Source organism: Paenibacillus sp. SRL342 (assembly GCF_984798905.1).
In genome coordinates this window covers 4150663-4266005 of sequence record NZ_OZ481790.1, presented here as the reverse complement: position 1 = coordinate 4266005, position 115343 = coordinate 4150663, and the positions used below count along the sequence as shown (strand labels likewise).

Sequence of the window (115343 nt, the reverse complement as noted above, 5' to 3'; positions counted from 1 at the left end):
CCAATTGGTTATCTGCCGATGCAAATGAAGCCTTCAATTTACAGTCTGGGGAACCTCTATTTAGAATCACCTTGCTTAAAAAGGCAACTGATCAATACCTTATGGTGCTGACATTTCATCATATTGTTGTAGATGGCTGGTCGATTGCTGTATTCATTCAAGAGTTGGAACATACCTATTCTGCTCTGGTCCGAGGAGTTCCGGTTCAATTACCTGAAGCCACTCCATTCCGTGAGTATTTAAGCTGGCAACGACTTGAACATGAAAAAGGGTCATTTACCGAAGGAGTCCAGTTCTGGAAAGAACAATTTTCCTTATCCTATCCCAACATTACACTTCCAACGGCACCGTCCGATGATGTGCCCAAGGGATATGACGGTGAAAGATATTCCATCAAGCTGGATCATCAATTAACAGAGTCTTTGCGAACGTTAAGCATCAATAATAAGAGCAGTTTGTTTGTAACGATGTTTGCAGCGTTTCATTTATATTTGCATCAACTAACAGGGCAGTGTCACCTTGTCATCGGCGTGCCTACAGCGGGTCAGTCTCACATGCGAAAAAATGCGCTGATTGGCAACTGTGTCAACATTGTACCTGTTCATCATGCCTTGTTAACGAAGCAGTCCGTTGTAGAGCATGTTCTTCAGCTCAAGGAAACGCTGGCTCTTGTCATGAAGCATCAGCATGTTCCATTGACCCTCGTATCCGAACAGCTTGCTCATATGACTGCACCGGATACCCGGATTTTATTCAATATGGACAGAACGATTCATCATCTTCAATTTGAAAATATCAAGACTGAATTCATGTCGTATCCGATCAAACATATTTCTTACGATTTGTTTCTTAATATTACGGATGTTAGCCATGAATTGTACCTGGATTTTGATTACAATACCGATCTCATTGGACCTGAGATGATGAAACTGTGGTCTGAAGGATTTAAAGGTTTGCTGCAACATATGGTGAGTCATCCAGAGGCTGAAATCTCGTCTTTGACGTTGTTCTCATCCGAGCAACAGGATCAATTACAAGAGATGTACAATCGGTATGTTACGGAGCGTCTTCCTCACGTTAATCATGCAGCCATATTCGAGTCTCCAGTCAATGACGTGGAGAAAAAGCTGGCCTTGATCTGGGAGGACGTATTATCCCTCGATCAAGTATGGAGAAATGATCACTTCTTTGATCTCGGAGGAAACTCGCTCAAGGCGACAGTCATGCTTTCCAAGGTACATGAGCAGCTTAACCATAAAATTTCAATCGTTCAGTTCTTCCAAAACCAACGTATGAAGCAGCTTGCCAGTCTGATTACAGGCGAGAACGAGGAAACATTCATTCCGATTAAGGCATTGGACGTCAAGGAATTTTATGAGACGTCATCTGCACAACAACGGATCTACTTTCTGGATCAATTTGAGCCGAATAGTGTGTTTCAGAACATGTGCGGTCATATCACGGTCACAGGATATATCGATGAAGCTAAATTGATTTCGTCATTGGAACAAATCGTGCACCGTCACGAAGCTTTTCGCACCAGTTTCCAACTCATAGATGGAGAGCTGTACCAAAGTATCGCCCCAACGATTGATTTTGAAGTGAAACGAACTCAGAAAAGCCCTGATTCATTCGAACAACATGTTAAGACGTTTGCCAAACCATTTGATTGCTCCAAAGCGCCGTTAATACGTGCCGAATTCATTCGTATAGGCGATGATCATGCAGAGATCCTCATTGAGATGCATCATATTATATCGGACGGATATTCCGTTGGCATTCTTGCGAATGAACTGATTGATGCGTATGACGGAAGAAGCATGTCAGAAATTGAGGTTGAGTACAAAGACTTTGCAGCTTGGCAGAAAGAATTTCTGGCGGGAGAGTTGTATAAGCAGCAAGAAAAATATTGGCTGGATCAATTCAAAGGAGAACTCCCGAACCTTAATCTGCCTACTGATTTTGTTCGGACACCTCATTTGACTTCGGCAGGTTCAAGATTGTCATTCGTGTTGGACGCGCACTTGAAGCAGTCGCTGGAGAAGCTTGCGAAACAAACGGGAACTACGATGTTTATGGTGTTATTGGCAGCGTATAATGTGCTGCTTCATCAATATACGGATCAAGAAGATATGATTGTAGGCACGCCAACATCAGGAAGAAACCATCCGGATGTCGAGAATATGATAGGAGTCTTTATCCAGACGGTAGCGATTCGATCACAGCCGGTGGGGAATAAGTCATTTCGATCCTATCTCGAGGAAATAAAAAAACAATCCCTGGATGCATTGGATAACCAGGACTATCTTTTTGACAATCTTGTAGAGAAATTAAACACACATCGGGATACCACCGGGACAGCACTTTTTAATACAATGTATATCTTTTTAAATACCGCGTTAAATCAACGGCAAGAACAGGATTGCAGCTTTAAAGTTAGAGAATTAAATGTCGGTGTATCGTTGTATGATCTGATGTTCATCGTTGAGGATGATAACGAGTGTCTGGAAATGCACTTTAATTACAAGACGGAGCTGTTTGAACGGGATACCATCGACAGGATGAAAACACATCTGTTCAACATCCTCAGAGACATTGTGATCGAACCTGATATAGCCTTGTCCGATATTCAAATGCTGTCTGAACATGAGCAGAACGTTCTTTTATATGACTTTAATGATACCAACATAGAATATTCCCGGGATCAGACCATCCAGGAGTTATTCGAAGCACAGGTGGAACGTACACCCGATCAATTAGCCGTGGCTTTTGGAGATGAGCAATGGACGTATCGTCAATTGAATGAACGGGCGAATCAGTTGGCATATACGCTTAGAGCTGAGGGAGTGCAGCAGGATCAATTTGTAGGTATTCTGACAGATCGTTCGATTGATATGATCGTTGGCATCTTTGGCATTCTAAAAGCAGGTGGGGCGTATGTACCGATTGATCCGGATTCTCCTGAAGAGCGTATCCGGTACATCCTGCATGATTCGGGGGCAACACTATTAGTCACGCAAACCCATCTCAAGCAGTTGATATCATTCAATGGCCAAATCATGGATTTGAACGATGAAGAAACCTATGCAGCTAATCTGTCGAATCTGGAACCCGCAGGGAATTCCGAGCAGTTGGCTTATGTGATCTATACTTCAGGTACAACAGGCATGCCAAAAGGTGTGATGATCGAACATCGGCAGGTTCATCACTTGGTTAAATCGTTGTATAGCCAGGTTATAGATGATCAGCGTAGCGGTTTACATGTTGCTCTACTTGCACCTTACTATTTCGATGCATCTGTGAAGCAGATTTTTGGCGCACTGCTGTCAGGACATGCCTTGTTTATTGTAGACAAGGACACGGTACTGGATGGACAAGATTTAATGAATTATTATCAGCACCACCAAATTGATTTGACAGACGGTACGCCTGCACACCTGAAATTACTATCGAAGGCAAAAAACGTTCAAGGCATATCGCTAAAATATATGCTCATTGGCGGTGAAGCTCTTTCTCAGCAAAGTGTAAATGAAATCACATCATTATTTGCTCTCAATCAGATCACGCCGCCAGCCATAGTTAATGTGTACGGTCCAACAGAATGTTGTGTGGATGTTGCGACATACCGTGTACTTCCAGAACACCTGGATACAGCGAATCAACGAGCTCACCTACCGATTGGTCGAACATTAGGAAATAATCGCCTGTATGTATTAAACAAACATGGCAAAGTTCAGCCTGTAGGCGTCGTAGGGGAATTATGTATCTCTGGCGATGGGGTTGGTAGGGGATACTTGAATTTACCTGAGCTGACAGCAGAAAAATTTGTGCGTGATCCGTATGTCCAGGGAGCGACAATGTACAAAACGGGAGATTTGGTGAAATGGCTTCCCGATGGCCATATCGAGTATTTGGGAAGAATGGATCACCAGATTAAAATTCGCGGATACCGGATCGAAGTAGGAGAAGTCGAAGCAGCACTGTTAGATATAGAGAATGTGAAAGAAGTTATCGTCATTGCACATAAGGATGACCACGGGGACAAATCGTTATGTGCATACTTTACAGCGGATTCCACGCTGACGGTGGGAGAGTTAAAACAAAACCTCTCTAAGGTGTTGCCGAATTACATGGTTCCAGCCTACTTTATACAATTGGATCACATGCCTCTGACATCGAACCGGAAAATCGATCGCAAATCGCTTCCGAGTCCAGAAGAAAACATACAAACGGGAAGTGAATATATAGAACCCCAAACTGGGGTGGAAAAACAGTTGCTGCCAATTTGGCAGGATGTGCTTGCCGTGAAAAAAATCAGTGTGAAAGACAGTTTTTTTGATGTAGGAGGCAACTCTTTACGTGCGACCAAGCTGGCCGCCAAAATCAATCAAAAGCTGAATATCCACATATCGGTAAGAAACGTTTTTGAATGGCAGACCATTGAACAGATGGCTCAATCTATTGAACAAATGGAACAGGAAGTATCAGTGTCCATTCCTCAAGTGGAGGAAAAAGAATATTATCCTATTTCTTCGGCGCAAATGAGAATGTACATTATGAGCATCAAAGCCGGCAAGGAACTCATGTACAACATGTCAGGTATGTTTATGTTGGAAGGATCGCTCGATCGGATCCGATTGGAAGAAGCATTCCAACAATTGATTCATCGTCATGAATCGCTTCGGACTGGATTCAAAGTCATACACGGAGAACCGAAACAGATCGTATACCCTAAAGTGAACTTTGGAATTGAATTGATCGATTCAACGGAAGAAGAGATCGAAGATCGAATTGAACAGTTTGTTCACACATTTGATCTCGGGCAAGCACCCCTTATGAGGGTGGGACTTATTGAACTTCAGCAGGAGCGTCATGTATTGCTGGTAGATCTCCACCATATCATTGCAGACGGACTATCCGTGCATCTTCTGATGACTGAACTTAGCCAGTTCTATAAGGGAGAGGAGCTATCTCCTCTTCGAATTCAGTATAAGGACTATGCTGAATGGCAGCAAATGCAGCTTCATAGTGAGCGGATGAAAAAGCAGGAGAAGTATTGGCTTACTGTGTTTGGTGAGAGTATCCCGCTATTGGATCTGCCAACAGACTACGAAAGACCTGAAACGCTAAGCTATGCGGGAGATGTATTGGACATTGTTTTGCAGGAAGACATCCTTCCAGGCTTAAGGAACATGGAAGCACGGACAGGAACAACGTTATATATGATTCTATTAGCCACCTATACGATTCTATTATCTAAATACAGCGGGCAAGAAGATATCATTGTAGGCACGCCGATTGCAGGCAGGACACATGCTGAGCTGGAGCCGGTCATGGGGATGTTTGTGAATACACTGGCTATTCGAAATTATCCTGCCGCGGATAAAACATTCACGGAGTATCTGCTGGAAGTGAAAGAAAATATGTTGAACGCTTATGAGAATCAGGATTATCCGTTTGAAGAATTGATTGAGAAAGTAAATATAACCAAAGATGCTCGGCGGAATCCGTTGTTTGACACCATGTTTGTATTGCAGAATACAGATGCTTCAGAGATTCAGATGGATGGAGTAACCTGCAAGCCTTATGCTCCAAATACGAGAGTATCCAAATTCGATTTAACGCTGTATGTTGCCGAATTGCAACACAAGTTAGAAGTGGCCTTTGAATACAGTACGATTTTATTTGAGAAAACAACGATTGAAGCGATGTCACAAAATCTGTTGGTCATATTAACAACCATTGCCAACGACCCTCATATTGAAATCAAGAAGATTCAATTGGTTGAAGAATTAATAGATGGGGATACGCTGGCTGATCTAATTGAAGTAGATTTCTTCTAAGCTAACCTAAAAATATAAAGTGATCGGGGTGCCGTATGTCTATTTTTAAGAAACAGGAATCGTATTGGGCAAGCCGATTTGAAGATGATGACCATCTTGTTCATTTGCCTTATTGCAAGACAACCTCCAAACACCCAGACGATACGCAGCACCAGAATGATATATATAAGTCTTTGTCAGCCGATGTTTCATATAAAATCAAGTCCATGTCACGAAATGCTCCTATGGCGATATATACGATCTTATTAACGGGAGTTCAGTGTCTGTTATATAAATACACGAATGAAACCAAGATGATTATTGGCATACCAACGATGGAAGAAAAGAATAATGATCTATCACTCTCGAATAAGGTTCTTGTCTTAAAAAATAATATCAATCATGTGATGTCATTCAAATCCTTATTTAATCAAGTGAAGACCTGTTTAACCGAAGCCATTCAGCATCAACGAATCCCTTTCAGAAAAATGGTTGAACGTTTAAATGTTCAGTATGATTCGAACCATGTACCTCTGATTCATACCTTGGTTTCGTTGAATGAAATTCATCCTGCTCTTGATGAAAATAACGTAAAAGCGGCGACGATGTTCCACTTTGATCTGGAGAACGACTCCATTCAGTTAAGATTAGTTTATGATGATGATCGTTATGATCGCGATTATATGGTTCAAATTGTAGAGCATCTTGACCAATTGTTATCCGTTGTGCTGAACCAACCTGATTTGGAGTTAAGTCAAGTTGATATGTTATCAGAGTTTCATCGAAACAAGCTGTTATATGACTTTAACGATACAAGCGTGGGGTATCCACAGAACAAGACGATGCATCAATTATTTGAAGAACAGGTGGAACGAACACCGGACCATCCGGCAGTCGTATTTGAGAATAGACAGTTAACGTACAGAGAGTTAAATCAAAAATCCAACCAATTGGCCCGATTGCTTCAAGCTAAGGGGGTGCAGGCGGGTCAGTTCGTTGGCATTATGGCAGAGCGCTCACTTGAGATGATCATAGGTTTATTCGGTATTCTAAAAGCAGGCGGAGCATATGTCCCAATCGATCCGGAATATCCGGCAGATCGTATTCATTACATCCTTGAGGATTCAAAAGTGGCTTGGTTGCTGCATCAAAGTCATATACAGGAACCTGAACATTATGCAGGGACATGTGTCATTCTGGATTCTGAAATAAATCACTATGATGATCATTTAAATTGGGTAGATGGAGCGATCTCCAGTGATTTGGCATACATGATCTACACGTCTGGAACAACAGGTCATCCCAAAGGCGTAATGATTGAACATGCCAGCATTGTGAACTCCCTGCAATGGAAATCGGATTTTTATCATTTTACCGGAGATGATCGGGTATTAATGCTGAATCCATTCGTTTTTGATTCGTTTATTACCCATTTCTTTGGTCCGATGATATCTGGCTCGACAGTGTATTTGTTAAACCAGCAACAGTGTAAAGATGCTATAGCCATCAATACAATGGTCAAAAAACAGCAAATCACGCACATCCAAAGTCCACCCAGTTTCTTGATGACCCTATTGGAACAAGTAAGCGCGGAAGATTGGGCAACCATGAAAAATGTGGTGGCTGCGGGAGAGAAGATTGTTCCTGCCTTAATACACAAATTGCAGCGCATCAATCCACGCATCGAAGTGTGTAATGAATACGGTCCAACCGAAAATAGTGTTGTATCCACAGTTCTGTCGATCAAGTCGGCAGATCAAAATATCTCAATCGGGAAGCCTATTGCGAACAATAGAGTCTACATTTTAGGAGAACGGAATGAATTGCAGCCTATTGGAGTGCAGGGAGAATTATGTGTAGCCGGAGCAGGGCTATCCAGAGGTTACTTGAACCGTCCAGATCTGACTGCGGAGAAATTCGTGGATGATCCATTTGTTTCGGGAGCAAAAATGTACAAGACAGGTGACTTCGCAAGATGGCTGCCCGATGGGAACATAGAGTATATAGGAAGGGTAGATCATCAAGAGAAAATTCGTGGACACCGGATTGAACTTGGTGAAGTGGAGACGGCTCTTCTAAATAGTACCCAGATAAAAGAGGCCATCGTCATAACCAGAGAAGATGAAACGGGAACCAAACAATTATGTGCGTACCTGGTAGGAGAGGATGCAATCACGATCGGGGAACTGCGGGAGGTGCTGTCCCAGCAGCTGCCAAACTACATGATTCCGTCCTATTTTGTACAGCTGGATCAGATGCCACTCACGTCTAACGGGAAAATCGATCGCAAAGCTTTGCCTGCTCCCAAAGAACATATGTTGAAGGGCATGGAGTACGAAGCACCCCGAACGATGGTGGAACAACAACTTGTATCGATCTGGGAAGAGGTACTTGGGGTAGAGAACATTGGGGTTTTGGATAATTTCTTCGAGCTTGGAGGAGATTCGATTAAATCCATTCAAGTCTCTTCAAGATTATATCAAGCAGGTTACCAGGTACAGATGGATCATCTGTTTAAAAATCCAACCATAGCAAGCTTGATTCCCTATGTTCAACCCATAAGTACCCTGTCAGAACAGGGAATCATCACTGGAAAAGTAATGCTGACTCCAATCCAGCATTGGTTTTTTGAGAAATACAAGGTGGACGCCCAACATTATAATCAGTCCGTGATGTTGTATCGGAAAGAAGGTTTTCATGAAGTCACACTTCGCTGTGTATTCGATAAATTGAGTGAGCATCATGATGCACTTCGTACAGTATATCGCCTTACAGAACAGGGTTATGAAGCGTGGAATGAAGGGTTGGCAAGGGAATCCTTATATACACTTGAAGTGATGGACTTCAAGTCATTAGCAGATCCGTCTCAAGAAATCGAGAAGAAGGCAAATGAAATGCAAAGCACGTTCACTTTGGAACGTGGACCCTTGATGAAGCTGGGCATATTTCAATGTGCAGATGGAGATCATCTATTAATCGTTATTCATCACCTCGTCATCGACGGGGTTTCATGGCGAATTTTGATTGAAGACCTATCAAGGGGATATGAACAATTAAGTGATGGAGAATCGATTCAACTACCGCAAAAAACGGCTTCATTCCAATTATGGGCAGAACAGCTTCAGTTGTATGCGAACAGTGATGCGATAACGAAAGAAATTGCATATTGGAATGAAATTGAAAAAGCAACCTATAAGCTGTTACCTACAGATTTCGAAGCGGATCATGCACTGGAAAAAGACAGTGAAGAAATCACGATGGAATGGTCAGCGGCAGAAACGGAGCAATTATTAAAACAAGCGAATCGTGCGTATAAAACGGAGATTAGCGATTTGCTGCTCCATGCATTAGGCATGTCTATTCACCAATGGACGGGCATGGATAAAGTGCTGGTCAATCTGGAGGGACATGGAAGAGAACAAATTTTACCGGATCTCGATATTACACGAACGATCGGATGGTTTACGAGCCAGTATCCGGTTGTACTTGATATGGAAGCAAGTTCAAATATGTCTCTTTTCATCAAAACAAACAAAGAAATGATTCGTCAAATCCCTAAAAAAGGGATTGGTTATGGAATTTTACGATATTTAAGTGCACATCAGCAAGAAAGGCTCTTTACCTTGAATCCTGAAATTAGCTTTAACTATTTGGGTCAATTTGATCAGGATCTTCAGAATAGCGGGATGCAGATCTCTCCCTATCCAGGCGGAGCAACAGCAAGCGACAATCACAGAAGAAATGTTCTTATCGATATGAATGCCTTAATTGTGGAAGGCAAATTGACGTTGTCCCTTCGGTATAGTCGCACCCAATATCAAAAAGAAACGATGGAGCGAGTGGTAACATATTTTAGAGATCATCTGCAAGAAATCGTGATGCATTGTGTGACAAAAGAGAAGCCGGAATGTACACCAAGTGATCTAACGTTAAAAGGAATTACCATTGAAGAATTAGAAGGATTTGTTCAAGAATCGGAACACATTGGTGAAATCGAAGATATATATACTTTGTCCCCGATGCAAAATGGAATGTTCTTTCATCATTTGCTTCATTCAAAATCGGAAGCGTATTTCCTTCAAACCACGCTGGATCTTCATGGTTCGTTAGACGTGGAAGCTTTTACGAAAAGTCTGGATCAGTTGATGCAGCGTAATTCGATTCTCAGAACAAATTTTCATAGCAAATGGAAGAATGGACCTCTGCAAGTGGTATACCGTCATAAACGGAATGGGCTAATATACGAAGATTTGCGTGAGATGAATGAAAAAGATCGTGAAGCATACGTGGCAGAATATACAAGAGCAGATAAAATAAAAGGTTTCGACCTGTCTCAGGATGTGTTAATGCGTATTTCGATATTGCAAACGCATGACCAAACCTATCGTTTCATTTGGAATTATCATCATATTTTGATGGATGGCTGGTGCCTGTCGCTTGTAATCCAGGAGTTGTTTGATGGATACTTTGCTATTCAGGAACAACGAAAACTGGAGGCAAAGAGTACGATTCCATACAAACACTATATTGAATGGCTGGACAACCAAGATCATGAAGAGTCCCTGAAATACTGGCGTGACTATTTGCAAGGTTACGATGAGCAGACCACTTTGCCAAAAGAACATTCAATTACGAAGAGTGATGAATATCATTCAGAGCATATGATTTGTACACTTAGTCAGGAATTAACCGGACAAATCGCACATGTGGCCAGTCAGAATCAGGTAACGCTGAATACGTTCATGCAGACAGCCTGGGGAATGTTGCTACAGATATATAACGGCAGTGAGGATGTTGTATTCGGAAGCGTGGTGTCGGGCAGACCTGCGGCGATTGTTGGAGTTGAGCGAATCATTGGTTTATTCATCAATACCATTCCTGTACGCATTCAGACTCAAGGTAATGAGACATTTGCAGCGATTATGAAGCGGAATCAGGAACATGCTGTCGCTTCGCATCCACATGACACGTATCCGTTATACGAGATTCAAGCGGAAACATCGCAAAAGCAAAATTTGATTGATCATATCCTGATATTCGAGAATTATCCTGTACAGGGCATTATGGAACAGTTTGGGGATCAGGAGGAGACAGCTCTTCGGATTACGAATGTAGAAGCAGATGAACAAACGAACTATGACTTTAACCTGATTATTAAACCAGGTCAATCCATGAAATGTATGTTCTATTACAATGCTAACGTCTATGATCGGGCAAGCGTAGAACGCATTCAAGGTCACTTGATTCAGATGTTGAAGCAAGTGGTCAACAATCCGCTTATCCCTATCCATGACATTGACTTGACGACAACACAGGAGAAAACACAAATTTTGGAACAGTTTAATGATTCCATGGCTGAATATCCAATGAACAAGACGATTCATGGACTGTTTGAGGAACAGGCGGCAAGGACTCCTGAACACGTTGCGGTTGTATTTGAGGATCAACATGTGACCTATCAAGCGCTGAACAAGAAAGCCAACCAATTGGCAAGAACGTTGAAGGCTACAGGCATTCAAAATGATCAGTTAATCGGGATCATCGCTGATCGTTCGCTAGACATGGTTGTAGGAATCCTGGCGATTTTGAAAGCGGGTGGCGCATACGTGCCGATTGATCCTGAATATCCGGAGGATCGTATAAACTACATGCTTGAGGATTCGGGTGTACATGTATTATTAATGCAAAGTCATTTGCAAGAACGCATCTCTTTTGCAGGAGTGGTCGTTTGCCTGGATCTACCTGAGTCCTATCATGAAGATCATTCCAATTTGGGAATTACTGCTGCACCAAAAGGCCTGGCATATGTAATTTATACCTCAGGAACGACAGGTAAACCAAAAGGGACATGTATTGAACATAAAAATGTGGTGCGATTGTTGTTCAACAGTAAAAATTTGTTTGATTTTAATGCATCAGATACATGGACCTTATTCCATTCTTTTTGTTTTGATTTTTCGGTATGGGAAATGTACGGAGCATTGCTCTATGGCGGAAAACTGGTTATCGTACCTCAAATGACGGCAAAAAGTCCGGAACAATTTCTACAATTGTTAAAAAACGAGCAAGTGACGATATTAAATCAAACGCCAACGTATTTCTATCATCTTCTTCAGGAAGAACTGGCAGGTCATGCAGCAGATCTGAAATTAAGAAAAGTGATTTTTGGCGGAGAAGCCCTCAATCCCGTGTTATTGAAGGATTGGAAGCTGAAATATCCATTTACCCAGTTAATTAATATGTATGGGATAACCGAAACAACGGTTCATGTAACGTATAAGGAAATAACCGACATTGAAATACATGCTGGAAAGAGCAATATTGGAAAACCAATCCCGACGTTGCAGACCTATATTCTGGATAAACACCAACGCATTCAACCGATCGGTGTTCAGGGAGAATTAGTTGTAGCAGGTGAGGGCCTTGCCAGAGGTTATCTGAACCGGCCTGATTTAACTGCAGAGAAATTTGTTGATCATCCCTGGATTACAAAAGGGAAAATGTATCGCACAGGAGATGCCGCAAGATGGCTGCCGGATGGAAATATGGAGTATCTGGGACGAATCGATCATCAAGTGAAAATTCGCGGTTACCGAATTGAGCTTGGCGAAGTGGAAACTGCGCTTTTGCAAATAGACTCCATTCAGGAAGCCGTCGTTATTGCCCGTGAGCATGAGGATGGTTCGAAGCAGTTGTGTGCGTATTGGAAAGGCGACAGCTCACTGACAGCGAAGAAAATCAGAATGGCGTTATCTCATGAAATCCCAGATTACATGATTCCATCTTATTTTGTTCAATTAGAGCATATACCATTAACTTCCAATGGGAAGGTTGACCGTAAGGCATTGCCATCTCCACAAGAACATATGCCAAAAGGGACCGAGTATAGGGCGCCGCAAAACGCTGTAGAACAAGCGATCGTCTCTGCCTGGGAAGCTGTGCTTGGTGTGCAAAAGGTTAGCACATCAGATCATTTCTTTGAACTCGGGGGCGATTCGATTAAATGTATTCAAGTTTCCTCACGACTGCTCCAAGCAGGGTATAAAGTGGAAATGAAGCATTTCTTCACCTATCCTACAGTAGCGGAGTTGAGTGAACACGTTACTTCCGTGAGCACTATTTCTGACCAAGGGGAAGTTACGGGACAAGTGATGCTGACACCTGTTCAGCGCTGGTTCTTTGATCAAAATATGGTGGACGCACATCATTACAATCAGGAAATGATGTTCTTTCGTGAAAAAGGGTTTGATATCCGCTTTATTCACAGCATCATGGATAAGATCGTTAAACAGCATGATGCTCTCCGTATCCTTTATCGACAAGCGCCTGAAGGTGGATATGAAGCGTGGAATCGAGGGGCAGACGAAGATGGATTATACAGCCTTGAAATCGTTGACCTCAAAACAGAAGCAGATCCTGCATTGTTCATTGAAAATAAAGCAAAAGAAATTCAGAGTGGTATGAATCTGTCTCACGGACCTTTGATCAAACTTGGGTTGTTCCAATGTGCTGAAGGGGATCACCTGCTTATTGCCATCCATCACTTGTTGGTAGACGGGGTTTCATGGCGTATTTTATATGAAGATATTCAGACAGGGCAAGACCAGTTCTTAAGAGGTGAAGAAATCCGGCTTCCTCAAAAAACGACCTCGTTTAAACAATGGGCAGAACAATTGTCGACGTTTGTAGACAGCTCGGCGATGAAGCAAGAGAATCCATACTGGAGTCGTGTGGAGCGGGCCCAGCTAAGCCCGCTGCCTAAAGATATGGATTGTGATGAGACGATTGGCAAAGATAGTGAAACGATCACCATTCATTGGACCGCAGCGGAAACCGAGCAATTATTAAAGCAAACACATCATGCGTACCATACGGAAATTAATGATATATTGCTAACGGCATTGGGAATGGCTGTTCATGATTGGACAGGCATGGGAGAAATCCTCGTAAATCTGGAAGGGCATGGTAGAGAAGACATCCTGTCAGAGCTGGACATTACGCGTACAGTGGGATGGTTTACGAGCATGTACCCCGTTATGATTACGATGGAGTCCGGGGCTGACTTATCAAGGAAGATTAAGACCGTCAAGGAAGGACTGCGCCAGATCCCAACCAAGGGCATTGGTTACGGGATTTCGAGGTATTTGTCACATGGAGATGAAGAATTCAAGTTAGAGAAAAATCCCGAAATTAGTTTCAACTATATGGGACAGGTGAATCAGGATTCGGGCCAAGATGGCATTAAATTCTCGTCTTATTCCAGCGGGCCATCCGTAAGTGAAAACAACAAGAGACCATTTGTGCTGAATATCAATGGCATTGTTACAGAGGGGCGGTTGTCGCTGTCCATCAACTATAGTTCAAAACAATATCGCCGGGAAACGATGGAGCAATTGGCTTGTCTCTATAAGGAAGGTCTTAATAGAGTCGTTGAACATTGTGTAACGAAGGAACAAACCGAGCTGACGCCAAGTGATATTTCATGCAAGTCATTAACCATTGATCAATTGGATCAAATCGTGGAACAAACGGGGCACATCGGTCGAATCGAAAATGTGTACCCACTTACACCATTACAGAAGGAAATGCTGTACGAAAGTGAACGGAATCCAATTTCTGGCGCTTACTTTGTACAAATCATGTTTGATATGCGTGGAGATTTGGATGTTACCTCTTTTGCGCAAAGTTTGGATCAATTAATGCAAAGGCATGCGATATTAAGAACTAATTTTTACAGTGATTTCGTGGACATCCCTCTTCAAATTGTGTATCAAGAGAAGAAATTTGAATTTAACTATGAAGTTGTAGCTGGCACAAGTGAGCTGCAACGTAAAACGTATGTTGACGAGTATATCGAGCAGGACAAGGCAAGAGGATTTGACTTACAACGAGATTCGCTAATACGTATGTCTGTTTTACGAACAAACCATGAGGAATACCGCGTCATATGGAGTTTTCACCATATTTTGATGGACGGCTGGTGTATGTCTCTGGTAAGCAAAGAGATATTTGAGAATTATTTTGCGATTCGGGAGAATAGAAAGCCTCAAGTGACTCTATTAACACCTTATAGTCAATTCATTGAATGGCTGGAACAGCAAGATCATCAAGGTGCAATAACCTATTGGACTCATTACTTGGATGGTTATGAAGGACAAACGAAATTGCCTGGAGAAAAAATCAAATCGAAGCATGAAAGACAAGATTCCAGAACGCTAAACTGTTATTTGGATGATGTACTAATCGAGCAAATGAAACAGATTGCGGAACAGCAGCATGTTACTCTCCATACGTTAGTGCAGACGGTCTGGGGCGTATTGTTGCAGCAATACAATGAAAGCAACGATGTTGTATTCGGAAGTGTTGTATCGGGCAGACCACCTGTCATTCCTGGGATCGAAAGCATGATTGGGTTATTTATTAATGCAATTCCTGTTCGGATCCAGGCTCAGGCTGATGAGTCATTTATATCTCTAATGAAAAGGAATCAGGCACAAGCTGTAGAGTCACATGCATATGATACGTATTCGTTATATGATATTCAAAATCTGACCAAGCAAAAACAATCTCTGATTAACCATGTTGTTGTGTATCAGAACTTCCCGGTAGAGAACCGAATGGAGAGTCTGGGTCAGAAAGGTGAAACACCGCTTGAGATTATGAATGTTGGGGGTACAGAACACAATAGTTTTGATTTTACTTTGATCGTCAAACCCCATGAAAATATGAAGATCATATTGATGTACAATGCCAATGTGTATGACCCATCTACCGTTGAACAGATTCAAAAACACTTTATTTCCATGATTCAACAGGTGGTAAGTAACCCGGAAGTTAAAATAAACGAACTTGCGTTGAGTACGTCGAACAGTTATTAATGCACAAGTAAGGGGCCGCTCCAGAAGTGAGTTTCCTCCTCACTCAAAGCGCTAACGAATCTACGCGTCTTAAGAGGTAGATCGACGTGAATGGCAAACTTAAACAAACCTCAGTAACGTTATTTCATCATATCAGGGTGTCAGAACCTAAAAAACGACCCAATCGACGAAATAACGACTCTGTGATTCGTTACACCACAGACCTGTGCAAATCAGAGCGAATAACGTGTGCAGGTTCATTAGATTAAAATAAACCTTAATAAGGGGTGTCCTCAGTCATGCTAATGACTTAAGGCATCCCTTTTTTATGCTCCGTTAATGATGATAGCTGGAAAATTACTGTAGATGGAGAAAAAAGCTTTCTACGTGGTCGGATCAACATTGTGATGTCACCAACGTTGCATATCAGCTATTGAAATTGCGGATGTTCATTCAACAGATCGTGGAAACGGCAGAAGTCTACAAAGAACTACCCCAAGCTGAGGGCGGTTATGATTGAATGGAATGGATTCCCCTATTCATTTTGATCGACCTTTTAACATTTGCTCCCTTCTAACCGATATATAATAAGTACATCTATGTAACCAGAAAGTGAAAGGAGTGTAGAACATGGATATTGCAGCATTATCAATGGCGATGAGCCAAGCTTCAGTAGTGCAGTCGGCAAGCTTGCAAGTGATGTCGATTACAAAAGACATGGCACAGCAGCAAGGCCAGCAGATGGCGGAAATGTTGAAGTCAGTGCCTGCTCCTCACCCCAATCTGGGTGGAAGTCTCGATCTTTCGGTTTAGTTGAAATTACAGCATGTGTCCTCATGTAACACCCATTGCAGCAAGCAAAACCCAAACAGCTCCAATTCGAATGAATTGAAGCCGTTTGGGTCGTTTTTTTTCTGAATATTCATTCCGAAATTACGATCTTTTTATTACGATCTTCTCAGCGAAGCTTTGACAAGCTTGGCAATCGGCCTTCAAAGGGCAGTGTATTCTTCAATGTCCATAACTCATCGTAACTGGAAATCTGAAGATCGGCTTTGGACAAGTCCTGGTTGCCTGATCCCGGATTGCGATATCCGATACAGCGCATGCCTGCACTTTTGGCGGCCTGAACACCATTACGCGAGTCCTCGATCACCAGACAATTCGAAGGGGATGCACCGATCATCTCAGCTGTGGTCAGGAAAATATCTGGTGCCGGCTTGCCGTTCGTAACTTCCTCACCTGTCATTCGCACCTCAAAGTATTGCCCAAGTCCGGTTTTGTCCATGATCAGATCGATCAGTGCACGTGGAGAGGAAGAAGCTACAGCTATGGGTATGTGCTGCTCATGCAGCCAACTTAACCAGCGTTCCACGGAAGGCATCGCCGTCAGATTCGGATGGGCAAGCATGGTTTGCATCACATTATGCTGATGATAAGTAAATATTTCTTCCAGCGTAGCTGTCAGCTGATGTTTGTCCAATACCTGCTGCCACATGGATTCCAGTGTAACTCCAACATAGGTATGATGTTCTTCATCAGTTACCACAGCGCCAAAATGGGCAAAAGAGCTGCGCTCAATCTCAAAATAAATCGGTTCGCTGTCAATCAGTACACCATCCATGTCAAAAATGACCGCTTGAATGATGTCATCATTGGGGGCTCCCAGTCCGTTAGATTCTTTGTTCGTTGCCATGTGTATTCCTCCTCCAGGATTGTGTATACATATATCTCTAATGTAGTCCATTCATGCTTGACGTTCCACTTTAGAAACTGGAACCGCTGGATTGCAGCACAACTTTAATGGCATGTGAAGAGGCTTGAAGTGTGCGTCCCTGAATATCGCAGCCAAGTGTGCGGAATGCTTCTTCGTAATCCTCCAACGGGAAGGAGTGGGTGATGATTTTTTTTGCCGGAATAATCCCTTGTTCAATCATATAATGTGCGGTTGCAAATGTTCCCAGAGAATCAATGGAACCAATAATTTTTAGACTGCGGTCCACAACTTCCTTGGGATTGAAGGATGTGTTTCCATCTCTCAGACCAACCAGCATCAGGTAACCGCCGCTGGCGAGCTGGGATAGCACTTGTGTGCCCACAACGCCAGTTGTATCTACAATCATATCGACCTGATGGGTTGCGGGTGACAGTGATTCTATGGCATTTTCGAAGGATGAATGAACCTCCCAACGGTCTGGTGCAATGGAACCGGCAATAGCTAAGCGTTCTTCGGAGATGTCGACCAGACAGCCGGTAACCCCTTTGGAAGCGAGCGCGTAGCTGTACAGAATGCCAATCGGGCCTGCACCAAGGATGATTGTTCTGAAATTCGGCAGTAGATGAATCTGATTAATCCCCGTCAGCATACAGCTGAGTGGTTCCGTCAAAGTTGCTTCTTCATAGCTCACATGGTCCTTCAATTTGTACAAAAAACGATCCTCGGTCACATAATAATCTGTAAATGTCCCGTCAGCACTCACACCTGTCTCGGTAACAGACTTGTGTGTGCAATGATTTTGTCTGCCTGTTCTGCACATGTCACACTGTCCGCAATAGTAGGTAGGATCGATCACAACACGGTCGCCCGCTTGTAATGTCGTTACCGCAGAGCCAACATCAATGATTTCCCCGGTAGACTCATGACCGAGAATGACAGAAGGAACTGCATGATACTTGCCGCTGACAATACCGAGATCGGTACCACATACACCTGTCGCCCGAATACGAACCAACACCTGATTATCTCTTGTAATTTCCGGGACAGGCCGTTCCTCAAGCGCCACATCCCAAGCCGATTTGTATACCAATGCAAGCATGATATAACCTCCTTATAATTATATAAAATATAAATATAGCGATTCATCTTAAACAGTTTTTTCAAGATACGAAAGTAGTGAAGGGGACGAAATCGATTCTGGAGAAGCGAAGCGTGCGCCTTTATCAACGGATTTTTCCCTTGGGAAAGGGAAATCAAGAAAATCCGTGGATAACAGCGATCATAAGAACGATTCGTAACCGAAACGACCACTTCGAACAGTTGCATTGAAATGTTTTAATGAACGGTGGCAAGCACCGAATCCAGTCGCTCCACGATCTCTACCAGTTCGTCTTCGGTTGTGGTAAGGGAAGGCCGGACCTTAACAACGTTGCCAAATCCATATCTTGAACTTCTCAAGATTAGATGCTCATCTGTAAAAGCACGGTCAACAATGGCATTGGTTTTGAGCGTATCCGGTTCATTACCGTCACCTACAATCTCGAGCCCCCACATTAACCCGACACCACGAGCTTCACCGATACTTGGGTATTTCATAGCCAATTCATGCAGCAATTCACCCAAAATTTCACCTTTGCGTTTCACCGCATCCAGGAAGCCGGGTTCGGATACCACTTCCAATGTGGATTTGGCAGCGGTTACGGAGATCAGATTGCTTCCTGAGGTGAAGGAGTGTTCGTGCTTTTCGAGCACGTTCAGCCGGGATTGCATTAATACCGCAGCAACAGGTACGCCGATCCCGCCAAGACCTTTCGCAAGGGTAATCATGTCAGGCTGGATATCAAACAGTTCGCTGGCAAACATGGTTCCGGTACGACCGATTCCTGTCTGCACTTCGTCGGCAATAAGAATAATATTGTACTCATCACACAGTTTACGCAGACGTTTGAAATATCCGGCAGGAGGAATGATATTGCCGCCATTCCCGAGAATGGGCTCGATGATCATGCAGGCGACTGAGCCGGAACTTGCATATTCTATCGCATCAGATATAGCTTCAACGCATTGATAGGCGCAGTCTCCATTTGAGGATTTGAATGGGCAACGAAAACAGTATGGGGCAGGTACATGGACCGCGTTAGCCACAGCCGAATTGGGGAAGCGTTTCCGCCGGAAGGCATTCCCTGAAATCCCGGTGGCAAATTGGGTCTGCCCATGATGGGATAGATACAGGCTGATGATGTCTGTCGATTCGGTATACTTCTGTGCAATTTTGGTTGCACATTCGTTGGCAGTTGAACCAGTGATATCCCGCATCCATCCGGCATTAATGTCGTTTGGAGCATATTCGATTAAGTGATCAAGTACTTCATTTACGTACGGTTCAGTGAAGGAGGAAGACATATGCGTCAGATTGCCGACTTGTTCCTGAATTTTGCTGACTACATGTGGGTGATTATAGCCCAGTGACAGATTGAATGTTCCCGACACGCCGTCCAGGTATTCAACACCTGAATCGTCAATCAACTTAATCCCTTTTCCGGCTATGAAGCGGTTGTTGGTTAAAGTTTGCATACGATTTCCTCCAATTGTAATGGTGTACTAGCTCGAACGAAGCTCAAAAAATCCCGGATGATGCGGGCATCACCTCCCTTAAGAAACGATGTTTATATTTCCTTGCTATGTTGTGCGAGAGCAGCACGTACTGCATTGTTTTTTACAGTCCATAGATGAGAGACCATCAAAGTAACAAGCAAGATCAGACAGAATCCGGCCAAAATCCAGATCGTATTCACGACAGGACCTGTGCTCATACTCCATCCAGTCACATACTGCAAGATGGCACCTCCAATCCCCCCCGATGCGATCAGGATACTGGTTGTCCGCTCGGTCATGCCGGGAATCAGAACATTTGCATAGACAAGTGCGATACAGAACAGCCCTGACATGAACAGACCGGTTCCGAAGATGAGCACATACGTTGCCCACTGTCCAGTTACAAATACCATAGCGACCGTAAACAAAAGCGTGCCAACCGTACTCCAGATCAGGAAAGGCATATAGTTGACGGATTCGGCTATTTTTCCGGAGAAAAGACGACCGATGATCATCGCAATCCACAGGATGGAGACACTCAGCGATGCAACAGATTCCTGAAGGTGCAGTCGTTCTACGAGAATGGAGGGCAGGAAGTTCATCAATCCCAGTTCCAATCCCATGTAGATGAAAAAGAAGATGACGAAGATTGTCAGCAGACCCAGATGTTTTCTCGAATATTGGGCTTTACCTGCTGCATGTGCCACTGTATTCTCGCCAGCCTGTTCCAGATACAGTGCGGCTGGCCGGGGCATTGTGATCCACAGCAACATGAGAATCAGTGACAACACGGCGACCGTATAAAAAGTAAGATGCCACAGCTCCATCCAGATGAATAAAGCAGCAACAGCCGGGATGAGAAGTGCTCCAAGAGCAAAGAAGACATCCAGCTTGGACATGGCGACCGCCTTCTGATTCTCAGTGAATTCGATCGTGAAAGCACCTACAGAGGGTTCGATGATACCTGAACCGAAACCTACGATAATCGTTAGAAGAAGAACTACAGACCAGGATGGCAGAAAACCGAGTAATATATAGGCGGTTACAATACAGATCAGTGCAAGGGTCAGCATCGCTTTTCTTCCGATACGGGCTGTCAGGGCAGGAGCTGCGATTACACCGACAAGAAATCCAAGAAACTGCAGAAATAACAAAAATCCGCCATCACTGTAACCGCGCTCATAATGTGACAATAAAACAGGGAGAAGTGCACCGAGCACAACGCTGGTTATGCCGATTAACAGATAAAAACCGCAGCTTAGAGCGAATATTCTTTTCAAAAGCCCGCCTCCTAGTTGGATAAAAATTTTATATTATGTAATTAATGTTTATTTCATATATAACTTATACCATAAATGAACAAATGTACATGCTTTTTGTTGTAAAATAATGTTAAATTTTGATGAAGAGAAATATTTCTCGTGCTAAGTTTCATCTAAAACGATTTCGTGTCGAAAGGATAAATATGATCCAATTCATATGACCGTTTAACAGGGTTTGGCATCTGTATTGATCGAGAATAGTAAAACGTGCATATATAAAAAAAGTTCCCTGTCTGAGTAGACGGGAAACGTTCTGATTAACCGTTTTATATGATGATACCTGACTTCCACGTATCGCTATTAAGCAGTCTGTACAAAGAAAATTCCATCGAATGGTGCGTGAGCAGACGCGGGACCCTTTCGCAAAAATAAATAACCATTTGCATCGGGAAGACCCAATATATCCCGATAAGGCTCAGGAAAATCTCCGGAATATATTTGACACACCAGTTGATGTTCCTCTAGCAAATGGTCAATTCCTTTCACACCGTTTGGTAAAGTGGGAGAGAAAAATGAAAATGCAGGGAACGCCTCATCGTCTAACTCCGTTTCAATCAAACATACGCCGCTTAACGGAATGGGTGGAACGGGACATACGGAAGTAAGTGGATGCGAAGATACCGAGACATAAGTGCTTCCGGCAAGAATATTCTCGTTCCATTCCAGCTCATCTCCCGTATAGATTACCTGATCCAGAAAATATTCGGAGGCGGAGTAGGTCGAGAAGACCGAGATATATTTATCTTGTGGTAAAGATGGGATATGGACCTGCTGTGAAAGTGTATTACAATTGATGGAGAACAGATGCAATAAAGGCTGACCATCAGGGTTGAGTGGCCAGTCGGAAACGTATGCAGTGTCTCCACCAATCCACATGCCAGAGTCTTGGTTGGGATCATCGGGGTCAACTGTAAATCGAGTAACTTTGTACATGAGAAACTCCTTCCAGAGTGTATTTGGGCTTTCCTATGTAACGGTGTATGTGTTTTTATATAACCATTCATTGCTTCGTTTCAGTATAAATGAGATGATGTGGAATGAAAATCAGTACAAGGTACTAACTCATTGCACGATGCGAATGAACGTACCAGCACTCTAAGAACCAGTGGCAATACTATAGATGAGAAGTGGTGACATATGCTAATTAACAAATACATAAGTGAAACGGGATTCTGCTCCCGCAGGGAAACGAACCGTTTAATTGCAGCTGGGCGCATAACGATCAATGGCAGGGTATGTGAAAAAGGGGCGGAAATTGAAACTCGCGATGTGGTACTCATTGATGGGAAGGAGATCCCTCGTAATGACAGCGAACCTGTCTATATTGCTTTGAACAAACCCATCGGTATTGTCTGCACAGCAGCAGAACATGTGGAGGGGAACATCATTCAATATATGAATTATCCTTCTCGCATATTTGCGATAGGCAGGCTGGATAAGGCATCTGAGGGGTTGATTTTGCTTACGAATGACGGAGGCATTGTGAACAAGATGATGCGTTCGGAGCATAATCATGATAAAGAATATGTAGTGACAGTAGACAAACCCGTAACCAACGAATTTGTAAAATCCATGTCTGAAGGCGTTGAAATTCTGGACGTAGTGACCAAGCCCTGCGAAGTGTATAGGCAAAGTGAAAATGTATTTCGTATTATTCTGACACAGGGTCTCAACCTGCAAATCCGGAGAATGTGCAAAGCCTTGGGGTACCGAGTCCTCAAGCTGGAGCGTGTGCGAATTATGAATATTACGCTGGATCAACTGGAGCGGGGGCAATGGCGTCATCTGGAGCAAGAGGAACTAGGGATTCTGCTGTCTCAATTAAATGAGATAAAATGAATGACTTCTGCTCATGTCAACGGTGGCCAACCACGATGTCCAGTTATATCAGTGAAAAATGAAGCAAACACTAACCCCTATGCGGATTAGTGTTTTTGTTATTAAGCTTGTGTCCTTTTTGTTCTGAAATGTAAGAGCCAAATAGGGTTAAGAACGCACCGAGTACAATCACCCAGGTTATCTGCTCTTGAAGAATCAGTGCAGATGACACAACAGTAATGACCGGCACAAGATAGATATATATGCTCGTTTGGATAGCTCCGAGAAGATTCATGGCCCGGTTCCAGGTCACGAAACACAACGCGGAGGCACCCAGACCGAGGTAGAGAATATTGGAGAGATTGGTCATGTTCATGAAGCGTCCGAGTTCCCAATGGAATTCAAACAAGAATAGAGCTGGTAGCATGAAGATCAGGCCATAGAAGAACACCTTGCGGGTCGCACCAATGGTGTGATAACGAAGCTCGCCAATTTTTCGCATTAGCACAGAGTAGATCGCCCATACCGCAGGTGCTATGAAAGCAAGCAGATCACCTATCGGATTCAGTTGCAGAATGAAACTGCCGTTCAGTGCGATGAGTAGGATGCCGCTCAAGGCAATCCCGAATCCGATAATGAAGCGGCGAGTTAACTTCTCGCCATCTAAGAAGAAGTGTGCGAGTACAGCAGTGAAGAACGGGGCAATGGAGACAATAACACCCACGTTGGAAGCTGTTGTGTACACCAGAGCTATATTTTCAATAAGAAAATATAACGTCACCCCACATAGTCCTGCTCCGATAAATAACCATTCTTCTCTGAATGAGGCGATCCGCAGTGAACGTGGATAGATCAATAATAGTACCAAATATCCGATCAGGAAACGGAAAAATAGAATTTCCACAGGAGTGAAATCAGTCAACAGAACCTTCGTAGAGACAAAGGTAGTTCCCCAGATCAGTATAGTAAACAAAGCGAGTAAATGTCTGGTAGAGGCTCTAGTGTTTTGATGATCAAGATGACTTGTCATACGATGTTAGTGGTGGTACGTTTCAACTCCGAATCATGATTGAAGATACGTCTATATTGCTTGGGTGTCAGGCCGATCAGTTTTTTGAAAAAATTCGTGAAATGGCTCTGGTCACTGAATCCTGTCTGTGCGGCTACTTCAATCGGAAGCAGACCTTGTTCCAGCAGACGTTTGGCTTGATTAATACGAATCGTCTCCAGATAACGGTAAGGTGATATCCCTTTCTGGCGGGTGAATAAACGCAGCAGGTGGTATTTGCTCATCTCCGTCAAATCGGTTAAATCGTTCAGCGAGATGATCTCCATGTAATGAGATTCTATGTAATCACATATGCGTCTGATCTCCAAGGTAACATCCTGTGTGGAAACAGGCGGTTCAGCATCCGAATAATCTCGCAGCAATTGATCCAGTAGTAAGAGTAACAATTCTTCTTTGCAGAAATCCGATTGCTCCTCTAGAATCATCTGATGCAGCTCGTGCAGGGAACCCACAAGTTCACTTTGGTAGAGAACGGGGGATGTAAACCGTGGCAAGTAAGCTTGTCCAGTAATCTCTCTCGCATACTCTCGCATAACCTCAGGCTGGACATTGATACAGCGATAATCGAGGGTTCTTCCATCCACCTGTTCGCAGGCATGAGGATCATGTGGATTAAAAACAATCATGTCTCCGCTATTCAGAATGTATTCTTCGTTGTTGCAGACGAGGTGTCGCTTGCCTTGTTCAATGAATCCAATGACGTAATAGTCATGAAAATGATTGGGAAACTTCTGCATAATGCCTTCAAATTGATAAGCTTCTAGCTGTAAGTCGGTATCAAATACTACAGTCCGGACTTCCCGTGTCATGATGCACCTTCTTTCTGGTAAGTTAAGATCATTATAGGTTGCAAAGAAGGAATTTTCTTGAACGATATTGCTATTGCTCGAAGTGTTTGAACGGACAGATATCTCTAAAAACAAAATACCCGCAATCCCGGAAGGAAAGCGAGCCCTTTGCTAAGTATAGTTGATTCATGAGTTCAAGCCTATATATATGGGAGAAAAAATGTCTTGAACAATTAGTAATTGTTCTTAGTGTAACGTAGCGAGTGCTTCAGGTGTAAAAGCCTGTATCTCGGATACACGTCCTTCGCGTATTTTGGCAGCCCATGCCGGATCACCAAGGAGTGCACGTCCCACAGCTACCAGATCAAATTCCTGTTGCTCATATCGCTTCATGAGTTCGCCCATACCTGGATGTGTTGCTTTATCTGCTCCTGCTTCAGACTCATCTGGCATACCCACAGAACCAACGGTAATTGTGGTTTGGCCACTCAGTTTTCTTACCCAACCTGCAAATCCAAGATTAGATCCTTCGAACTCGGGCTCCCAGAAGCGTCGTGTCGAGCAGTGGAAGATATCTACACCTGCGTCAACCAACAAGCTGAGGAATTGTCCCAGTTGTTCGGGTGTGTCGAACAGTCTGGCTTGATAATCATTCATCTTCCATTGGGAGATCCGCATCGCAATAGGGAAATCAGGACCTACCGCAGCCCGAACTGCCATTACAAGTTCAACCGCGAATTGAGTTCGTTTCTGAAGGTCACCACCATAGCGGTCCGTTCTCCTATTCGTTGTTTTCCAGAAAAACTGATCGATTAGAAAACCATGTGCACCGTGAAGTTCAATTCCGTCAAAACCAATACTTTGCGCATTGGCTGCTGCATCTGCATAAGCTTGAATCACAGTTGCGATCTCCGCCTCCGTCATGGGCTCACCTACTTGAGTACCTTCCATATCAACTCCCGATGGACTCAGTGAGGCAGCTTCCGGGTGTGGGTTAGATCCTGAAGGACGAACGATTCCCATGTGTAAAATCTGCGGAAAAATCTTGCCGCCCGCTTCATGGACATGTTCGACCACTTCAGCCCAGCCTTGAAGAGCTGCTTCTCCATACATATGAGGGATTCTAGGCTCACTTGATGCAGATGGATGCTCAATGGTCGCACCTTCGGTAATAATGAGTCCAACACCATGCTCGGCACGCCGACGATAATATGCAGCTACATCGGGGCCCGGGATACCATCCGGGGAGAAGGCACGAGCCATGGGGGACATGACGATGCGCGAGGACAGGGTTAACTTTGAAACGGTGTATGGTTGGAACAGAAACTCCGTAGAAATAACGTTATGTTGTTGATCACTCAAACTAAGCACCTCCATTATGTTGCACCTTCAAGCGGGTACGAGTGCAATCTTAACAAGGTCTATAGGCATGCTCAACCAACAATCGGAGCATTTTGTTGCTTAAGCGAAAGACATGGATTATTGTATGGTGTCTTTGCACTTACTTTCACTTGTTGAACAAATAACACTTATCTATAATGAAGGAGTCTAACCAAATATTTTGTGTACAAAGGAGGATTGGGGCATGTCTGGTGTATTGTCTCCAAACTCGAATGATCCGCGTGTAATCCGCACGCGTCAATTAATTCTTGATGCGTTTTTAAACCAATTGAATCTTAAAAATTTCAACAGCATTACGATTCAAAACATTACGGAACAAGCCACAATTAACAGGGCTACATTCTACGCCCATTTTCAGGATAAATATGCATTGCTTGAAGCCTTGTTATCGGATGCTTTTATGGAATATGTAACGAAAAGGGTGGAACCGGATGCCCGGTTATCAGCCGAAACCATACAGCAGCTTATATTTTCATTATGTGATTATCACGTCTCAAGTAATGGTTGCATCAAAAAATATGAGACAGTTGCGCCAATTATTGAAGAAAACATCAAGACACAGCTGGAGCAATTCCTTCTTGAATTAATGAGCAAAGTAGCGGGAGATGTAGATCCCAAAACACTGAAAATTACGGCAACCATGCTAAGCTGGTCGATCTATGGGATGACATATCGATGGAATATTGAAGGCGGGCAGGAATCCCCGGCTGAATTAGCCAACAGAGTGGTACCCTATATGATGGGCGGATTGGAATTGTTGAATTAAACTTCATTTAACGAAATTGCCTTACTATTCGAATGGACATGGGAGGAATAACAAGATGTTTGAACATTTGGTTGTTTTTAAATTTAACAATAAAACCACGTTAGCCAAACAGCAGGAATGGGTGGATCAATTACTCGCGTTACAGGAACAAATACCGGGGATTGTCGGGCTGACCGCAGGAATTAATGCAACGGAAGAAACGGACCGTATTCAAGGTTATACCATTGGATTGAGAGTGACATTTGAAGATCAGGGGGCATTGCGCGCCTATGGTCCACATCCTGCTCATCAGGCATTTGTAGCTTCCCTCGATGGTTGGGTGGAAGATGTCATTGTAGTTGATTATGCGATATAAAGGCGCGAAATTAGAGGTTAACGAATATAGGAGTTGAAGATTCCCATGTGTTTAATTTTATTTGCTTATAACATTCATCCAAAGTATCCGTTTATATTGGGGTCAAATAGGGATGAATTCTATCACAGACCTACGGCTCAAGCACACTATTGGGAAGACCATCCTCATATATTGGCTGGCCGGGATTTGTCGAAAATGGGAACCTGGATGGGCGTAACCAAAGGTGGGCGTCTGGCTGCTGTTACGAATTATCGTGATCCAAATGAAGATATACATGCCAAGGGCTCAAGAGGAGATCTGGTTGCTGATTTTTTAAAGGGAACGTCCACACCTGAGCAATATATACAACACGCGGAGAGAAGTCGCAATGATTATCCTGGCTACAATTTGTTAGTGGGTGATCCTGACGACCTCTATTATTATTCTAATGTGGGTAATGTTGTGATGAAGTTGAAACCTGGAATATACGGGATTAGTAATCACTTGATTAATACAGATTGGCCCAAGGTGAAACGTGGGAAAGAAGGACTGGAGAAAATCATCCAAGGGGAGGACGAAGCAACCCTGACAGAACAAATATTAGGTTTGCTGCAAATGGCAGACCCTTCAGTGGATGAGCTTTTACCCCATACAGGTGTTCCATTGGAATGGGAACGTTTGCTTTCTCCCATCTTTGTTAGAAGTGAGAAATTCGACTATGGGACCAGAGCTTCATCCGTTGTTCTGATGAACAGAGAAGAAGTGTTTTTTACGGAGAGGGTTCACCAGAACGGAGAGGTAATGGAGCAACGTTTTAACATCAAACCTCTTAACTCGACAAGCTGAGAATATGAAAGAAGTGATGTTCAGACATTATGCATTTAAATGAATTTGCATGAATCACTGAGGTTAAATCCAAAGTTGATGTTTCTTTTTTTCTGAGTGTAAAGAGTATTTTCGTTTCTCTGTGTCAACTAATATAACGCGAAATAAACGGTTTGAGAGACCTTTTGTATAACACGCCCAATTTTAGTTGGGTTCTTTATCTCTTATCACAATTCTATGTTATGAATCATGGAACTTCCCTGAATAGTTTATATAATGTGAATCAACATAACATGATTTTGCAGCGGTTCTGTTGATTCTAATTTCAGGGGGGCAACTTGGGAATGAAAGAAACCAAAAAGATGAGAGTTTTTTCACTGGGTATTCAGCACGTACTCGCGATGTATGCGGGAGCAATTCTGGTGCCTTTGCTTGTGGGCAGAGCATTAAATCTGACTGCAGAGCAGTTGGCGTATCTGGTATCCATTGATCTGTTAACGTGTGGGATTGCAACATGGCTTCAGGCTCGAAAAGGGAAGTACTTGGGTATTGGTTTACCAGCGGTGCTCGGAAGTTCTTTTGTAGCGGTGACACCGATGATTGCGATTGGATCGCAGTACGGAATTCCCGCCATTTATGGGTCTATCATCGCAGCCGGGTTATTTATCGTCATCTTTGCCGTATTTTTTAGCAAAATCGTCAAATTGTTTCCGCCAGTTGTGATCGGTACAGTGGTAACCATTATCGGTCTTGCGCTAATCCCAACCGGCATTAAAAACATGGCGGGTGGAGCAAACAGCGAGAATTTCGGAAGTTTGGACAATTTGGCGCTTTCATTTGGTGTATTACTGTTCATTCTAATCCTGAATCGATATGCTCGTGGTTTTGTTAAATCCCTGGCTGTTCTCCTTGGTATTATTGTGGGAACCCTCATCGCAGCTATCATGGGAAAAGTGAATTTTGCCTCTGTACAGGAAGCCTCCTGGTTCCATTTGCCTCAACCCTTTTACTTTGGATGGCCTACCTTCGAAATCGGCCCAATCATTACAATGATTATTGTAGGTACGGTGGTTATCATCGAATCAACAGGTGTATTTATGGCTTTGAGCAAAATCTGTGATCAACCAATCAACGAAAAAGATCTGGCACGGGGATATCGCGCAGAAGGTCTCGCGTTTGTTCTAGGTGGCATATTCAATGCCTTTCCATACAATACATTTGCTCAGAATGTCGGTTTGGTTCAGCTCTCCAAGGTGAAAACGACCAATGTGGTGGTTGCAGCCGGAGGTATTCTAATCTTTCTGGGACTCATTCCGAAGGTAGCTGCTTTTGCAACCATTATTCCAAGTGCTGTCCTCGGAGGAGCGACTGTTGTCCTGTTTGGAATGGTCGTCTCATCCGGGATCAAAATGCTACAAAACGTCGACTTTGGCAAACAATCCAATCTATTGATCGTGGCTTGCTCCGTTTCACTTGGGCTCGGCGTTACTGCTGTACCCGACCTGTTTGCCCAGCTTCCTCAAAGTATTCGGATTATTGTTAGCGATGGTATTATCACGGGAAGCCTGTCAGCGATCCTGCTTAATGTCTTCTTTAACCTTGCTTTGAAAAAAGAGAGCTTGCCAGTACAGCCTGTACAGGCTCAAGAAGCACACACGTAATCTTTGTAATAACAGATGTGTCATCTGGTAGTAAGAGGAATAGATCCAAGAGGGTTTTCTGGGAAGTGGAGTGAAAGACACTGATTCCACTTGGCAAAGAAATCTCTTGGATTTTTTTGTGCTTACGATTCATGAGGAATGCAAAAGGCATGCAAATATGCTAAAGTTTCATCAAGAACATTTTAGATGTTCGTTTAAGTCAACAACATCTTACATTGAATTTCCATGCGACTACATAAATGAGCATTGGTTCACAAGGCTACAATATAACCAAGGGATATCCCTGGGGTACAGAAAAGGAGTTGTGATCACCATGCAACAAGAAACATTGAACAAAGGGTGGAACTTGGAGAATAGTTATGCGAAGTTACCGCAACCCTTTTTTACAAGTCAGGGCGCAGTGCCTGTTGAATCACCAAAGCTGATCATTTTCAATCGACTGCTTGCATCCAGCCTAGGACTGGATGTGGAGTCTCTTGACAGTGATGAAGGAGCGCAAATTTTTGCAGGTAATTCGATTCCGGAAGGAGCCGAGCCTTTGGCTCAGGCCTATGCAGGACATCAATTTGGCAATTTTAACATGCTTGGAGATGGACGTGCTTTGCTGCTGGGTGAACAGATTACGCCACAGGGCGAGCGAGTGGATATCCAGCTCAAAGGATCAGGAAGAACACCCTACTCCCGTGGGGGAGATGGACGTGCTGCTGTAGGGCCCATGTTGCGTGAGTATATTATTAGTGAAGCGATGTATGCACTGGGTATTCCAACGACACGCAGTCTGGCGGTGGTATCAACAGGAGAAAACATTATCCGTGAAACAGAGCGGCCGGGTGCCATTTTAACCCGGGTGGCTTCCAGTCATATCCGGGTAGCAACCTTCCAGTATGCAGCCAGATGGGGATCTATCGACGATCTTCGGGCGTTGGCTGATTATACGTTGCATCGACATTTTCCTGATGTTGCCCAAGCTGAGAATCGCTATCTTTTGCTCCTTCAGGAAGTAATTAAACGGCAGGCGGCACTCATTGCCCAATGGCAGCGTGTTGGTTTCATTCATGGCGTGATGAACACGGATAACATGGCGATCAGTGGTGAGACCATCGATTATGGTCCGTGCGCCTTTATGGATGCTTACAATCCTTCAACCGTATTTAGCTCCATTGACAGGCAAGGTCGCTATGCTTATGGTAATCAACCGTATATTGCGGGGTGGAATTTGGCTCGTTTTGCCGAGACGCTTCTGCCGTTGCTGCATGAAGATGAAGAACAGGCCGTGCAACTCGCTCAGGATGCTATCGCACAATTTTCTGAATTGTACCATCATCATTGGCTCAAGGGAATGCGTGCCAAACTGGGCTTGTCCGATGAAGAGGCCGAAGATGAAGCGTTGATCAAGGAGCTTCTTGAACTCATGGAAAAGCATAGTGCAGATTACACCAATACGTTCCTGGCATTGACCTTTGATAGGTTGGAAGGGACAGCTTTGTTTGGCACGGCAGAATTTGCTGAATGGAATGAGCGGTGGCAAGCAAGATTGGACAGACAGCAAGGGGCGAAGGAAGTCTCTCGGGAGTTGATGAGAACGAACAATCCAGCCGTCATTCCCCGCAATCATCGGGTTGAGGAAGCCCTTGAGCAAGCGGAGAACCACGGAGATCTTAGCGTGATGCAGAAGCTTTTGGCAGTTCTTTCAGATCCGTTTGCGCACTCACCTGAGCAGGCTGAATATGCCGAACTACCTGCACAATGCAATACTTCGTATCAGACTTTTTGTGGGACCTGATTGAACAGTATGGAATGAAGAGGCTGCCTTGGGCAGCTTTTTCATTTTTTCATTCTGTCATCGACGTTACTTTATAGAGGCAGGTGCATTCATGTCCAACATGTTAAGCAAACAACAATTGGCAGACATCCTTTTACAGCTTTTAGAGCGTACATCTTTCCCTAGGGAACAGATGCAGAACTATGTTAACCGCTTGTTTGAGAGCTTTAAGTGGGATGGGGTGCCTTATGTAGAGGCTGAAGAAGATGCGTATATCGTTCGAATATACGAACGTGGTCTCGTTTCATTGGAGAAACGGGTGAAACAGCCGGATGAAGTCATCTATTGGGTGCTGGAGGATATTATTTTCACCGCGACGCATGTAGGATTGTTGGAACGAAATGGCGTGGATAATAAAGAGACGCATTTGAACTATACAAATGAAGTGATGAAGGACCTGAACAGGGGTGTTCAGGAAGCCTTCCAGCAGATCGGTGATCCGTATTCACATTGGCATCAGGCGGGTAAACGTCAGGAGTTGGAGAGCATGCATAAAGAAAAGTGAGGTGTGTTACATGAGCGAGCAAGATATTAATGATGTATGGTATGACTTTGCTGTGTTATTTGTCGAAAAAAAGAATGAATTTGAACAGGGCTGGGCTTCGTTGACTTCGAACGAGCAGGACATTGCTGCTTTATGGCTGTTAGAGGCGGATGTCTTTAATGGCGGTTTTATACAGTTTTTCTGCAACTGGGGGGAAGAGGTATACCGTTACGCGTTGCGGGCATTACATATCATTGATGCGACTCAAGTCGTGGAGATTATAACGTCAGCATATGGCTGCATTGAGCACTTGAAAGAGGATGAAAGGCTTACTGAACTATGGGATATACCTAAATTCCTGACAAAGGAACAAGAGCAGCAGTTAGATGCGTTAGATCTGCAGTTTTGGAACAATGAGGATCAGGTCGCGGAGAAAGCGTATGGTTATTATCACGGAAAATTGAACATGATGATTATATAATCTGGTTTCAACTGTGCATCCGTGGTTCAGTTCAAAGATTGTATACTTGGTCTTGCAATGACTGAAACGTTCGGCTATACTTGCTATAAATTGAATACATGAATCACGTTGATAGAGCGCAGTAGCGGCTTTGTCCCTGTTACAGAAAGTCAGGGGTTGATGGAACCTGATACATACAAGGGCTGCGAATTACACTCTGGAGTACTTGGGTAATGCCAAGCGGATGGGCAAACGATATATTGCCAAAAGTGGTATGGATAACGTGTTAAGCTCACGTGTTGTCCATGCAATTTGGGTGGTACCACGGTTATGATAATCGTCCCTGTGTCTAATGAAGACAAGGAGGCGATTTTTTTGTGTCCAAAAAAGCCGTTCCAGCGTGTAATTTCGTATTTTAACGTAGATCATGACTGAATCTTGAGGATAGAAAAGGGGTTATACACATGAATATTATTGATGAACTACAGTGGCGTGACGCCATTAACCAGCAGACAGATGCAGAGGGACTGCGTGAGTTGACCGAAACCAAATCAATCTCATTGTACTGCGGCGTTGACCCTACGGGGGACAGCATGCATATCGGACATCTCATTCCATTCATGATGCTGAAACGTTTTCAACTGGCAGGACACCGTCCAGTCATTCTGATTGGTGGAGCTACAGGAACGATTGGTGATCCAAGTGGTCGGCAGGCTGAGCGTTCTTTGCAAACGATGGAGCAAGTGCAGGAGAATGTGGATGCACTGACAGCGCAGATGAAGAAGTTGTTCGTAACAGACGGTGATAATCAGGTTCGCATGGTGAACAACTACGATTGGACACACAAAATCAATGTGATTGAATTCTTGCGTGACTACGGCAAAAACTTTAACCTTAACACAATGTTGGCTAAGGATGTGGTTGCGAGCAGATTGGAAGGCGGAATCTCGTTCACCGAGTTTTCCTACCAGATCCTTCAATCACTCGACTACCTGCACCTGTTCCAGAACGAAGATGTACAGCTTCAAATCGGTGGTTCGGATCAATGGGGTAACATCACAAGTGGTCTTGATCTGATTCGTAAAAAAGAAGGATCTGAAGCGAAGGCGTACGGTCTGACCATTCCACTCATGCTCAAATCCGACGGTACCAAATTTGGTAAAACAGCTGGCGGCGCAATCTGGCTTGACCCGAACAAAACAACACCATTTGAGTTCTACCAGTTCTGGGCGAATACAGATGACCGTGATGTCATTAAATACTTGAAATACTTTACTTTCCTCAGCAAAGAACAAATCGAAGCTTTGGCTGAAAAGGTAGAGACAGAGCCGCACAGACGTGAAGCACAGAAAGCACTCGCGGAAGAAATGACAAAATTCGTTCACGGCGAAGAAATGCTCGAACAGGCTAAGCGTATTACAGCGGCGCTGTTCAGTGGTGATATCCGTTCCCTGACAGCAGATGAAATCGAGCAGGGTTTCAAGGAAATGCCAACATTCGAAACGGACGGGGAAGCGAAAAATATCGTCGACTGGCTCGTAGATCTGGGGTTGGAGCCATCCAAACGCCAGGCGCGTGAGGATGTCACTAAAGGCGCGATCTCCATGAACGGTGAGAAAATCACGGAGCTTGAATTCACAGTGTCGGCAGAGCATGCCATTGGCGGTAAATTCATCATTATCCGTAAAGGTAAGAAGAACTACAGCCTGGTTAAACTTCAATCGTAGTTTCCAAGAATTAGAACGTAACACAGAGACGTATAGAGACTACAATAGACGCACAAATAGAGCTACAAATACAGAAACAAAAAGACCGCCTTCCATCTCTGTCAGGCGACAGAGGGGAGGCGGCCTTTCGTATATCAGGCCAGTGAGTGACCTATCTTATTGATTAACGATCGCTGTGATTTCTTCATCCAGATCAAGTCGTACATTCTCACGGTACGCCCGGATGTTGTATTCACTGTGCAGGTAACGAAGAATCGCTTCAATCATATTGGACTCCACCAGATATTGACTACGGCCTTGAATCCAAACTTCAGCGGAATAACCTGTATCTTCTTCCCAACTCAGTTCTACATTCACATCGGTTGGACGTACACCTTTACGTTCTGCCATATGAATACAGATTGCATTCACAATTTCATCCATGCTCAGAACCATAGAGATTAGTACCGTCCATTTCTGTTATGGTCATCATCACGATCATTGCGACGGTCATAACGACCATCCGCTGCAGGTTTGCGACGATTGGAGATGGCTCTGAAGAGTGCCATAGCCAGCATAACAATCAACATAATTGCTGCAACGTTCACGAGCAATCCAAGGATGTTACCCAGAGCGCCCATGCCACCGAACAATCCGCCAAACATCATACCAGCAAGACCACCAAGCATCATGCCTTTCATGAATCCGCCGCCACCGCCGAAGAATCCGCCACGGTTCGTTGTAGCTGCTCCATTGCTGGAATTGTTATTCGTATTCGATTTGCTTACATTGCTGTCGGATTTCTTAGGTGTATTGCTATAACTTTTTGTACCGGATTTGAATCCGCCACCGCGTCTTGCATCTGCAGAATCCGGATTCGCTACTCCCACTGTTGCTAACAATAATGTAAAGGCCATAAATACCATCATTAGATGTTTAACTCCGAATTTTTTCTTCATTGTAAAGATCGTAACCCCCCGATTAATTTGTTTGAATCGCCCAAAAATGGACCTTACTCATGTAATACGGTCAACTTGCAGCAACGTTTCAAATTTTATTAAATTTCTGAAACGCTTGGACTTGGGTCTTGAATTGCAGCTTGGCCATCAAGCAATTGGGTAACCCAATGACACCATTCCAGGCCTGTTTGTGCGTGCATCAACCCTTTTTGTACCAGGATGTAGCTTCCAAAGTCTCGGTTGCCTACACGAAGATTATCCTGAGGTATACGTGACTTCAGATCCTCGAAATAACGTATGCGTTCCATAAACCAGCTTTTACGCTCGTTAAGAATGCGTCTCATGCTTCCGTCTTCCGCTATGCCAACACACAAAATACGCAAATTAAATTCATCGCGTGTAACAGGTGCGGTAACAGGAGTAATCATCCATTCCAAGAGCTTTTCAATGCCTTTTTCCGTAACTGCGTACATTTTCTTGTCCGGTTTGTCAGACTGTTGTACCCAGCGGGAGGCCAATAACTCATCGTTTTCCATCTTGGACAGGAGTGGGTAGATCTGGCTGTGTTTCGCCTGCCAATGTGGCTGGATTTTCAGCATCAGATCATAGCCCGATGACTCCTCGCGGGTGAGCAGCCCGAGCAATCCGTAGGAAAGTATGTTCATGCACATGTCTCCTTAATATTAGGGCTAGGTCAGAGAGAACAATCGTTTTTACTTTCTTTGACCGCTTTCATAAAAAGTGTACACTGAAACTGTATGGTTTGACAACCTGACAGAACAACTGCCTTAATTTAGACAAAAAAAGTGCGAACCATAAGGTCCGCACTCCAAACCATTTAGAGAGATGCCTGTTGTCCATACCCCTCAGCGACAAGATCAAGCTCACCTGTGGCAGAATCGATAACCATGCCGTGGACGGGTACATTGGGAGGAAGTAATGGATGCTTTTTGATCACTTCCACAGTATGTTTTACCCCTTCTTCAACGCTGTCAAACCCACGCAACCATTTTTGTAAACGGATGCCCGAATTCTCCAGAGTAGTCATGACTTCTTCCGATACACCACGCTCTACCATATGTCCAATCATGGTCTCAGCGTGAAGGGAAGCCATACCACATTCCGTATGTCCCACTACCAGGACTTCATCTGCACCCAATTCATAGATGGCGACAAGTACACTACGCATTACACTCCCGAAAGGCTGAGAGATAATTGCGCCTGCGTTTTTGATGATTTTCACATCGCCGTTTTTCAAGTTCATAGCCTTGGGCAGCAATTCCACCAGACGTGTATCCATACAAGTGATGATAACCATCTTTTTGGTTGGAAACTTGCCAGCCGTATACTTTTCGTATTCTTTGGTCTCGACAAATGATTTGTTGTAAGTCAAAATCTCTTGAATGTTGTTCATGTCCATTGCCTCCTGTTATCCAATACGACGAGCACGGCCACTTGCATATGATGCAGCTTGTCCTACGCGCCTTTGCTTTAATAGTATTTCACGGTCAGCAGATGGCATTACTCCAACCCTTTAGAGGTTGTTCAAAAAGTCCACTTTTGATTACGAATCATGCCTGAGGGCATCATCAGCATCGAAGTTGAACGCCATTTCTATCTTCTCGGTAATGAAAATCAGACTTTTTGAACACGTATCTTAAGGAGAACAATGCAATTTTCATCTGTTAAAAGTTGATTATACGCAATGCAAAAAGTATCATCAATAGGGTATAACATTTTTTTTGAAGAGGTGAACGATAACAATGGATAAACAAACACAGGAACATTTGGAATCCTTCCGTAATCTGGCTCGTAAAATTAAGAGCTATCATGAAGCCATTGGTTTGCTTCACTGGGATCTGCGCACAGGTGCGCCGAAAAAAGGCGTTCCGACTCGTTCGGAGACGCTGGGTATGTTGTCCACCGAAGCATTCAAGCTGCAAACCTCGGCTGACATGAAGACTTACCTGGATGCATTAACGACTCCAGCAGTATTGGAACAGCTCGAAGATATAGATCGTCGTCTGGTTGAAGATTGCAAGAAAGAATATGATCGCAGTCAGTCTGTACCACCTGAGAAAGTACAAGCCTATACCGTGCTCACGGCCAAGTCCGAAACTGCATGGGAAGATGCCAAGCATAACAGTGATTTTGCAGGGTTCTCCCCATATCTGACAGATATCGTTAAGCTCAAACAGGAGTTTATTGATTATTGGGGTGTGAAGGATACACGTTATGATACGCTGCTTGATATGTATGAACCGGATCTGACGGTTGAGAAAGTGGATGCTGTGTTCGCCCGCCTCAAAGCACGTTTGGTGCCTCTACAAGAGAAGATTAATGCTTCAGAAAACAAGCCCAATACAGCGTTCCTGAATCAGTTGTTTGACACCAAACAGCAGGAAAAATTCAGTCTGTTCATCCTGGAACAAATGGGCTATGACTTTGAAGCTGGACGATTGGACGAGAGTGTTCATCCTTTTGCAACGGGTCTTAACCCGGGTGATGTGCGGATCACAACACATTATCTGCAAGATGATGTAGCAAGCGCAGTCTTCAGTTCACTGCATGAGGGCGGACATGCCCTGTACGAGCAAAATATTGATGACAGTCTGGCGGGTACCCTACTTGCCGAAGGAACGTCCATGGGGATTCATGAGTCCCAGTCCCGTCTTTGGGAAAACATGATTGGTCGCAGCCTGCCATTCTGGACACGTTATTACAAAGATTTGCAGCAGCATTTCCCGCAACTGAGCGAGGTTGAACTGGAAGATTTCTATCGTGCAATCAACCGGGTGGAGAGTTCACTCATTCGGATTGAAGCGGATGAACTGACCTATAACCTGCATATTATTATCCGATATGAGATTGAGAAAATGTTATTCAACGATGGTCTGGAAGTGAAAGACCTGCCGGAGACCTGGAATGCAAAATACAAGGAATACCTCGGTATTATGCCAACGAATGATGGAGACGGCGTTCTTCAGGATGTTCACTGGTCTGGTGGTGACTTTGGTTACTTTGCTTCGTATTCTCTGGGTAATATGTATGCAGCTCAAATTCTACATACATTGCGCAAGGAAATGCCGGAATTTGATACCTTCATTGCCGAAGGTAATCTGATTCCAATTAAGGAATGGCTTACAGACAAGATCTACCAGTATGGTAGAAGTCGCACACCTTCCGAATTGATTGTTGCCGTAACGGGTGAAGAATTGAACCCGGATTATCTGGCCGATTATCTGGAAGCCAAATACGCCGAGATTTACAAGCTGTAGGTATCCCATATATACCATATTGAATAACATTTCGAAGAGCTGAAGAGTCGGGCATTATTGCCCGGCTCTTTTTTGCATTTAAGTTCTTAACCTTTTGTTGGGCATCGGCATATCCATAATAGAGAGAAACTGCTGAAACCAGTGAAGGAGGGAAACAACATGAAATACACGCCATGGTTCGTCCGGGGCATCGTTATTCTGCTGATTATCATTGTGGCGCTCACCAGCTGTAATAAGGAAGAGAATGAAGCCAAGATTACGATTGGCGAAGTGACTCGTTCGGTATTTTACGCACCGGAATATGTGGCTGTGGCTCAAGGTTTTTTTGAGGAGCAGGGACTTGAGGTGGATATCCAAACGACTGCTGGTGGTGACAAAACGATGGCGGCATTACTCGCAGGTTCGGTGGATATCGCACTGGTAGGAGCAGAGACGTCCATATACGTCTATCAGCAGGGGGCGGAAGATCCGGTCATTAATTTTGCCCAGCTCACCCAGACGGATGGTACATTTCTGTTCGCTCGTAACACAGAAGATAGCTTCGATTGGGAGCAACTGAGGGATTCCACATTTCTCGGTCAACGCAAAGGCGGCATGCCGCAAATGGCAGGGGAGTTCGCACTGAACAAACATGGCATTGATCCGCAAAGTGATCTGGAGCTGATTCAAAATGTGGACTTTGCCAACATTGCGTCTGCTTTTGCCTCAGGCACGGGTGATTATGTTCAACTGTTTGAACCCCAGGCATCGATCTTTGAACAAGAAGGTCGGGGCAAGGTTGTTGCATCTTTTGGCACAGAAGGTGGTCTTCTGCCTTATACCGTCTTCATGACGAAACAGAGTTATCTTAACGACAATAAGGATATCGTACAGAAGTTTACGAATGGTCTACACAAAGCGCAGGCATGGGTGGATTCCCATACGGCTGAAGAGATCGCTGAAGTCATTTCTCCTTTTTTCAAAGACATCGATCCAGCCATTTTGGTAAGCAGTGTGAACCGTTATAGGGAACAGGGCAGCTATGCAACGGATCCAATCATTGATGAGGAAGAGTGGAACAATCTGCTTGATGTCATGAGTGCCGCCGGAGAGTTGAAAGAACGCGTGGATTTGAATGCCATTGTGGATAATGCCTATGCGGAAGAAGCTACGAAATCAAAGTAATGGGGTATTCAGGAAAGGAAGTGAGCAGAATGCCTGAATCCGAAAGTGTGATCCGACTGGAGGGGATCTCTCAAGTATACGTCAGCGAGCGGGAAGCTTCCTTGGTGATTGAGGACTTGAGTCTGGAGATCCAAAAAGGAGAGTTCGTCAGTCTGGTTGGACCGAGTGGATGCGGTAAAACGACATTGTTGTCGATCATTGCCGGTCTGCTCACACCCACCCGAGGAGAGGTTAAGGTTAAAGGCAAACTTGTTGGCGGCCCCTCAGCACAGATTGGTTATATGCTTCAACAGGACTATCTGTTTCCATGGCGGACCATTCTGGATAATGCTTTGATCGGTCTTGAACTAACAGGCAGACTGGATGAACGGAGCCGTGAGCGTGTACGGGAACTGCTGGTAAGTATGGGGTTGGCCGGAACGGAGAATCAGTACCCTTCAGAGCTTTCAGGAGGCATGAGACAGCGAGTAGCCCTGGTGCGCACGCTGGCAACCGACCCAGGGATTTTATTGTTGGATGAACCATTCTCAGCACTTGATTATCAAACCAAGCTGCAATTGGAGGATCTGGTCTCGGACACGTTAAAACAGTTTGGCAAAACATCCGTTCTCGTCACCCATGATTTGTCTGAAGCCATTGCGGTCAGTGACCGCGTCATTGTGCTTGATCGCAATCCCGGCCGCATCCGTCGTGAGTTTATCATCCCCGATGGAATTCGGAAGGCTCAGCCGTTTCATGCCAGGGAACAAGAAGGATTCAATGCGTTGTTTCAGGCGTTATGGAGTGAACTGGATCAGCCCGGGGGAGGTGAGGAAGACGCGTGAATCCAATGAATCCGAAGCAGGAAAAGCGTGACGAATGGATGGGGCAGCTGCATCGGAATCATATTCAGCAGGTGGCCAGATGGCGACATCAAGTGCTTGCCGTACAATTATCTATGTTAGTATGTATGTTTTTGCTATGGGAAGTGGCAGGCAGACTTCGCTGGATTGATGTACTGTTATTCAGTTATCCGAGTAAGGTTTTTGCCCAGATTGGCAAGGACATCGCTAGTGGCGAGTTGTGGGCACATGTTGGGGTAACCGTAGGGGAAACGGCAGTTGGTTTTTTGCTGGGAACACTGGTGGGAACCTTGCTTGCGGTTTTAATTTGGTGGTCTCCTTTTTTGTCCAAAGTGTTGGACCCCTATATGGTTGTGTTCAACAGTATGCCAAAGGTAGCACTTGGCCCGATCTTTATTGTGATGTTCGGCGCGGGTTTTACAGCCATTGTTATGACCACATTGTCCATCACGGTCATTATCACGACATTGGTCGTGTATAACAGCTTCAATGAAGTGGATCCCAATTATATTAAAGTCATTCGTACGTTTGGTGGAGACCGTTCCGAGATTTTTACGAAAGTTGTATTACCTGCTTCTTTTCCGGCGATTGTATCCACCTTGAAAGTGAACGTTGGCATGGCTTGGGTGGGTGTAATTGTGGGTGAGTTTCTGGTCGCAAAACAAGGGCTCGGTTATCTGATTATCTACGGATTCCAGGTATTCAACTTCACGCTTGTATTATCAAGTCTGTTAATTATTGCTGCTGTTGCAACAGCCATGTACCAACTTGTTGTCTATGCAGAACGCAAAATGCTGGCTGGCCGCAGGTGATTCGTAGTGTTTTACTCGTAATGTGACCGGGTATGATATGTATACAATTTCACAAGGGGTGTCACGTTGCCCGATACCGTAAAATCAAGTACCATATTTAGTATGATTATTCCGCGCAGATCCGGAATGAATGCGATGATTGGAGAAGAGGGCCTTGAGGTTCTGTCGCAACGATCTAACTTGCCAGCGTCCCTCATTCGGGGCGTGTTGCTGTGACCGGCATGCATGCGCATGTCGGTTGATGTCGTCTAGTTTACTTTTGGATGAGACATACTAGTCATGATAATGAAAGAGGCGACGAGCTGGCTAAGAATTTTTTTGCAGCTTAGAGGAGATGGAATATTAAATGGGTTTTAGGGTAATTAAAACTGCAATCGCCGCATTAATGGCTGTATTGATTGCAGACTGGTGTCGCTTGCCGGGACCAACATCAGCGGGATTGCTTGCCATTCTTGGCGTGGATGTAACGAGAAAACGAAGTATTCGCACCATATCGGCGCGGTTCTTTGCTTCCGTAGTTGGACTTTTATTTGCAAGTGTACTTTTTCACTTTCTAGGCTTCCATTATTGGGTGCTGGGGGTATACATATTGATCGCATTCCCGGCTATTGTCCGGGTAGGCTTCAAAGAAGGTATTGTTACAGGTTCTGTTGTGGTGTTTCGGGTGTTCGGCGGCGGGGAGATGGACGTGCATGTCGTCCTTGTACAAATTGCTTTGCTGTTAATTGGCCTTGGTTCCGCAATGGCGGTTAACCTGGCCTATATGCCGGCAGCAGATCCACAGATGCTGCGCATTCGGAAACGAATCGATGAACTCTTCTCGAAGATTTTCAAGGAATTTGCGGCCACGCTGCGTAATCCCAATGAAGCATGGGCGGGGAGAGAGCTGATTGAAGCAGATCAAGCGATTCTGGGCGGTATTGATGCTGCCAAGCGGTCTCTGGAGAATCAGGTGATTCATCCGAATGAGGAATGGAGTGTCTACTTCTATATGCGCAAAACGCAGCTGGACTCCATCCAGCACATGATGCATCTGGTGTCCCAGATCTATCAGAAGATGCCTCATGCGGAAATGGTATCGGAGCTGTTCGATCAGCTTAGTCAGGATGTACTTACTGAATCTTACACCGGACGAACTGAAAAACTTCTTGCGGATGTGCAAGAAGAATTCAAACGTATGGAGCTGCCGGATACAAGGGAAGAATTCGAGATTCGTTCTGCAATTCTCCAGCTGTGCCGTGAACTCGCGCTGTATCTGAAAGTCGCGAAGAAGGACAAAGCGCCGTCCCCAATCTCGGACCGGTCCCAATCTACAAACGAATAATAGAAAATAGTTGTCACCCTAGACGAATGCCCTGCATACACTTGTAGTGAATGATTGTATGGAGGAGGTTTAAAGATGTCATTGAGTCATAAACATCAATGTAGAGAGATTATCACGAAGGCGATCTGCGGCAAAGGTCGTAAGTTCTCTACCGTAACACATACCGTGACTCCGCCAAATGGTCCGACAAGTATTTTGGGGGCTTGGATTATCAACCACCAATATGAAGCCGTATCAGCGGGTGACGGAATTGAAGTTATTGGTACTTACGATATCAACATTTGGTATTCCTACGACAAAAATTCTCAGACGGATGTAGCCAAAGAAACGGTCTCGTATGTAGAACATGTGCCTTTGTCCTATCTGGACCCGAAACACCGGACTTCCACAGTAGAGGTATCTGCGGATGCAACGCAGGAACCTAGCTGTGTGGAAGCCACAGTATCAGCAGGTGGAAGCAGTGTAATTATCCGGGTAGAACGGGAATTCGCTGTGGAACTCGTTGCCGAGACTAAAGTTTGTGTGAAGGTCTGCACAGATGGATGCGGTGATTACGAAGACAAGGACTATGACTTTGGCAGTGGCGATGGAGATTATGACGATCTCGATCCCGATCTGCTCGACGATGAGCTGTGAGTTTGACGCCTGTATTTGATAACCTAAGGTATCATATGCGCCAGAAGGCACGGTGAAGAGGGCGTAAGCCCTCTTTCTTCTTAAATATTGAAAAATGGGTGGTAACGAGCCTCGCAATGTGCCTGGAATACCTTTCACGGGAAGGCTCCGCATTGCGGGGTTATTTTTATTTTAGTTGCATGATCCGGGAGGGGGGACGTGATGAATGTGATGGAACAAGCGGAGGAAGCGCTGCGCCGATATGAAAGGATGACTGCCGGAGAACGTGCAGAACGGCTGAAACAGGCAGGCATTGAAGTACTGTCACTGCACGATCGGCGCAAACGTGAACCAGGCTTGCGTGTACGCTATGACGTAGAGATAAGTTGTCTGCAGGCAATCCGGATCAAGCGCAAGGATACTAGTGGCATGGGAGGGGCACAGGAAACTCTGTTGGAGCGTGAAGCGAGTTCAACCTTGTTCAAGCGCATAGAACGACTTGCGATCAAAACGCTGTATACGCTAGGACTGGATCATGGAGCTGTTCGAATGGAATCTTCAGAGAATGGCGGATGTGCAGTGATTTCGATCGACTCGTGTCCCTGGAAAGGGGTGACCAACCTTGCTGCTACCTATAGGGAAAGCTGGAAGCAGCATCAGGAACTGCTGGATGAGGAGGCGAATCACAGACCCACTCCGATACTCGGCATGGACCCGGAGTTTCTTCTGGTGCAGATGCCGGAATCCAAAATCGTACCCGCCTCCAAATTTCTTGAACGTACAGGAATGGCAGGCTGTGATTCCGTGACGATTGGTGGACGGCGCATATATCCGGTTGCCGAACTGAGACCGGCTCCCAGCTCCGAACCACGAGAACTGCTGGCCCATCTGATGAGGGCATTTGCAGCCGCTTCCCGCAGCATCAGTGATCACTCGCTCATCTGGCAGGCAGGAGGGATGCCACAACGGGGGTTACCTTTGGGTGGTCATATTCATTTTAGCGGGGTGAATCTTACCGGGGAACTGCTTCGTGCACTGGACAATTATCTGGCATTGCCACTGGCATTTCTTCAAGACCCCCGTGGATCGGGAAGGCGACCCCGTTATGGAGCACTTGGTGATTTTCGTCTGAAATCCTATGGTGGGTTTGAGTATCGTACGTTACCCAGCTTTCTTGTGTCACCCCTTGTTGCGAAAGGTGTTGTGGCCTTGGCAGGTCTGATCGCGAGCGGGTATACTCAATTACGGCAGCGACCGTTGGCGAAAGCTGAGGTTCATGCCGCTTTTTATGAAGGAAAGCGGGAAATGATTAAGGAACACATCCCAGCCCTCGTAGATGATCTGAAGAAGTTGGATGGATATGCACGTTATGAACGGTATGCGTCTCCGTTAATCCTTCAATTAAAACTGGGAAGAACATGGGATGAGAGCCGCGATATTCGCAAACTCTGGAATATTCGGGCAGGTTCATGAAGTACGGACGTTTTTTTGATATAATAAGAAACAAGTCTTTTTAAGTACGTGTTCAAAAAGAACGGTTTTCAGTACCGAGAAGATGGGATGAAGCTAGAAATGGAGTAGCGGAGCGTAGGAAAACTACGTGAGCAACGGACATTTCGGCTGAATGCCATATTCGACGCTGATGATGCCACTAGGCATTTTTCGTAATCAAAAGCGGACTTTTTGAACAACCTTTATAAGTGATAGCTACGGAAGATATGGAGCAGCAACCCTTGAAGGAAGTGGCGAATAGCCAACACATAAGGCGGAGGCGCAAACACAGTGCCTGACCGTCTTATTGTCCTTCCAGGACGCGTTTCTTCCTGACATTATAGGAACGGGATGGAGGATATTCATCATGGCTCAGTATACGCCAATGATTCAACAATATTTGCAAGTGAAGGCCGAAGCACAGGATGCTTTTCTATTTTTTAGACTGGGTGACTTCTATGAACTGTTCTTTGAGGATGCAATTAATGCTTCCCGTGAACTAGAGATCACGCTGACCGCACGTAACGGAGGCACGGATGATAAAATTCCGATGTGCGGTGTACCTTATCATTCGGCTGACAATTACATACAGCGTCTGATTGAAAAAGGATATAAAGTTGCGATATGTGAACAGATGGAAGATGCAAGTGTAACGAAAGGCATGGTACGACGTGAAATTGTACGTGTGGTTACACCCGGAACGGTGATGGAAGGCAAAACGCTGGGGGATAAGTCCAACAACTACATGGTCTGTCTTACAGGTAATCAAAATACGTTGGCGCTGGCGGCCTGTGATCTGTCAACGGGTGAGTTGTATGTGACATCGGTGCCCTATTCCAAGGAGTGGCTTACAGATGAAATCGGCATCTACGAACCATCGGAGCTGGTAGGGGATGCAGCGCTGCTTGAAACGGTAGAAGCCGAGGCGTCTCCAATCGGTCGCCCTGTGGTCTACACGTCCTGGACAAAGAATAAGGAAGATCTGGTCCGTCAGCAGTTTGGCGAGGCTGTGTGGGCCAGATTAGAGCCTGAACGTCAAGCGTGCATTGCACGTCTTTTCTCCTATCTGAGTGAGACACAGAAACGTTCTCTAGGACAATTAACACAAATCTCAACGTATGAACCAGATCATTATATGATCTTGGACCCGTTTACCCGCCGGAACCTGGAATTGGTGGAAACTGTGCGTGAACGCTCCAAAAAAGGTTCATTACTCTGGTTGCTTGATCGGACCGAGACGTCCATGGGTGCAAGGATGTTGCGTCGCTGGGTCGATAAGCCATTATTGCAAAAAGGGAAGATTAATGAGCGCCTTGAAGCAGTGGATACACTGTACAACCAGTTTATATTGCGTGAGGACCTTCGGGCAGAACTCAAAGACATCTACGATCTGGAACGTTTGGTAGGTCGGATCGCGTTTGGTAATGCCAATGGTCGTGACCTGAATGCGCTCAAGTCATCGCTGGAGAAAATTCCAGGACTTCGTCAACATTGCGCAGGATCATCTTCCGCAACATTGCAGCATATTGCCGAAACGATGGATGATTGCAATGATCTGCGTGAAGCCATCGGGCAAGCTATTGTGGACGAGCCGCCGGTATCGGTAAGGGACGGAGGTCTGATTCGTGAAGGGTACCATGAACGTCTGGATGAATTGCGTGAGGCTTCGGTTAACGGGAAACAGTGGATTGCCGAGCTGGAAGCGAGAGAGCGTGAGGCGACAGGCATTCGATCGCTGAAGATTGGATATAACAAAGTATTTGGTTATTATATCGAGATCACCAAGTCCAATCTGTCCGCGCTGCCAGAGGGACGTTATGAACGTAAACAGACACTTGCCAATGCAGAACGTTACATTACGCCGGAGTTGAAGGAAAAAGAGACGCTGATTCTCGAAGCTCAGGACAAAATGGTTGATATTGAGTATGGGCTGTTCGCAGAGCTGCGCGAGCGGCTGAACAAAGAGATTGCAAGATTGCAGAAGCTGGCCGAACAGGTAGCGGAAATTGATGTGTATCAATCTTTTGCGGTGATTAGTGCTGAGCGAAACTTTGTACGTCCTACGTTGACCGACGGCTATGATCTGGTTGTGGAAGAAGGACGCCATCCGGTCGTTGAGGCGGTCATGCGAGATGGCGCATTTATTGCCAATCACACGGCAATGACCAAGGAAGAGGCACGTATTCTGCTGATTACCGGTCCAAATATGGCTGGTAAGAGTACGTATATGCGACAGGTCGCTTTAATCTCCATTTTGGCGCAAGTGGGTTGTTTTGTACCTGCGGGTCAGGCGGAAGTGCCGATCATGGATCGCATTTTCACACGGATCGGTGCCGCGGATGATCTCATTGGCGGACAAAGCACATTCATGGTGGAGATGGCCGACATTCAGGTCATGACGGACAAAGCCACACCACGCAGTCTGATTATTATCGATGAATTGGGACGTGGGACATCGACCAGCGAAGGTATGGCGATTGCTCAGTCTGTTATTGAATATGTACACGATATTATCGGCTGTAAAGCTCTTGTATCAACTCATTTCCATGAGCTTGCTCATCTGGAGGAGAGTCTGGACAAGCTGGCCAACTACTCGATGGCGGTACAAGAGAGCGGTGACAAAGTTAATTTCCTGCGCAAATTGATTGCCGGGGCAGCCAGCAGCAGTTATGGTATCTATTGTGCACGCCTTGCAGGTCTGCCTGATAGCATTATTGAGCGGGCGAATGGACTATTGCATGGGTTCGAATATGCGGCCGCGCAAGTAGCTGTGGGCAGTGAATATATCGGAAACGAGAAGCAGGAAGCAGGCTTGAAATTAAAAGGTGGAGAATTCCAGCACACGGATTCGGCACCATTGATCCGGGAACACGAGATTGTGGATATTGCAGAGTACACACCTTCTATTGAAGATTCGGCAGGGAAGCAACATGCCAAGAAAGCAAACAGCAAAGCACAGTCCAGCGCAAACCATTCGGATGTGGTTCAACTGTCCATCTTTGGGGATGATGAGCCGAATGTGGCAACGAAACCGGATGTAGTTGCGGTGGATAAACCAGCGCGAGAATTCATCCGTACGATGAAAGATATCGATGTCATGAATATGACGCCTCTTCAGGCGATGCAGATATTGAATGATCTCAAATTGAAGGCACAGCAATTATCCTGAGTATAAGGGAGGGGAAAACCTGTGGCGAAAATACATGTGCTTGATGAACATATTGCCAACCAGATCGCGGCGGGTGAAGTGGTCGAACGGCCTGCTTCAGTTGTCAAAGAGTTACTCGAAAACTCGGTGGATGCAGGCGCCACCAAGATTGAAGTGACGGTGGAAGAGGGCGGACTCCTCAGTATTCGTGTCAAAGACAATGGTACAGGTATTGAGCCAGAGGATATGGAAACAGCCTTTTATCGTCATGCGACCAGCAAAATAGTTCATGGCCGAGATCTGTTCCAGATCACAAGTCTTGGATTCCGTGGAGAAGCCTTGGCGAGTATTGCAGCAGTATCCAAGGTAGAGGTATTATCGGCAAGTGATAATGATGGGCGGGGGCGCCGCATCGTAATTGAAGGCGGGAACCTTGTCTCTCATGAAGATGCAACCTCACCCCAAGGTACAGATTTTGCAGTGAGAGAACTATTTTACAATACGCCAGCCAGACTCAAATATATGAAAACGATTCAGACGGAACTGGGACATATATCAGATGTCCTATACCGGATGGCGATGTCTCATCCAAACATTTCGTTCCGACTGCGCCATAATGAGAATGTGTTGCTTCAGACGTTGGGTAATGGCGATCTGCTGCAAGTGGTTGCAGCGATCTATGGGACAAGTGCTGCGAAAGCGATGCTTCCCATCCAGGGAGAAAGTCTGGATTACCGGGTGAGCGGGCTGATCAGTCTGCCAGAATGGACACGAGCGAACCGTAATGGTATGTCAACGATTGTTAATGGGAGATTTGTTCGCAATTACGGTCTCAATCAGGCGATTCTCAAAGCCTACCATACCTTGCTGCCCATTAATCGCTTCCCGCTTGTTGTGGTGCAACTGGAGATGCACCCATCTCTTGTGGATGTGAATGTGCATCCGGCCAAGTTGGAGGTTCGCTTCAGCAAGGAACCAGAACTGTATGAATTCATAGAGACAACATTACGGGGGATTCTCCGGCAGGAGGTATTGATTCCACAGGTCAAAAAACAGCAGATTCGACGTGGAGACGATAGTTCCTTTATCCAGGAGCAATTCCTCTTTCCACGTGGTCCGCTGAAAGATGCATCTGATGCAGAAGGATATGGTCAACAAGGTCCACTCGGGAAACCTACTGCTGCACCGCTGAAGGTGACTGCCGAAGATGATGATCTGGATTTGGATGCTCCGGCGGATGTGTCCACAGCACAGCAGGTATCTGAACAGGGTCACTCAGTGCCGTTGCCAGAAGCTCCACCTGAGATTACACACCCCCCTGTGCAGTTAGAAAGTTGGAACGGGGATATTTTGCAGAAGATTGCTAGTCATGACGGGGGGCAGACATCCGTTAACGTGCAAGAAGGCACTAAGGATGTAAGTACAAGTACAAGTTCAAATACAAGTTCTACCGAAACTGTTCCCAAATCTGACCTCTCTTCTCAAGATGGTGGGGATCGTGGAGCAACAGAGAAACCGCTGGCTGAAGGCAAACCAGCTACGTATCGCTCCGATTCCGTATATTCACCGGTTAGGGAAGCACGTTCATCGTATAATCCGTCTTCGATTGCCAGAGGTGAACGGACGTGGAAAACTTCAGGTCTGCCTGATGCCACTAAACTTGCTGCTGCCATCAAATCAGATGCATCCATGCCCGCATTTCCGGAGCTGAGTCTGATCGGACAGCATCATGGTACGTATTTGATCGCGCAAAATGACCAAGGCTTATATTTGATTGATCAGCATGCTGCCCATGAACGTGTGAATTATGAGTACTATTACGAGAAGTTTGGCAACCCTGCACAGGCCTCACAAGAGTTACTGCTGCCGATTACGCTGGAGTTCACACCTTCGGAGACGGAAAAGCTGAAAACTAGACTGGCCTGGTTCGAGCAGGCAGGTGTATATTTGGAGCATTTTGGTGGACAGACGTTCCGTGTGCGCTCCCATCCGTTCTGGTTCCCCAAAGGAGACGAGAAAGACATTATTGAAGAAATGTCCGAATGGGTTCTTAGTGAACGCAGCATAGATGTGGCCAAGATGCGAGAAGCTGCATCCATTATGTGCTCCTGCAAGGCGTCCATCAAAGCGAACCAGAAGCTGACGGATCAGGAAGCAGAAGTGTTAATTCAGCGTCTGGGTTCATGTCGTCAGCCCTACACTTGTCCACATGGGCGGCCGATTGTGGTTTCATTTTCAACGTATGATCTGGAAAAATTATTTAAACGAGTGATGTAGTTATTTAGGGGGACATTATGTACATTACAACCGGTGACAAGGAGATTGCCTCTCAGGTGGAGCGTGCGCGTAAGCTCGCCGAAACGACAGGAGGTACCTACGTACCGCGCAATAGAACGTCTTTACCCAAACTGATTGAACATTATGGTATCAACGAAATACTGGTCGTGCTCAATGGCAGAGCACGCTTGTTTCGCAAGGATGCAACGGAGCTTGAGTTTCACCCCAGTATGGGATTTGTTCGTGCTAAACGTGTTCTTAGAGGGGAAGCTGATCCCATGCTGGAAGCTGGTGCGGTACTCGAAGGAGACACCATTGTGGATTGTACCGCTGGACTCGGTTCAGACGCGCTGGTATTTTCGGTTGCGGCTGGGAAGGGTGGACAAGTCATCGCCTGTGAAAGTTCTCAAGCACTCTATACCCTGCTGCTGGAGGGCATGTCCCATTATAAAAGCAACCAGCCCTTGGTGGATGAGGCTTTCCGGCGCATAGATCTGCGGCATGTGGATCATCTTGAGTTACTGCGGTCCATGCCGGATCGAAGCTGTGATACCGTATATTTTGACCCCATGTTCCGGGAACCGATGATGGATTCAAGTGCTATACAGCCCTTACGAGATTATGCAAATGCTCACGCGCTGGATGAACAGAGCATTATGGAAGCAAAACGTGTCGCCCGTAAACGGGTAGTCATGAAAGAAAAGCGCGGCAGCGCGGAGTTTGACAGGCTCGGATTTGAAATACTTGATCGGGCGAATGCAAAAACCCTGTACGGAGTGATTAATGTTGAAAGTGGAAGTTAAACCAAAACCTAAACTACTTGTGCTGGTTGGACCAACAGCAGTAGGCAAAACAAGAATGAGCATCGAGCTTGCCCAAGCTTTCAATTGTGAGATTATCTCAGGCGATTCGATGCAGGTATATCGTGAAATGGATATCGGAACTGCCAAGATTACCTCTGAAGAAATGAAGGGTGTACCTCATCATCTCATTGATATCCATGAACCGGAGTATCCGTATTCTGTGGCCGAGTTTCAGGAGAGTTGTACACGATTGATTAGTGAAATCCATGAACGCGGTAAAATGCCTTTTATTGTAGGTGGCACTGGTCTATATGTGGAATCAGTATGTTACGGCTTCCAATTTTCGGATAGTGGTTCAGATGAAGCGTTCAGAGAGGAACAATTCAGCTATGCGGAGCAACACGGAGCACAGGCCCTACATGATCGATTGAGGGAAGTTGACCCCGTTAGTGCGGATCGTCTGCATCCGAATGACCAGCGGCGAATTGTACGTGCGCTTGAGATCCATCATCTCACAGGCGAGAAGTGGTCTGATCAGCTGGCAGTACAGAAGAAAGAGTCGCCTTATGACCTTCTTATTGTTGGTTTGACAATGGATCGGCAGAAGTTGTACGCCCGGGTAGAAGAGCGGATTGATCTGATGATCGAACAAGGTCTGGTGGATGAAGTGAAGTCCCTGTTGGAACGCGGAGTGGCCAGAGGTCATATTTCCATGCAAGGACTGGGGTATAAGGAGATTGCAGCGTTCCTGCAAGGGGAAGTGAGTTGGGAAGCTGCGGTTGAGTGGTTGAAGAGGGATACACGTCGGTTTGCCAAACGGCAGCTTTCCTGGTTCCGCCATATGAAGGATATTGAATGGGTGGACATGACGGATACCCAGGATTTTGAAGGGAAATACAAGCAGATAAGTGAATTGATTACACGAAAATTTGATTGATTTGAGCGATTATTAGTATTCTTCTGACATGCATCGATTAGATCAAGATATGTAAACCTCTACCTTTTAGTTATCAAAAGGATAGAGGTTTTTACTTATCACTAGAACAGATGGTAGAGATTGAGCATTCGCTAAACAACGCATAAATGTGCTTTAAAATGAAGATTTAGTCCCTCTTTTGCAAAACAGACAAGCGGTGTATAATGGGTAAGTCTTCTATTTTTTCACCTCGCCAAGAATGGGGGTAAAATAGCAGACAAGGGGTTTTTGTGGATTATATGAAACTGTTCATGATATAATAGCACGAAAGCTACTCAGCGATATTGAATATTACTTGAACACGAATTCAAATGAACCAATGGGGGTACGGCTAATGAACAAGTCCATCAACATCCAAGATACGTTCTTGAACCAACTGCGGAAAGAAAATATTCCTGCTACGGTCTATCTGACCAACGGCTTCCAAATCCGCGGGACGATCAAGGCATTTGACAATTTTACGATCGTCATTGACAGCGACGGACGCCAGCAAATGGTCTACAAGCATGCCATCTCCACGTTCACGCCGCAACGCAGCGTATCGCTGATGCAGCAAGATAACAGCGGCGAAGCTTAAAAAAATTACGAAACCTTTTCACCAACCATTTCGTCTACAAGTATAGGTATTGAAACAGAGCAACCTGAATAAAGGGTTGTTCTTTTCATTCCGGGCAAAATATGTTTAATATATGCCTGAGCCTATAGACGAATAGAAATTATGCAACCGAAAGGGAGTCAGGAGGTTAACATGCCAAACGATCCGTTGTCGAGGTCTAACAATCGCAACAACAATAACAAGTCACCCAAAAAAGCGAAGCCAAAGACCTCTAAAAAGAAAAAAATTACGGGTAAACGCGTTGGATGGACACTGTTTTTCACGATGGCAATCGCCATATTCTGTGCACTTGGCGGATATTTATTTATTATGGTGAGTGGTGAAAATCTGCTCAAAGCCAACAAGGACAAAACCACAATTAATGAAACTTCAAAAGTATATGATCGCAATGGCCAATTAATGGGGGAGCTATCCATTCAGAAGCTGGAACCCGTCAAAGAAGATGATATTCCTGAACTGGTGAAGCAAGCCTTTGTTGCAACGGAGGATAAGCGATTCTACGATCATCAAGGCGTGGATATCTGGTCCATTGGGCGTGCAGCCGTTAAGGATGTCATGGCTCGTTCCATGGTGGAAGGTGGTAGTACACTAACCCAACAGCTTGCCAAGAACATGTTCTTGTCCCGTGACAAAACGTTCTTTCGTAAAGCAACGGAAGTATCGATTGCCATGGCATTAGAGCGCAAGTACACAAAAGACGAAATCCTGACGATGTATCTGAACCGGATTTTCTTCGGACATCAGCGTTACGGGATTAAAGCGGCATCTGAATTTTACTTTGGAGTTACTGATCTCAAGAGGTTGAAGTTGTGGCAAATTGCTACATTGGCAGCTATGCCGAAAGGGCCTTCTGCCTATAATCCGGTGAGCAATCCAAACGACTCAAAAGCACGTCGAGGTGTGGTATTGCAGCTGATGTATGAACAAGGCTACATTACCAAGGCGGAGATGGACGAAGCAAAAGAGATTAACTATAACTATAAGCGACCAGAGAAAGACAGGAAGTATCAAGGTTTTATAGATTATGTACTTCGTGAAGCTGAGCGAGTAACAGGCAAAACGGAAGATGATCTGAATATCGGCGGATACAAAATCTATACAACCATGGATGCTCAGGCTCAAACAGCCATGGAAACGGCCTTCACAGATGACAGTTTGTTCGAGGCAAGCAAAGATGATCAACAGGTCCAAGGCTCCATGGTCATCATGAATCATGAGAATGGTAGCCTCGTTGCCCTCTTGGGTGGACGGGATTATCAGACTAAAGGTTATAGCCGTGTAACGCAGAGTCGAAGACAACCAGGTTCAGCTTTTAAACCGATTGTGTCTTATGCACCGGCGCTTGAATCAGGAAATTACAGTGCCAATTCCTCGCTGAGTAATGCGAAGCAATGTTTTGGTAACTACTGTCCTGGTAACTTGCATGGATATTCTTCAACGATCAGTATGACGGAAGCCATTACGAAATCGGAAAATATTCCGGCCGTTTGGCTACTTGATAAAATAGGTGTTAACACAGGCATTAATTTTGCCAAAAGTGTAGGCATACAGCTGACGGATGAAGACAAAAACCTGGCGATTGCCCTTGGTGGTCTAAGTAAAGGTACAAATACACTGGAGATGGCGCAAGCCTATAGTGCATTTGCCAACCTCGGAGAATACCGACAAGCCTATGCGATTAAAGAAATCAAGGATAGCGCAGGCAAAACCACCTACAAACACGATAATTCGGACACAACGCGTGTCATGAGTGAGCAAAATGCGTATCAGCTTACACAGATGCTGCAGAATGTCGTTAATGACGGTACGGGACGTTCAGCGCGTCTGGACCGTCCGGTTGCGGGTAAAACAGGAACAGTTCAAAGTGGTATCTCTGGCAACAGTGCCAACCGTGATGTATGGTTTGTTGGATACACACCGGAATGGACTGCCGCAGTCTGGATGGGCTATGACAATCCGGATGCCAATCATATGCTTAAGAACAGCAGTAAGCTGTCGGCAGCTTTCTTTGCCAAAGTCATGGGAGATGCTTTAAAAGGCGTTCCAGTGAAGCAATTCAAAGCACCAGCTGGAGGGCAGGCACCTCCGCCAGTAGAAGAACCAGAAAAGCCGGCTCTGTCCGTTAGTGGGCTGAGTGGATCATACGATCCAAATGCACAAACCGTCTCACTGAGTTGGACTGGAACGGGTGACGCGAGTACGCAATATCGGATTTATCGGAAAGAAACATCGGAAGCCCAGTTCACTCATCTTATTGATGCAATAGGAGCGACCAATGCACAAGATTTAAGTGCGTTGCCTGGTCTAACTTATGAGTACTATGTGACAGCTTACGACTTGGCATCAGGACTTGAGACGGATCCTTCCAACACCATTTCCTTGATGATTGAAGCGCAGGAAATGCCGCCGGAGGAACCTGATCCTGGTATAGACCCTGGAACAGAGATAGATCCTGAGCAGCCAGGTACAGAGAATCCGGACATTGGTTCACCGGATAATGGCAACTCGAACGGTAATAATGGTAATGGGAATGAAAATGGCAACAACGGAAATGGTAATGGTAATAACGGAAACAATGGTAACAACGGAAACAACGGTAACAACGGCGGAGCTGGCCAAGGAAACGGTCAACCTGGGGAAGGAAATACGACCCCGCCTGGTCAGGGGACAACAGATCCGGGCGGTACCGGTGAAGGTTCCGATGATGGAGCCGTAACAACGCCAGGTGAGGTAGTAACTCCGGACAGCGGAACAAGTGGGGATACTGGAGGGACAGATGCACCTGCAGATTCTCAAGCTGGAACCGGCGGCTAAGCCAATGAATCACTAAATAGCTACATTGAAAAAACTGCTTCCCGGAAAACCGGTGAAGCAGTTTTTTGGTATACGGAACCAACTGTAATGGAAGCTGATTTGATGAATAGGTGGGACAAAGCTTGATTTTGAGTGTAAACCTTAAATATGGTAAGCTGTAACTATTCGTAATACGTTGTGCAAGGGCGGGCCCAGAGCGCTGGAATCCATCAGGCGGACGTTATTACATTGTTCACCAATAACATCAGAGCAGGTCACGGACCTGTAGTCGGCAAAGAGGGGTTCGTATGAAACGGAAATTCGGGGACCGCGCGAACTGGCGCCGGATTACGAACCGACAATTCACATGCCGGTTCGTTCAATCCAAAATTTTCACAGGTTATATTACGTTGTACACCATACAGGATTTGAAAGAACCTCTGTGGAAAACTTATGGAGGCAGTACCTTCTGTATCGCAGATAAAGGGTATTCCTGGCTGCAATACTATCCGAAGGGAGAGCATTTTGTTGTTACAGCGATGTTTGACGATCAGGAACGGATTGTAGAGTGGTACATTGATACATGTCGTAGTCAGGGGATAACCGATCAGGGTGTTCCTTGGTTTGATGACCTGTATCTGGATGTCGTTGTGCTGAAAGATGGAGAAGTATTTTTGCTGGATGAAGATGAGCTTGAAGATGCATTGTCACGGAAGCATATTACTACAGGTGATTATGACTTGGCTAACAAGACGGCAAAGGAACTGCTGCATGCCATTGATGCACATGTATTTCCATACTTTCAGTTATCGCTGAAGCATAGGCAGAGTTTGTTTGAGAACGGAGAGTTTCGAAAAAACATTCAGATTTGAGGCATGTACTTCGCCGTAGAATTCTTCTTCATGATCCTTCTAATATTGGAGCACCTGATAGAATACATTAATAATCAGGAGAGTTCAGCCCGATAAAATAGAGGTGATGGCGAATGAACGGACGGGTCATGGCTGCAGGAGAGCAACCAGGAGGCAGACCATCCAGACAAATTAATATTGTGTTGCGTAACCAGGAACCTCAGATGTTGGTCAAAGATGAAGCAGCGGCAGTACAGGCAGCCAAGAGTATAACCAAACATGCTCACTTCCAGGAGATACAGGGTGAACTGGAGCAACTGGTTGGACTTGAAAATATCAAAGACTTGGTATTTGAGATTTATGCTTTCCTACAGATTGCTCAGATGCGCACTGAAGCAGGTTTACTTAGTGGTGCGCACGTGTATCATATGATCTTCAAAGGCAATCCGGGGACTGGTAAGACCACCGTTGCGAGAATCGTTGCCAAACTCTTTCAGAAGATGGGTGTGTTAAGTAAAGGGCATCTTATTGAAGTAGAGCGTGCGGATCTGGTTGGAGAATATATTGGTCACACGGCGCAGAAAACAAGAGATCTGGTCAAGAAGGCACTCGGTGGAATATTGTTCATTGACGAAGCTTACAGTTTGGCCCGCGGTGGAGAGAAGGATTTTGGAAAGGAAGCCATTGATACGCTTGTAAAATCAATGGAAGATAATAAAAACCAATTTATCCTCATATTGGCTGGTTATTCAGATGAGATTGATTTTTTTCTTCAGACGAACCCTGGATTACCTTCCCGCTTTCCCATTCAAGTGGAGTTTCCAGACTACAGTATTGATCAGTTGATTCAAATCTCTGAGATTATGGCCAAAGAGCGTGATTATATTTTAATGCCTCAGACCATACTCAAACTAAAGCAGCATTTGCTTCAGGAAAAAAATGATTCGCTGCATGCGTTCAGTAACGCCAGATACGTTCGTAATGCCATTGAGCGTTCGATCAGGCATCAGGCGGTTCGTTTGTTGGAACAATATTCGGAAGGCAGTCCAGGAAAACTGGAGCTGATGACAATCCGTACAGAGGATTTGAACTTTGAGCGAAAGTAAGCGATAATATAGTTTTTACACCAGCCGGCCGGGCCAACCGGTTCGGCTTAAGGCATGCCATGGCATATTCGTGGTAATGAATACTAATGGATTAGTAATTAGAAGGAGTGAACATATACATGACAAATGGCACACATGATACAGATATGGTCAAAAAAGATCGCGCCGTCTTGGTTAGTCTTGTTACGGATGATGTAAAACGTACAGGTATCAATCCTGAGTACTCTTTAGAGGAACTGGTGAAACTTGCCGAGACAGCTGGAGTGGAAGTGCTAAGTGTACTTTCTCAGAACAGGGAAAAACGTGATACCAAATGGTTCATTGGTAAAGGTAAGGTGGAAGAGCTCCGTGCGATTGCAGAGGAACTCGGAGCAACTACAGCTATTTTTGATCAGGAATTGTCAGGGGCACAGGTTCGGAATCTGGAAGAAACCCTCGATCTCAAAATTATTGACCGTACCCAATTAATTTTGGACATCTTTGCACAACGTGCCAACACTAGAGAAGGTATCATTCAAGTGGAATTGGCTCAACATAGCTACTTGCTGCCACGTTTGTCGGGTCATGGCAAGAACCTGTCCAGACTTGGTGGCGGAATCGGAACAAGGGGTCCAGGTGAAAGCAAGCTGGAGACAGACCGCCGTCACATTCGTGGTCGTATCGATGATCTGAAGCGTCATCTGGAAGAATTGACTCGTCATCGCAAGTTGCATCGTGAACGCCGTAAAAAAACAGGTATTGTTCAGGTGGCCCTTGTTGGTTATACCAATGCTGGCAAATCAACCTTACTCAAGCAGTTGACGGCTGCAGATGTGTATATTCAAGATCAGCTATTCGCTACTCTGGATCCAACATCACGTACGATGGAACTTCCAAGTGGAAAAGAAATCGTCCTTACCGACACGGTTGGATTTATTCAAAATCTACCGCATGATCTGATTGCAGCGTTCCGTGCAACGCTGGAGGAAGTGAATGAAGCAGACCTGATCCTGCATGTTGTAGACGCCTCATCAGCTATGCGTGAAGATCAGATGCGGACGGTTAATACAATTTTGCAAGAACTTGGTTCAGGGGACAAGCCGCAGTTAGTCCTGTATAACAAAAAAGATGCGTGCACACCAGAGCAGCTTGAGATGCTTCCATTGGATAAAGACCATATCAAAGTAAGCGCATTAGACGCAGACGATTTGCTTAAAATCCGTGAATTGATCCAGACAGAGCTTACAGGTGACACGAAGCGCTTCCGGATTCCGGCAGAACGTGGTGATCTTACGTCCGTCCTCTACAAAATTGGTGATGTAGTAGATACCAGCTTTGAAGAAAATGATGTAATTTATGAAGTGGAATTACAAAAAGGTGAATATGAGAAATTTGGTCATATGCTTGAAGATTTCATCGAATTGTAATACTCATGACATATTGATGTGATAAGTTGACACATAATAGATATTTAACGTCAGATTCGTGCTATGAAGGGGAATGAAGTAAGATGGTAAGCTTTGATTCAGAAATATCTGAACTTCAACATCAAGTGGAGCGTCAGATTGAAGGAAAACTGCAACAGATTGATCGGATTACAGATCACAATCAATGGAAGGTGATTAATGCTTTCCAACAGCGAAAAGTAAGTGATTTTCACTTTGCAGGTTCAACAGGTTATGCCTATAACGATCGTGGGCGTGAAGTGCTTGATGAAGTATATGCTGATGTTTTCGGCGCGGAAGCCGCGTTGGTACGTCCTCATTTTGCTTCAGGTACACATACGATTAGTACAGCTCTTTTTGGAGTGCTGCGCCCAGGGGACGAATTATTGTACATCACGGGTAAGCCTTATGACACATTGCATAAAGTTATTGGCAAACCCGGTGATGGCACAGGTTCATTACGCGATTTTGGTATCGGTTACCGTGAGACGGCCTTAACTGATGAAGGTGGAGTGGACTGGGCAGCAGTTGAAAAAAACATTACACCGGCTACAAAAGTCATTGGGATTCAACGTTCACGTGGTTATGACTGGCGCTCCTCCTTCTGTGTTGCTGAGATTGCTGAGATGGTTACGCGTGTTAAAGCGCTGAAGGAAGATGTTATCGTATTCGTAGATAATTGTTACGGTGAATTCACAGAGGAACATGAACCGACAGAAGTCGGAGTTGATCTGATGGCCGGGTCACTGATCAAGAATCCTGGTGGAGGTATTGCGGAAACCGGTGGATACATATGTGGGAAGGAACAATACGTACAGCTGGCAGCTTATCGTCTGACAGCCCCGGGAATTGGGGGTGAGGTGGGAGCAATGCTGGGGACAACACGTGGCATCTACCAAGGACTTTACATGGCTCCGACAATTGTAGGACAAGCTATCAAAGGAAGTACGTTTGCTGCTGCGATGTTTGCTGAATCCGGATTTGTAACCAAACCTGCTTGGAATGAAGCTCGCACAGATCTGATCCAGGCTGTTCAGTTTAGCTCTGCCGAGCATCTGATCGCCTTCGTGCAGGGGATTCAGCGTGCAGCAGCTGTGGATAGTCATGTGGTCCCTGAACCGTGGGATATGCCTGGTTATGAGCATCCTGTCATTATGGCGGCAGGTACGTTCATTCAGGGTGGAAGTCTGGAATTATCAGCCGACGCGCCTATTCGGGAGCCGTATATCGGGTATATGCAAGGCGGATTAACGTACTCTCATGTCAAATATGGCGTTTTGATGGCGTTACAGACTATGAAAGATCGTAAATTATTGTGAGTTTATCTAACACGTCATTGACACTTGGTAATAACTAAATGTACAATAGGGTGAAGAATAGATGACTGGAAGGTTGATGAACATGGGTGATGAAATTCGCAGAAATATGGCCTTATTCCCGATTGGTATTGTAATGAAACTTACGGATCTGTCTGCACGTCAGATTCGTTACTATGAGCAGCATAGCTTGATCGTTCCTGCGAGAACGTCAGGTAATCAACGGTTATTCTCTTTTAATGACGTAGAGAGATTGCTAGAGATCAAGGCTTTGATTGAAAAAGGAGTTAACATCGCGGGGATCAAACAAGTGATGAATCCTGTTTCAAAAGAATCCGAGGAAGCTACAGTTATCACGCCGGATACTGAAGTTAAACGCAGAGAGCTGTCCGATACGCAGTTGCACCGCTTGCTGAAGCAACAGCTTGTATCAGGTAAGAGACCAGGACAAGTATCTCTCATTCAGGGAGAGCTTTCCCGATTCTTTAATAAAAACTAAATTCGCATAACTTGGCGAGTGAGGGGAAAACATGCACTTTTGGTGTGAGACTCCTTGACCCGTGGAACTTTCTAATGTACAAATATAACAGGCAAGCCAAATACGCAGATAAGAAAGGGAGAGGTTATAGTGAGTTATACAAAAGAAGACATTCTCCGCATTTCGAAAGAAGAAAACGTACGATTCATTCGATTGCAATTTACTGATTTGCTTGGAGCTATCAAAAACGTTGAGATTCCTGTGAGTCAGTTGACTAAAGCTCTGGATAACAAAATGATGTTTGATGGATCTTCCATTGAAGGTTATGTACGTATTGAAGAGTCTGACATGTACCTCTATCCAGATCTAGATTCTTGGCTTATTTTCCCATGGGTTGCAGAGAACCGTGTTGCACGTCTGATTTGCGACGTATATCTTCCGGATGGTAATCCGTTCCCAGGAGATCCACGTGGCATCTTGAAACGAAACCTGAAGGAAGCCCAAGATATGGGATTCACTTCCTTTAACGTTGGTCCTGAACCCGAGTTCTTCTTGTTCAAAACAGACGAAAAAGGAAACCCAACTAACGAACTGAATGACCAAGGTGGTTATTTCGACCTTGCGCCTACGGATCTTGGTGAAAACTGTCGTCGTGACATCGTTATCACACTTGAAGAAATGGGCTTTGAGATCGAAGCTTCCCACCATGAGGTAGCTCCAGGTCAGCATGAGATCGACTTCAAATATGCTGATGCTCTGAAAGCGGCTGACCAGATCCAAACGTTCAAACTCGTTGTTAAAACGATTGCACGTCAGCATGGTTTACATGCGACATTCATGCCGAAACCGCTGTTTGGTATGAACGGATCCGGTATGCACTGTAACCAATCCTTGTTTAAAGGCAATGAGAACGCATTTGTTGATGAGTCGGACGAGTTGGGTCTGAGCAAAACTGCTCGTCACTTCATGGCTGGAACTCTGAAGCACGCACGTGCGTTTGCAGCAATTACTAACCCAACTGTGAACTCATACAAACGTCTTGTACCAGGTTATGAAGCACCTTGTTATGTAGCATGGTCTGCTAGTAACCGTAGCCCAATGATTCGTATTCCAGCTTCCCGTGGTCTGAGTACACGTGTTGAGGTTCGTAACCCGGATCCGGCTGCTAACCCTTACCTGGCTTTGTCTGTTCTGTTGAAAGCAGGTCTGGACGGAATCAAACGTGAGCTTTCCTTACCAGCTCCAATTGACCGTAACATCTACATCATGTCAGAAGAAGAGCGTGTGGAAGAAGGTATTCCAAGCTTGCCAGCTGACCTGAAAGAAGCATTGAATGAATTGATCCGCAGCGAAGTCATCTGTGACGCTCTCGGCGACCACGCCTTGGCTCACTTCTATGAGCTGAAAGAAATTGAGTGGGATATGTATAGAACACAAGTCCACCAATGGGAACGCGATCAATATATTACGTTGTACTAATAGCTCAATCCCTTGGCGCTCTAGCGCTGAGGGGTTTTTCTTTTTGTGGGCAAGTACCTATATATTTAAAGAAAAATCAAAATGCCCACAAAATGCCCACAAAATATTTTTCTAATCGAAAATTTCTTCAGTGAATTTCTCAAATCTATCTATATTGCTTTTTCTGGATCTTGCCAGAGATGTGGGCATATACATCTGATGTGATCTGAATACTTCCGTGACTTAATTGTTCTTGAACGAATTTCATATCTGCCCCGGACTCAGGAAAAAGAACCGCGCAGGTATGTCGGAGAGAGTGAAAGGGGCGTGATGGGAGATCACAACGTTGTAAGATGCGGGAGAAGGCATTGAATAATGAATTGGGCAAGAAGTTTCCATCTTCCCTACATAGAACCAGATCAAGGTCATGGTGGTATCTATCCCCAAGTATCCCTTTGTTATGTTCCTGCCACTCTCTGTGAAATGTGATGTCATTTACTAGATGTGTAGTAATTTTTATTTTTCTTCCTGATTTTTCTGTCTTGGTGTCATTGTATAATTCTTCTTTTTATTTCAGTGGAAGATAGCTAATCATTTGTGAAAGCTCCGGAGGAGGAGATTGGTAAAGTAGTACAAAGAAGAAAAAACAGGACTCTATTAGCAAATTGATAGAGTTGTTTGCTAGATGCTTACAGAAAAAACACTGGCATGGAGCCACGGGTAGTCTATGAACCATACCTTCAAAGTACTCCAAATAAAAAAAGGCCCTCCTGCAAATTTTGCGGGGGACCCATTTGAACATCTACGACAATATTATCTAGCTGGTTTTTGTGAATTGAATTGTATAAGGTTCGTTGTAGTTGTTAATGCCGTTATCCATGATTCTGAAGTAAACCTTCTCACCAGGTTTAGCATTCCAACTAATTGCCTCTGGGTATCCCCGTCCATTCCAGTTATCCATTTGAATGGATAAGATTGCACCGCTTGCATTCATTTTAATAACACCCATAACAATGTCGAAGTTCGCTGGTGGAGTGGCTATAACAGAATATGTGATTTCGGATGAACCGTTTGTATTGTCGACTACATAAAAATCGTTGTCGCTCATGCTATCTAAATACTGTGTTGCGCTAAATCCGGAAGACTGGCTAACACTTGAATACATCACTTCTGCTGTCTGAAAGGAATCAGCCCAACCTGTTTTAGCGAATGCAGAACTTGAACCGAATGCCAATAAACAAGCAGTTGCCATAACAGAAATAGAGAATTTTCTTAATCTTTTCATTTTCAAACCTCCCAAATATACTAGAACCAATAGAGTAAGATTCTGTTTTAAGTTATTATTTGAAATTAAAAATATCGAAGAGACTCTCGCAATTAGGTTGGCCAACCATGGATAAATATACCATATGTAATTGTTGTTTGTAAATAATAATATTGTAAAATGTTGGGTTTGCAATTATTATTTTAAAATGTTTTGTTTATTGAATTGATAGAAACAAGTTATTTTTAAAAAAATCTAATTGTTAAATTATAGATGTCCCTGTAATAAAAGAAGGCTTCTGATTGAATTCAGAAGCCTTCTTTTATTATTGTATTTAATATACGTAAATATTATTATGATGATAAAATTACTCGATTTTCGTTACGTAACCTTCATAGTTTCCGTAATATAATCCGTTTGAATAGGTAGTCGATGCTAGGTTGAGTACTCCATACCAAACTCCATCAGCATAAGTATATGTCTTTGGAACATACTTCGCATCTTCATACTTATTGTTAGCATCTGAATATCTCACATATTTTTGCGTCGCCTGAATCGTTACACTTTGTGCAGTTACAGAACCTTGAACAGAAGATGAGGGAGTGGCAAGTGATGCTGGAACAGCAATACTTGCTACAATAGCAGTGAGCGCTCCAATGGTGGCTAGTTTCTTTTTTTATGTAAATACCTCCTAAATTAATGAATTATAAAACTAAAAATACCATATAATTATATGTAAATTATAACATATATAACGTTGTGATTTGTATTTCTCACCCTACAAATCTACTAACGACCTCCCAAAAATTCCTCCAACTATTAAGAATATATCCACTCTAACAGATTTGGATCAGCATGAAATGTATCGGATCAGTGAGATACTAGATGACTCATATAATAGAAGTAGTGCGGTTGATTTGATATTATTTAACACTTTCTTCAAAGAATGCTCTTAGGAGTAGTTGTTGGATTATAATCTGCTGCTGTAAAAATTGTGGCCGGGAACGGATAAATCATCTGAAAGCAAATTGGCCACAAATGTCCCCTGAATTCTTCTTCATCATCTCACGTAACATTCCTGTGTTTATCTGTAACCAAGGCTTACATTTATATAACAAAACACGTTTGTTCGTCGATTAAGATAATGGTAAACCGTAAAACTCTCTTTATTTAAAGAATTGTATCAATTCATGTTAGTAATAGAACAATACCATTATTATTTATCAACTAAGCTATTGAAGAGAAACTGAAATTAGAATTCTTTCTATAATGGATTAAACTGTCGGAGGCAAAAGATTTTAATAATGCTTCCTTAGAAATTCTGATAGTCACGAAATATAAAGTATACTTACAATCACTCTTTCAAAATTCCAACCATCGTCGATTACATACAAATGGATGTTTCATTAGTATGTTGAAAGTTTCATATAGAAGAGGTATACTTTAATTAAATTTTGAACAATTAAATTTTAAATAATTAATTGGAGATGTTGATATGGATCAGGCAAAACAACTTGTGACAGAACAACGTACATTTTTTTATACAGGACAAACTAAAAATATCGAATATCGGATTAATGCGCTTCAACAGCTTAGAAAAGGAATTGAAAAGTATCAGCAACGGATTCAAGATGCACTTCGGGCGGATCTGAACAAATCTGAGGCGGAAGCTTACGGTTCCGAGATTCGCATTGTTTTGGGTGAACTGGATTTTGCATTAGAACACCTGCAGGAATGGGCTGCACCAAAACAAGTTCCAACCAATTCGAATATGCCGGATGGGGTGAGCACCATTTACCCTGAACCATACGGAGTGGCTCTTATTATTGCACCTTGGAACTATCCTTTCCAACTGGCCTTTGGTCCACTGATTGGAGCAATTGCAGCCGGTAACTGTGCAGTTATCAAGCCTTCTGAATTAACACCAGCCGTATCTCGTCTGACGTATGATCTGATTAAGGAGATCTTCCCTGAGGAGTATATTGCCGTTATGGAAGGTGAAGTTGAGGCAAGCACAGCATTGTTGAAAGAGAAGTTTGATTATATTTTCTTCACAGGCAGCACAGGTGTTGGTCGCATTGTTATGAAGGCAGCTGCGGAGCATTTGACTCCTGTAACTCTTGAGTTGGGTGGTAAGAGTCCTGCTATTGTCCATAGCGATGCAGATCTGAAGCTGGTGGCCCAGCGTATTGTTCGTGGTAAGTTCCTGAATGCAGGCCAAACATGCGTTGCTCCGGATTACTTGCTTGTACATGAACAAGTTCATGATGAATTGATCAATCTGATTGGCGCTGAGATCAAAGATAAATTTGGGGATGATGTGTTACAGAATGCTGATTTCCCGCACATTGTCAACGCGCGTAACTTTGATCGGTTGTCGAAATTCCTCACAGATGGCAAAACGCTGATTGGTGGACGTTCTGTACGTGAGCAGTTGTTCATTGAGCCGACTGTACTTGGCGATGTGAACTGGGAATCAGCTGTCATGCAAGAAGAGATCTTCGGTCCGATTCTTCCTGTATTTACGTACAGTGACCTTGATCCTATGCTGGATGAGATTGTTCGCCGGCCAAAACCATTGGCGCTATATCTTTTCACACAGGATGAGCAACTGCAGGATCAGGTTCTGAATCAAGTATCCTTCGGTGGGGGATGTATTAATGACACACTTTCTCATATGACTTCACATTATCTACCGTTTGGTGGTGTAGGAGAGAGCGGTATGGGCTCATATCACGGACAACAGAGCTTTGATGTGTTCTCGCATCACAAGAGTGTTCTGAAACGCAGTGAATAATTAGCCGCAAAAATAACATAAACATGAAAAAAAGAGGTTGTCCTGTTGATCAGGGCAACCTCTTTCGTATTTCATTACATCTAATTTTGTTACTCAAGTTAAATATTAATGAATATCTCGGAAAAGGCCAATGACTTTACCCAGAATACTAACATGTTTCAAACGTAAAGGTTCGAAGGTCGCATTCTCCGGTTGAAGGCGAATATGATCTTTCTCTTTATAGAACGTTTTCACTGTAGCTTCATCGTCTTCAGTCATTGCAACGACGATATCACCGTTATCAGCAGTTTGCTGTTGACGGACAATAACGTAATCTCCATTAACGATTCCAGCTTCCACCATACTATCTCCCACTACTGAAAGCATAAACACTTTCTGTTCGCCTACATAGTGTGTAGGAAGAGGGAAGTAGTCTTCAATGTTCTCGGTTGCAGTGATTGGAACCCCGGCTGTAACCTTACCAACAACAGGAATACGTGCAACGCTATGAGCAAATTGATGAGAATGCTCAGATTCTTCCTGGCTCAAAAGCTCAATGGCTCTTGGCTTGGTAGGGTCGCGTCGGATCAAACCTTTTTTCTCCAAACGATCCAAATGTCCATGTACTGTTGAGCTGGAAGCAAGTCCAACCGCTTCACCAATTTCCCGTACGGAAGGAGGATACCCCTTCAACCGGACTTCATTTCGTATAAACTCCAGAATAGCCTGCTGCCTGCTGGATATCTTCGACATACCGTATCAACCCCATTTTAGTAACGTTTGGGAAAATTATAACATAGAACCTCCGTTCGTACAAACATAAGTTCTAAATAAAATAGCTTTAAATCAGTGTTTTTTAACTTATAGAACAGAAATTGGCCAAAAGTCAGAGCATAATACTGCAAATGTTTTGAAAAAGTACTTGAAATAAGATATTGCTCCTTCTAAAAAGAAGCGAACAATTGTTCTAAAAATATATTGAACAAAACAAGTGTTCGTGTTATATTGATTTCAACAGATAGGAACAAACGTTTGGAGGCGGGTATTTAATGAGATATTCTACTTATCAAAGCATTTATGAACCAATGAATTCGGAACTGGTGAAGTCTAACATAGGGAACTACAAGAAGGTTTTAGCGCGTTTCAAGATTTCTTCATGGATGTTAAAGGTAGCCATTACCTCTATGATTATATTTATTGGATGCAGCACTGTTTTAACTGTATTTGCCGGCAATGAGAATGATGTTCTGCCTGGAGGAAAGATAGCTGTTTCACAAGGGGAAACATTATGGAGTATTTCTTTGGAACATAAACCGACGAATATGGATACACGTATTTATATAGAAGCAATTAAGAAAGTGAATCAACTTCATACGACTTCCATCCAAGTGGGACAAGTACTAGCTCTACCGCAATTTGCAGAATAAAATGCACATCAATGAGTGTTAACGCGTGTCAGCTTGACAAGCTGCCTTTATAATGGCAAAGTTAATATGACTTTGTATTTTTGGAGGGGACAAGCTTGGATATAGATAGTCTGGTAGCACGCATTAACGAATTGGCTCGTAAGCAAAAGTCCACTGGATTGTCGGAGGAAGAACTTGCCGAACGTGCCGAGCTAAGAGAGATTTATTTGAGTAATATTCGCAGCAATTTCAGACAACAACTGGATACCATTGAGATTGTTGATGATGAGAATGACAAAGGCCACCAAGGCAAACTCAAACACTAACGAAACCTAATGATATCATTATGATATTTAGGTTTCTTCCTGTTATTTTGAGTGTGCAATTTATAGGGGGAAATGTTGGTTTACAGTTATGTAAGCCGATACAAAGACACATAAGGGGGATTCTCATGTCGCGTTCGTTCGAGAGAACGGTTAAGAAAAATTCCAAGCAGTTAAATCAGCAGCGCAAAAAAAGTGGTCAACCAATCACAGGTACACCAGGCGAAGAAGTCTTTAAGGGACGCAGCCTTTTGTTCCCTATATTTTTGATTGGTCTCGCCTTTTTGTATCTGTTTATGAGCACGTTCCTTGTGCAAGCTCCGATGACAACCTGGGACTGGGTGACGATGCTGCTTTACGTATTTTTGGCAGTCATCTTCATGCTTCGTCGTCCATACATCAAGATTAGCAGTAATCGGATTATAACGACGAAGGGTAATCGTGAACGTTCAATTGGGGTTGACGATATCGTCAAATTCAGAATCGAACCAGGTACAGTTGTTATCGAACATAACAGTCGCGGGAAAAGATGGGTGTTTACCAAGTTATTGAACCGTTACGATACAGATGCGATTGCAGAACGTTTGCTGAAGTTTGCAAAAGCACACCAGATCACCGTGGAAACCGTCGAAAAGTAATTATTGCATAAAGGGGTAGATGATCGGAATGGCGTTAAAAGCGATTTTGTTCGACCTAGATGATACTTTATTATGGGATGAGCGTAGTGTTCGAGAAGCTTTTCATGAGACTTGTCTAATCGCAGCGAAAGAGACTGGGGTTAAACCAGAAGAACTTGAAGAAGCTGTTCGTAATGAGGCACGTGGACTGTATGAATCATATGAAACCTTTTCTTTTACTAAAATGATTGGAATCAATCCGTTTGAAGGCCTATGGGCTAACTTTACTGGTGGGGATCAGCCTGAGTTCCGTCAGTTGGAACAGCTTGCTCCAGTTTACCGTAAAGAATCCTGGCGTCGTGGCTTGTTGAAATTGGGTATAGATCGGGAAGATCTTGCTGAACAACTGGCCGCACAGTTTGGAGTAGAACGGAGATCCAGACCACATGTATACGAAGAAACGATGGATACCTTGCGTCAATTACAAGGAAAGTACAAACTGTTGTTGTTAACGAACGGTTGTCCTGCTTTGCAACAAGAGAAGTTGGATGGTGTACCTGAATTGACTCCTTTCTTTGATGAGATTATTATCTCGGGTAACTTCGGAAAAGGAAAACCGGATCCATCAATATTTGAACATGCTTTGAGTAAACTGGGTGTTAAACCCGAAGAGAGCATGATGGTTGGGGATAAGTTAACGACTGATATTCGTGGTGCTTTATCATCTGGCATCCAATCCGTATGGATTAACCGTGAGCATAAGACCAACAATGAAACGTATGCGCCAGACCATGAAATAACGCATTTATCGGAATTAAATCAGCTTATTGCTAATTTCTAAGCAGATCAGCTATAACATCTTTCCTCAGCACCCTGAAACATTGGTAACTTCAATGAACGATGATGTCGTTCTTGAAGTTACCAATGTTTTTTTATTTGAACATGTTGACTAAATTACCTTGTTAAATGAGATCTCTATTTTTTTTACTAAAAGTTATTGAAATTAGGGGGAAGCTGGATTAGAATATAACTAACATACTAGTATGACTAGTATTTAGATTGTCCTAAAGCAATTTCTTTTTGACTTACTTCATTAAATGGAAGCAGGGAGTTATTGCTTATTATTTTCGATTGATTGTAAGCGCTTAATATTTTGAGAAAGCTTCTTTGGATTTGGAGATCACACCACTTAGTAAGTGCTAATTAATGATGTGAAGCACCTTGGATTGTGTGATTCTACATAATACATTAAATTGATATCGCTTACATTTAGAAATTATCTATTTCGTAGTGGGGGTGAATTTGAAGGAGTTGTTGTCTTCTACAAGAGGAGAAACGATGGGAGTTGTACATGAATTACTCTTACTTATCAAGTCCTGGATCGGAGTGAAAACAAATGGAGTCGGAAACCGCTAAAACAACGTTAACCATGACATCTTTACGTAAAGAGAGCAGATTACGAACGGCAGCAACTTTGTTCCGCAAAGACTGGCAGTTGTATTCACTGTTAATCCTTCCCATCATTTATCTCCTTATTTTCAAATATGGGCCGATGATTGGTAATGTGATTGCGTTCAGACGTTTTGTTCCTGGGGGAAGTATATTTGGAGAAACGTGGGTTGGATTAAGGTACTTCAAAATGTTCATTGAGGACCCTACCTTCTGGAGAGTATTCGGTAATACGCTGATGTTGGGCGGACTTGCGTTACTCTTTACATTCCCGGTTCCAATCATTTTTGCCTTGATGCTTAACGAAGTGAAGAGTAAACGATTCAAAAAATTTGTACAGACCGCGTCTTATCTGCCTCATTTTCTGTCGATCGTTATCGTTGCGGGTATGATCCTGCAGCTGACAGCAGTGAATGGTTCCATTAATGGACTGGTGGCTTTCTTCACCGGAGACAATATTCCTTTTATGCAGCGGGCTGAGTGGTTCAGAACAATCTATATCACTTCTGAGGTATGGCAGGGTATGGGTTGGGGAGCAATTCTTTATCTGGCTGCCCTAACAACCATTGATGATTCTTTGTATGAAGCTGCGCGTATCGATGGTGCCAATCGGTGGAAGCAAACGATTCATGTAACGTTACCAGGGATCTTGCCAACGATTGTGACTTTATTGATTTTGAACATGGGTAATTTCCTGGCTGTTGGATTTGAAAAAATCTTACTCTTGTACAATCCGCTGATCTACGAGACATCTGATGTGATCTCCACTTACCTGTATCGGGTTGGACTGGAATCCAGTAACTTCAGTTATGCTACCGCAATTGGCTTGTTCGAATCGCTGATCGGTCTGATTCTGGTGTTCTCCGTAAATGCCATCTCACGCAGACTGACTCAAAGAAGCTTATGGTAAAGGAGGAGCATCATGCAGGAATCCAGATCTTACAAGGTATTTAAAGTATTCAACGTTATCTTTCTGCTGTTCGTGGTATTTATAACGCTCTATCCATTCTTAAATGTCGTGGCACAATCCTTCAGTAGTGAGTCCTATATTAATTCGGGTAAGGTAAGTCTGTTCCCAAGAGGATTCAATGTAGAGACATACAAGACAATCTCACGTGACAGCATGTTCTGGACCAACTATAAAAACACGATTATCTACACCGTAGTAGGTACATTAATCTCCATGTTTATGACGACTATTTTCGCATATGCCCTGTCCAAAAAGAGGTTGATGGGTCGCAAGTTTCTGACGATGTTCGCCGTATTCACGATGTTCTTTAGTGGTGGATTGATTCCAAACTATGTGTTGATTAATTCCCTTGGGTTCAACAACACCATGTGGGCACTTGTTGTTCCTGGCGCAATTAGCATATACAACATGCTGATCATGAAGTCATTTTTTGAAAATATGCCTGAAGAACTGGAGGAAGCTGCCTCCATTGACGGTTTGAACACCTACGGGATCTTGTTACGCATTATATTGCCGCTTAGTAAAGCAGTTATGGCAACCATGGTGCTGTTCTACGCAGTAGGTCATTGGAATTCCTGGTTCCCAGCCTTTCTGTATTTGGACAAAAAAGAACTGTTCCCGGTCACCATTTATTTGCGCAATATGATTGCAGGAGCGACCAGCGGGGCGTCTGCCGGTGCAACCTCAGCTGATAACCTGACACAGATTGCTGCCAATATTAAGTCTGTAACGATGGTATTAACCATCTTGCCGATACTCACCATCTATCCATTTGTCCAAAGATACTTTGTAACCGGTATCATGTTAGGGTCTGTTAAACAGTAATACGTAGAAGCTAGAATACCTAAACCAAATTCAGGGGGATAACCTAAATGAATCAAAAGCCACGTAAGTTTGTTGGTAAAATGGTGTTGGCAACAATGATGACTGTTGTTCTGGCAGCATGTAGCAGCGGTACCGGACCTGGAGGTGATGTCACTGAAGTTCAAACCAAGGCAGCGATGGAGACGTACAATGTAGGGGATACATTCAAGGCGACCGAGCCATTTAATCTCTCCATACTCTATAGTGATCAACCTAGTTATCCATATAAAAAAGACTGGTTACTTTTTAATAAAATTACCGAACTGACGGGTGTTACGCTTGAGCCAACGATTGTACCGATGAGTGATTACTCTCAGAAGAGATCTCTGTTGATTAGCTCCGGTGATGCACCACTGGTTATTCCCAAAACGTATCCTGGTGAAGAGTCTGCATTTGTGTCCTCCGGTGCGATACTGCCGATTAGCGATTATATTGATTTGATGCCAAACTTCAAGGATAAAGTGGAAAAATGGGGATTGGAAGATGAACTTGAAGGGCTGCGACAGGAAGATGGAAAGTACTATGTACTCCCGGGTCTGCATGAGGAAGTATGGCCAGATTACACATTACTCGTAAGAACGGATGTCTTTGAAGAAAATAACATCGCCATCCCAACCACTTGGGACGAATTGTATGATGCAGCCAAAAAGCTGAAAGAGATCTACCCGGATTCCATTCCATTCTCGGACCGTTTCCAATTCAATAGTACGTTGAACATCGCTGCTACTGGTTTTGGAACCAAGGCTGGATGGGGGTTTGGTAACGGATTGACGTATAAGGAAGATCAGGATGAATTTGTATACACGGCTACAACACCAGAATACAAAGAGATGCTAACGTACTTTAACAAGTTGGTATCCGAAGGATTACTCGATAAGGAGAGTTTTACACAGGATGATGATCAGGCTGTACAGAAATTTGTATCCGGCAAATCATTCATGATTAATGGTAATTCCCAAACGGTAGTGCTGCACCGAAATGATATGAACAAAACGCTGGGAGAAGGTAAATACTCAGTTGCAAAAATTACAGTTCCTGGTGGGCCAAAAGGGCAATTAATGTCCGGCTCCAGACTTGAAAACGGTGTCATGATATCCGGGAAAATTCAAAAAAGCGAAAACTTCAAAGCCATTATGCAATTTGTGGATTGGTTATACTACAGTGATGAGGGTCAAGAGTTTGCCAAATGGGGCGTTGAAGGTGAAACATTCACCAAAGAGGGCGGAAAACGCAAATTGGTAGAAGATGTGAACTACAATGGTTTGAATCCAAAAGGCACGAAGGATCTGCGTATTGACTTTGGTTTCTCTGGTGGTGTATTTGCCTACGGGGGTACCACAGACCTGCTGCAATCCATGTTTAGTGAAGAAGAGTTGAAATTCCAGCAAGACATGAAGGATACCAAGGAAGTGATTCCGGCAGAACCACCGATTCCTTACTCTTCAGAGGACCGTGAACGGGTGACACTTCTGAGTACACCACTGAAAGACTACTCTGATCAGAATACACTTAAATTTATCTTGGGTGAGCGGGACTTGTCTGAATTCGATACATTTGCCAAAGAGCTTGAGAGTCAAGGGTTATCTAATTATCTGAAGCTGGCAAATGATACGTACAAAGCCTACAAAGAAAACAAGCAATAATATAGTTGATGTTGGCCAGATTACCGTTTCACACAGATATATAAGTGGAACGGTAATTTGTGCTAAGATGAATGAATACGGCTGATAGAAAGAGGTCAAGGCATGTCACTTAATCAAAAAATTAGAGGCTCGACCCGGGCATATTCATATAACCTGTTAAAAGAACGAATTCTTCACCTGGAACTTAAGCCGGGTACCAAGATTTCAGAGAAAGAGATTGCAGATGAACTGCAGGTGAGCAGAACACCCGTTAGAGAAGCATTCATGAAGCTTGCTGAAGAAGAACTGCTGGACATTATTCCCCAGAGTGGAACAATTGTCTCTCATATTAATCTGGAGCATGTGGAAGAAGGCAGGTTTATGCGGGAGAAGATGGAGAAGGAAATCGTGACTTTGGCTTGTGTTTCTTTTCCTGAAGAGTTCAGATTTCGACTTGAAACCAACATTGCAATGCAGGAAGTCTGTATAGGGAAAAACAATTTCTATCGACTTTTTGAACTGGATGAAGAGTTTCATCAGATTTTGTTCCAGGGCACGGGTAAGCTGAGAACATGGAAAATGTTGCAACAGCTGAATATTCCGTTTAATCGGTTGCGTTTATTACGTCTAGCTGAGGACTCCAACCTGGAGGTCATTATCTCCCAGCACAAAGAGATTTATCGTCTTATCACAGAGCGTCAGACCGAGCAAGCTGTTCAGGTGATGGAAGCTCATCTTAGACTAGTTGTTATTGAACAGGAATCGATAAAAGCGAAATACCCGCATTATTTTATATAATGCACCGATGTTGTATACTACTCTCCATATGCATATGCCAAAACCCCTGTTCAATTGAACAGGGGTTTTGGTTAAGCAAGTTGTAACACGAGATTGTTAGGCTTGTTTGATAAAAGTAGGATCAGGGTATGGATCTGCAATCCAGCCATCTTTTTCGATGAACAGACGTACAGCAATAATTTGTTTGTTCTCCATTAAAGTGAAGAAGTGCGGTGTATTCTCAGGTACCGAGATAACGTCTCCAGGAGACAGTTCTACATTAAAGTAGCCGACATCATCTGTAGCTTTGATAACAAAGATTCCTTTACCAGCGACAATCGCACGAATCTCATCTTCAGCGTGGGTGTGGATCTCTTCGAACTTGGCCAGCTTTTCTTCGATATCTGGTGTTTGTTCGGACAGCGTGATGACATCCCAGATCTGGTATCCGCGACGTGCAGCCAAATCTCTGATTTCATAATCGTAAGTTTCCAAAACCTCGGTTTTCTGTTCATCAGTTAATCCAAAGTTATTTTGCAGATCAGTGTTCAGTTTGGATGCGTCCCACTTCTCATATAATACTTCGTATTTGTTCAAGAAATTTCGAACATTTTCGTCACCAGTGATGCGTTCGTTCGTATTTCGGATAACAATTTCAGCCATGTTCTTTCCCTCTTTTCCACTTGGTTTAATTGAATTATATCGGATTGCTTTGTTTTTGTCGATTCTCAAATTCCGTTCATATTCGTGCAAACCCGCCATCTTTCGGGACCAAACCCGATCTTTCACATTAAGTTAGTTTCTGTTAAACTAAGATTTAACGTTTTGCGGGGGTGAAGATATTGGATAAGATTAGTCTACACGATGCATTAAAACAACGAATATTAATCCTCGACGGTGCAATGGGGACCATGATTCAACAAGTTGATTTGACTGGCGAAGATTTTGGCGGCGAAGATTTGGATGGATGTAATGAAATGTTAGTGCTTACTCGTCCAGAGCTGATCCAGCGCATTCATGAAGAATATCTGGAGGCCGGAGCCGATTTAATTGAAACCAATACATTTGGTGCTACATCCGTTGTGCTTGCTGAGTACGATATTCAGGATCGGGCACGTGAGATCAACCTGGAAGCAGCCAGAATTGCGAAAGCTGCGGTTGATCGTTTCTCTACACCGGAATCTCCACGTTATGTGGTAGGAGCGATGGGACCAACAACCAAAACACTGTCTGTAACTGGGGGCGTAACGTTCCAGGAACTTATCGACAGTTATTTGGAGCAAGCGCTTGCTTTAATAGAGGGAGGCGTTGATGCGCTACTACTCGAAACCTCACAGGATACCCTCAATGTAAAAGCAGGCAGCATTGGAATTCAGCAGGCCTTCGAACAGAGTGGTGTTACACTGCCCCTGATGATATCAGGAACGATCGAACCGATGGGAACGACCCTTGCGGGTCAGAACATCGAATCCTTTTATATATCCTTAGAACACCTTAACCCAATTTCGGTAGGACTAAACTGTGCTACGGGTCCAGAGTTCATGCGTGACCACATTCGCTCGCTTTCCGGAATGGCATCGGTTGCCGTTAGTTGTTATCCGAACGCGGGTCTTCCGGATGAGAATGGTAATTACCATGAGTCACCGGACTCGCTTGCTCAGAAGATTGGTGCTTTTGCCGAACAGGGCTGGTTGAATATTGCTGGTGGATGTTGCGGGACAACCCCTGCACATATTCGGGCGATGCGCGACAAACTTGCCCAGTACCCCCCAAGAGAAATGAACGGAACACATCCACCAGCATTGTCTGGTATAGAACCAATCTACATTGAACAGGACAATCGTCCATACATGGTTGGTGAGCGTACGAACGTGCTGGGATCACGTAAGTTCAAACGACTCATTGTAGAAGGCAAGTATGAAGAAGCTTCGGAAATTGCTCGTGCTCAAGTGAAAAATGGAGCGCACATTGTTGACGTGTGTGTACAAGATCCGGACCGTGAAGAGTCTGAAGACATGGTGAAGTTCCTTGAACTGGTTGTGAAAAAAGTTAAGGTTCCTCTCATGATCGATACGACAGATGCTTCAGTAATTGATCTGGCCCTCCAGTACTCACAAGGTAAGGCGATAATTAACTCCATTAACCTTGAGGATGGCGAAGAGAAATTTGAGCTGATTACGCCGTTGCTTCATAAATATGGTGGTGCGGTAGTTGTCGGAACGATTGACGAACGGGGTCAGGCGATTAGTCGGGAAGACAAGCTTGACGTAGCCAAGCGCTCTTACGATTTGCTGGTGAACAAATATGGTCTCAAACCAGAAGACCTGATTTTTGATACGTTGGTGTTCCCGGTAGGTACGGGGGATGAACAGTACATCGGTTCAGCCAAAGAAACGATTGAAGGTATAAGAGTGATTAAGGAAGCGATGCCAGAATGTCATACGATCCTCGGGATCAGTAACATTTCATTTGGGCTGCCTGAAGCAGGTCGTGAAGTGCTGAACTCCGTATTTTTGTATGAATGTACCAAAGCAGGTCTCGACTATGCGATCGTGAACACTGAGAAACTTGAGCGTTATGCATCCATTTCGGAAGAAGAACGTAGACTCTCGGAAGAGCTTTTATACAATACAAATGATGCAACACTCGCGGCGTTCGTAGCGGCGTTCCGTAACAAGAAGGTTGAGAAGAAGGAAAAAATCTCGAACCTTTCATTAGAAGAGCGTCTCGCTTCATATGTTGTGGAAGGAAGTAAAGAAGGATTGCTGCCGGATCTGGAGCAGGCACTTGCCAAATACACAGCACTTCAAGTGATTAACGGTCCACTGATGCGGGGGATGGAGGAAGTAGGTCGTCTCTTTAACAACAATGAGTTAATTGTTGCTGAGGTGTTGCAGAGTGCGGAGGTTATGAAAGCTTCTGTAGCATATCTGGAGCAATTCATGGAGAAGAACGAGACTTCGGTTAAAGGCAAAATCATTCTGGCCACAGTTAAAGGCGATGTGCATGACATCGGGAAGAACCTAGTTGAGATCATCCTGTCCAATAACGGTTACCAGATCATTAATTTGGGTATAAAAGTACCACCAGAACGTATCATTGAGGCATATCGAGAAGAAAAAGTCGATGCGATCGGTCTCTCGGGTCTATTGGTCAAATCAGCGCAACAGATGATTCTTACCGCTCAGGATTTGCGAACAGCAGGTATTGATGTGCCTATTATGGTTGGCGGAGCGGCGCTAACACGTAAATTCACCAAAAATCGTATCCGTCCTGAATATAACGGAATGGTTGTATATGCCAAAGATGCGATGGACGGTCTGGATCTGGCGAACAAATTGATGAATCCCGTTGCACGTGAAGTGATGCAACTGGAGATGGAAGCAGAAAAAGAAGCTGATGCTTCAAGTGCTGTAGCTGTTCAGGCTCTTCCAGAGCTTACGCGAGTGGAGCGTTCGGATATTGCTGTAGATAATCCTGTTCTTGTACCGCCTGATCTGGAGCGGCATACGATGCGCAACTATCCTTTATCACATATCCTGCCATACGTGAACATGCAGATGTTGCTTGGACATCATCTGGGGTTGCGCGGTTCAGTTGAACAACTGCTTGCTTCAGGTGATAAGAAGGCTACCGACCTGAAAGCAGTCGTGGATGATATCATGCACGAGGCTGTTCGTGACGGGATTATTCAGGCGCATGCTATGTATCGTTTCTTCCCGGCTCAATCCAGTGGTAACAGCGTCATTATCTATGATCCAAAGGACAACAGTAATATTTTGCATACATTTACGTTCCCACGTCAAAAAGTCGAGCCGTTCCTGTGCCTGTCCGACTTCCTGAAGCCTGTTGAATCCGGTCAGATGGATTATGTTGGTTTCATGGTTGTCACGGCCGGACACGGTGTACGTGAACTATCCACTGCGTGGAAAGATCAGGGGGATTATCTCCGCTCCCATGCTCTGCAATCCGTAGCGCTTGAAGTAGCAGAGGGATTAGCTGAACGTGTGCATCATATGATGAGAGATATATGGGGATTCCCGGATTCTGCCCAGATGACCATGAAGCAACGTCATGGTGCACGCTATCAAGGGATCAGGGTATCTTTTGGATATCCGGCTTGTCCGGATCTGGAAGACCAAGGGCCGCTGTTCAAGTTGCTGCAGCCTGAGGATATCGGTGTGGAATTGACGGAAGGTTTCATGATGGAACCCGAAGCTTCCGTATCAGCGATGGTATTCAGCCATCCGCAAGCTAAGTATTTTAATGTAGAGAAGGCATAAATTCAGTAGAGTGTCAGGCAAAGCCCTCCGCATTGTCGGAGGTTTTTTGCTGGCAACAGAAAGAGGTGCGATCCAGAATGGAACTATATTTCCTGGGAACTAACGCTGGTGTACCTACGCTTCAACGGAATGTAACTTCCATTGGGCTACGCATGTTGGATGAGCGCAGAGCTTTGTGGTTGTTTGACTGCGGGGAAGGAACGCAACACCAGATTTTAAGTTCTCCGCTTAAACTGAGCAAATTGGAGAAAATATTCATTACTCATCTGCATGGTGATCATGTATTTGGACTTCCAGGACTGCTTTCGAGCAGAGCCTATCAAGGTGGCACCACACCATTAACCGTATATGGTCCGCCAGGTACGGAACGAATGATCAGTACAACAATGGAGCTTAGCCAATCCCGGGTTAACTATGAGTTGAATATCGTGGAACATACGGGCGGCGTTCTGTTCGAGGATGACAGTTTTATCGTGGAAGCGGCTTTGCTTGAGCATCGGATTGACAGCTATGGATACCGGATTACGGAAAAAGATCGTCCAGGAAGCCTGGACCCAGCCAAACTGGCGGAATACGGTTTGAAACCAGGCCCATTGTTCGGCCGGCTCAAACGTGGAGAAACCATTACGCTGGATAACGGTGATTCGCTTCGTCCAGAAGATGTATTGGGAGCGCCAAAACGTGGTATGGTAATCACCATATTGGGTGATACACGTCCATGTGACAATGTACAGCCTCTTTCCATCAATGCAGATGTGCTTGTGCATGAAGCTACATTCATGCATGATCTGGCCGATACAGCGCATGAGTACTATCATAGTACTTCTAAACAAGCGGCAGAAGCGGCTAGAGCAGCCAATGTAGGGCAACTAATCATGACTCACTTCAGTTCACGCTATAAGGATGAGGATCAACTTCAGCCACTTTTGGAAGAGGCTCAGTCCGTATTCCCGAATACCAGACTTGCAAACGAACACCAGCTTATTCCTGTCGTGCATCGCAAGCAAGAATCTTAACACTGATTGCGAACCAGTTCACGGTTAAACACGTCATATAAAGATCCGGGTAATTGCACGGGACTGAGGGAGAGGAACTCCCGCGGTCCCTTTTGCAATCTGGTCAGAAAGCGTGTAGGATGGGCAATATGAAGAGGGAAATGATTCAAATTATTTTCCGGGAAAGCGCAGGAAATGACAAGCTTGTACAGAAGACGCGCGAGTTAAACCGTCGGTGTTCGATCCGGTTCGACTTGTTGCGTGCATATGTCAGCAAGCCATTATTTTTTGCCTGAATACATAGGTTCGCGGTCAAGTTCGAGGTAAATGATTAAGGACATGAAATGTTAATGGAATAAAGAAAGGAAGTGCTGTGTGTGATTAAGGCCTATCTGATTGACTTGGATGGTACGCTCTATCATGGCAGACATCGTATCGAAGGAGCCGATCAGCTTATTCGAACACTGCAAGAGCTAGGAAAGCCGTATTTATTCGTAACAAATAATTCTTCCCGTACACCACAAGGTGTGGCAGATCATCTGAACGGGATGGGCATACCTGCCGACGCGTCTCAAGTATGCACTTCTGCAGTGGCAGCTGCTGAATATGTTGCTGAAGAGTCCCCAGGTGCAACAGTGGCATGTATCGGAGAAGCAGGATTGCTGCAAGCCATAGAAGAAGCAGGACTACAGCTGACGGAAGATGCACCAGAATATGTGATACAGGGGATTGATCGTGAATTTTCCTATCATAAACTGACCAAGGCGCTAAGGTGGATTAATGCGGGATCAAAATTCATCATGACCAACCCGGATCTGCAGCTTCCTTCCGATGACGGACTGACACCTGGGGCGGGGACTATTGGAGCAGCAATTGAAGCCGCGACCGGCGTTCATCCTACCGTCATCGGCAAGCCATCGAGTGTTATAATGAAGTCGGCCATTAGCCGGCTAAACCTGGCATCTCATGAAGTGGCAGTGATCGGAGATAATATGCGAACCGATATTGCAGCTGGAGTTGCAGCAGGGTGTGAGACGCTGTTGGTACTTACTGGTGTGACAACACGAGATAATATGGATGGACACATTCAAGCAGCGAAGGCTCGACCTGATCATGTGTTTGAAGATTTGCATAAATTGATGGAGTGGCTGTCGCAAGAGGCAGACCAAGCTTCCAAAAAGGGGTAATGTACGATGCCGGAACTACCGGAAATGGAAAATTACCGGACCTTGCTGTCCGAGAACATACTTGATCTACTGATTACAGGTGTTGTAATTAACCGCGATAAAACGATAAATACGGAGCCTGATCTGTTCATCAATGAACTTACAGGCAATCGCATCATATTTGTTGAGCGCCGAGCGAAGCATCTGATTTTCCACTTGGCTAATGGTAAACGTCTGGTGCTGCACCTCATGTTGGGCGGTATGATTTTCTGGGGCACGGAAGAAGAACGTCCTGATCGTTCCACACAAGTGGAAATCCAGTTTGGCGATCACATTTTATTCTTTATTGGACTGCGCTTGGGTTATTTACATCTGCTTACTTCGAAAGAAACCGAAGAGGCGATGTCTGATCTTGGACCTGAACCTTTGGATCGACGGATGAATGTGGAACGCTTTGCTTCTCTGTTGAAAGGTCGTCGGGGCACACTTAAGACAACGTTGGTAAACCAGCATATCATTGCAGGGATTGGCAACTGTTATTCGGATGAGATTGCCTTTGCTGCCGGTCTGAGACCAAGCTCCAAAACGCAGAACATTGCGACTTCACCAGAGCTGACGGAGCGCCTGTTCCATTCGATGCAGTCCGTGTTGCGTGAAGCAGCTTCTGAGGGTGGTTATATGGAAATGCCACTGATGCAAGGAGATACGAAGACAGGAAGTTTTGACGAGCAATGTCGGGTGTACGATCGGGAAGGCGAGACTTGTCCGCGCTGCGGGGGAACGATTGAACGAGTGGAAATTACGGGCAAGAAGGCATTCTTCTGTCCGAAATGCCAGCATGAGGCCTAACAGCGGAATCGGGGCACATGTCAGCACTAGAGGTGGATTTCTTCAGGCAGCCAAGAGAGCACATGCAATGGGGGCAACGGCATTTCAGTATTTTCCGAAGAACCCGCGTAGTCTTGGTCTGAAAAGTCTGGATCTCAAGGATGCTGAGCAGTGCAGGGATTGGTGTGAACAGCAGGGACTTGCTTCGATTGCACATTCACCCTATCCCACGAATCCGGCGTTGGGTATGACCCGTGGAGAGGCGGGGTTTCATGCTACAATAGCTTCTATTCGCAATGATCTTGAAATTTCGAATGCTTGCGGTTCTGTTGGGACGGTGGTCCATTTTGGACATATCAAAACAAACGATCCGCTGGAGGGTTATCAGAACCTCATTCATTGTCTGGATACCGCCTTGGAGAATTGGAATGGACATTCAAAGGTACTGATTGAAAATCAGGCAGGTGATCATGGCCCGATGGGCACGACAATGGAAGAAATGATACAGATTCGCAAATTGAGCCGATATCCGGAACATATTGCTTTTTGTTTTGACACATGCCATGCTTTTGCTTCAGGTTTGTGGGCGTCAGGCAACGAAGCGGTGATGCTCGATAAGGGCAGGATGCTCGGATACTGGGAAAATGTTGCTGCTGTACATTTCAATGATTCCAAATATGCGTCTGGTTCATGTAAGGATAGACATGCGAGAATCGGACAGGGTTATATCGGAAATGAATCGATGAAAGCATTGTTAAATGCGCCTGAGTTCCAAAATGCGGTTGTTGTGCTAGAGACAGAAACGGGCGAAGATGGAACGCACCATGATGATATAGCGCTCATGCGTTCCTGGCTATAATGGGGAGAGGAGCGATTGTATGCATGTTTTTCTGGATGACTATCGGGCGTGTCCGAAAGGATTTGTTCTGGCAACAAATGCAGAAGAGTGCCTGATGCTGCTAAGAGAAGGTGACGTGGACATTTTGTCTCTGGATTATGAGCTTGGTCCGGATTCGCCTAACGGCGGTGAGGTCGCGGCATCCATTGTACGAGAAGGTTTATTTCCGCGCGAGATCTATTTGCATACGTCCAGTATGTTTGGGAAACGCCAGATGTACGAGATGTTATATAGCAATAAACCGGATTCGGTAACCATTCATAATGGGCCAATGACGGGTGAGGTCATGCTGCGTGTTGCTGCGGGAGAAGAAATTTAATGAAGCCAATTACATCCAAAATGTTAATGCGCAGTGTATGGGAAGGCATGCCACAGGCTGTATTTATATATACCCCTTTATGTGGGACATGTGCGGCAGCACGGCGTATGTTAGATGTCGTTGAGCACATGCTGCCAGAAGGTATTTTATCCGAAATGAACATTCATGACATTCCTGAACTTGTACAACAATTTCAAATTTCAAGCGTACCAGCAGTGATGCTGTTTGACGGCCAGTTAGATGTTCCAAAAATGGTTTATCGGATGAGCTCTGTGGAGCATTTGCTCTCGGAGATCCGAAAGGCGGTGCTGAAATGAGTATAATCTCGATGGAACATGTCTCACTTAGACGAGAAGAGAATCAAATCTTGGATGACGTACATTTGCGTATCGAACAAGGCGAACATTGGGTTATTCTGGGCCGGAATGGTTCTGGAAAAACAACGTTACTCGAAATGATGAACGGATATATGTTTCCAAGCCAGGGACGTATTGAAGTACTCGGTAATTTGTATGGACAATGTGACGTCAGGGAAGTACGTAAGGAAATCGGTTATATCAGCCAAACGTTGATTGAGAAACTCACACCCAGAGATCCGGTATGGGAGGTCGTCGCTACAGGAGCTTATGCTTTTTTGCGTTTTTATCAGACAATTCCTGATGAAGTAAAAGCAAAGGCAATGAGTTTGTTAGGTGACATGGGTTTTGCCAATCTGGCTAACAACGCGCTGGGAACGTTATCCCAAGGGGAGCGTAAAAAAGTCATGCTTGCTCGTTCGTTAATGGCTGAGCCAAAATTGCTGATTATGGACGAGCCTTGTGCCGGGCTGGATTTATATGAACGTGAGAAAATGCTGGCTGAGATTGATCGTCTGCGCCAGCGTAACATTACAGTTGTGTATGTAACACATCATGTTGAAGAGATCGTACCTTTATTCACGCATGTGGCCTTGATCCGCGATGGACGTATTGCGGCAGCTGGCCCCAAACATGAAGTTTTGACACAAGATACAATTAAGCATACGTACGATGTTCCGGTCGATATCCAGTGGGATAATGGTCGTCCGTGGATACGCGTACGTTCTGGAGGGTAACACAATTTGAGTACACAATCGTCTTGGGAAGAAGGCAACTTCTCCCGTTTTATCTGCACAGCCAATCATGGCTTTGCCCCTTATGCTCAGGAAGAGTTGCGCCGTACGTTTGGTGCGGTGAAGAGCACGGTACTCGTACCAGGAGAAATATTGCTTGCGGGTCTGCCTGTAGCGGAGGAAGAAGTTGCAGATAAGCTGTGGGCAGAGTATCCAACGTTTTTACGTCATATTCAACCTGTTCAGTTTCAGGAGAATACAGAAGATTCGGAGCAGTCTATTGAGAAATTGATTGCATTTGTGTTGAATCATAAGGAATTGACTGGTGCCTCTGTCGTGTTGCAGGTACGGAAGACAGAAGGGGCGTTTTGGCAAGAAAATGCAGCCTCATTGAAGCAACTGCTGACTGAAAAGCTGGATGAGCTAGGTTGTGAATGGGTTGTACGTGATGCTGAATATGTCATTTCCGTATTTGCTGCGAATGATATGTTGTATGCTGGTATATCCAGACCTGAACAGAATCTGTCAGACTGGAGCGGGGGCGCCGTACGTTTTCAAAAAGAAGAAGGACAGATCTCGCGGGCAAAGTTCAAATTGCTTGAAGCCGAGCAAACGTTTGGCATCGACTTTACTTCATTCCATAAGGCACTTGATATCGGCGCTGCACCAGGTGGATGGACCTCGTTCCTGCTTGAGCGCGGGCTTGAAGTAACGGCGGTAGATCCGGCGAAGATGGATGCGACCCTGCTGGCATCACCCAAACTGACTTTCTTGAAAAAGAATGCAGGGGATGTTCGTTTCCGCGAAGGAGAATTCGATCTGCTCGTATGTGATATGAGTTGGAGTCCGAAGCTGATGAGCCGACTTGTATCAGACCTTCTATATAGTCTGCAACCCGGGGGGACAGCGATTGTTACGGTGAAGTTATTGCATAAAAAACCGCTCGCGCTCATTAAAGACGTCATTGAAACGTTTGAGCGTTCACGGATGCAGATTCAATGTTCCAAGCAGTTGTTCCATAACCGGGAAGAGATTACACTCTATATGGTCAAATATTAAGAAATTGATTCGATTAAGCTCATTAAATTTTGTGCTTTACAATCTATTCCTGTCTGTACTATAATGATACCAATATTAACCATAACAAACCTGAGGGAAAGCATCCCGAAGTGAACGAAACCGGATATCCGGTCTGTTCTTCTTCGGTGAGGCTTTCCCTTTTTTGTTGTGTATTAAAGGAGGAATTGGTATGAGACATCCGGCCAGGCTGGAACGCGGAAGCCTGCTGGGAGGTAGATATCGTATCGTATCCATTCTGGGAACAGGCGGAATGAGCCATGTATACGAGGCGGAGGATCTGAAGTTGCCGGGCAAGTTATGGGCAATTAAAGAAAGCGTAACGATTATGCCATATGAAGGCAGTATGGAGACGGAAGCCGCTCTTCTGACATCTCTTCGTCATCCAAGATTGCCGCAAATCGTTGATTTTTTTGTTCCGGATGAAGACGGGTACACATACTTGGTGATGGAATACATCGACGGGTTAACGCTCAGTGAGTATTTCAAGCAGTGTCGTGGGAAGATCCCAATGGAGCAGTTGACGGAGCTTGTACTTCAATTGCTGGATGTGTTGAGTTATTTGCATAATCTGAATCCACCTGTGATCTATAGGGATCTGAAACCATCAAACATCATGATCACGCCGGAACATGAAGTAAGATTAATTGATTTTGGCATCGCCAGAAGTTACAAACCGCAAAGTGCTGAAGATACCGTTAAGTTGGGAACAGCTGGTTTTGCCGCTCCAGAACAATATGGCTCGGGTCAGACCGATGCGCGTTCAGATCTATATGGACTCGGAGCATTGCTCCTGTATCTTATGACAAGTGGGGCCTATACGGAATGGATTCAGGGTGTGGAAAGCTCTATCCGGAGTGATGTTCCGCGGACATACATCCCTGTGGCGAGAAGACTGTTAAGGTATAATGCCGAAGAGCGATTCCAATCTGCTGATGAGGTAAGGAAGGAACTGCTCCGAATACCCGGCGGAACAATGCCCGGTGGAGATACAACGATGACCTTGAATGGGGGAACAAGAGTTATTGCCCTGACTGGTGCTTCATCTGGTGTAGGGGTTACCCACACGGCTATAGCTATCAGTCATTATCTCGAAAGGCAAAACTTCAAAGTAGCTGTGATTGAAATGTCACCTCGCTCTCAATCCTTTGCAAGGATTCAACAAATCGCTCAAGCGGGTAAACCGGTGCCAGCAGGCAGACAGTTTGCAGTGGATGGTGTGCATTATTGGAAACAATCCGGGCGAGCGGATATTTTGTCTTTGCTTGGGGGGAGTTATCAATTCATCGTGATGGATCTTGGTAGTGGTCAGGACCAGAACCGGCTGGAAGAATTCCTGCGTGCAGATCTGCCGATTGTGATAGGCTCAGGTGCCGAATGGAGACAGGCGGAGATTGGCGCTTTTGTTCGATCACATCATCGGTATCCACGAGAGAAATGGATATATTGTCTGCCCTTGGCAGCAAGTGAAGCTGTTCAGCGCATTCGTAAAGTTCTGGATACATCGAGTGTATATAGTCTGCCGTTACATATCGACCCTTTTGACAAGGACGCACAGACGGATAGAGTGTTTTCACATATTTTAATGCATATGATGGCACAACACCCCAAGAAACGTTCGTTCTTTTCACGAAGGAAAGTGCATGATTAGAAGAGATTACGAAAGGAGAGCCTCTTTTGTCTAAATTAAGAAAACAAAGCCGTCAACTGATCTATGCCGGACTTATCGGAGCAGGAGCCGTAGGGTTGGTGTTCGGAGGATATGTTATTTACAATGTCAAAACGATGGGGGATGTCAGGTCAGCTGTAGAAGCCCGTTATTTATCGGCATATGAGGAAAAGGAAGCTGAATTAAAGCAACAATGGGATTCGGGAGCACAAGGATGGGTTACGATTCGGGATATTGAAGCAGGTGAACCGATATTACCGGAGGATCTGAAGCTCATTGCTGTTCCGGATGCACAAGCACCGCGAAACCTCTGGTCCAGTACCAAGCAGATGGAAGGCCAAGTGGCCAAAATAGAGTTAAAAAAAGGAACAGCCATTACCACCGAGATGGTGTATGAGGATGTACCGGCTCCGCCTGATTTAAGAAATCGAGAGCTGCAAGTTGTATTACTGCCGTCCTCACTCGTTAAGGGAGATATTATTGATGTTCGTATCCAATTCCCTACCGGACAGGACTATGTTCTCTTATCGAAGAAAAAAGTGGAACGACTCAATGCAGCTACCTTATGGATTACGATGACGGAGGAAGAGATTCTGTCACTCTCAAGTGCAATTGTAGATGCCTATTTACATAAAGCTTCAATCTATGCCTTAACCTATGTAGAACCACAGTTTCAGACACCTGCAATCGCGACGTATCCTGCCAATTCAGAAGTGTTAAAACTGCTGGAGAGTGATCCGAATATTGTTCGACGAGCCGAACAGGAATTATCCAGACAGGTGCGAAGTTCGCTTGAAAGTTCACTGGCCGCCTCCATGACAGCACCGTCAAAAGGGGTTGAACAGGATGTGGCACAATCCTCAGTTACATATAACAGTCGTCCATCATCAAATAATCCGGCAACGTCGGATGGAGTGATGTGGAATGATGGTTCAGGTAACGGAGCAGGAGCTAATGCTGGAAGTGTAAATGATCCTGCTGAAGCTTTACAAACAGAACAGCAGAGCTTGTTAACGGGTGGAGAATAGAGCGAAATCCGAGGTTTACTTTAGGATAATTCAGATAACAAGGGGTTTAAGAAAAAGAAAGGAGTTGTAACATCTATGCATACATGGATCTTTGCGGGTTTATGTGAGAAGAATGATCTGATGTTATATCTTTGCAAGATATTGGCTTCAACAGGCAACAAGGTCTTACTCGTAGATGGAACCTTACAACAGAAGTATGGGTACGGTGTTGGTGACAGTCAACAGTCTTTGCGAATTGCGGAATTTGAGGGATTTGATATCGCTTGTCATTTTGTCACTTCAGCAGCTGTAGAGAATCATCTTGAAGTAAATGGAGAGCGATTGGACAGTTATGACTATGTGTTATATGACATGGAGACCTCGCATTTTGCATCCCGTAATCTCTGGCTGAATGCCGATGTAAGAGTCTGGGTGAGTGATTATGAGCGTTACAATCTGGAACGTGGTAAGGGCTGGTTGAAGCGGTTGCTTGAAGAACAGTCATTACCTGGTGAGCTGCCATTTCAGCGGCTCTTAATTAACGGGGTTGACTGCAAGCTTGAAGCTCGTTATCTGTGGGCGTATCTGGAGGGCAGTCCGTTTGTGTGGACAGGAGAATCTTTAGTTCTTCCGTGGGATGAGTTAACAGCGGCGGTTAAGCTTGAGAATGAGCATCATCGCCGAGTTCATCTTGGACCTTTGTCACGAAATTACAAAAAATCGTTGTGTCGCGTGGTCGAGCAGTTAACAGGTTGGGAAAGTGTTCGCAGTCGTCGTGCGATGAAAGAAGCAGAGAGGATGAGAGCATGAGCACCATTACCTTTTGGAGCCCTTTTGCAGGAACAGGTTGTACTTCAAGCACATTAATTAGTGCTTATGCGATGGCACTCCACTACAAGACAAGAGTGTTACTTGTTAATGCAGGCGTTGCAGGAACTGGCACAGAAGCTGCTCTACCGTCCAAAGATACGGATTCAGCGGATTTAATGTTCTCCTTCGAAGAGGGTGGCTGGGATGCGATTGAACGGCTGCATTCGAGCGGAAGTCTGAATAAGCACAATCTCAGGGATTATACCAAGCCACTTCTGAAAGAAAGACTTGATTTCCTAACCGGAAGAATGGATGAGATGGAACGTTCCCCGCAGGAACATGGTGAGACTGTGAAAAAGCTGCTGAATGTAGCTAACGAGTATTATGATCTGGTTCTTCTGGATGCGGATCATGCTGGTGTGGATTCACAGCTCAAGCTGCAACAGGCGGACTATGTTGTAATTAATCTCGATCAAAATATGCGAAATCTGGAGTTGTTCTTTGAAGAGATCCTGCCAGAACGAATGAACAATATGAATATACATGTTGTAATTAACAAATACGATTCGCATGCCCGTGCAACGCTTTCCAATATTCGGCGCCAGTTCAGATACAAAGGCACGATATCTGCGATACCGTACACAACCGGATACCTGGATGCAATGAATCGGCGAGATGTCGCCAGGTACTTGCAGTTGGAAAGTTTGACTGAGGATAAGGATATTCGTAAAGGGAGCTTTGCTGCAAGCATGAGCGAACTCGCTCGCCTGATTATGGACGGTGCAGGTATGCGCACAGTTCTGAAGAGGCTGGAAAGGGGAGCCTGAACCTCCGATGCTCTGGAATACCATATGGATAAGTTTAATTTTGATTCTGTGCCTGACTTATATCTGGTTCAAGTATAAAACGTTTCTTCGTGAAAAGAATGCTCGTGTTCCTGAACAGGAATCATTCACGATTGACATGTTGATTGAGAAGGTGAAGAACTCACTTCATGAGCTTAGTCATAGTCAGCTCGCGGATGCGGGTCTGCATGAAGAAGAATATCGTCGAAGAATTAATCAACGTGCCGAGATGAGAAAAGCACTGAAGGGCTGTGTCTCAGGCAGTGTCAGCGACAAAACGTATGTCAAAAATCTGATAGGGGATCTGCTGACCCGAAGCATAGGGCTGAACAAGTCAAATGTAGATGAAGTTATTTTGTTTGCAGAACCAGATTTGTTGACGATCCAGGACCGATTCGAAATTGTGTTTTATCTGTACCGACAGCAATTCGGTGTGGATGCAATCTCCCGCATGATTGATACCTACGATCTGGGAAGGCTGCGAATGGAGGAAGGTACGGACGATGGAGGAAGTTATTATATTTCTGAGGAGGATATTCAGTATGTGTTCGAGTGCGAATATCGAGAGCTTGGATTCAGAGAAAAGACGGATATTATCGTGCAACGTATCTATCAACATTATAAAGGGTTCTCGGTTGTTGATGAGATAAGGGACCAACGGATTGACGGCGTTAGTGGTGGTGTCAGCGGTATGCTTGATGCTGTTCATAATACGGGACTTCGAAAACCGGCATCATGGAATGATTTGCTGGATCAAGGACTGGAGGATGATGCACATGAAGAACCGCTTAGCGGCATGGAAAGTGTCTGGATTTTTTATAAAGGTAAGTCCATTCATCTATCCTTTCTGTCGTTCGGAAGCATCCGTGAACTGAAAAGGGTATGCCAGAATATATACAAATACAATTATCCCGGACAGCTGTCGGAAGCAAGTGGATACAAGGTGAACGAGATGAAAGACGGCTCCCGTGTCGTTGTTGTTCGTCCTCCTTTTGCAGAATCGTGGGCATTCTTCGTCCGGAAGTTCGATATTCCGAATGCTTCACTTGAACAATTGATTACGGGTAACAACGCAGATCTGCCAATAACCCTGCTTCAATACCTGATGAAAGGAAGCCGGATTACAGCTGTAACCGGTGCACAGGGTTCTGGTAAAACAACGTTGCTTATGGCTATGGTCAAACACATCTATGCATCGTACACCCTTCGGGTGCAGGAGATGGCGTTTGAACTTCAATTAAGACGGATTTATAGCCGACGTAATATTTTGAGTTTCCGAGAGACTGAACACATCTCAGGTCAACAAGGGCTTGATTTGCAGAAAAAAACGGATGGTACCGTCAATATTCTTGGTGAGGTAGCGAGTGATGAAGTGGCCGCATGGATGATTCAAATGTCTCAGGTAGCCAGTCTGTTCACCCTGTTTACCCACCATGCCAAAACGTTTCGTGATCTGGTCTTCTCCCTCCGTAATTCCTTGCTCAAGACAGGTATGTTCCAGCATGAGCATATTGCTGAGGAGCAGGTTGTGAGTGTCATCAATTTCGATGTTCATATGAAGAAAGATGCTGAGGGACGAAGATATATCGAACGGATTACGGAATGTCTTCCTCGTGCGAATCAAGGTGACAGCGTGGAAGAGAGGGCAGGTTTTACATTTCGTAATGTTGTGGAGTACAGAGATGGAGCGTATGTTGCAACAGCACCAATCTCCTCTGGATGCATGATGGATATGCGAGAACAGATGACATTACAGGATGCTGAGAAGTTTGAACAGTTTATGAAGCAACACTGGGGTGATCAGTATGACAATTAAATGGATTCTGCTCCTCGTATTAAGTATTTGTGCAGGAGGTTTGCTGATCACACTTCTGGTTTTAAGTATGTTACGTCACAGAGGAGGTGGTTCAGCAATTCAATCCGGCGTGATTTTTGCTCCTAGCGGGAAGGGATTCAAGGGATTGGGATCAATCTTGTTGCAGTCCTATCGTCTTGGAATGAAAGTGCCACTGCTATCAGCTTATATTCTACAGGTTCAGAAACGTATTTCATTCCGCCATGTTGGGGATGAGCCTTCACTTCGCAGACTGACGATGACAGTGGTTCTGATTATTCTTGGAGGTTATGGAGGCATAAGTGTCATTCTGTTTTTACTACAGCCGGGTATCGCTTTTGTAATACTTTCTGTACTCTGTGCTGTGGTGCTAAACAGTCTGGTATTAGATATGTGCCTCAGTCGTATGGAGAAAAGGTTGCTGGTGCAGATGTTGGATATCTTCGCAGATGTAAGGCATCGGTATCATCAGCATGGCATGGTTGAGGAAGCGCTCTATGAAGCCGCTGAAGCAGGTACAGGAGAAGCGGCAGAACAGGTAAGACTGATCTACGAAGCTCTGACTTCTCCAGATCCAAATGAAGCACTTGAGCGTTATTATGAAGTGGCTCCCAACCGTTTTCTCAAAGGATTCGCTGGCGTTTCCTATATGGTCATGGAGTTTGGGGATAAGGACAGGGCACAAGGCTCTATTTATCTCAAAGGACTTGGTAACCTAACTCAGGAGATTCATTTGGAGATTTTGCGGCGTGATAAATTGGATTACCTGCTCAAAGGACTTAATATCATCGCGCTCGCTCCGGTATTATTCACCGCTCCGATCGAACGCTGGGCCAGAGTCAGTTTCCCAACGATGGATGAATTTTATCGCAGCAAAGTCGGTTTTGTTACCAAAATATCGATCTATGTCATCATTATCCTTGCTTATTTGCTTTTGCAAAGGCTCCAGCAATACGATGAGACCCGTTACCGGTCAGGGCATAAGCATTCATGGTTGGATCAGTTTCTGTACAGGCAAACCTTCATACGGAAATTGGCAATGTTGTTTGCAGCAAAACCTGGCAGTGCACAGTACAGTCAAACGATACGGCTCATGAGGGAGAGCAGCTCAGAGTTGAAATTTGAATGGCTTGCCATTCGACGAGTGATGTTATTCGCAGGTTGTTTGGTCCTTACAATGGGTTGCATCTTGTTGTTGCACCAGGTTGAACGTAACCACATCTTGCATGATCCGATCCGGGATGATCGAATGTTTGGTGCAATGGCTGAAGCGGATCTCAGGAAAGCTGAGGAAAAAACAGCATTAGATCAATCCGTACTGAAAAGTGTAGAAATGAACCGAGGAGCTACATACGAAGAAGTCTCCAAAGCGTTACAGCAGTTATCTCCCGTTCAGTTGGACCATGATACTCAGGCTGAGACGATCGCGCGCATTATGCAGAAATTTGAGGTGTATAACAAGCAGTATGTACGCTGGTGGGAAATGATTATAGCCATTCTCATGGGTGCAGCAGGGTACTACATGCCCGTATGGCTCATGATATTTCAGCGGAAAATGCGAAGGTTGGATATGCGACATGAAATCTATCAATTCCAGACAGTGATATCCATTTTGCGTGAGATGGACCGAATGTCAGTCGAGGAGATATTGGAATGGCTTAATCGATTTGCCGTCATTTTCAAGCGCCCGTTGCAAAAATGTTTGTTGCATTTTGAACATGGACCAGAGCTTGCACTTGAGCAATTAAAGGAAGAGGCGGGCTTGCCCGAGTTCCAGCGACTGGTTGATAAATTGCAGCTTGCCCTTGGCAAAATCTCAATACGTGAAGCCTTCGATGATCTCGAGAGCATGATGGCATTTTATTTTGAACAACGCAAGCAGGAGTACAGCAAAATGATAGATGTCAAAGCATCTTGGGGGAGAACCATTGGATTTACACCTATGTACGCCCTTATCTTTTTGTATCTGGTTATTCCATTGGTTGGTATGAGTTTCTTGCAGATGAGCATTTATTATGAGCAAATTCAGAAACTGTAGCACAATTCATCTGTGTGAAAGTCTGAAATAGTTCAATAACTTATAACTTGGGAGGATTTATTATGAACAATGCATCAAGCGCTTTAAAGGTGGCAGCAGGGATATTTTTAACAATCGCTTTGATCACAATTGTAGTTCTGTTGTTTATTTCAGCTCAGGAGGCAACCAAGACGGCCCAGAACAATTTTGCTGATATCCAAACCGAGTTGTCCCAGGCTGCATTTACAGTATATGACGGAACAACTATCAGTGGATCACAGGTAACCAATGCGCTGCGTAAATATGCGGACAAGGATCAGTTCGGTATTCAAGTCATTACAGGTAAAAATAAAGCGGGTCAATGGTACGGTAATCAATTGAATATTTCACAGGATCTCAATAATGCGGACTACGGCTCGGTTATTGCGCCTGACGATAAAGTGGGGATTATTAACCAGACCATGAGTGAAAAAGACAATCAATATGTCAATCCAAGTGGTAAATTCAAAGCCATTATCGTAAAAGACCGATCCAACGTGGTAAGAGGGCTGATCTTCCAGCAATCCTGACAGGAGTTGGTTTAACATGTCCCGGAATACCCAGCATCTCATGTTGTTTTGTACGGCGGTTGTCCTGTTTGTGACAGCCTGCCTGTACGGGCAACATAATGTTAAGATTTTATCAGCGGCCTTAAACGACAGAGTTCAGACAAAAGCAGGCATGGAAGGCCGGCTGACAACAACACTGCATACCACCAATCCGTATCAGTATAGTGGTGCGGAAGTGTTGCATACCGTAAGACAGATGACAGGCACAGGCATTCCTGTAGAGGTAGATGGAACTTCGTATGTGATCGATCCACTTGTCAGCAAAACAGCGACTATTCCTGTCCAGCTCGATGCCACCTACAGTCCGGAGTTTATACGAAATGAAACTGGAGAACTGCTCAAGATTGTTTTTTGGAAGGAGGCCAGTGTGAATTGATTAATGCCGCATCCAAGCTGCTTGCCGTATTGCTCGCAGTCCTTTTGCTCTATGTGTACCCAGCTGCTGAAACAGCTGATCGGCAGGATGATATAGCACGTATGACGGCTGTTCAGAATGTAACACGTTTTGTTGATGCTGTCCGAACGAAAGGGTATATTTCACCTCGAATGTTGGCTGAGTTTGAGGAGCAACTGGCCCAGACGGGCAATCTGTATGAGGTGTCGATGGAACATTTGCATAAGAAATATGTACCTCACTATACAGACCCGATGGACCGTAACAGTTTTACCGGAACTTACGAGGTAGTTCAGGATGGATATTATGCAGCTCAGATTCGAGAGCGACTATTCCCATCCTCAGGTGTGATACCGGTTGATGATCCTGGCCGAAGATATACGTTGACCACAGGGGATTTTTTCACCGTGACGCTCCAAAATACAAATCGTACACCTTCCATGCTCATTCGTGAATGGTTGAGTGGTACGGCTCAGGCTTCAGCGGTATTTGTAACATACGGAGGTATGGTTCTCAATGAAGATTACGTGTGACTTGTTCCGCTATAACCGAACAATTCGGGAAAAGCGGGGACTTAACTAAATAAGTCCAACTTTGCGACCGAGAATTGGAAAGAGGGAACCATGTATCCTGAAACAATTCCGTTAATCTCCTGCGTGCGTGACACGGACAGCGTGTCGGGTATGAAGCACAGGTGAAGTCGGCAGAAGGGAAGCTGGAGCCACTCTATTGAGAAGGTATGCTAACTGATATGCCGGATGGCTGAAAAGCGGACTATGATGAGAATGGTTGTAAAAAACCTGACGAACCTCCGAATGTACGGGTCTAAATTCATAACATATGGAAACATATGTACTGACAGAAGTCAGGGTGGATAGCGTAGAGTACGATTGTAGTCTAGGAAACACGCTATATCGAACAATGGCGATATCAAGTCCACAGGCTCAAAGGAGGCACCTAAGGTCTAGCAAGCATAGCTAGGTCACAAGGTACAAGGAAAGCAAGGAACGTCGATTTACAGGACTGTCATCCTAGACGTCTACTATAAGGCAGAAATTTGCTGAAATGTACTAATCCTTGTGAGAGTAGAGGCACGACCAATGAAGTGGCTGTAATGGCTACGGAGGAACAGCCTCAAGTCTTTTTAGATAATAAACAATTTTTCCGAAAAGTGAATTGCACCGATCAGGTAGGAACGTGGGGAATCACCGTAAGGAGGTGAAGCCACAGTGCAAACTCTTCGATACTGGGACTACTACGACATGACGAGTACTTTTACTGATTTACACGAAAAAGCACTAGGAAGAAAAAAGTTCGATAATTTATACGGGCTAATAAACTCACATCAGAACATCCTCCTAGCTTTTCGAACAATTAAATCAAACAAAGGCTCACTTACACCAGGAACAGATGGCAAAACCATAGAGAATATAAAGACACTAACAGAAGAAGAGATTGTGAGCCACGTAAGAAACAAGCTTTTGAATTATCAACCCAAAAAGGTTAGGCGAGTCCTTATACCAAAACCTAATGGAAAGAAAAGACCGTTAGGCATTCCATGCATAGTTGACAGAATCATTCAGCAATGTTTTAAACAAATTATTGAACCAATTGCGGAAGCTTACTTCTATAAACATAGTTACGGGTTTAGACCGGTAAGATCAACACACAACGCTCTAGCGAGAGTACAACATCTTATAAACACAACCAATCTCCATTATGTCGTTGATGTTGATATTCAAGGATTCTTCGATAATGTGAACCACACATTGCTTTTGAAACAACTATGGAATATGGGTATTAGGGATAAAAGAGTACTTCGAATCATCAGCAAAATGCTTAAAGCTGAAATTGAAGATGAAGGGATACCGTTGAAAGGCACACCACAAGGTGGAATCTTATCTCCTCTCCTGTCAAATGTAGTATTAAATGACTTGGATCAGTGGGTTGCAGGACAATGGACAAACTTCGAAACTCAATACGCCTATGCAGGAGACTATCACAGGATCAGAGCACTCAAGAAAACCAATCTTAAAGAAGGATATATTGTGCGATACGCCGATGATTTTAAAATTCTTTGTCGGGATTGGAAATCAGCTCAGAAGTGGTATCACGCTGTAAGACTCTATCTTAGAGACCGCCTTAAACTAGACATCTCACCCGAAAAATCACAGATTGTAAACCTCAGGAAACGTAAATCTGATTTCCTGGGATTCACAATATGGGCTGAGAAAAAAGGAAAAAGAAGAGTCGCCTATACGGGTATAAATGAAAAGAAGAGAGCAGAAATCAAGAAGCAAGCAAGAGAGCGCATTAAGAATCTGCACAAAGCACCAATTACTCAAAACGCTCTTCTCTTCAATAGCTTTGTACTTGGTTTACACAATTACTTTTCACGTGCAACACATGTTAGTGTAGAGTTCTCACGACTTGCCTTTGATCTGAAAGCATTCACATACAATCGTCTCAAAGTTATTGGTAAATACCAATATCCTGATAATGCCCCGCCAACCTTCAAGAAGTTCTACAGGAACAGATATAGAACCTTTAAGGTCGCAGGTGTATATCTCTTTCCGTTCAGAGATGTAAAAACGGTTAACAACCTATGCTTTCAGCAGACGTTAAATCCGTATACATCAGAAGGAAGAAAGAGACTTCATAGGGATTTAAAGACGGATATTAGATATGAACTAATTAAACTAATGCAGTCAAACATACCAAACCGTAGCATTGAATACCTGGATAACAGACTGAGTAGATATAGTATGCAGGGTGGCAAATGCGAGATATCTGGCATTTTACTAACTGCTGATTACGTGCATTGCCATCATCTTTTGCCAATCCATTTAGGTGGGACAGACGATTTTAGCAATCTACGTATTCTACACAAAGATATCCATAAACTTGTTCATGCTACAAAATCAGAGACGATTGTCAAACTCATGTCGCCGTTTGGATTTTCAGACTCTACGATTCAGAAAATCAACCTGTACCGAAAAATGAGTAACTTGGAACCTATTGTAATAAAAATCTAAAAAGATGGAGCGCCGTGTGCGATGAAAGTCGCACGCACGGTGTGGAGAAGGGGAAAAGGCGGTGATTATATCAAATCCTTACCTATTTCTATTGAGCTGTCCATTGTATTCGTGCTGATCTTCTTCCCGCTCTTCTGGATCATCTCACTCCATACCCAAGATGCCGAAGAGGCTCAATATCTTGGTCAACGATACAGATCTGCACTTCAAACCGCAGTTATGGATGCAGGTGCGGTGATGCATCAGAATGAGAAACAAAATGATGAAGCAGGTTATGATTCAACCAAGTTTGTTAAAGCGGACAAGGAGCTCGCCTTGTTGACATTTACGCAGACGATGGCTTTGAATATGGGGATTCAGAATGATCCCGTTGCTATTCGAAACATGTTTAATTACATTCCTGCCGTGGTTATTCTGGATTATGATGGCTATTATATGTTGTCCACAGAAACAGAGATGACGGGTAACCTTGAAGGTTCTTTCAGGCAAGTATGGAGCCCCAAGAAACCTTATACATATTCAGATTCTAATGGTAACAGTATTAACTTTACACTGGACGACTACGTATATGCCTATGACGCAAACGCAGGGAAATGGATTGAGGGATTTCAAAAAGAACTGGCTTCAACCACACAGATTCCTTTACTTCAGAATACCAGCGTATTTGAGCAAGTTAGACAAAGCCAGATTGTGACTGCTGTGCAGGATGATCTGGCTGATGTGATTAACCGCCATAATGAGTTTGCCAGAAAGAACGGTATTTCCTATACGTTTACGATGCCCCTGATTGCGCAGGAAGATTGGTACAACTCCATTAACGATACAGGGATTATGGCCTTTATCCAAGGTATAGGTGTGGGTGACCAGAAAATCAACAATTACGCAATTGGTGGAGGCAGACTTGTGAAGAAAACGGCCATCGTAGGTGGGGTAGATCCTTTAACGGGTATCAAGTACTACTATCCCTCCACATGTGGTAATGGTTACCGTGCTGAAGAGGTATTCACAGACGCAAGACAAGCAGCTGCACAAGGCTATTTCGAATATAAATGCTCTAATCGGTAGGGAGCCTGTATGACAAAATCATGGAAGAGGTTCCTGAGCTGTTTACATTACTTTCAGAAAAGACGGGACTTGTGCTAGAATAGGGTTTCGGAACAATCACAAAAGTAATGTCTAATAGATAGGAGCTACCTCATCTTATGAGTTTATTGTCAGTAGAGAACGTGAGTCACAATTTTGGAGATCGCACGTTATTTAAAAATGTATCGTTTCGTTTACTTGCCGGAGAGCGCGTAGGACTTGTTGGTGCCAATGGTGTGGGTAAATCCACATTAATGAACATCCTTACCGGTAAATTGCTTAAAGATAGTGGAAAAGTGGAATGGACACCTAAGGTTCGTTATGGATATCTGGATCAGCATACAAAGCTTACGCCAGGCAAAACCATTCGTGACGTTCTTAAGGATGCATTCCTTCCGTTGCTTGAATTGGAAAAAGAAATGATGAATATTACGGACCAGATGGCAGATGCAGATCCAGATAAGTTGGAGCAGTTGCTGGAAGAGATGGGCGATATTCAGGAACAACTGGAACAGGGCGACTTTTATCTGATTGACGTAAAAGTGGAAGAGATGGCCAATGGTCTTGGTTTGTCCGCAATTGGTCTTGATCGAGATGTCGCAGCTCTAAGTGGTGGACAACGTACCAAGGTGCTTCTTGCCAAGCTTCTGCTCGAGAAACCTACAGCACTTTTGCTGGATGAGCCGACCAACTATCTGGACGTAGAGCATATTGAATGGCTGTCACGTTACCTGAAGGACTACCCTCACGCGTTTCTCTTAATCTCCCATGACACGGAATTCATGAATGAAGTCGTAAATGTCATTTATCATTTGGAATTTGCCAAATTAACGAGATATGCAGCGAACTATAACAAGTTCCTTGAGATGGCTGATATGAATAAAGCCCAGCATATTGATGCATACGAGAAGCAGCAAGAGTACATCAAGAAGCAGGAAGATTTCATTCAGCGTAACAAGGCACGTGCTTCAACATCAGGTCGAGCGAAGAGCCGGGAGAAGCAGCTGGACAGAATTGAACGTATTGATCGCCCAGATGAAGCGGCCAAACCAACGTTTAAATTCAAGGATGCCCGTGCGAGCAGCAAAACGGTCTTTGAGGGTATTGATTTTGAAATTGGATATACGTATCCTTTGCTGCCCAAAATGACGATGACAATTGAACGTGGTGAAAAAATTGCCATCGTAGGTTGTAATGGTGTGGGTAAATCGACACTGCTGAAAACTATTCTGGGCAAAATATCTCCACTGAGTGGAAAGACCTTCTTGGGAGATTATCTCGAAACGGCCTATTTTGAACAGGAAGTTCGTGCTGGAAATATCACGCCGATTGAGGATGTTTGGAATGAGTTTTCACATTTGACCCAGAATGAGGTCCGGGGTCATCTCGCACGCTGTGGGTTGAAAAATGAGCACATTACCCGTCCGCTTAACATGCTGAGTGGTGGAGAGCAAGCCAAGGTTCGTTTATGCAAACTCTTGATGCGTGAAAGCAACTGGATTTTATTCGATGAGCCGACAAACCATCTCGATGTCACAGCCAAAGCGGAGTTGCAGCGTGCTTTGCAAGAATTCAAGGGAACGGTGTTACTGGTATCTCATGAACCTGATTTCTACGAGGGTTGGGTCACCAAAACATGGAATGTAGAAGAATGGTCTGAGACAAACTAGGGCGATTCAAGACAATGTTTAACAGAAATGACGGTGACAAAAAAAACCGTCTATGGTAACATAGGCTACAACTTCATATGAACACTAGGGGGGCCGCACGATGCGGCTGAGATGGAAGAATGCGATTCCGGACCCTTTGCACCTGATCTGGATCATACCAGCGTAGGGAAGTGGCGAGCGCGTTTCAGTGAATGACGTGAGCAAACGGCAATTCAAAGGATTTCAACCGTCTGCTTAACGAATTGAAACATGCAGTTGCGTGTATAACGTTATGGCTATAGGGTCTATAGCTTTATTGCACGAAATGAACTGTATGTATCAGTCAGTCATCTGGTTCTATAATAATACGCAGCCACTCCCCTACGGGAGTGGCTTTTTTGTGTTTTCATAGCATTCACGTCTGGAAGGAGATGAACAGTACGGTAATTTCTCATGAACATGTTCAAGAATCATTTGAATTGCATGTTGTATCTACGGGTACAGGGGATCAAGCATCTTTTGTAAAAGCTGCAAAGGACGTTTGGCCTTTGGTGGACTATATTCACATACGAGAAAAACAACTCACATTGCAAGACAAGATCGGTTGGGCTGAAAGTCTGCGTAACGTTGGTGTTCCATCTTGTCGCATCGTTATCAATGGCTCAGAACTGCCACCACAGAATGACATCTATGGCGGTGTACACTGGGGGCAAGATGTGATACGTAACTACAACCCTGCTGTTATAAGCAATGTGCAGCGACTTCGTCTGGGTGTATCTGTTCATTCACTCGATGAGGCAAAAATCGCTGAAGAACGGGGAGCCGATTACCTATTCTTCGGGCATGTCTTCTCAACCAACAGTAAGCCTGATCTTGAACCAAGAGGATTATATGCTCTGGCTGAAGTGTGCTCCGGTGTCTCCATTCCTGTCATGGCGATCGGTGGCATCGAACCGGGAAACATTCACGCTATTCGCTCTGCAGGCGCTCAGGGAGTTGCTGTGATCTCGAATGTCTGGGCGAGCGATTCCCCGGATCAGGCGGCTGCATCGTTAAGGCAGGCTATCGTTGGCGTTGGTACAGAAAGTTTGAGCCGCTAATCAAGGAGATGAGCTGATGAAGAAGATCATTACTGATAGACCGGATAAGGTTCATGCAGAAACGATTATTGTAGGCGGAGGGGTTGTTGGTTGTGCCATTGCATATGAACTTGCTTCCCGTGGACAGGATGTGCTGTTGCTGGAGCGTTCGGCGATTGCAGGAGGCACTTCTTGCGCAGCAGCTGGAATGCTGGCGGCCGACAGTGAGGATTTTGCTCATCCTTTGATGGCTAAGCTTGCCAGGCAGAGTAGACAGTTACTTACCGAGCAACAGATGCTAATGGCTACACTCAGTGAGGTAGAGACTGGTCTGCAACGCCAGGGATTCCTAACTCCTTTTCGTTCATACAGTGAATTAAGTAGTTATAAGGACAATCGGAAGTCTGCGTTGTCTACTTCTGCTGATGAGGTGTGGTGGGATCGTTCCATTGTGCAGCAGGAGGCATCATGGCTTAACAGAGATACGTATGGAGCCTATTACAGACCTTACGAGAGTGAAATTCTCCCACTCCACCTAACGAAGGCATACGCCGAATCCGCTCAAGCAATGGGAGCACGGGTTATGGAGGACATACAGGATATACGTGTGCAAGCAAACGAACACGGTGTGCAGGGAATCACCACATCGATCGGTGAGATGAGATGCAAACATGTCATTATAGCGGCTGGATTACAGAGTGAAGAGTTGATGAGACATGTGAATCTGAGCTTGCCTGTGTGGTCGGTAAAAGGTGAAATAGCCGCCGTTCAGTTCTCAGAAGAACATGCAGGGTACAGACCTGACAGAACGGTGTATGCAGAGGATATCTATATTGTTCCCAAAGCCAATGGCGAAGTTTGGCTCGGGGCAACCAGTCTGCCAGGAAGAGCGGATTTGAACGTTTCTGTACAGGGTGTTCAGAAGCTGCTAACAGCGGCTACCCACTGGGTGCCGGGGATGAAAGAAGCACAATTTATACGAGCGTGGGCAGGCGTAAGACCGGCAACACCCGATGGGCTGCCTTATATAGGTGCTTGCAAGAGTATACCCGGGCTGTTCGCCGCCTTTGGGCATTACCGCAACGGTATCTTGCTTAGTGCGATAACAGGCAGGCTTATCGCGGAGTTGGTCGCTGGCAAAAGCTCAGAAGAACTCGGAATTGAGGCGCTGAGCCCTGAGCGATTGAACAGAAAGGGAGTGGTGCAGTGAATATCATCGTTAATGGTCAACGGATGGAGATTGAAGACAGATTGAATCGTGTGGATAAATTGCTCCAATCTTTTGACCTGCAAGTTAAGACTGTAGTTGTTGAGCTGAACAGGCATATCTTAACGCGTGAACACCATGAGTCAACAACATTAAGAGAAGGCGATCGAATTGAGATTGTACATTTTGTAGGAGGCGGTTGATGATGTTGAACATTGGTAAATATACGTTTGAGTCCAGATTGTTGCTCGGAACAGGCAAGTTTTCGGATCTGGAAGTGCAAAGTCAGGCTGTGGAAGCATCTGAAACGGAAGTTTTAACCTTTGCTGTTCGTCGTCTGAATCTGGAGGAACGCAACCAGAAGCATTTCCTGGATACGTTGGATCTGGACAAATACACTCTTCTTCCGAATACGGCTGGGGCTTCCACTGCGGAAGAGGCGGTGCGAATTGCCGAGCTTGCGCGGGCTTCAGGACTTTGTGATATGATAAAAGTCGAAGTCATAGGAGATGGAATGACGTTACTCCCAGATCCGATTGAAACGTACAATGCTTGCGAAATTTTGCTTGAAAAGGGCTTCACGGTATTGCCTTATATTTCGGATGATGTCATTCTGGCCAAAAGGCTGCAATTGCTTGGCGTACATGCTGTAATGCCTGGCGCTTCTCCCATCGGAGCTGGCAGAGGCATCATCAATCCCTATAACCTTGAGATCATCATTGAGCAGGCCGTTGTACCTGTGATTGTGGATGCAGGGTTGCGCTCCCCAAAAGATGCTGCTTATGCGATGGAACTTGGTGCAGATGGCGTATTGTTAAATACAGCCGTATCCGGATCAGGGGATCCAGTGAGCATGGCTAAAGCGATGCGATTGGGGGTAGAAGCGGGTAGATTGGCATATGAGGCAGGCATGATTCCCGTAAAGCGTTATGCAGCAGCCAGTAGTCCGGTGGAAGGAATGGTTCATACATGACAGATCAAGTAACATCTTTCGAGCAGGCCGATCGTTATTCCAGACAGGAACGGTACGCGCCACTTGGTAAGGAAGGCCAGGCCAGATTAAAGGGCAGCAGAGTTTTAATTGTAGGCGCTGGCGCACTTGGAACAGGAATTGCAGAAACGTTAGTTCGTTCAGGAGTCGGACACTTAACGATTGTGGATCGTGATTATGTGGAGTGGAGTAACCTGCAGCGGCAGCAATTATATGTAGAACAGGACGCGCTTGAGCGGATACCGAAGGCAATGGCGGCGGAAAAACGTTTATCTGCCATTAATTCCACGGTTCATGTGGAAGGGAAAGTGTTGGACGTCAGAGTAGATGAGTTGGAAGAACTCGTTCAGCATACAGACTTGATCATGGATGCAACGGATAACTTTGATACCCGACTACTTATTAATGATATGGCACAGAAGCACGGTATTCCCTGGATTTATGGTGGATGCGTAGGTAGTTATGGTATTACCTATACGTTTATGCCCGGAGATACGCCATGTTTAAATTGTTTGCTGGGTGAAGTCCCTCTGGGTGGAGATACCTGTGATACGTCTGGCATCATACCTCAAGCCGTACAGATGGTAACGGCGAATCAGACCGCAGAAGCGATGAAGTTACTTAGTGGCAATGCAAATGCATTGAGACGTAAGTTATTGTCATTTGACGTGTGGAGGAACGAATACATATCCATCAATGTGGATGGTGCGAAAAAGCAAGACTGTCCTTCCTGCGGTACTTCGGCAACGTATCCATATCTTTCTGCGTCCAATCTGGAGAAAACAGATGTGTTGTGTGGCAGGGATACCGTTCAGATCCGACCTGCAAGGCGCATGAATCTGGATCTTCAACATACAGCGGAACGTCTGGATAGACTTCAAGAAGGAAAAGTGGAATCCAATCCGTTTCTGGTTTCTTTTACAACAGGAGTCCATAGAATGGTTATTTTCCAAGATGGACGTGTCCTCGTACACGGAACAAAAGACACAGCTGAAGCGCGTACGCTCGTCCATCGCTACTTTGGTTAAAGCAAGAAAGAAGCAAAGTCTGTTCCCTTAAGGGAATGGACTTTTTCATTTTACGGCATGCTATCTGTACCAACCATTGCTGCGAGCAGTGGGGATAGAGACAGGCCGGGTGAAAAAGAGTGAAAACAGCCATTTTGCTGATTGGAGCAGGAGAGCAGGTCAGCCTTATTCAGGATGTTTTATGTAGCGAAGGGTATGAGGTGCAACGAATGGAGTGGTCCGAACTAAACCAATCCGTCGAGCCTTCGTTGCTGCATATTAACCTGATCATCCTGGTAGACGAGGAAGAGGGGAATGAACATTGTGGCCAGGATCAGAAATTAGAGTTAAAACAGTGGATAGATAAAGGTCATGTTATACCTCTACTCGTTATCACTTCTAATGCATCTCCTCAGTTCATCGTGGAATGGCTGGATTACGGAGCTAATGACGTGATGGAGGAACCTATCCACTTGACCGTGATGCTTGCCAGAATACGAAATTTATTGCGTGTTTTTGCGAATGCAACACCAGAGGGTGAGGAAGTAATTGTAGTTCATGATCTTAAAGTCAATTTGCGTTCAAGACGGGTAAATCGTGCGGGTGAATACCTGACATTAACGCCAAAAGAATACGAATTGCTGGAATATTTGGCTCTGCATGTGAATGAAGCATGTACCCGGAGTGATATTTTGCGGGAAGTATGGGGATATGAGTATGCGATGGATACCAACGTTGTGGATGTGTATATCAAACATTTGAGGGTTAAGGTAGATAAGGGAAGAAGTGTGAAACTGATTCATACTGTGCGTGGGATCGGTTATATGCTGCATGATAAAAATTAGATTACGAAGTTAGTTCCATGAAACACCAGTTTAGAGTGTGGCAAAAAGAGGGTAAAAATAAAAGACCGGATAGTAACCTCCGGTCCTTACTGATTAGCTATAATGTGATTCTAAAGTACACGACGAGCTTTAACATACGTTCTCTTCCAAGTACCGGAGTTCAGATCAGAAAGGGTTACGCCTGGAGATCCGTACGTATGCAGAATCTTACCATTTCCCGCATAAACGCCTACGTGAGTGACATTGGAGCCGGTAGAACGGCTACCACTGGAGAAGAATACCAGATCTCCGACACGCAGATTAGCTTTAGACACAGCTTTACCTTCTTTGGATTGTTTCACGGAAGTGCGCGGCAAATCTACACCATACTTTTTGAAAATATATTTCATAAAAGAAGAACAGTCAAAAACCTTGGTTGTTGAAGTTGAAGCACCAAATTTATATGGAGTTCCAGTGAATTTTTTGCCATAGTTAACAATTTGTTGACCTTTGGATACAGAAGCAGTTGCTGCCTGTGCAACAGGTGCGTTAGTCATTAGTACAGCTCCAAAACCTAGTGTAGCGCACAACCCGACGGTTACGGCCTTTTGGACAAAGATGTTTGTTTTCATGTTAGTTAGTACCTCCAAAATTCGTTTTCGTTAAGTTGCTAGAGCGAGTATAACAGCTTTGTAACAGCCTAGAAATTGGATAGAGGAGTGTAATCCCTTGCGCCACAATGGTTTGGGTATGTTTATTAAAATATGATTAAAAATGTCAAAAAATTAATCATTGACGGATGAAGAATTAAGATGAAACAACAAAGACCCATTGAATATCAAGGGTCTTTGTTATGTGTGAACCTATTTTCTTCATTGAATCACTGGTTACAAAAACGTAATAAATAATTATGAAGCATACAAATAGATTCAATCTTTGCTCTGAATAATCAGTAATAAGCCACTATCAATAGTGACTGTACCGGAGGAGCCTAATAGCTTGTTGCTTACACCCAAGGATTGTCCCATGCGAATGGTGGCTTGATCTAGCGGATACATAAAACCATCCAGAGTTATTCCTGCAACTTCATGAGTCAAGGGGAGCAGAGAAACATATTTATAGTCACGGTGCTCAACCACAGCTTTGGATGTGGTCAGTGTCATGTAATTGTGCTTGTCCTGAATGGCACAGGAGATATGATGCTGCATCGCGCGAACCATAATATGTACATTGGCGAGTGTGTGATCCATACGTGTACCTGTAGCACCTAACATTAAGATGTGAGAAGGTTCATAATCTAGCGCTGTCTCAAAAGCCATTTCTGTATCAGTAAGATCCTTATGAACAGGGTCACATGTAATGAACCGAATGCTATTATTGCTTACAATGATACATTCCTCTTCAGTAATGGAGTCGAAGTCTCCTACTGCAATGTGAGGCTGAATGCCGTGTTCAATTAAAAATAATGCACCACGATCGGCCGCGATGATCATATCATCTTCTCGTATTTCCTGAAGTAATTCTACAGATAAGTTTCCGCCTGTAAAAATAACCACTCGTTTCACCGTCATTTTATTTCATCCTTCCTAATTCAGAGCAAAATAGGTCATTGTTCAAATATAATGTTGGAACCTGTACAAATATATTCACCAAACCAGTATAATCCACAAAATGTGGTTGCACAATTTCAGTGCTCGCGGATACAATGGGTAGAGCGACATGGAGATGACTTGAAAAGTGAGGTTTGAACAGGTTGGACTTACACATTTTTGAAGTATTCAGCATTATAGGCACTATCGCATTTGCAATGTCCGGTGCCTTCGTGGCTATGGAAGAGGAGTATGACATTCTGGGTGTACTAGTGCTTGGACTTGTCACGGCATTCGGAGGCGGGATTATCCGGAATGTACTTATAGGTATACCTGTAACGACACTGTGGAGTCAGGGATCACTTATTATGTTAGCCCTAGTATCAGTAGCGATTGCGTTTATATTACCTCTCAAGTGGATTAGTCACTGGAAGCGAACAGAGGCGCTGTTTGATGCAATCGGACTCGCAGCATTTGCAATTCAAGGGGCTCTCTACGCGGCGAACATGGGACATCCTATTAGCGCAGTTATCGTTGCAGCAGTAATGACCGGTATTGGTGGGGGCGTGATTCGTGATGTGCTTGCAGGACGTAAACCGCTTGTATTGCGTGACGAAATCTATGCTGTATGGGCAATGACAGCCGGTTTTGTTATAGGTATGGGTTGGTTAACAACAAATGCCGGATTGTTGCTTTGTTTCGCGGCCGTTGTGTTTTTCCGGATGTGTTCTGTACATTATAAATGGAAACTGCCACGTCGTTCGTTGGTGCCGTCTGAGACCGGGAACGTCAGTCCTCAGCCGGAGAGCATTGTGACACAGCCAACATCGTCGGTACTTCAAGGTACGCTAAGCAAGGGGGATTAATATGATTAATGTTTTGTTTGTATGTCTGGGCAATATATGTAGATCACCAATGGCTGAAGCCGTTCTGCGTCACAAAGTCGTGGAGAAGGGGCTTGAACACCAGATTCGTGTGGACTCTGCGGGTACAGGGGACTGGCATGTTGGTAAACCTCCGCATGAAGGGACTCGAAATTTGCTGGATTCGTACCAGATTTCCTATGCCAATATGGCAGCGAGACAATTCGCCAGCGAAGATTTTACTCAATTTGATTACATTGTATGTATGGATAATTCGAATGCAGATAATGTGCGCAACGTTCCAGGTGGAGCTGAGTCGGACATCATCAAGTTCATGGACATGCTTCCCGAGGAAAAACTCAGAGAAGTACCTGACCCATATTACACAGGCAATTTTGAAGAGGTGTACGAGCTGGTTAACGCAGGCTGCGATGTTCTGTTGAGTAAGATTGAAGCGGAACATTCCTTAGCCTAAAAAGTAAACGAAATTCATGCTCAATTTGTAATTCGACAAAGAAGCAGGATTAGAGCGCTTAAAGCAAGCAGGATATCCTGCTTCTTTTTCAGATTACAATTGTAAGCGGTATCATTAAAATGAAAAACAATAGCGGCATTTCAGCCGCCTGTTAAAGTGGTCCTTTTATCTTTCCTGGAGAAAATAAAGTAATGCTTCGGGCAATTCCTTCTGCCAAAAACCCCATTGGTGTTTTCCGTCTTTCTCCTGGTAGGAGACGAGGGCACCACGTTTTTCCAGCAATTCTCGAGTATCCCGGTTTAATTGAACAAAATTATACGTACCCGTGTCTGCCTCAAAATCAGTCTCCTGCAAACCAACGATCATCCAGATCGAGAGCCAGGACAGATCTTCAGCTGCGGCATAGATTTCCTGTGAAGCAGAGTAGAAGGCGCCAGACATGCTGATCACACGTGTGAACAGATCCGGATATAACAGAGCAAGATGAAGCGAAACACTGCCACCGAGCGAATCTCCGGCAAGAATGCGTTCCTGCGGAGAACGGCGTACAGGATATTTCTCTTCTATATAGGGAATAATCTCTTCAGCGAAGCAAGCAGTATATGCCTTGAACCGATCTCCAAATGGAGCATATTCCTGCGTTCTCACAGACACATCGACCTGAACCCCTACAATAATGAAAGGTTCGGCTCCTTCGTCCAGAATAATTTGGTTAGCTGTTGTAGCAATTCGTCCGAAATTAAAAAATTCTTCGCCATCCTGACAATAAACGACAGGGTAGCTAAGCAATTCGTTATAGCCTGGGGGAAGGTAAATACGGAGCGTTCGCTTCTCTCCGAGATAGCGACTTTCAATCTCTTCCTTCACAATCGTGCGTTTCAAATAGCGGGAATCCGTCATAAAACGTCACCTTTCTCGGTTAATTTTTTGCATTCGACCGCGCAATACGGTAAGATTACCCTTGTGCGGGGTTAGGTCAAACACGCAATCATGTATTATGCTGTTATACCAATATTAAGCCCCTGTTATACATACAATCCGGCAGGAAACATAAAAAAATTACGGATTTCTTTGACGTATGGAGTGAAACAGGTGTATAATAATATTATAACAGCGGAACTTGATATTCAAATTTTTTGTTGAGGTGAAGAAAAAAATGAGCAAGGTTCCTTATGAAGTGTATACAGAGGATGTAGAAGCTCTGTCCGTGCTGTCTCCTGACGGCGAAATTGTTAACAAAGACATGATGCCTACACTTTCCGATGATCAATTAAAAGAAATTATGTACCGCATGGTATTTACCCGTACTTGGGATGACCGTGCAGTAAACCTGGGCCGTCAAGGTCGTCTTGGTTTCTATGCTCCAGTATCTGGTCAAGAAGCTACAATGGTTGGTAGTGAATTTGCAATTGAAAAAGAAGACTTTGTATGTCCTGGCTATCGTGACATTCCGCAACTCGTATGGCATGGACTTCCTCTTTATCAAGCATTCTTGTACTCCCGTGGACACCAACATGGTGGACAAATTCCAGATGGCGTTAATGTATTGATGCCACAAATCATCATTGGTGCACAAATTCTGCATGCAATGGGTATCGCTATGGGTTACAAATTGAAGAAACAAAAACAAGTTGTTATCACGTACACAGGTGATGGCGGTTCTTCTGAAGGTGACTTCTATGAAGGTCTGAACTACGCTGGTGTATACAAACTGCCTGTTATCTTCTTTGTACAAAACAATGGTTATGCCATCACAACTCCTTTTGCTAAACAAACAGCAGCTCTGTCCATCGCTCACAAAGCGGTAGCAGCAGGTATCAAAGGTGTTAAAGTTGACGGTATGGACATCTTCGCTGTTATCAAAGCTGTTCAGGAAGCTGCTGAGCGTGGACGTAACGGAGAAGGCGCAACATTGATCGAAGCAGTAACATACCGTTTCCGTCCTCACTCCCTTTCGGATGATGCTTCCAAGTATCGTACAAAAGAAGAAGAGGCAGAATGGTCTGCTAAAGATCCTATCGCACGTTTCGCTAAATATCTGGAGAAAAAAGGTCTTTGGACTGAAGAAGATACAGCACGTGTGAAAGAAGAAGCTAAAGCTAAAGTAAATGAAGAGATCAAAAAAGCGGAAAAAACCGAGAAAATGACGATTTCAGGCTTGATCGACAGCATGTTCGAACAAACGCCTAAGCACTTGGAAGAGCAAAAAGCTGATTTCCAATAAGTTTTTTCCGATAAAGCATAAACATCCGCGACTTTAATGTCCCGGTATACATGTACGAATTCAAATGTGAACTGTCAATGTTTAAGGAGGAAATGAAGCAAATGGCACAAATGAACATGAAAGAAGCAATCCGTGATGCGCTTCGCGTGGAGTTGAAACGTGATCCTAACGTTCTGCTTTTCGGTGAAGACGTAGGTAATGTAGGCGGCGTTTTCCGTGTAACGGAAGGTCTGCAAAAAGAGTTTGGCGAAGAGCGTGTATTTGATACTCCACTGGCTGAGTCCGCTATTGGTGGTCTGGCTGTAGGTCTGGGTGTACAAGGCTTCCGTCCGGTTGCTGAGATCCAATTCGTTGGTTTTATCTTCGAAGCCCTTGACCAAATGGTAGTGCAAGCTGCTCGTATGCGTTTCCGCTCCGGTGGAAAATACAATTCTCCAATCGTATTCCGTACACCATTCGGTGGCGGCGTAAAAGCGGCAGAATTGCATACAGATTCCCTGGAAGGTCTGCTCACGCAAACGCCAGGTATCAAAGTCGTTGTTCCTTCCAACCCTTACGATGCAAAAGGACTGATGATCGCTTCTATTCGCGATAACGATCCTGTATTCTTCATGGAGCACTTGAACTTGTACCATGCTTTCCGTGCAGAAGTGCCTGAAGAAGATTACGTTGTTGAGTTGGGTAAAGCGAACGTTGTTCGTGAAGGTTCTGATGTAACGATCATTACTTACGGTATGATGGTTCACACTTCTGTGAAAGCAGCAGATGAACTCGAAAAACAAGGAATCAAAGTTGAAGTTATCGACCTTCGTACGGTTAGCCCGATCGACATCGATACTATCGTTGCTTCCGTTAAGAAAACAAACCGTGCAATTGTTGTACAGGAAGCTCAAAAGAGCGCAGGTGTTGCAGCTGAAGTCATTGCCCAAATCAATGAAAAAGCAATCCTGCACTTGGAAGCACCGGTTCTGCGTGTAGCTGGTCCGGACACTGTATATCCATTTGCACAAATCGAAGATACATGGCTGCCTAACCCGGCACGTATCGTTGCTGCGGTTAACAAAGTCGTAAATTTCTAATTTAATCATCTGACATGCCGCAAGGCGCAGTATGGTGATTCACACCGCAGCGCAAGCTGCACTGTAAACAGCCATTAGCCCCTTGAGTAACAGTTATTTGCATTAGCAGTAACAGTTGTTTCTTGGAGTTAAGGGTTGTTTTCAGGATTGAGCACATAATCAAGGAGGTTTTTCAGTTGGCTAAATTTGAATATAAATTCCCTGAATTGGGCGAAGGCCTGCACGAAGGCGAAATCATCAAGATGCACATCAAAGTCGGTGACAAAGTAACTGACGACGACATCATCATGGAAGTACAGAACGACAAAGCGGTTGTAGAAGTACCTTGTCCGGTTAACGGAACAGTTACAGAAGTATTCGCTAAAGACGGTCAAGTCTGCCACGTTGGTGAAGTTGTAGCGATCATCGATGCAGAAGGCGAACTTCCTGAGCAAGACGACGCTCCTGCTGGCGATCAAGGCGAGCAAGAGAAAGATGCAGCTCAAGGCGGAGCTGATACAAGTGGTTCTTCTGCAGCAGCTTCCAGCTCGGATGCAGCTAAAGAAGGCGGCAACAACAGCGTTCCGGCAGTACCTGCCAAAGACGTTCTGGCAACACCAAGCGTGCGTAAATTTGCTCGCGAACAAGGTGTAGACATCGCTCAGGTTAACGGCACTGGCAACAACGGTAAAGTAACCAAAGAAGATGTTGAATCCTTCAAAAACGGTGGCGGTTCTTCCGCAGCGGCATCTTCCGAAGCTCCGGCTCAAGAAGAGAAAAAATCCGCAGCACCAGCAGCGGCTGCAGCTGATCAATACCTTGAAGAAGAGCGCGTACCATTCAAAGGTATCCGTAAAGCAATCTCTAATGCAATGGTTAAATCGGCTTACACAGCACCTCACGTTACAATCATGGACGAAGTGGACGTAACTGAATTGGTTGCTTTCCGTACTCGCATGAAACCAATTGCAGAGAAAAAAGGAACAAAAGTTACTTATCTGCCATTCATCGTTAAAGCACTGGTTGCGGCTTCCCGCCAATTCCCGGCTCTGAACGCTATGATTGATGAAGAAGCTAACGAAATTGTTTACAAAAAATACTACAACATCGGTATCGCTACAGATACAGACAACGGTTTGATCGTTCCTGTTATCAAAGATGCTGATCGTAAATCCATCTGGATGATTGCTGATTCTATCCGTGATCTGGCTGCTCGTGGTCGTGAGGGCAAATTGAGTGCGAATGAAATGAGAGGAAGCACAATCTCCATCAGTAACATCGGTTCTGCTGGCGGTATGTTCTTCACTCCAATCATCAACTTCCCTGAAGTTGCTATTCTCGGAACAGGACGCATCAGCGAAAAAGCAGTGATCAAGAACGGCGAAGTAGTTGCAGCACCTGTAATGGCTCTTTCCCTGAGCTTTGACCACCGTATCATCGATGGCGCAACAGCACAAAACTTTATGAATTACATTAAACAGCTGCTCGCTAACCCTGAGCTGCTTGTTATGGAGGTGTAAGATATGGTAGTAGGCGACGCTTCTCTCAATATCGACACATTAGTAATTGGTGCGGGTCCTGGCGGCTATGTAACTGCCATCCGCGCTGCTCAACTGGGCCAAAGCGTATTGATCGTAGACAAATCCGAACTGGGCGGTGTTTGTTTGAACCGTGGATGTATTCCATCCAAAGCCCTGATCTCTGCTGCACACCAATATGAGTCTGCACTTCACGGTGAAGCTTTTGGTATCTCTGCTGAGAACGTAAAAGTGGACTTCAGCAAAACTCAAGAGTTCAAAAACGGCGTTGTTAAGAAAATGACTGGCGGCGTAGCTGGTTTGCTCAAAGGCAACAAAGTTGAAGTTTTCAACGGTGAGTGCATGTTCATTAACGAAAACGAAGCTCGTGTATTTAATGACCACGAGTCTCCACGTTACAAATTTAAAAATGCAATTATTGCAACAGGTTCCCGTCCAATCGAACTGAAACCTTTCCCGTTTGGCGGACGCATTCTGTCTTCGACAGAAGCTCTGAACTTGCCTGAAGTACCAAAAAGCATGATCGTTATCGGTGGCGGATATATCGGTGCTGAGCTTGGTCAAATGTACTCCAAATTCGGTTCAAAAGTAACAATCATCGAAGGTTTGGATACAGTACTGCCAGGTTTCGATAAAGACATGACTAGCCTTGTGGCTAAAAACATGAAGAAAACAGGTATCGAAATCGTTACGGGTGCAAAAGCAGAAAGTGCTGAGCAAACGGACAAAGACGTAACTGTTAAATATTCCGTAAATGGTGAATCCAAAGAAGTTACTGCAGATTACTTGCTGGTGACTGTTGGACGTCGTCCAAACACGGATGGAGAACTTGGTCTCGACATGATTGGTGTTGACGTTGACGAGCGTGGATTTGTCAAAGTTGACCACCAAGGTCGCACAAGCATTCCTCACATCTTCGCAATCGGTGATATCGTATCTGGCTTGGCTCTGGCGCACAAAGCTTCTTATGAAGGTAAAGTGGCTGCTGAAGCAATCGCAGGACAACCATCTGTAGTTGACTACAAATGTATGCCAGCTGTTGTGTTCACAGATCCAGAGTGTTCCAGCGTAGGTTACACTGAAAAAGAAGCTAAAGAAAAAGGTTACAAAGTAAAAGCTGGCAAGTTCCCTTATGCGGGTAACGGCCGTGCTGTATCTTTGAACCACGCTGAAGGCTTCGTGAAAATCGTAGCTGACGAAGAAAGCGGCCTTGTATTGGGTTGCCAAATCGTTGGTCTGGAAGCTTCCAATCTGATTGCTGAGCTTGGTTTGGCAATTGAGATGGGCGCTACTTTGGAAGATCTGGCTCTCACAATTCACGCTCACCCAACTTTGGGCGAAATCGTGATGGAAGCTGCGGAATTGGTTATGGGTCACCCGATCCACATCATCTCCCGTTAAGATCATCTAAGCTTCGGATCCGTCCGGCATTATACGTATATCAGAAGAGACGAATAACGTTAACGCGTTATTCGTCTCTTTTTTCTGAGCAAGAGCCGAGAAATTTAAGATACTTGTGTATGTAATATGATGAAAATTTACACGCTCATAAGTTTCAGTGAATTGATTTTATCCAACTTCTGAATTGTGGTACACTGTAGTAATGATCAGTCATGATGTGGCTCCAAGCCAATCACGGTCTATGTATTTAGTTAACTAACCTTTTACACGAGAACGTAGAGGACAGAAAAAACCTGAAGAAGCGGAGTGCTCGCCTTTATCATCGGATTTTACCTTTGGAAAAGGAAATCAAAAAAATCTGGGGACAACAGCGATCGGAAGGTTGTTCTGTCATCGGAGTGGTAAGTGTAAATATTTTTTAGTTTAGTACGAAATAAAAGTGCGAGGGGATATCAACATGAAAAACTATCTTGATTTATTGCAGGATATTCTGAACAACGGCATGCATAAAGGAGACCGTACAGGAACGGGGACACAATCTGTATTTGGCAGACAACTCCGTTATGATCTCTCCGAAGGATTTCCGCTGGTAACAACCAAACGAATTCATCTCAAATCGGTTATTCATGAACTGTTATGGTTTTTGAGTGGCGATACCAATATATCTTATTTGAAAGAAAACGGTGTGAAGATCTGGGACGATTGGGCGGACGAAAATGGGGATCTCGGTCCGGTATACGGCTCGCAGTGGCGTACATGGGAAGCGCCAAACGGAGAAAAAATTGATCAGATCGCCGCAGTGATTGATTCGATCAAAAATAATCCGGATTCGCGTCGTCACCTTGTCAGTGCATGGAATGTGGCTGAGATCAACAATATGAAACTTCCACCTTGTCATTTTGCGTTTCAGTTTTACGTTGCAGAGGGTAAATTATCATGTATGCTTACGATGCGTTCCGTGGATACGTTCCTCGGGTTGCCGTTTAACATCGCGAGTTATGCGCTCTTGACTCATATGATCGCCCAGCAATGTGATCTTGAGGTGGGTGATTTCATCTGGTCTGGAGGGGATGTTCACATCTACTCTAACCATGTTGATCAGGTTAAAACTCAGCTGGAGCGTGAACCTTATGCTTTACCTAAGCTGGTAATCAAACGTAAGCCGGATTCTATTTTTGATTATACGTTTGAAGATTTCGAGTTTGAGAACTATCAGCATCATCCGGGCATTAAG

The 115343-nt window shown here is 44.5% G+C and carries 93 protein-coding genes, 1 riboswitch and 1 other annotated feature (2 of these 95 only partly in view); of the genes, 74 read left to right on the top strand and 19 right to left on the bottom strand.

What is annotated here, in order from left to right:
* The 3 genes from AC4E8D_RS18610 to AC4E8D_RS18600 form a co-directional block, all read left to right on the top strand.
* Nucleotides 1-5843: the 3' portion of an amino acid adenylation domain-containing protein gene (locus tag AC4E8D_RS18610; RefSeq protein WP_490205063.1), read on the top strand. It extends 6049 nt beyond the left edge of the window; the window shows 5843 of its 11892 coding nt (coding positions 6050-11892); its start codon lies off the left edge, out of view; its stop codon occupies nucleotides 5841-5843.
* 35 nt (nucleotides 5844-5878) lie between these two features.
* Nucleotides 5879-15700 (top strand): non-ribosomal peptide synthetase, encoded by a 9822-nt coding sequence (locus tag AC4E8D_RS18605; RefSeq protein ID WP_221820550.1) that lies wholly within the window; start codon nucleotides 5879-5881, stop codon nucleotides 15698-15700.
* A gap of 609 nt (nucleotides 15701-16309) precedes the next feature.
* On the top strand, nucleotides 16310-16492 hold the full coding sequence (locus tag AC4E8D_RS18600; RefSeq protein WP_017687882.1) for a YjfB family protein: 183 nt from the start codon (nucleotides 16310-16312) through the stop codon (nucleotides 16490-16492).
* 145 nt (nucleotides 16493-16637) lie between these two features.
* Here the strand turns inward: AC4E8D_RS18600 and AC4E8D_RS18595 are convergent, their stop codons facing one another.
* The 5 genes from AC4E8D_RS18595 to AC4E8D_RS18575 form a co-directional block, all read right to left on the bottom strand.
* Nucleotides 16638-17375, bottom strand: coding sequence for an HAD family hydrolase (locus AC4E8D_RS18595; RefSeq protein WP_449003958.1), 738 nt, complete (start codon nucleotides 17373-17375; stop codon nucleotides 16638-16640).
* Nucleotides 17376-17445: 70 nt separating this feature from the next.
* On the bottom strand, nucleotides 17446-18495 hold the full coding sequence (locus tag AC4E8D_RS18590; RefSeq protein WP_221821730.1) for a zinc-dependent alcohol dehydrogenase: 1050 nt from the start codon (nucleotides 18493-18495) through the stop codon (nucleotides 17446-17448).
* Nucleotides 18496-18731: 236 nt separating this feature from the next.
* Nucleotides 18732-19970, bottom strand: a complete 1239-nt coding sequence (locus tag AC4E8D_RS18585; RefSeq protein WP_221821729.1) for an aspartate aminotransferase family protein — start codon at nucleotides 19968-19970, stop codon at nucleotides 18732-18734.
* Nucleotides 19971-20062: 92 nt separating this feature from the next.
* Nucleotides 20063-21271, bottom strand: a complete 1209-nt coding sequence (locus AC4E8D_RS18580; RefSeq protein ID WP_221821727.1) for an MFS transporter — start codon at nucleotides 21269-21271, stop codon at nucleotides 20063-20065.
* 342 nt (nucleotides 21272-21613) lie between these two features.
* Nucleotides 21614-22246 (bottom strand): DUF1963 domain-containing protein, encoded by a 633-nt coding sequence (locus AC4E8D_RS18575; protein ID WP_221821726.1) that lies wholly within the window; start codon nucleotides 22244-22246, stop codon nucleotides 21614-21616.
* A gap of 204 nt (nucleotides 22247-22450) precedes the next feature.
* Between AC4E8D_RS18575 and AC4E8D_RS18570 the strand changes: the two genes are divergently transcribed.
* Nucleotides 22451-23152: a pseudouridine synthase gene (locus AC4E8D_RS18570; RefSeq protein WP_221821724.1), complete on the top strand. Its 702-nt coding sequence runs from the start codon at nucleotides 22451-22453 to the stop codon at nucleotides 23150-23152.
* A gap of 70 nt (nucleotides 23153-23222) precedes the next feature.
* On the opposite strand, the gene AC4E8D_RS18565 is transcribed toward AC4E8D_RS18570, so the two are convergent.
* The 3 genes from AC4E8D_RS18565 to AC4E8D_RS18555 all read right to left on the bottom strand — a co-directional run bounded on the left by AC4E8D_RS18565 (nucleotide 23223) and on the right by AC4E8D_RS18555 (nucleotide 26350).
* Nucleotides 23223-24161 carry a DMT family transporter gene (locus AC4E8D_RS18565; protein WP_221821723.1) on the bottom strand — a complete coding sequence of 313 codons (939 nt, stop codon included), beginning with the start codon at nucleotides 24159-24161 and terminating at the stop codon, nucleotides 23223-23225.
* A complete protein-coding gene (locus tag AC4E8D_RS18560) occupies nucleotides 24158-25009 on the bottom strand; it encodes an AraC family ligand binding domain-containing protein (RefSeq protein WP_221821722.1) in 852 nt (283 codons plus the stop codon). Before AC4E8D_RS18560 ends, AC4E8D_RS18565 begins: the two co-directional genes overlap by 4 nt.
* A 225-nt stretch (nucleotides 25010-25234) precedes the next feature.
* A complete protein-coding gene (locus AC4E8D_RS18555; RefSeq protein ID WP_237174832.1) occupies nucleotides 25235-26350 on the bottom strand; it encodes an NADH:flavin oxidoreductase in 1116 nt (371 codons plus the stop codon).
* Nucleotides 26351-26573: 223 nt separating this feature from the next.
* Here AC4E8D_RS18555 and AC4E8D_RS18550 point away from each other — a divergent pair, with 223 nt between their 5' ends.
* The 8 genes from AC4E8D_RS18550 (at nucleotide 26574) to tyrS (ending at nucleotide 34468) form a co-directional block, all read left to right on the top strand.
* The gene (locus AC4E8D_RS18550) at nucleotides 26574-27155 is read left to right on the top strand and encodes a TetR/AcrR family transcriptional regulator (protein ID WP_221821720.1); all 582 of its coding nucleotides are present in this window, start codon (nucleotides 26574-26576) and stop codon (nucleotides 27153-27155) included.
* Between the two features lie 55 nt (nucleotides 27156-27210).
* The gene (locus AC4E8D_RS18545; RefSeq protein ID WP_221821719.1) at nucleotides 27211-27510 is read left to right on the top strand and encodes a Dabb family protein; all 300 of its coding nucleotides are present in this window, start codon (nucleotides 27211-27213) and stop codon (nucleotides 27508-27510) included.
* A gap of 45 nt (nucleotides 27511-27555) precedes the next feature.
* A complete protein-coding gene (locus AC4E8D_RS18540) occupies nucleotides 27556-28335 on the top strand; it encodes an NRDE family protein (RefSeq protein WP_221821716.1) in 780 nt (259 codons plus the stop codon).
* Between the two features lie 323 nt (nucleotides 28336-28658).
* Nucleotides 28659-29975: a nucleobase:cation symporter-2 family protein gene (locus AC4E8D_RS18535; RefSeq protein WP_221821715.1), complete on the top strand. Its 1317-nt coding sequence runs from the start codon at nucleotides 28659-28661 to the stop codon at nucleotides 29973-29975.
* 313 nt (nucleotides 29976-30288) lie between these two features.
* The gene (locus tag AC4E8D_RS18530; protein ID WP_221821713.1) at nucleotides 30289-31758 is read left to right on the top strand and encodes a protein adenylyltransferase SelO; all 1470 of its coding nucleotides are present in this window, start codon (nucleotides 30289-30291) and stop codon (nucleotides 31756-31758) included.
* Nucleotides 31759-31849: 91 nt separating this feature from the next.
* On the top strand, nucleotides 31850-32302 hold the full coding sequence (locus AC4E8D_RS18525) for an Imm63 family immunity protein (RefSeq protein WP_221821712.1): 453 nt from the start codon (nucleotides 31850-31852) through the stop codon (nucleotides 32300-32302).
* 10 nt (nucleotides 32303-32312) lie between these two features.
* On the top strand, nucleotides 32313-32762 hold the full coding sequence (locus tag AC4E8D_RS18520) for a DMP19 family protein (RefSeq protein ID WP_221821711.1): 450 nt from the start codon (nucleotides 32313-32315) through the stop codon (nucleotides 32760-32762).
* 99 nt (nucleotides 32763-32861) lie between these two features.
* Nucleotides 32862-33089 (top strand) — a binding site (T-box leader).
* A 116-nt stretch (nucleotides 33090-33205) separates the two neighbouring features.
* The gene (tyrS, locus tag AC4E8D_RS18515; protein ID WP_036672932.1) at nucleotides 33206-34468 is read left to right on the top strand and encodes a tyrosine--tRNA ligase; all 1263 of its coding nucleotides are present in this window, start codon (nucleotides 33206-33208) and stop codon (nucleotides 34466-34468) included.
* A gap of 156 nt (nucleotides 34469-34624) precedes the next feature.
* Here the strand turns inward: tyrS and AC4E8D_RS18510 are convergent, their stop codons facing one another.
* From AC4E8D_RS18510 to AC4E8D_RS18495, 4 genes are all read right to left on the bottom strand, one after another.
* Entirely contained in the window at nucleotides 34625-34903 is a 279-nt protein-coding gene (locus AC4E8D_RS18510) for a YxcD family protein (RefSeq protein ID WP_017687903.1), read from the bottom strand.
* Between the two features lie 5 nt (nucleotides 34904-34908).
* Nucleotides 34909-35406: a hypothetical protein gene (locus tag AC4E8D_RS18505; RefSeq protein WP_490205062.1), complete on the bottom strand. Its 498-nt coding sequence runs from the start codon at nucleotides 35404-35406 to the stop codon at nucleotides 34909-34911.
* A 98-nt stretch (nucleotides 35407-35504) separates the two neighbouring features.
* Nucleotides 35505-36071, bottom strand: coding sequence for a PadR family transcriptional regulator (locus tag AC4E8D_RS18500; RefSeq protein ID WP_036613540.1), 567 nt, complete (start codon nucleotides 36069-36071; stop codon nucleotides 35505-35507).
* Between the two features lie 173 nt (nucleotides 36072-36244).
* Nucleotides 36245-36820 (bottom strand): beta-class carbonic anhydrase, encoded by a 576-nt coding sequence (locus tag AC4E8D_RS18495; protein ID WP_036613541.1) that lies wholly within the window; start codon nucleotides 36818-36820, stop codon nucleotides 36245-36247.
* A gap of 349 nt (nucleotides 36821-37169) precedes the next feature.
* On the opposite strand from AC4E8D_RS18495, the gene AC4E8D_RS18490 reads away from it, so the two are divergent.
* The 19 genes from AC4E8D_RS18490 to glnA all read left to right on the top strand — a co-directional run bounded on the left by AC4E8D_RS18490 (nucleotide 37170) and on the right by glnA (nucleotide 62199).
* The gene (locus tag AC4E8D_RS18490) at nucleotides 37170-38684 is read left to right on the top strand and encodes a carboxypeptidase M32 (protein ID WP_221821709.1); all 1515 of its coding nucleotides are present in this window, start codon (nucleotides 37170-37172) and stop codon (nucleotides 38682-38684) included.
* 159 nt (nucleotides 38685-38843) lie between these two features.
* Nucleotides 38844-39848: an ABC transporter substrate-binding protein gene (locus AC4E8D_RS18485; protein WP_339304662.1), complete on the top strand. Its 1005-nt coding sequence runs from the start codon at nucleotides 38844-38846 to the stop codon at nucleotides 39846-39848.
* Nucleotides 39848-40672, top strand: coding sequence for an ABC transporter ATP-binding protein (locus AC4E8D_RS18480; RefSeq protein ID WP_490205061.1), 825 nt, complete (start codon nucleotides 39848-39850; stop codon nucleotides 40670-40672). The genes AC4E8D_RS18485 and AC4E8D_RS18480 overlap by 1 nt, the downstream gene beginning before the upstream one ends.
* Nucleotides 40673-40710: 38 nt before the next feature.
* Nucleotides 40711-41502 (top strand): ABC transporter permease, encoded by a 792-nt coding sequence (locus AC4E8D_RS18475; RefSeq protein WP_370511416.1) that lies wholly within the window; start codon nucleotides 40711-40713, stop codon nucleotides 41500-41502.
* A gap of 346 nt (nucleotides 41503-41848) precedes the next feature.
* Nucleotides 41849-42826: an aromatic acid exporter family protein gene (locus AC4E8D_RS18470; protein WP_339177189.1), complete on the top strand. Its 978-nt coding sequence runs from the start codon at nucleotides 41849-41851 to the stop codon at nucleotides 42824-42826.
* Between the two features lie 75 nt (nucleotides 42827-42901).
* Nucleotides 42902-43462, top strand: a complete 561-nt coding sequence (locus tag AC4E8D_RS18465; RefSeq protein WP_062835006.1) for an outer spore coat protein CotE — start codon at nucleotides 42902-42904, stop codon at nucleotides 43460-43462.
* 201 nt (nucleotides 43463-43663) lie between these two features.
* Nucleotides 43664-44914, top strand: a complete 1251-nt coding sequence (locus tag AC4E8D_RS18460; protein WP_339177187.1) for a putative amidoligase domain-containing protein — start codon at nucleotides 43664-43666, stop codon at nucleotides 44912-44914.
* Nucleotides 44915-45299: 385 nt separating this feature from the next.
* On the top strand, nucleotides 45300-48101 hold the full coding sequence (gene mutS, locus AC4E8D_RS18455; RefSeq protein ID WP_339304660.1) for a DNA mismatch repair protein MutS: 2802 nt from the start codon (nucleotides 45300-45302) through the stop codon (nucleotides 48099-48101).
* A 21-nt stretch (nucleotides 48102-48122) separates the two neighbouring features.
* On the top strand, nucleotides 48123-50357 hold the full coding sequence (gene mutL, locus AC4E8D_RS18450; RefSeq protein ID WP_339304658.1) for a DNA mismatch repair endonuclease MutL: 2235 nt from the start codon (nucleotides 48123-48125) through the stop codon (nucleotides 50355-50357).
* A 17-nt stretch (nucleotides 50358-50374) separates the two neighbouring features.
* Nucleotides 50375-51160: a class I SAM-dependent methyltransferase gene (locus AC4E8D_RS18445; protein ID WP_221821695.1), complete on the top strand. Its 786-nt coding sequence runs from the start codon at nucleotides 50375-50377 to the stop codon at nucleotides 51158-51160.
* A complete protein-coding gene (miaA, locus tag AC4E8D_RS18440) occupies nucleotides 51141-52097 on the top strand; it encodes a tRNA (adenosine(37)-N6)-dimethylallyltransferase MiaA (RefSeq protein ID WP_260632777.1) in 957 nt (318 codons plus the stop codon). Before AC4E8D_RS18445 ends, miaA begins: the two co-directional genes overlap by 20 nt.
* 373 nt (nucleotides 52098-52470) lie before the next feature.
* Nucleotides 52471-52713, top strand: a complete 243-nt coding sequence (gene hfq / locus AC4E8D_RS18435) for an RNA chaperone Hfq (protein ID WP_017687918.1) — start codon at nucleotides 52471-52473, stop codon at nucleotides 52711-52713.
* 171 nt (nucleotides 52714-52884) lie between these two features.
* The gene (locus AC4E8D_RS18430) at nucleotides 52885-55566 is read left to right on the top strand and encodes a PBP1A family penicillin-binding protein (RefSeq protein ID WP_221821693.1); all 2682 of its coding nucleotides are present in this window, start codon (nucleotides 52885-52887) and stop codon (nucleotides 55564-55566) included.
* A 287-nt stretch (nucleotides 55567-55853) separates the two neighbouring features.
* Nucleotides 55854-56417: a ribonuclease FAU-1 family protein gene (locus AC4E8D_RS18425; protein ID WP_062835000.1), complete on the top strand. Its 564-nt coding sequence runs from the start codon at nucleotides 55854-55856 to the stop codon at nucleotides 56415-56417.
* A 113-nt stretch (nucleotides 56418-56530) separates the two neighbouring features.
* On the top strand, nucleotides 56531-57502 hold the full coding sequence (locus AC4E8D_RS18420) for an AAA family ATPase (RefSeq protein ID WP_036613563.1): 972 nt from the start codon (nucleotides 56531-56533) through the stop codon (nucleotides 57500-57502).
* A gap of 119 nt (nucleotides 57503-57621) precedes the next feature.
* Nucleotides 57622-58908, top strand: coding sequence for a GTPase HflX (gene hflX / locus AC4E8D_RS18415; protein ID WP_076210080.1), 1287 nt, complete (start codon nucleotides 57622-57624; stop codon nucleotides 58906-58908).
* Nucleotides 58909-58991: 83 nt separating this feature from the next.
* Nucleotides 58992-60245: a methionine gamma-lyase family protein gene (locus AC4E8D_RS18410; protein ID WP_221821691.1), complete on the top strand. Its 1254-nt coding sequence runs from the start codon at nucleotides 58992-58994 to the stop codon at nucleotides 60243-60245.
* Between the two features lie 82 nt (nucleotides 60246-60327).
* Complete coding sequence (locus AC4E8D_RS18405) at nucleotides 60328-60741, top strand: MerR family transcriptional regulator (RefSeq protein WP_017687924.1); 414 nt, start codon at nucleotides 60328-60330, stop codon at nucleotides 60739-60741.
* 129 nt (nucleotides 60742-60870) lie between these two features.
* Nucleotides 60871-62199 carry a type I glutamate--ammonia ligase gene (gene glnA / locus AC4E8D_RS18400; protein ID WP_076210082.1) on the top strand — a complete coding sequence of 443 codons (1329 nt, stop codon included), beginning with the start codon at nucleotides 60871-60873 and terminating at the stop codon, nucleotides 62197-62199.
* Between the two features lie 145 nt (nucleotides 62200-62344).
* Here glnA and AC4E8D_RS18395 read toward each other — a convergent pair whose 3' ends face one another.
* Nucleotides 62345-62629: a tyrosine-type recombinase/integrase gene (locus AC4E8D_RS18395; protein WP_397376264.1), complete on the bottom strand. Its 285-nt coding sequence runs from the start codon at nucleotides 62627-62629 to the stop codon at nucleotides 62345-62347.
* A 366-nt stretch (nucleotides 62630-62995) separates the two neighbouring features.
* Nucleotides 62996-63463, bottom strand: coding sequence for a hypothetical protein (locus tag AC4E8D_RS18390; RefSeq protein WP_221821687.1), 468 nt, complete (start codon nucleotides 63461-63463; stop codon nucleotides 62996-62998).
* A 1474-nt stretch (nucleotides 63464-64937) separates the two neighbouring features.
* Between AC4E8D_RS18390 and AC4E8D_RS18385 the strand changes: the two genes are divergently transcribed.
* A complete protein-coding gene (locus AC4E8D_RS18385; RefSeq protein ID WP_221821686.1) occupies nucleotides 64938-66239 on the top strand; it encodes an aldehyde dehydrogenase in 1302 nt (433 codons plus the stop codon).
* A gap of 105 nt (nucleotides 66240-66344) precedes the next feature.
* On the opposite strand, the gene lexA is transcribed toward AC4E8D_RS18385, so the two are convergent.
* Nucleotides 66345-66971 (bottom strand): transcriptional repressor LexA, encoded by a 627-nt coding sequence (lexA, locus tag AC4E8D_RS18380; protein ID WP_017688034.1) that lies wholly within the window; start codon nucleotides 66969-66971, stop codon nucleotides 66345-66347.
* 296 nt (nucleotides 66972-67267) lie between these two features.
* Between lexA and AC4E8D_RS18375 the strand changes: the two genes are divergently transcribed.
* The 8 genes from AC4E8D_RS18375 to AC4E8D_RS18340 all read left to right on the top strand — a co-directional run bounded on the left by AC4E8D_RS18375 (nucleotide 67268) and on the right by AC4E8D_RS18340 (nucleotide 74267).
* Complete coding sequence (locus AC4E8D_RS18375; RefSeq protein WP_076210088.1) at nucleotides 67268-67645, top strand: LysM peptidoglycan-binding domain-containing protein; 378 nt, start codon at nucleotides 67268-67270, stop codon at nucleotides 67643-67645.
* 95 nt (nucleotides 67646-67740) lie between these two features.
* Nucleotides 67741-67950 carry a DUF896 domain-containing protein gene (locus AC4E8D_RS18370; protein ID WP_017688036.1) on the top strand — a complete coding sequence of 70 codons (210 nt, stop codon included), beginning with the start codon at nucleotides 67741-67743 and terminating at the stop codon, nucleotides 67948-67950.
* A gap of 125 nt (nucleotides 67951-68075) precedes the next feature.
* A complete protein-coding gene (locus AC4E8D_RS18365) occupies nucleotides 68076-68585 on the top strand; it encodes a hypothetical protein (RefSeq protein ID WP_017688037.1) in 510 nt (169 codons plus the stop codon).
* 28 nt (nucleotides 68586-68613) lie between these two features.
* Complete coding sequence (locus AC4E8D_RS18360; protein ID WP_221821684.1) at nucleotides 68614-69405, top strand: HAD family hydrolase; 792 nt, start codon at nucleotides 68614-68616, stop codon at nucleotides 69403-69405.
* 588 nt (nucleotides 69406-69993) lie between these two features.
* On the top strand, nucleotides 69994-70923 hold the full coding sequence (locus tag AC4E8D_RS18355) for an ABC transporter permease (RefSeq protein ID WP_339177159.1): 930 nt from the start codon (nucleotides 69994-69996) through the stop codon (nucleotides 70921-70923).
* Nucleotides 70924-70935: 12 nt separating this feature from the next.
* Nucleotides 70936-71808 (top strand): carbohydrate ABC transporter permease, encoded by an 873-nt coding sequence (locus AC4E8D_RS18350; protein ID WP_036613592.1) that lies wholly within the window; start codon nucleotides 70936-70938, stop codon nucleotides 71806-71808.
* A 47-nt stretch (nucleotides 71809-71855) separates the two neighbouring features.
* Nucleotides 71856-73490 carry an ABC transporter substrate-binding protein gene (locus AC4E8D_RS18345; RefSeq protein WP_221821683.1) on the top strand — a complete coding sequence of 545 codons (1635 nt, stop codon included), beginning with the start codon at nucleotides 71856-71858 and terminating at the stop codon, nucleotides 73488-73490.
* 102 nt (nucleotides 73491-73592) lie between these two features.
* Entirely contained in the window at nucleotides 73593-74267 is a 675-nt protein-coding gene (locus tag AC4E8D_RS18340; RefSeq protein WP_091020712.1) for a GntR family transcriptional regulator, read from the top strand.
* A 96-nt stretch (nucleotides 74268-74363) separates the two neighbouring features.
* Here AC4E8D_RS18340 and AC4E8D_RS18335 read toward each other — a convergent pair whose 3' ends face one another.
* Nucleotides 74364-74909, bottom strand: coding sequence for a cupin domain-containing protein (locus AC4E8D_RS18335; RefSeq protein ID WP_047843398.1), 546 nt, complete (start codon nucleotides 74907-74909; stop codon nucleotides 74364-74366).
* 179 nt (nucleotides 74910-75088) lie between these two features.
* On the opposite strand from AC4E8D_RS18335, the gene metH reads away from it, so the two are divergent.
* The 27 genes from metH (at nucleotide 75089) to AC4E8D_RS18200 (ending at nucleotide 104982) form a co-directional block, all read left to right on the top strand.
* Complete coding sequence (metH, locus tag AC4E8D_RS18330) at nucleotides 75089-78529, top strand: methionine synthase (RefSeq protein ID WP_221821681.1); 3441 nt, start codon at nucleotides 75089-75091, stop codon at nucleotides 78527-78529.
* Between the two features lie 77 nt (nucleotides 78530-78606).
* Nucleotides 78607-79545, top strand: coding sequence for a ribonuclease Z (rnz, locus tag AC4E8D_RS18325; protein ID WP_221821679.1), 939 nt, complete (start codon nucleotides 78607-78609; stop codon nucleotides 79543-79545).
* A gap of 356 nt (nucleotides 79546-79901) precedes the next feature.
* Nucleotides 79902-80711 carry a TIGR01457 family HAD-type hydrolase gene (locus AC4E8D_RS18320; RefSeq protein WP_339304203.1) on the top strand — a complete coding sequence of 270 codons (810 nt, stop codon included), beginning with the start codon at nucleotides 79902-79904 and terminating at the stop codon, nucleotides 80709-80711.
* Between the two features lie 6 nt (nucleotides 80712-80717).
* Nucleotides 80718-81539 (top strand): Fpg/Nei family DNA glycosylase, encoded by an 822-nt coding sequence (locus AC4E8D_RS18315; RefSeq protein ID WP_221821675.1) that lies wholly within the window; start codon nucleotides 80718-80720, stop codon nucleotides 81537-81539.
* The gene (locus AC4E8D_RS18310) at nucleotides 81529-82377 is read left to right on the top strand and encodes a deoxyribonuclease IV (protein WP_221821674.1); all 849 of its coding nucleotides are present in this window, start codon (nucleotides 81529-81531) and stop codon (nucleotides 82375-82377) included. The genes AC4E8D_RS18315 and AC4E8D_RS18310 overlap by 11 nt, the downstream gene beginning before the upstream one ends.
* 19 nt (nucleotides 82378-82396) lie before the next feature.
* Nucleotides 82397-82735: a cyclic-phosphate processing receiver domain-containing protein gene (locus tag AC4E8D_RS18305; RefSeq protein ID WP_237174855.1), complete on the top strand. Its 339-nt coding sequence runs from the start codon at nucleotides 82397-82399 to the stop codon at nucleotides 82733-82735.
* Complete coding sequence (locus AC4E8D_RS18300; protein ID WP_221821669.1) at nucleotides 82735-83052, top strand: thioredoxin family protein; 318 nt, start codon at nucleotides 82735-82737, stop codon at nucleotides 83050-83052. The genes AC4E8D_RS18305 and AC4E8D_RS18300 overlap by 1 nt, the downstream gene beginning before the upstream one ends.
* A gap of 2 nt (nucleotides 83053-83054) precedes the next feature.
* The gene (locus AC4E8D_RS18295) at nucleotides 83055-83828 is read left to right on the top strand and encodes an ABC transporter ATP-binding protein (protein WP_221821791.1); all 774 of its coding nucleotides are present in this window, start codon (nucleotides 83055-83057) and stop codon (nucleotides 83826-83828) included.
* Nucleotides 83829-83834: 6 nt separating this feature from the next.
* Entirely contained in the window at nucleotides 83835-84884 is a 1050-nt protein-coding gene (locus tag AC4E8D_RS18290) for an SAM-dependent methyltransferase (protein ID WP_339304200.1), read from the top strand.
* A gap of 190 nt (nucleotides 84885-85074) precedes the next feature.
* On the top strand, nucleotides 85075-86553 hold the full coding sequence (locus tag AC4E8D_RS18285; protein ID WP_221821665.1) for a serine/threonine protein kinase: 1479 nt from the start codon (nucleotides 85075-85077) through the stop codon (nucleotides 86551-86553).
* A 26-nt stretch (nucleotides 86554-86579) separates the two neighbouring features.
* The gene (locus tag AC4E8D_RS18280; protein ID WP_221821664.1) at nucleotides 86580-87599 is read left to right on the top strand and encodes an SAF domain-containing protein; all 1020 of its coding nucleotides are present in this window, start codon (nucleotides 86580-86582) and stop codon (nucleotides 87597-87599) included.
* A gap of 75 nt (nucleotides 87600-87674) precedes the next feature.
* Complete coding sequence (locus AC4E8D_RS18275; RefSeq protein ID WP_221821662.1) at nucleotides 87675-88388, top strand: hypothetical protein; 714 nt, start codon at nucleotides 87675-87677, stop codon at nucleotides 88386-88388.
* The gene (locus AC4E8D_RS18270) at nucleotides 88385-89215 is read left to right on the top strand and encodes a ParA family protein (RefSeq protein ID WP_221821659.1); all 831 of its coding nucleotides are present in this window, start codon (nucleotides 88385-88387) and stop codon (nucleotides 89213-89215) included. The genes AC4E8D_RS18275 and AC4E8D_RS18270 overlap by 4 nt, the downstream gene beginning before the upstream one ends.
* Before the next feature lie 7 nt (nucleotides 89216-89222).
* Nucleotides 89223-91049 (top strand): P-loop NTPase family protein, encoded by a 1827-nt coding sequence (locus tag AC4E8D_RS18265; protein ID WP_221821658.1) that lies wholly within the window; start codon nucleotides 89223-89225, stop codon nucleotides 91047-91049.
* Complete coding sequence (locus AC4E8D_RS18260) at nucleotides 91039-93105, top strand: hypothetical protein (protein WP_221821657.1); 2067 nt, start codon at nucleotides 91039-91041, stop codon at nucleotides 93103-93105. The genes AC4E8D_RS18265 and AC4E8D_RS18260 overlap by 11 nt, the downstream gene beginning before the upstream one ends.
* A gap of 62 nt (nucleotides 93106-93167) precedes the next feature.
* Nucleotides 93168-93653 carry a hypothetical protein gene (locus tag AC4E8D_RS18255; protein ID WP_062834890.1) on the top strand — a complete coding sequence of 162 codons (486 nt, stop codon included), beginning with the start codon at nucleotides 93168-93170 and terminating at the stop codon, nucleotides 93651-93653.
* A gap of 16 nt (nucleotides 93654-93669) precedes the next feature.
* Entirely contained in the window at nucleotides 93670-94068 is a 399-nt protein-coding gene (locus tag AC4E8D_RS18250) for a hypothetical protein (RefSeq protein WP_221821654.1), read from the top strand.
* The gene (locus tag AC4E8D_RS18245; protein WP_221821652.1) at nucleotides 94065-94619 is read left to right on the top strand and encodes a hypothetical protein; all 555 of its coding nucleotides are present in this window, start codon (nucleotides 94065-94067) and stop codon (nucleotides 94617-94619) included. The genes AC4E8D_RS18250 and AC4E8D_RS18245 overlap by 4 nt, the downstream gene beginning before the upstream one ends.
* A gap of 696 nt (nucleotides 94620-95315) precedes the next feature.
* Complete coding sequence (ltrA, locus tag AC4E8D_RS18240; RefSeq protein WP_285080847.1) at nucleotides 95316-97121, top strand: group II intron reverse transcriptase/maturase; 1806 nt, start codon at nucleotides 95316-95318, stop codon at nucleotides 97119-97121.
* Nucleotides 97122-97142: 21 nt separating this feature from the next.
* Nucleotides 97143-98186: a hypothetical protein gene (locus AC4E8D_RS18235; RefSeq protein ID WP_221821649.1), complete on the top strand. Its 1044-nt coding sequence runs from the start codon at nucleotides 97143-97145 to the stop codon at nucleotides 98184-98186.
* 137 nt (nucleotides 98187-98323) lie between these two features.
* On the top strand, nucleotides 98324-99874 hold the full coding sequence (locus AC4E8D_RS18230; RefSeq protein WP_221821648.1) for an ABC-F family ATP-binding cassette domain-containing protein: 1551 nt from the start codon (nucleotides 98324-98326) through the stop codon (nucleotides 99872-99874).
* A 76-nt stretch (nucleotides 99875-99950) separates the two neighbouring features.
* A riboswitch (TPP riboswitch) is annotated at nucleotides 99951-100060 on the top strand.
* Nucleotides 100061-100284: 224 nt separating this feature from the next.
* On the top strand, nucleotides 100285-100953 hold the full coding sequence (locus tag AC4E8D_RS18225) for a thiamine phosphate synthase (RefSeq protein ID WP_221821647.1): 669 nt from the start codon (nucleotides 100285-100287) through the stop codon (nucleotides 100951-100953).
* Nucleotides 100954-100969: 16 nt separating this feature from the next.
* On the top strand, nucleotides 100970-102142 hold the full coding sequence (gene thiO / locus AC4E8D_RS18220) for a glycine oxidase ThiO (protein WP_221821646.1): 1173 nt from the start codon (nucleotides 100970-100972) through the stop codon (nucleotides 102140-102142).
* Nucleotides 102139-102342, top strand: a complete 204-nt coding sequence (gene thiS, locus AC4E8D_RS18215; RefSeq protein WP_221821645.1) for a sulfur carrier protein ThiS — start codon at nucleotides 102139-102141, stop codon at nucleotides 102340-102342. Before thiO ends, thiS begins: the two co-directional genes overlap by 4 nt.
* A 2-nt stretch (nucleotides 102343-102344) precedes the next feature.
* Nucleotides 102345-103112 (top strand): thiazole synthase, encoded by a 768-nt coding sequence (locus AC4E8D_RS18210; RefSeq protein WP_339185413.1) that lies wholly within the window; start codon nucleotides 102345-102347, stop codon nucleotides 103110-103112.
* Entirely contained in the window at nucleotides 103109-104158 is a 1050-nt protein-coding gene (locus tag AC4E8D_RS18205) for a ThiF family adenylyltransferase (RefSeq protein ID WP_339177123.1), read from the top strand. The genes AC4E8D_RS18210 and AC4E8D_RS18205 overlap by 4 nt, the downstream gene beginning before the upstream one ends.
* Before the next feature lie 119 nt (nucleotides 104159-104277).
* Nucleotides 104278-104982 carry a response regulator transcription factor gene (locus AC4E8D_RS18200; RefSeq protein ID WP_221821643.1) on the top strand — a complete coding sequence of 235 codons (705 nt, stop codon included), beginning with the start codon at nucleotides 104278-104280 and terminating at the stop codon, nucleotides 104980-104982.
* A gap of 110 nt (nucleotides 104983-105092) precedes the next feature.
* Here AC4E8D_RS18200 and AC4E8D_RS18195 read toward each other — a convergent pair whose 3' ends face one another.
* Complete coding sequence (locus AC4E8D_RS18195) at nucleotides 105093-105593, bottom strand: C40 family peptidase (RefSeq protein ID WP_221821642.1); 501 nt, start codon at nucleotides 105591-105593, stop codon at nucleotides 105093-105095.
* 297 nt (nucleotides 105594-105890) lie between these two features.
* The gene (locus AC4E8D_RS18190) at nucleotides 105891-106532 is read right to left on the bottom strand and encodes a thiamine diphosphokinase (protein ID WP_221821641.1); all 642 of its coding nucleotides are present in this window, start codon (nucleotides 106530-106532) and stop codon (nucleotides 105891-105893) included.
* Nucleotides 106533-106714: 182 nt separating this feature from the next.
* On the opposite strand from AC4E8D_RS18190, the gene AC4E8D_RS18185 reads away from it, so the two are divergent.
* Together AC4E8D_RS18185 and AC4E8D_RS18180 are read left to right on the top strand one after the other, a co-directional pair.
* Nucleotides 106715-107416 carry a trimeric intracellular cation channel family protein gene (locus tag AC4E8D_RS18185; RefSeq protein ID WP_076210112.1) on the top strand — a complete coding sequence of 234 codons (702 nt, stop codon included), beginning with the start codon at nucleotides 106715-106717 and terminating at the stop codon, nucleotides 107414-107416.
* Nucleotide 107417: 1 nt separating this feature from the next.
* Nucleotides 107418-107888: a low molecular weight protein-tyrosine-phosphatase gene (locus AC4E8D_RS18180; RefSeq protein WP_221821639.1), complete on the top strand. Its 471-nt coding sequence runs from the start codon at nucleotides 107418-107420 to the stop codon at nucleotides 107886-107888.
* Nucleotides 107889-108053: 165 nt separating this feature from the next.
* Here AC4E8D_RS18180 and AC4E8D_RS18175 read toward each other — a convergent pair whose 3' ends face one another.
* The gene (locus AC4E8D_RS18175) at nucleotides 108054-108788 is read right to left on the bottom strand and encodes an alpha/beta hydrolase (protein WP_017688071.1); all 735 of its coding nucleotides are present in this window, start codon (nucleotides 108786-108788) and stop codon (nucleotides 108054-108056) included.
* 256 nt (nucleotides 108789-109044) lie between these two features.
* Between AC4E8D_RS18175 and pdhA the strand changes: the two genes are divergently transcribed.
* The 5 genes from pdhA to thyA form a co-directional block, all read left to right on the top strand.
* Nucleotides 109045-110112 carry a pyruvate dehydrogenase (acetyl-transferring) E1 component subunit alpha gene (gene pdhA, locus AC4E8D_RS18170; protein WP_017688072.1) on the top strand — a complete coding sequence of 356 codons (1068 nt, stop codon included), beginning with the start codon at nucleotides 109045-109047 and terminating at the stop codon, nucleotides 110110-110112.
* A 101-nt stretch (nucleotides 110113-110213) separates the two neighbouring features.
* Nucleotides 110214-111191, top strand: coding sequence for an alpha-ketoacid dehydrogenase subunit beta (locus tag AC4E8D_RS18165; protein WP_076210115.1), 978 nt, complete (start codon nucleotides 110214-110216; stop codon nucleotides 111189-111191).
* 176 nt (nucleotides 111192-111367) lie between these two features.
* Nucleotides 111368-112690, top strand: coding sequence for a dihydrolipoamide acetyltransferase family protein (locus tag AC4E8D_RS18160; RefSeq protein WP_091029377.1), 1323 nt, complete (start codon nucleotides 111368-111370; stop codon nucleotides 112688-112690).
* Between the two features lie 3 nt (nucleotides 112691-112693).
* On the top strand, nucleotides 112694-114109 hold the full coding sequence (lpdA, locus tag AC4E8D_RS18155) for a dihydrolipoyl dehydrogenase (protein ID WP_490205060.1): 1416 nt from the start codon (nucleotides 112694-112696) through the stop codon (nucleotides 114107-114109).
* A 457-nt stretch (nucleotides 114110-114566) separates the two neighbouring features.
* Nucleotides 114567-115343: the 5' portion of a thymidylate synthase gene (thyA, locus tag AC4E8D_RS18150; protein WP_221821635.1), read on the top strand. 18 nt of this gene lie beyond the right edge of the window; 777 of the gene's 795 nt are visible here — the first part of the coding sequence; the start codon lies at nucleotides 114567-114569; its stop codon lies beyond the right edge, outside the window.

Coding starts and splice junctions, on each gene's coding strand:
- AC4E8D_RS18605 (WP_221820550.1), top strand. CDS start 5,879: ATGTCTATTTTTAAGAAACAGGAATCGTATTGGGCAAGCCGATTTGAA.
- AC4E8D_RS18600 (WP_017687882.1), top strand. CDS start 16,310: ATGGATATTGCAGCATTATCAATGGCGATGAGCCAAGCTTCAGTAGTG.
- AC4E8D_RS18595 (WP_449003958.1), bottom strand. CDS start 17,375: ATGGCAACGAACAAAGAATCTAACGGACTGGGAGCCCCCAATGATGAC.
- AC4E8D_RS18590 (WP_221821730.1), bottom strand. CDS start 18,495: ATGCTTGCATTGGTATACAAATCGGCTTGGGATGTGGCGCTTGAGGAA.
- AC4E8D_RS18585 (WP_221821729.1), bottom strand. CDS start 19,970: ATGCAAACTTTAACCAACAACCGCTTCATAGCCGGAAAAGGGATTAAG.
- AC4E8D_RS18575 (WP_221821726.1), bottom strand. CDS start 22,246: ATGTACAAAGTTACTCGATTTACAGTTGACCCCGATGATCCCAACCAA.
- AC4E8D_RS18570 (WP_221821724.1), top strand. CDS start 22,451: ATGCTAATTAACAAATACATAAGTGAAACGGGATTCTGCTCCCGCAGG.
- AC4E8D_RS18565 (WP_221821723.1), bottom strand. CDS start 24,161: ATGACAAGTCATCTTGATCATCAAAACACTAGAGCCTCTACCAGACAT.
- AC4E8D_RS18560 (WP_221821722.1), bottom strand. CDS start 25,009: ATGACACGGGAAGTCCGGACTGTAGTATTTGATACCGACTTACAGCTA.
- AC4E8D_RS18550 (WP_221821720.1), top strand. CDS start 26,574: ATGTCTGGTGTATTGTCTCCAAACTCGAATGATCCGCGTGTAATCCGC.
- AC4E8D_RS18545 (WP_221821719.1), top strand. CDS start 27,211: ATGTTTGAACATTTGGTTGTTTTTAAATTTAACAATAAAACCACGTTA.
- AC4E8D_RS18540 (WP_221821716.1), top strand. CDS start 27,556: ATGTGTTTAATTTTATTTGCTTATAACATTCATCCAAAGTATCCGTTT.
- AC4E8D_RS18535 (WP_221821715.1), top strand. CDS start 28,659: ATGAAAGAAACCAAAAAGATGAGAGTTTTTTCACTGGGTATTCAGCAC.
- AC4E8D_RS18530 (WP_221821713.1), top strand. CDS start 30,289: ATGCAACAAGAAACATTGAACAAAGGGTGGAACTTGGAGAATAGTTAT.
- AC4E8D_RS18525 (WP_221821712.1), top strand. CDS start 31,850: ATGTCCAACATGTTAAGCAAACAACAATTGGCAGACATCCTTTTACAG.
- AC4E8D_RS18520 (WP_221821711.1), top strand. CDS start 32,313: ATGAGCGAGCAAGATATTAATGATGTATGGTATGACTTTGCTGTGTTA.
- tyrS (WP_036672932.1), top strand. CDS start 33,206: ATGAATATTATTGATGAACTACAGTGGCGTGACGCCATTAACCAGCAG.
- AC4E8D_RS18510 (WP_017687903.1), bottom strand. CDS start 34,903: ATGGTTCTGAGCATGGATGAAATTGTGAATGCAATCTGTATTCATATG.
- AC4E8D_RS18505 (WP_490205062.1), bottom strand. CDS start 35,406: ATGAAGAAAAAATTCGGAGTTAAACATCTAATGATGGTATTTATGGCC.
- AC4E8D_RS18500 (WP_036613540.1), bottom strand. CDS start 36,071: ATGAACATACTTTCCTACGGATTGCTCGGGCTGCTCACCCGCGAGGAG.
- AC4E8D_RS18495 (WP_036613541.1), bottom strand. CDS start 36,820: ATGAACAACATTCAAGAGATTTTGACTTACAACAAATCATTTGTCGAG.
- AC4E8D_RS18490 (WP_221821709.1), top strand. CDS start 37,170: ATGGATAAACAAACACAGGAACATTTGGAATCCTTCCGTAATCTGGCT.
- AC4E8D_RS18485 (WP_339304662.1), top strand. CDS start 38,844: ATGAAATACACGCCATGGTTCGTCCGGGGCATCGTTATTCTGCTGATT.
- AC4E8D_RS18480 (WP_490205061.1), top strand. CDS start 39,848: ATGGGGTATTCAGGAAAGGAAGTGAGCAGAATGCCTGAATCCGAAAGT.
- AC4E8D_RS18475 (WP_370511416.1), top strand. CDS start 40,711: ATGGGGCAGCTGCATCGGAATCATATTCAGCAGGTGGCCAGATGGCGA.
- AC4E8D_RS18470 (WP_339177189.1), top strand. CDS start 41,849: ATGGGTTTTAGGGTAATTAAAACTGCAATCGCCGCATTAATGGCTGTA.
- AC4E8D_RS18465 (WP_062835006.1), top strand. CDS start 42,902: ATGTCATTGAGTCATAAACATCAATGTAGAGAGATTATCACGAAGGCG.
- AC4E8D_RS18460 (WP_339177187.1), top strand. CDS start 43,664: ATGAATGTGATGGAACAAGCGGAGGAAGCGCTGCGCCGATATGAAAGG.
- mutS (WP_339304660.1), top strand. CDS start 45,300: ATGGCTCAGTATACGCCAATGATTCAACAATATTTGCAAGTGAAGGCC.
- AC4E8D_RS18445 (WP_221821695.1), top strand. CDS start 50,375: ATGTACATTACAACCGGTGACAAGGAGATTGCCTCTCAGGTGGAGCGT.
- miaA (WP_260632777.1), top strand. CDS start 51,141: ATGTTGAAAGTGGAAGTTAAACCAAAACCTAAACTACTTGTGCTGGTT.
- hfq (WP_017687918.1), top strand. CDS start 52,471: ATGAACAAGTCCATCAACATCCAAGATACGTTCTTGAACCAACTGCGG.
- AC4E8D_RS18430 (WP_221821693.1), top strand. CDS start 52,885: ATGCCAAACGATCCGTTGTCGAGGTCTAACAATCGCAACAACAATAAC.
- AC4E8D_RS18425 (WP_062835000.1), top strand. CDS start 55,854: ATGAAACGGAAATTCGGGGACCGCGCGAACTGGCGCCGGATTACGAAC.
- AC4E8D_RS18420 (WP_036613563.1), top strand. CDS start 56,531: ATGAACGGACGGGTCATGGCTGCAGGAGAGCAACCAGGAGGCAGACCA.
- hflX (WP_076210080.1), top strand. CDS start 57,622: ATGACAAATGGCACACATGATACAGATATGGTCAAAAAAGATCGCGCC.
- AC4E8D_RS18410 (WP_221821691.1), top strand. CDS start 58,992: ATGGTAAGCTTTGATTCAGAAATATCTGAACTTCAACATCAAGTGGAG.
- AC4E8D_RS18405 (WP_017687924.1), top strand. CDS start 60,328: ATGGGTGATGAAATTCGCAGAAATATGGCCTTATTCCCGATTGGTATT.
- AC4E8D_RS18390 (WP_221821687.1), bottom strand. CDS start 63,463: ATGAAAAGATTAAGAAAATTCTCTATTTCTGTTATGGCAACTGCTTGT.
- AC4E8D_RS18385 (WP_221821686.1), top strand. CDS start 64,938: ATGGATCAGGCAAAACAACTTGTGACAGAACAACGTACATTTTTTTAT.
- lexA (WP_017688034.1), bottom strand. CDS start 66,971: ATGTCGAAGATATCCAGCAGGCAGCAGGCTATTCTGGAGTTTATACGA.
- AC4E8D_RS18375 (WP_076210088.1), top strand. CDS start 67,268: ATGAGATATTCTACTTATCAAAGCATTTATGAACCAATGAATTCGGAA.
- AC4E8D_RS18365 (WP_017688037.1), top strand. CDS start 68,076: ATGTCGCGTTCGTTCGAGAGAACGGTTAAGAAAAATTCCAAGCAGTTA.
- AC4E8D_RS18360 (WP_221821684.1), top strand. CDS start 68,614: ATGGCGTTAAAAGCGATTTTGTTCGACCTAGATGATACTTTATTATGG.
- AC4E8D_RS18355 (WP_339177159.1), top strand. CDS start 69,994: ATGACATCTTTACGTAAAGAGAGCAGATTACGAACGGCAGCAACTTTG.
- AC4E8D_RS18350 (WP_036613592.1), top strand. CDS start 70,936: ATGCAGGAATCCAGATCTTACAAGGTATTTAAAGTATTCAACGTTATC.
- AC4E8D_RS18345 (WP_221821683.1), top strand. CDS start 71,856: ATGAATCAAAAGCCACGTAAGTTTGTTGGTAAAATGGTGTTGGCAACA.
- AC4E8D_RS18340 (WP_091020712.1), top strand. CDS start 73,593: ATGTCACTTAATCAAAAAATTAGAGGCTCGACCCGGGCATATTCATAT.
- AC4E8D_RS18335 (WP_047843398.1), bottom strand. CDS start 74,909: ATGGCTGAAATTGTTATCCGAAATACGAACGAACGCATCACTGGTGAC.
- rnz (WP_221821679.1), top strand. CDS start 78,607: ATGGAACTATATTTCCTGGGAACTAACGCTGGTGTACCTACGCTTCAA.
- AC4E8D_RS18315 (WP_221821675.1), top strand. CDS start 80,718: ATGCCGGAACTACCGGAAATGGAAAATTACCGGACCTTGCTGTCCGAG.
- AC4E8D_RS18310 (WP_221821674.1), top strand. CDS start 81,529: ATGAGGCCTAACAGCGGAATCGGGGCACATGTCAGCACTAGAGGTGGA.
- AC4E8D_RS18305 (WP_237174855.1), top strand. CDS start 82,397: ATGCATGTTTTTCTGGATGACTATCGGGCGTGTCCGAAAGGATTTGTT.
- AC4E8D_RS18300 (WP_221821669.1), top strand. CDS start 82,735: ATGAAGCCAATTACATCCAAAATGTTAATGCGCAGTGTATGGGAAGGC.
- AC4E8D_RS18285 (WP_221821665.1), top strand. CDS start 85,075: ATGAGACATCCGGCCAGGCTGGAACGCGGAAGCCTGCTGGGAGGTAGA.
- AC4E8D_RS18275 (WP_221821662.1), top strand. CDS start 87,675: ATGCATACATGGATCTTTGCGGGTTTATGTGAGAAGAATGATCTGATG.
- AC4E8D_RS18270 (WP_221821659.1), top strand. CDS start 88,385: ATGAGCACCATTACCTTTTGGAGCCCTTTTGCAGGAACAGGTTGTACT.
- AC4E8D_RS18265 (WP_221821658.1), top strand. CDS start 89,223: ATGCTCTGGAATACCATATGGATAAGTTTAATTTTGATTCTGTGCCTG.
- AC4E8D_RS18260 (WP_221821657.1), top strand. CDS start 91,039: ATGACAATTAAATGGATTCTGCTCCTCGTATTAAGTATTTGTGCAGGA.
- AC4E8D_RS18255 (WP_062834890.1), top strand. CDS start 93,168: ATGAACAATGCATCAAGCGCTTTAAAGGTGGCAGCAGGGATATTTTTA.
- AC4E8D_RS18250 (WP_221821654.1), top strand. CDS start 93,670: ATGTCCCGGAATACCCAGCATCTCATGTTGTTTTGTACGGCGGTTGTC.
- AC4E8D_RS18235 (WP_221821649.1), top strand. CDS start 97,143: ATGAAAGTCGCACGCACGGTGTGGAGAAGGGGAAAAGGCGGTGATTAT.
- AC4E8D_RS18230 (WP_221821648.1), top strand. CDS start 98,324: ATGAGTTTATTGTCAGTAGAGAACGTGAGTCACAATTTTGGAGATCGC.
- AC4E8D_RS18225 (WP_221821647.1), top strand. CDS start 100,285: ATGAACAGTACGGTAATTTCTCATGAACATGTTCAAGAATCATTTGAA.
- thiO (WP_221821646.1), top strand. CDS start 100,970: ATGAAGAAGATCATTACTGATAGACCGGATAAGGTTCATGCAGAAACG.
- AC4E8D_RS18210 (WP_339185413.1), top strand. CDS start 102,345: ATGTTGAACATTGGTAAATATACGTTTGAGTCCAGATTGTTGCTCGGA.
- AC4E8D_RS18205 (WP_339177123.1), top strand. CDS start 103,109: ATGACAGATCAAGTAACATCTTTCGAGCAGGCCGATCGTTATTCCAGA.
- AC4E8D_RS18195 (WP_221821642.1), bottom strand. CDS start 105,593: ATGAAAACAAACATCTTTGTCCAAAAGGCCGTAACCGTCGGGTTGTGC.
- AC4E8D_RS18190 (WP_221821641.1), bottom strand. CDS start 106,532: ATGACGGTGAAACGAGTGGTTATTTTTACAGGCGGAAACTTATCTGTA.
- AC4E8D_RS18180 (WP_221821639.1), top strand. CDS start 107,418: ATGATTAATGTTTTGTTTGTATGTCTGGGCAATATATGTAGATCACCA.
- AC4E8D_RS18175 (WP_017688071.1), bottom strand. CDS start 108,788: ATGACGGATTCCCGCTATTTGAAACGCACGATTGTGAAGGAAGAGATT.
- pdhA (WP_017688072.1), top strand. CDS start 109,045: ATGAGCAAGGTTCCTTATGAAGTGTATACAGAGGATGTAGAAGCTCTG.
- AC4E8D_RS18165 (WP_076210115.1), top strand. CDS start 110,214: ATGGCACAAATGAACATGAAAGAAGCAATCCGTGATGCGCTTCGCGTG.
- lpdA (WP_490205060.1), top strand. CDS start 112,694: ATGGTAGTAGGCGACGCTTCTCTCAATATCGACACATTAGTAATTGGT.